Consider the following 108,716-nt stretch of genomic DNA (forward strand, 5'->3'; position numbering starts at 1 on the left):
GTATGTCTATCCGTTGCTGATGAGTTTCGACAGTCGGGACCGGCTGGAGCGCTTCGTCGAGAGCTTCAACCGGGTGATCGCGCGGCACGACATTCTTCGCACGGCGATCGTGTGGGAGGGGCTCCGCGAGCCTGTGCAGGTCGTGTGTCGGGAAGCGCAGCTGACGCTGCAATGGCTCGATGGCGACGCCGCATCGGCGAGCGCCAGCGTGGCCGATCGGCTCAACGCCCACGTCGATCCAACCGGCTACCGCATCGACGTGCGGCGCGCGCCGATGATCGATGCGGTGGCGGCGCACGACGCAGCGCAACAGCGCTGGCTCCTGCAGTTGCCCAGCCATCACCTCATTTCGGACCACACGACGCTGGAACTGCTGATGGACGAGATCACCGCGGTCCAGAAAGGCCCGGATGTCGCCCTTCGGCCGCCCGTGCCGTTCCGCCGCTTCGTAGCCCACGCCCGGCTCGGCGTGGCGCAGGCGGAGCATGAAGCGTTCTTCACCCGCATGCTGGGCGATGTGTCGCAGCCCACCACACCGTTCGGCCTGACCGATGTGCAATGCGACGGCTCCGATGTCGACGACGCGCAGCTTCCCATCGATGCCGCGCTGGCGTCGCAGTTGCGGCTGCAGGCGCAGCGCCATGGCGTGAGCCCGGCGACGCTCTTTCATCTCGCGTGGGCGATGGTGCTGGCCAAGGCCACGGGACAGGACGACGTGGTATTCGGTACGGTGCTCTTCGGGCGCATGCAGGCGGGCGAGGACGCGGAGCGGGCCCTGGGCCTGTGCATGAACATGCTGCCGCTGCGCATCCGACTCGGCACGCTCGGCGTGGCGCAGTGCGTCCAAGAGACGCATGCGGCACTGGCCCAGCTGATGCAGCACGAGCACGCGAGCCTGTCGCTTGCGCAGCGCTGCAGTGCGTTGCCCCAGGGCGCGCCGCTGTTCTCGTCGCTGCTGAACTATCGCCACAGCCCGCGCCGCGCGCCCGAGGCGAACGCCGCATGGAACGGCATCGAGTTCGTCTCGGGCCAGGAGCGCAGCAACTACCCGCTCGGCCTGTCGGTGAGCGACTTCGGCGATGGCTTTGCGCTCTCGGTGCAGGTCAGCGGGTCGGTGGGCGCCGCACGCGTCTGCGAGCACATGTGGGCGAGCGTCGCCAACGTGGCCAATGCCCTGGCGCGGCAGCCGCAACGGCCCGCACGCGAACTTGCCGCCCAGCTTGCATTGCAGCAGGAGCCGGTTGCCGTGGTGCCGCGGTTGGCATCGTCCGGCCGCGTGGCCCATGAAGCGCCTCAGGGCGTGTTGGAGCACGCGCTGGCCGCGCTATGGACCGAACTGCTGGGCGTGCGGCGTGTGAGCCGCCACGACAACTTCTTCCAGCTGGGCGGGGACTCGCTGCTGAGCCTGAAGCTCTTGCTCGGCCTGCGGGCACTGGTGCCGGGTGGCCGCAGGCTGGTGCTGGCGGACGTGATGAAGGCCGAAAGCCTCGCGGACCTCGCGGCGCTTGCGGCAGGCGCTGTCGACTGACTCGCGCTTCGTCCCTCCGACGAAAAGAAAAGGCCCGGCGCATTGACGCCGGGCCTTCTCCTTGGAGGATCACCCGGGGCGCTCGCCGCGCCGCGGGGTGTCGTTCCTGCTTACCAGCGGTACGCCGCCGTTGCCACGATCGAGCGCGGCGCGCCGTAGTAGCACTTGCCGTATTGGTCGCAGTTCGCGAGGAAGTCCTTGTTGGTCAGGTTGCGCAGGTTGAGCGCCAGGCTCCAGCGGTCGAAGTCGTAGCCGATCATGGCGTCGAACACTGTGGAGGCAGGCACCTTGTACGGTGCGACCTTCTCGCCATCGCCGTAGTTCGAGCCGGTGTAGCGCGCGCCCAGGCCCACCTTCACGCCGCTGGCAAAGCGGTAGTCGGCCCAGATCGCGAGCCGGTGACGCGGCACGGCGTTGGCCTGCTTGCCGACCTCGGCCGGGTTGGCGCTGGCCGTGACGATGGCGCGCGGCGTGTAGCCGTAGGACGCCGTGACGTTCACGCGCGACGTGAGTTCGGCGGTGGCCTCGAGCTCCAGGCCACGGACCTGGATCTCGCCGGTCTGCTTGGGAACGAAGTTCGCGTCGTTCGAGATGTAGTTCTGGCGGCGCAGGTCGAAGATGGCGGCGCTGTAGCTTTGCTTCGTGCCCGGCGGCTGGTAGCGAATGCCTGCCTCGTACTGCTTGCCCGTCTCGGGTTTGAACGGCTGGCCGCTGACCGGATCGACCTGGCCTGTGGGCGCGAACGATTCGGTATAGCTGAGGTAGGGGGCCACGCCGTTCGGCGCCACGTAGACGAGGCCGGCGCGCTTGGTGAACTTGTTCTGCGAGATGCTCGTGGACTTGGCCGTGAGGCGGTCGAACACGTCGCTGTCGCCGCTGTCGTAGCGGCCGCCCAGCGTGAGCGACCAGCGGTCGCCCCACTTGATCTGGTCCTGGATGTACAGGCCGGTCTGCGCCAGGCGGATGTCGGAGTTCATCCAGGGCGCGCCTTCCTTGACCGGACCGCCGTAGACCGGTGCGAAGACATTGATCGTCGGCGCGCTGCCGGTCGAGAAGCTGTACTGGTCGATGCGGTTGCGCTGGTAGTCCAGTCCCACCAGCACCTTGTGCTGCCAGTCGCCCGAGCGGAGGTCGGCCTGTACCTGATTGTCGATGCTGAAGGAGGAAACGCTTTCCCGGCTGCCGGTGGGATAGCGCCCGAGGAACATGAAATTCGCTGGATTGAGCGGATTGCGCGCGTCCACGGTGGTGAGGCGGCGCAGCGGCCAGATGCCGGCGTAGTCGACCTTCAGCTCGCCGTAGCGCGCGTTCTGGCGCACGGTGACGGTGTCGTTCACGCGGTGCTCGAGCTCGTAGCCCACCAGCCACTGGTCGCTGTTGAAGCGGTCGTAGCTGGGGTCGCCGGTCGCCAGCGACGGCGACAGGCGGGTGCCGATCGCGGTCGGGATCAGCGAACCGACCTGCGGCTGGATGCGGTTGTAGACGCCAGCGCGCGTGCGGTCGATTTCGGCGTGCACCGTCAGCTTGGTGTCGCCCGAGGGGCGCCAGGTGATCGAGGGCGCGAAATACGAGCGGCGGTCGGGCATCTTGCCGGTGGGCAGGTCGCCATCGCGGATCAGGCCCACCACGCGGTAGAGCACCTTGCCTTCGGCGTCGATCGGGCCGGAGAAGTCGCCAGCGATCTGCTTGCGGTTGTGGTCGCCAATCTGCATCTGGAGTTCACGCAACGGCTCGGCCGTGGGGCGCTTGCTCACCACGTTGACCACGCCGCCCGGGCCGCTGGCGCCATACAGGACCGACGCGGGCCCGCGCAGCAGCTCGATGCGCTCGGCACCGTAGTTCTGGGTGCGCCACACGCCCCAGTTGCCGTTGTTGCGCAGCGGCAGGCCGTCCAGGTAGAAGCCCGGCGCATAGGCGTCGAAGCCGCGCAGCGTGAGCCAGTCGTAGCGCGAATCGGCCCCGAAGGTCGTGATGGCCACGCCGGGCGAATAGCTCAATGCGTCCTTCAGCGTCGTGGCGCCGGTGGCCTGCATGCGGTCGGACGTGACCACGGAGATCGACTGCGGTGTCTCGATGATCGGCGTGTCGGTCTTGGTGCCCGTGCTGCTGCGCTTGGCCACGTAGCCGTTCACCGGGCCGGTGGCGCTTTCCTCCGAATTGGCATTCACCGTGACCGCAGGCAGCGTGGCGCCGGTCGCCGGCTTGCCTTCGGCCGCCGACGTGGCAGGCGTGGACGCCTGGGCATGGCTGGCGACGCTCCAGAACGCGGCGGTGGTGCCGAATGCCGCGGCCAGCGAGGCATGCAGCAGGCGTTGGCGGGGAAGGAAAGGGAGTTGCATGAAGGGACTTTGAAAGTAATAAAGTGCAAGAGCGGGTAAATTTTAATGAGAAGTGTTCTCATTAAGTTTGGCTCTGCGCCGCGAAAGCGTGACTTATCTGGCTTGCGGGCTCAGGACGTGGGGCGCCAGCAACATCAAGCCGTGGTGCATGGCCGGAAAGAGGCTGCAGTTGAAGTTGTTCCAGCGCAGTTCGAGGATGGTGTCTTCGGGCGCGATGGGCGTGTCGAGCACGTCGAAGATCACTTCGCCCGAATCGATGCCGTTGTCCACGTAGTGCAGCGATGCGCCGGTCCTGTCGATCACAGGCACCTTCACCTTCGTCATCGAGGCCCAGTCGACCACCTTGTGGCCCTGCGCGCCGTGCAGCGCGTCGAGCGTGGCGCAGGCGCCGCGGCGCTGGAAGGGCGACTCGAGCCGCGTGATGCCCGGGTGGATGTTGACGATCTTCCGGTGGTAAGGGCTGCCGGGCCGCACCAGCTCGTCGAGGATGACCAGCAGCCCGTCGAGCAGCACGACGTCGGCACCGAGCGTGAGCAGCTTGTCGAGCAGCGTGCGTTCGAAGGCGCGCTTGCCCGCCGCGCGCCCGGGCGCATCCAGCGGCATGCGGCGGTAGGCCGAGGGCACGGGATGCAGCATGTCCCGAAGCAGCTGGCCCTGCGCGCGCAGCTCGGCAGGAAAGATCCATTGGTGCTGCGGATGCCAGGCGAACCTGTAGTCCGCCAGGGCCGCCTGGTCGCGCGGCGACTGCGCATCGTCGTCGTAGATGACGCCTTCGAGCGAGTAGGCGTCGCCCAGCGGCGTGGTGTCCAGCGCCTGCGCCAGGTATTCGAGCGGCGACTTCATGTAGCGCGGCGCGCCCTTGTAGTCGACGTTCTGGCCCGCCTTGTCGGCGGCGGCATTTCGCAAGGACATGATGTAGACGAGCTTGGCCTTGGGCATGGGTGAGTCCGTGTAGGTGGGTGATGCGGAGCAACGGCGGAACGGCACGCGCAGGCGCGCGCCATCCCGTTTCGTCTCATGAGGAGACGAAACGCGGCGGGATCTGTTCATCGGTGCTGCGGCGCCAGCGGGCAGCTGCTGCAGTAGCCCTCGCCGGGCAGCAGGTGGTTCAGGCAGCACTGGCGGTGCAGCTTCACCCGAACGGCGCAGCCGTCCTGCGTGCGGACGACTTCGCGCTGGCGGCCGTGCAGCGGATTCGCCGCCCCTTGCGTCCAGGTGGCAGCGTGCAGCAGATGCTCGCGGTCTTGCATCAGCGAGGCCGTGCCGCCGGTGAGCGCCACGCCCCGGTCCAGGATCGGTTCGAGGATCCGCGCGGCATTGCCCCACAGAATTTTCGACGCGATGCGAGTGAGCCCGGCGATGGCCGAGAACAGGGGCGACAGGTGCTGCCACAGCAAGGGCGCGTAGCGCTGCGCGGTGTCGGCGCCGTGCTGTGACGCGCCGAGTTCGCGGACATGAAAGTCCACGGGCTCGCCGCGGCCGTCGAGCCGCACCCACATCTGCGATGCCGCGGCCGGGAACCCATGCTGGAGCACGCTGGCACCCGCGACCAGCGGCGGCAGCAGCACGGAAAGGTACTCAAAGCTCCAGGCCGAGGCGACGGCGCGCAGGTCGCCGTCCGTCACGCGGTGGACGGTCGCATGCCGGTGGAGCACGTCGGCCAGCAGCGCCTCGGACCTCACCAGGTCCGACACACGAAGCGCCTCGCACGGAACCTCCGGTGCGCACACCAGTCGTTCGCCGATCGGCGCGAGCTCGCCGCGGAAGAGGGGCTCCAGCAGGGCGATCACGGAAGGGCGAGGCAGGGCATGGGGTGCATGCCTGCCAGACGTTTTCGCGCCGCGCATGTTCATCGCGTCGGCACCGATGAACATCGATCGGGCGCCACCGTCTATGCAGAAGGCGGCCTTGTGCCGCCGCATCCAGCCCGCCGGGCCGGATGGCCCCTGCAGTTTTCGGGCTCCGTCGCGAGGCCGTCATCGCCCTCCGTGGGCGGAAAGAGTTTGCATGACATCGATCCCTGGCAGTGAACGCCGCGAAGGCGGCGCCGACGATGCGGAAATCGCGCGGCTGTTCAAGCCCTTCGTTCCGTGGATCGCGCTGTCGCTGGTCACCGGCGTGTGTGCGGGTGCGGCCACGGTCGCGCTGCTGCGCACCATCAACCTGGTGCTGAACCAGGAAGGCGGCATGGCCGGTGGACTGCTCCTGACCTTCATCGGCCTGTGCCTCGTGGCGCTGTTCGGGCGCATGGCGTCGGACGTCTCCACCAACTTCGTGGGCCAGCGCCTGGTGGCCCAAGTGCGCAAGAGCCTTGCCCAGAAGATTCTCTCGGCGCCCATCGATGCGCTCGAACGCTACCGCACCCACCGTCTGATGCCCGTGCTCTCGCAGGACGTGGACATGATCAGCGACGTCGCCTTCGTGCTGTCGTCCACCCTGATCGCGGCGGCGGTGGCGCTCGGTTGCCTCGGTTACCTGGCCTGGCTGTCGCTGCCGCTCTTCGGCCTGCTGGTGGTCGCGCTCGCGATCGGCGCCACGATCCAGACGGTCGCCCAGACGCGCGGCAGCGCCGGCTTCTGGAAGGCGCGCGCGCACGAAGACCAACTGCACAAGGCCTATCGTGCGATCAGCGAAGGCGCAAAGGAGCTGCGCATGCACCGCGGCCGCCGCACGCGCATGTTCGGCGATCAGGTCGAGCGCATCGTCGACGACATCCGCACCGTCAACACCCGCGCGATCAACACCTACGTGATGGCCACGGCCTTCGGCTCGGCCCTGTTCTTCCTGCTGATCGCGATGATCCTGGGCTGGGCAGCCTTCCGCGCCACCGAGCCCGTGGTGCTCAGCGGTTTCGTGCTGGTGTTGCTGTTCCTGAAGGGCCCGATCGACATGATTGCCGGCGCGCTGCCCAACGTCGGCCGCGCCAAGGTCGCGTTCCAGCGCATAGCGGACCTGTCGGCGCGCTTTGCGACGCCCGAGCCGTACCTGCACCTGGAGCGCCCGGCGGGAAGCGCCAGGATGCAGGAAGGCATCGGCATGCGCGGCGTGCGCTATGCCTTCGACGTGCCCGAAGGCAGCGAGCCCTTCGTGCTCGGCCCCATCGACCTGCAGTTGCGCCGCGGCGAAATGGTGTTCGTGGTGGGCGACAACGGCTCGGGCAAGACCACCCTGATCAAGCTGCTGCTCGGCCTGTATGCGCCGCAGGACGGCGACGTGCTGCTCGACGGCCAGCCCGTGACGCCGCAGACCCGCGACGACTACCGGCAGCTCTTCACGACGGTGTTCTCCGATTTCTACCTGTTCGAGGAGCTCGTCGCCACGCAGAAGGGCGAAGGCGGCGCGCACGCGTTGCCGCACGCCGCGCTGCCCTACCTGCAGCGCCTGGAAATCGCCCACAAGGTGAGCATCAAGGACGGCTCCTTCAGCACCGTCGACCTGTCGACCGGCCAGCGCAAGCGGCTGGCGCTGGTGCACGCCTACTTGGAAGGCCGGCCGGTGCTGGTGTTCGACGAATGGGCCGCCGACCAGGACCCGAGCTTTCGCCATCTGTTCTATACCGAGCTGCTCCCCGAGCTGCGCGCCAAGGGGCATCTGCTGGTCGTGATCTCGCACGACGACCGCTACTTCCACCTGGCCGATCGCGTGATCCGCATGAAGGCCGGACGCATTGAGCAAGACCGGGTCCGCGCATCGGCGAATCTTGCCGCGTGAAAGCACGCACCCTTTCGATCGCACACAACACACACAGGAGTTGACATCCCATGCAGCACATCCATGACCTGATCGGCGTCGGATTCGGCCCGTCGAACGTCGCCCTGGCCATCGCACTCGACGAGAAGCGCCACGGCAGCAAGCCGCTGGACGCGCTCTTCATCGAGCGCCAGCCCTGCTTCGCCTGGCACCCGAACATGCTGCTGGACCAGGCCCACATGCAGATCTCGTTCCTGAAGGATCTGGCGACGCTGCGCAACCCGACCAGCCGCTTCACTTTCGTGAACTACCTGCACGAGAAGGGCCGGCTGACGGACTTCATCAACCTCAAGAGCTTCTTCCCGAGTCGCCACGAGTTCAACGACTACCTGGGCTGGGCCGCGGGCCAGTTCGAAGATGCGTGCCGCTACGGCGAGGAGGTGTTCGACGTGCAACCCGAGAAGCAGGGCGGCGAGGTGCAACTGCTGCGCGTGCGCTCACGCGCTGCCGACGGCCGCGTGCAGGAGCGGCTTGCGCGCAATCTGGTGGTGAGCATCGGCGGCGTGCCCCACATTCCCGAGGGCTTTCGCGGGCTGCGCGACGACCCGCGCGTGTTCCATTCGAGCAGCTACCTGAAGGACATGGCGCAGCACCCGCAGGCGCGTCGCATTGCCATCGTCGGCGCCGGCCAGAGCGCAGCGGAGATTTTCATGGACCTGCAGGGGCGCCCCGGCGCACCACAGGTCGACTTCATCATGCGTGCGCGGTCGATTCGGCCTTCGGACGACAGCCCCTTCGTCAACGAAGTCTTCAATGCAGACTTCACCGACTACATGTACAGCCAGGGCACCGAGGTGCGCGCCGCGCTGCTCGACGAGTTCGCACAGACGAACTACGCAGTCGCCGACCTCGACCTGATCCAGCAGATCTACAAGGTCTTCTACGACCAGAAGGTGGCGCGCGGCATTCGACTGCGCATGCTGCGCCAGCACGACGTGCGCTCGGTCCGCGCCGCGAACGACGGCATCCACCTCACGCTGCTCGACCGCGACGTGCAGCGCGAGAGCACCGTGCGCTACGACGCGGTGGTGCTCGCCACGGGCTATGCGCGCGACCAGCACAAAGACCTGCTGGCGCCGCTCGCGCCGTACATCGGCCCCTATGACGTCGACCGCTACTATCGGCTGAAGGCCACGCCCGACTTCCATCCGGGCATCTACCTGCAGGGTGCTTGCGAAGGCAGCCATGGCCTGAGCGACACGCTGCTGTCGGTGACGTCGGTGCGTACGGGCGAGATCGGCAACGCGTTGCTCGCTGCGCAGTCGCGCGCACGAAGCGCGGTGCGCGACGCGCCGCAGGCCGTCCAGATCTAGCCGATGCCTTGGCGCACGGCGATGGCCCGCAGCGCCTCGGTGCCCGCGCAGGCGGCCGTCGACACTGCGTGGGCGCTGTTCTGCCGTCTGCACGATGCGCCCTCGCGCGAGCGCGCCGATCAGCTCGTGCAGTGGCTCGGCCAGAACCCACGGCACGTGCGTGCGTTCGACGAGGCGCTCACGCTGTGGGTGCTGGCGGGTGCCGCGCTGGTGAAGCCCGTGCGCGAAGAGGCGCAGCGCCGCGGCCCCGACCGGCAATAGCCGTGCGCCACGGGCGTGTCGCCGGGCTCAGCCCCGTGCCGGAATCCCCAGCCCCTTCACCACCGCAGGCCGTGCCACGAAGGCTTCGAGCACGCGCGCGACGTTCTTGAAATCGCTGAAGCCCACCAGGTCGCCAGCCTCGTAGAAGCCGATCAGGTTGCGCACCCACGGGAAGATCGCGATGTCGGCGATGGTGTAGCTGTCGCCCATGACCCATGCGCGGTCGGTCAGGTGCTTGTCGAGCACGCCGAGCAGGCGCTTCGACTCGGCCACGTAGCGGTCGCGTGGGCGCTTGTCTTCGTAGGCCTTGCCGGCGAACTTGTTGAAGAAGCCGAGCTGGCCGAACATCGGACCGATGCCGCCCATCTGGAACATCACCCACTGGATGGTCTCGTAGCGGGCCGCCGCATCCTTGGGAATGAACTGACCGGTCTTCTCGGCGAGGTACAGCAGGATCGCGCCCGATTCGAACAGCGCCAGCGGCTGGCCATTCGGGCCGTTCGGGTCGAGGATGGCGGGGATCTTGTTGTTCGGGTTGAGCGACAGGAATTCCGGCGACATCTGGTCGCTGGTCTCGAAGCTCACGAGGTGCGGCTCGTAGGGCAGGCCGGTTTCCTCCAGCAGGATCGACACCTTCACGCCGTTGGGCGTGGGCAGCGAATACAGCTGCAGCCGCTCAGGGTGCTGTGCGGGCCATTTCTTCGTGATGGGGAAGTGCGAGAGGTCGGTCATGGGGCGGGTCCTTGGAGTCCTTGGGAGAAGGTCGACAACGGCGAGCGCCGGATTCTGCCCGGCTCAGGGCGGCGATGTGCGCGCATGGCCTTGCAGGCGCGGCAGGACCTCGCGGCCGAGCTCGTCGACCACGTCCTGCGCGGGCCGCCGGCTGCTGCGCGAGAGGTTCAGCAGCACGTGGGCGACGCCGGCGTCTTCCATGCGGTCGAGGTAGTCGACGAGCGCATGGCGCCCGGCGCGCAGGCCGAGCTCGATGGGCTCGGCGGGTGCGTCGGCATCGTCCAGCAGGTCGAGCTGCAACGACTGAACGAAGGGCTTGGCTTCGCCGCTCGCGCGTTCGCGCAGCGCGGTCTGCCACAGGCCGATGCGGCCCTGCTGGCGCGCTTCGTCGCGGTGGTAGGTGGCCCAGCCGTCGGCGTGGGCGGCGGTCCATTGCAGCGACTGGCGCGCTGAGCCCACCACCAGCATGCCGATGCGCGCGGCGGGCGCGGCCATGAGGTCGTGGCCGCCGGTGGCCTCGTGCAGTGCGGCGCGCTGGTACGCATCGGGCGAGAGCGCCGAGCGCACGAGGTTCCAGTGTTCGCGGAAGACGTCGCCGCGCAGCGCGATGTCCTGCTGGAAGATGGCGAACTCGGCCTCGCGGTCGCCCGAGCCCAGGCCGAGGATGAAGCGGTTGTTCGACAGGCGGTTGAGCGAGAGCGCGGCCTTGGCCACGTGCAGCGGATGGCGCAGCGGCAGCACGGCGGCGGCGGTGCCGAGCGCGATGCGCTGCGTGGCGGCGGCCAGCGCGGTGAGCCAGATGAAGGGCTCGTCGAGCACCGCGGTTTCTTCGCCCTGCGGCACCATCACGGGCACGTCGCGCGTCCACAGCGCGGCAAAGCCGAGGGTGTCGGCCAGGCGGGCCAGGTGTAGTTCGATCGCGGGGTCGGCCATCGCCCCGTGCGGGCGCGCCAGCGGCGTCATCAGGCCTAAGGTGAGGCGCCCGGCGAGCAGCGTCTGCCGGTAGGCGGTGTTGAACGGCGCCATGGCGGCGTCAGGCGCGCCGCTTGCGGGAGGACGGCGCGGTGGTTGCGGCGGGTGCCGCAAACAACCGCTCGATCGACTGCCGCACGTCGGCCTGCATGTCGGCAATGGCCTTCGTGTCGCCCGAGAGGTGCTTGAGCAGCGCCTGCTGGAACAGCCCGTCGAAGAGCGCGTAGCAGGCCGAAGGCGGCAGGCCGGGGGCCTGGCCGCAGAGCTCGGCGAAGCGGCTCATGATGCGCCAGATCATGTCTTCGAGGCTCTTGTCAATCTGCACCACGTCGTCGTGGAACGCGGCTTCGAACAGCGCCTGCGAGCGCAGGTCGTACCAGAGCCGGTGCACGTGGCCTTCGCCCTGCAGTGTGTCGCCCAGGCTCTGCAGGAAGCCTTCCATGAGTTCGTTGTAGGTGGTGGCGGTGTCGACCGCGTGGTCGTAGCGCGTGACGCAGCGCGCCTTGTACTGCTTGACGCTGCACACGATCAGGTCGACCTTGTCGCTGAAGTAGTAGTGCAGCACGCCGTGCGAGAACTCGGAGTTCTGCGCAATCTCGCGCAGGCTGGTGCGCGCGTAGCCGAGCGTGGCCAGCGTGGTGAGGGCGGCTTCGCCAAGCTCGGCGCGGCGCTGCTCGAACTTGTCTGCCGGTGCCTTCTGCACCCGTCCGGCGTGCTTCTTTACCCGTGAATGAGTGGTCATTTCTAGCCAGGCCGCAGAGTGCCGGCCGCTGTGTTTTCCTGGTGATTGCAAACCATAGCACGCGGCGTGGGAAAGCCCTCGTACATGCGCTCCAGAGGCATTTTACGGAATTTGGTCAGTCGTCAAGAAAAGTCTTGACACTCGTCAAGTCGATTTCTAGCATGGCCGCTCCATCTCATAAACATATTCACAGGAGACAAGTGATGGCCAAGTTCGACTTGACGGGGCGCAAGGCCCTGGTGACGGGTGGTGCGCGCGGCATCGGCGCGGGCATTGCCCAGGCGCTGGCGCAGGCGGGGGCGTCGGTGATGATCGGCGACGTGCTCGCCGACCTGGGGAAGGAGACCGCGCAGCGGCTCTCGGCCGAAGGAGCCAAGGTGGGCTTCGTCCCGCTCGACGTCACGAAGGACGGCGACTGGGCAGCTGCCACCGGGGCCACGGTGGAGGCGCTCGGCGGCTTCGACATTCTGGTCAACAACGCTGGCATCGAGATCACCTCGCTGGTGATCGACGTCGAAGGCGACGACCTGCGCCGCATGCTCGACGTGAATGTGGCCGGCACGTTGCTGGGCATGAAGCATGCGTTTCGCGCGATGCGCCCCGGCGGCAGCGCAGGCGGCGGCGGGGCGGTGGTCAACATCGCGTCGGTCGCGGCCACCATTGCGTTCCCCGCCATTGCCGGCTACTCGGCGACCAAGTCGGCGGTCGACCGTGCCACGCGCGTGGCGGCCATGGAGTCCGGCAAGCTGGGCTACGGCGTGCGCGTCAACTGCATCTATCCCGGTCTCGTGCCTACCGACATGGGCATGAAGCTCGCCAACGACATCGTGGCCGCGGGGCTTGCGCCCAGCGTCGAGGCCGCCGTGGGCGACGTCATCGGCCAGACGCCGCTGGGCCGCCTCGGCGAGATCGGCGACATGGCCGACGTGGTGGTCTTCCTCTGCTCCGACGCTGCCCGGTTCATCACCGGCGCGGGCCTCGCGGTCGACGGCGGCATGGGCATGTGAGCGATCAGCAAGGAGCAAGAAACATGAGCAGCAGCAAGAAGAAACCCGTCATCGTCTACGGCGCTTCCGGCTACACCGGGCGCCTGGTGTGCGAGTACCTGCGCGAGTACCACATCCCCTTCATCGCAGCAGGCCGCAGTGCACAGAAGCTCGAAGCGGCGATGAAGTCGAACGTGCCCGGCATCGAGACCGCCGACTACGAAGTGGTCGAGGTCGCGCACACGGTCGAGGCGCTCACCGAGCTCTTCGCCGGCGCCTCGGTGGTGCTCAACACGGTGGGGCCGTTCGCCAGGTTCGGCCCCGAGGTGGTCGATGCCTGCCTGGCCGCCGGCTGCCACTACACCGACACCACCGGCGAGCAAGACTGGCTCATTACGCTCGACCAGCAGTACGGCGCCAAGTTCGCCGCTGCGGGCCTGTTGCTCTCGCCCGGCCTGGCGCAGATGTACACCACCGGCGAAATCGCCGCGCAGCTGTGCCTGGAAACACCGGGCCTGGACACGCTCGACATCGCCGTGTTCTGGGGCGGCAGCCCGACCATCGCATCGACGCAGACCATCCTGGTGAACGCCGCCACGTCGAAGGCCTTCTTCCTCGAGCAGAACCAGTACGTCGAGTGGCAACCCGACGCGGGCCTGTACCACCTGTCGATTCCGGGCCAGCACGAAGCCGCATTGGCGCTCCCCTGGGGCGGCACCTCGCACCCCGTGTGGTTCAAGCGCGATCCGCGCGTGGCCAACGTGAAGGTGCTCGGCGGCGTCTTCAACAAGCCGCTAATGATGGGCGTGCCGCAGATCGTGGCCGCCGCGCTCAAGGCCACCGAAGGCATGAACGACGAAGACCGCTATGCCGCGCTCGCGCAGACGGCGGCAGGCGTGATGAACACCATGCCGCCGCGCGAGAACCCGCGCATCAACAAGTCGGTCGATTCTGTGCATGCCTCCGGTCCGCTGGGCCGCGCGCACTGCGTGATCTTCGGCAACTGCAACTACAAGCAGACCGGCCTGCTGCAGGCCTACGCTGCGGCCTCGCTGCTGCAGCAGGCACCGCGCCGCGCCGGCTTTGCCTCGGGCTGCCAGGCCTTCGGGCACCGCGAGCTGCTGGGGGCGCTGCGCAGCTTCGGGCTGGTGCAGGAACCCGTGCTCACGCGGATGGGCTGACGCGCATGCGCCTCGTCGACTACCTCGACAAAGGCGCCCAGCAGGGCGCCGATTCGCCGTGCCTCACCATGGGCGACGCCGACCTGAGCTACGGCCAGGTGCAACGCATCAGCTGGCGCGTGGCGCGCGGCCTGCAGCGCGCCGGCATTCAGCCCGGGGACAAGGTGGCGGTGCTCTCGAGCAACGACGCCCTGGCCTTCGCCACGGTGTTCGGCATCTCGCGTGCCGGTGGCGTGTGGTGCCCGATCAACCCGCGCAACGAGGCCAGCGAGAACGCCTTCGTGCTCGATGCCTTCGATTGCGCGTGCCTCGTGTTCCACAGCAATTACGCGCCGATGGTCGAGCAGATGCGCGCGCAGCTGCCGCAACTGAAGGCGCTGGTGTGCCTCGACCAACCGCAGGCCTTCGCGCCCGCCATGGATGAATGGCTCGACGGGCTGGACGATGCGCCGATCGACATCGCGCCGACCGACGACGTGGCCATGATCGCCGGCACCGGCGGCACCACCGGCCAGCCCAAGGGCGTGATGCTCTCGGGCAGCAACCTGGAGGCCATGTCGGCGCTGACCCTCATGGGCTACCCGTTCGAAGGCCGGCCCGTGTATCTGGCGCTCGCGCCGCTCACGCATGCGGCCGGCGTGCTGTGCCTGCCCGTGATGGCGCTGGGCGGGCGCGTGGTCATCATGCCCAAGCCCGACCTGGGCGAGTTCCTCGCGCTCATCGAGCGCCGGCGCGTCACCCACACCTTCCTGCCGCCGACGCTGATCTACATGCTGTTGCAGCACCCGGAGCTGGCGCAGACGAAGCGCGACTCGCTGCAGTGCTTCTGGTATGGCGCCGCGCCCATGTCGGCCGCGCGGCTCGAGGAGGCGCTCGACAGGATCGGCCCCGTCATGGCGCAGCTCTTCGGCCAGACCGAGGCGCCGATGATGGTGTCGATGATGCCGCCCAAGGACCATTTCAACGCCGACGGTTCGGTCGCGCGTCAGCGCCTCGCTTCGGCGGGGCGGCCGGGGCCCCTCGTACAGGTCGGCATCATGGACGGCGAGGGCGCTTTGGTGCCCACAGGCGAGAGCGGCGAGATCGTGGTGCGCGGCTCGCTCGTGATGCGCGGTTACTACAAGAATCCGCAGGCCACCAAGGAAGCCTCGCGCCATGGGTGGCATCGCACGGGCGACATCGGCTACCTCGACGGTGACGGCTTCCTGTACATCGTCGACCGCGCCAAGGACATGATCATCTCGGGCGGCTTCAACGTCTACTCGGCCGAAGTGGAGCAGGTGCTGATGCAGCATCCCGACGTGCAGGACAGCGCGGTCGTCGGCCTGCCCGACGAGAAATGGGGCGAGCGCGTGGTGGCCGTGCTGCAGCTGCATGCGGGCCGCAGCGTCGATGCCGAGGCGATCAAGGCCTTCGTCAAGTCGCGCCTTGGCAGCGTGAAGGCGCCCAAGCAGGTCGAGGTGTGGGGCGACCTGCCGCGCTCCAAGGTCGGCAAGGTGCTCAAGAAGGAAGTGCGTGCCTCGCTGCTGCAGAAGCTGCAGCCGCCGGCTTGATTCAGTCGCGCTGGTGAGCAACTGGCACCGCCAGCCGGTCTTGCGAAGAACGGCTATGCGGCGCCTAGAGGGCCGGGCCGTATCAGGCCATGTCAGAAACGAGCCTTGAGGAAGGCCGAGGGGCCCTGCAGCCGCACCTTGAGGCGTGAATCGGCAAAGCCGCCTTCGCGCGTGAGGTCGATGTTGGTCACGCTGTAGGCCAGCACCAGCCCCACGTTCTTCACGGGGAACCACTCCACGCCGGCGGCGGCGTTGTAGATGTTGCCGTGGAAGCGACCGCTGCTCTTCCACACGCCCGAAGCGTCGGCGAACAGCCGCACGTCGGGCGACAGGGCATGGCGGACGCCGACTTCGAGCATCGGCGCGACAGCGTTTTCGCTGGAGCGCTCGCTGACCGAGCGCACTTGTCCGTTCACGCCGTAGAGCGCGGTGGCGCCGAGGGTGGCGCGGTAGTAGGCCGCGCCGGCCCCCAGGCCGAACACGGTGTTGCCCGACCCGAGCCACCACTTGTAGGAAAGCTTGGCGAAATCGAGCTTCGCCTCGAGGTTCGCGGTGCCGATGGCGCTCAGCGAGCCGAAGTCGCCGATCGTGGTGTTGCCCGCCACCTGCCCGTCGTAGTCGCGCTTGTAGCGGAAGTAGTCGAAAGAGATGCCATGGTTGTCGCCGATCAGGAAATCGGCCGTGATGCGCGGCATGGTCACGCGGCCCGGTCTGAGGTCGTTCGATTGCAGCGTGCCGTACGGCGTGTTGAACGAGGCACTGAGTTTCGGCTCGGCGCTGAAGGCGCCCACCGAGAAGCTGAAGCGGTCCAGCGCCGGTGAAGGCTCGGCCCGCGCAGTGCCAGGAGCAGCGATGAAGGTGAAGAGAACGCCGGCAGCAGCCAGGGTGCCAGGAGCGCCACGCAAGCGCGAACGATGCAACAGCATGAAGAAATCCCTCGAACGACGCCTCGGGCCTGCGCGTGTGTCGCGACGCCTGCGGGCTGCACTCCCTGGAACCGCTCCACTCTAGAGAGGCCGCACCGGGCTGTGCATGCGCCGATGGCGGATGTGCCTGTAGGAAAGCGCCGATGCACACCAGCGCTACAGTCCGCCCATGCGCGCACATCTTTCCACCACCACCGGTCCCCAACGCCTGCTCTATGGAGCCGCAGCAGCCGTTGCGGTGGCGCTGCTGCCGTGGCCGATGGGCTTCACCGCGCGCGCGCTGGCCGGCTGGTGCGCGGGCGTGGCGGTGTACCAGGCGCTGAGCTGGTGGCTGGCCGAGACCTTCGATGCCCAGCGCACGCGCGAGCGCGCACAGCAACTCGACCAGCCCAACGTCGTGATCCTGGTGTCGATGCTCGTGGCGGTGGGCGTGAGCGTGGTCGCCATCGCGATGCTGCTGCAGCAGGTACGCCAGCTCAGCGGCTGGGCGCGCGGCGCCCATGTGGCGCTCGGGCTGGTGGCGCTGGCGGGTTCGTGGCTGATGATGCACACGATCTACGCCTTTCACTACGCGCACCGCTACTACATCGACCGCAAGGGCGGCGTGTCCGACGGCGGGCTCGACTTTCCGGGCAAGGAAGCGCCGGACTATTTCGACTTCATGTACTACGCCTACGTGATCGGCATGACCTCGCAGGTGTCGGACGTGCAGGCCACTTCGCACGAGATGCGGCGCATCACGCTGGTCCACAGCGTGCTCGCCTTCGCGTTCAACATGCTCGTACTGGCCTTGTCGGTGAACGTGGTCGCCGGCGTGGTCTGAATCCGGCTCAGCTCGCGGCCTTGCGCAGCGACGGCAGTTTGACGATGCCGGTCGACAGCGCGACGCCGCACACGATCACGAAGGCGCAGATCAGCATCCACTGCGTGATCTGCTCGCCAAGGAACACGGCGCCGTAGAACAGCGCGAACACCGGCACGAGGAAGGTCACGGTGAGCGCGCGCGCCGGGCCGGCGCGTTCGATGAGCCGGAAGAACAGGATGTAGGCCACGCCCGTGCAGGCGATGCCCAGTGCGAGCAGCGCGAGCCATGCGCGCAGGCTGGGCATCTGCGCGGGCCAGAGCCAGATCGCGGGTAGCACGAGGAACAGCGTGGCGCCGATCTGGCTGCCCGTGGCCGTGGTCAGTGCGGGCACGCCGGCCAGGTGGCGCCGCGCAGCGCTGGCCGAGATCCCGTAGCAAAGGCACGCAGCCAGGCAGGCCAGCACGGCCCATAGCGCGGCGTGGTCGCTGGACCCGGCTTGCAGGCCGGCGCTGCGGCTGGCGAGCATCGCGACGCCCGCGAAGCCGATCACCAGGCCGACGAGGCGCGAGCCACTGGGCCGTTCGCGGAACCAGGCCCAGGCCACCAGCGCGCCGAACATCGGCGTGGTCGCGTTGAGCACCGCTGCCAGCCCGGTGTTGATGGTCAGCAGTGCGAAGCAGAACAGCGCAAACGGCATGCCCGAGTTGAAGATGCCGACCGTGAGGCTGGCTTTCCAGTGCTGCGCGATCGACGGGCCCTGGCCGCGCAGCAGTGCGATCGGCAGCAGGAACAGCGCCGCGATGGCCACGCGCACGGCAGCGGTCGGCAATGCGCCGAACTCCGCGGCACCGATGCGCATGAAGAGGAAGGAGGCACCCCACAGCGCGCCCAGCAGCACGAGATCGACGAGCCATGCCTTCGGCGCGAGCGCGGCGGTGGCGGGGAGGGGGGCGGGTGAGGGAACGACGGTGGTGTTGTTGTTCGTTGTGGTCATGCGTCTCTTTGGGGAATGGCGCGGCGCTGCATCGAGAGGATGTTGAGCCGCGCCATGGGCGGTGTTTTCTTCTGTCCTATTTGCCGGTCTCGAGTTCGAGCAGGGCCGTCTTGCGATCGAGCCCGCCAGCGTAACCGGTCAGCGAGCCGTCTGCACCGAGCACGCGGTGGCAGGGCACGATCACACTGATCGGGTTGCGTCCCACGGCCGCGCCGACCGCGCGCACCGCGGCCGGGTTGCCCACGCGCTGGCTCAGCGCGCCGTAGGTGGTGGTCTCGCCGGCCGGGATGGCGAGCAGCGCCTGCCACACGCCCTGCTGGAAGACCGTGCCGTGCGACAGGTCGAGCTGCATGTCGAAGTGGCTGCGGCGGCCGGCGAAGTAGTCGCGCAGTTGCGCGGCGGCTTCGAGCAGCGCGGGATGGTCGTCCTTCGTCTGCCAGCCCGTGGTGTCGGGCCAGTGGCGCTGCTGGTCGAACCAGAGCCCGGCCAGGCCCTGGTCGGTGGCGGCCATCGTGACGCGCCCCAGCGGCGTGTCGATGTGCGAGGTGTAAATGACTGTGCGTTTGAATTTCATGATCTTTCAGGCACGAGGCCTGCCATTGCGAGGTCGGAAGATGGAGCGATCGGTGTCTGGGCAGCCGTTGCGGGTTCGGGTGGTGCAGGCGGGGCGTGCCATGCGCGCAGCACCGCATAGCTGCGCCACGGTCGCCAGGCCTGCGAGGCTTCGCCGGCGGCTCGCGCGGTGGTCACGCCCAGTGCCTTCTGCAGGGCCACGTCGCCGGCGGGAAAGGCGTCGGGCCAGCGCAGGGCGCGCATCGCGATGTACTGCGCGGTCCAGGCGCCGATGCCGGGCAGCTCCTGCAGCGCCGCAAGGGTCGAGGGCACGTCGGCGCCCGCATGCAGCGCCAGCCGTCCCGAGGCCACTTCGCGCGCGATGGCCTGCAGCGCGGCTTGCCGCTGGCGCACGATGCCCAGCTGCCCGAGCGCATCGCCACTGGCCGCTGCCAGCGCAGCGGGCGTGGGAAAGAGACGGGCCAGGCCGTCGATGGGCGTGTCGATCGCGTCGCCGAAAGCCTCGACCAGCCGCGAGCCCAGCGTGCGCGCCGCAGCCACGGTGATCTGCTGGCCCAGCACCGCGCGCACCGCGAGCTCGAAGCCGTCGACCGTGCCGGGCACGCGCAGCCCGTCGCCGTGCGGAAAGGCCGCGTGCAGCGCGGCGTTGATGGCCATCGGCTCCGCGTCGAGGTCGAACAGCGCGCGTGCGCGGCTGATGACGATCGGCAGCACCGCGGCCAGCGAATCGCTCACGGCCAGCAGCACCTGCTCGCGCTCGAGGTCGAAGCGCAGCTGCAGCCAGCCGGCGTGCGTTTGCGCGCCATGTTGCACGCGCAGGGTTCGCGCCAGCCGCACATAGGTCGGCGTGCTGCCCTTGGCGGGTTCCTTGCCGTCGGCGGTGTGCACGGTTTCGACGCCGCGCAGCGCGCGCCGTGCGAAGAAGCCGAGCATGGCGTTCGCGTCGTAGGGCGGGCGAAAACCCAGCCGCACCTCGATGGCCTTGCCTTCGCCGCCCTCGGTGCCGCCCGCGCGGCGCAGCGCGCTCGGGTTGAGCCCGTAGTGCGCCACGAAGGCCGCGTTGAAACGCCGCACGCTCGCGAAGCCGCTGGCCAGTGCCACCTGCGTCATCGGCAGGCGCGTGTCGGCGATGAGCTGCTTGGCGGCCAGCAGGCGACGCGTCTGCAGGTACTGCAGCGGCGACACGCCGAACTGTGCCTCGAAGATGCGCCGCAGGTGGCGGTCGCTCACGCCCAGTCGTGCCGCGATCTGGGCCGCGCCGGGGCCTTCTTCGGACCACGCATCGGGCTCGTCGATGAGCCGCGCGGCCTGCAGCGCGAGGATGCGCGAGGCGTCTTCGGTCGACCAGCTGGCCGCGCGCGGCGCCAGCTCGGGCCGGCAGCGCAGGCAGGGGCGAAAACCCGCCGCTTCCGCCTGGGCCGCATGGCGGAAGAAGCGGCAGTTCTCGCGCCGCGGCAGCTTGACGCGGCAAACCGGCCGGCAATAGATGCCGGTGGAGGTCACGGCCGTGAAGAACGAGCCGTCGAAGCGCGCGTCGTGCGTCTTCATCGCCAGGTAGCAGGCGTCGCTCTGGAGCACTTCGGTGGGGGCGTGGGCGGTAGGCATGGGGAAATGATACGGTTTCGACTCGTTTCAACTGGCCGTTTTCGGACATCTGTGTCCACAAGGCGTTGCCTACAATGCCCGACTCCGAACCAACAGGGATCCCGCCCTTTCATGCAGCTCAGCGCGTCGATCTTCAAGGCCTATGACATCCGCGGCGTCGTGCCCCTCGGGCTGGATGTCGAAGTGGCCGATGCCCTGGGCCGTGCCTTCGGCAGCGCCGTGCGTGCCGCCGGCGAGACCTCGGTGGCCGTGGGCCGCGACGGCCGCCTGTCGGGCCCGGCGCTGGTGGACGCACTCATCGACGGCCTGGTCGCCACCGGCCTCGAGGTGATCGACATCGGTGCGGTCACGACCCCGATGCTCTATTTCGCGGCCCACACACTGTGCACGAGCGGCATCCAGGTCACGGGCAGCCACAACCCGAAGGACTACAACGGTTTCAAGATGGTGCTGGCCGGCCGCGCGATCCATGGCGAAGAGATCCAGGGCCTGCGCAAGACCATGGAAGACGGCAGCGCCAAGCTCGCGCCCGGCGGCAGCGTGCGCAAGGTCGATGTGACCCAGGCCTACACGCAACGCATCGTCGGCGACATCCAGCTCGCGCGCCCGATGAAGATCGTGGTCGACTCAGGCAACGGCATCGCGGGCGCGACCGCACCGGCCATCTTCCGCGCCATCGGCTGCGAAGTGGTCGAGCTGTTCAGCGAAGTCGACGGCAACTTCCCGAACCACCACCCCGATCCGAGCCAGCCTGCGAACCTCCAGCACTTGATGGCCGAGCTGGCCCGCGGCGATGCCGAACTGGGCCTGGCGTTCGACGGCGATGGCGATCGGCTGGGCATCGTCACGAAAGACGGCCAGAACATCTTTCCCGATCGCCAGATGCAGCTCTTTGCGCAGGACGTGCTGTCGCGCGTGCCGGGCGGCACCATCGTCTACGACGTGAAGTGCTCGCAGCGCCTGGCACCGGCCATCGTGGCCGCGGGTGGCACGCCGCTCATCTACAAGACCGGCCACTCGCTCATCAAGGCGAAGATGAAGGACGTCGATTCGCCGCTGGGTGGCGAGATGAGTGGCCACATCTTCTTCAAGGAGCGCTGGTACGGCTTCGACGACGGCACCTATGCCGGCTGCCGGCTGCTCGAAATCCTGAGCAGGCATCCGGACGCGAGCGCCGTGCTCCACGCGCTGCCGACCAGCTTCTCGACACCTGAACTGAACGTCGCCTGCGCCGAAGGCGAGCCGCACCCGCTGGTCGCTCAGCTCGTCGAAAGTGCGCGCTTCGACGCCCCCGCCCGGGTCTCGACCATCGACGGCCTGCGCGTGGACTGGCCCGATGGATTCGGGCTGATCCGCGCTTCCAATACCACCCCCGTGCTGGTGCTGCGCTTCGAAGGCCAGACCGACGCGGCGCTCCAACGCATCGGAACCGAGATGCTTGCGGTGCTGCGGACGGTCAAGCCCGACGCCACGCTGGCCGCTGCTTCTCACTGAAGAACCTGTGCGTTCCTTGCTGCTTCGCCTTTACGGCATTTTCACCACCGCCGTCCAACCGCTGGTCCGCCGCAAGCTGCGCCGGCGCGCCATCGCCGAGCCCGGCTATGCCGTGGCCGTCGAAGAGCGCTTCGGCCATTACGACGACGCCACCACCGGCTTTGCCCAGTGCTGGGTGCATGCGGTCTCGCTCGGCGAGACGCGCGCCGCCGCCATCCTGATCGCCGAGCTGCGGCGCCAGTACCCGGGCATTCCGATCCTGCTCACGCACGGCACCGCCACCGGCCGCGAAGAGGGCGCCAAGCTGCTCGAGCCCGGCGACACACAGGTCTGGCAGCCGTGGGACACGCCGGGCGCCGTCGCCCGCTTTCTCGACCGCTTCCAGCCGCGCATCGGCGTGCTGATGGAAACCGAGGTCTGGCCCGAGATGGCTGCCGCCTGCGCCGAGCGCCGCATTCCGCTGGTGCTGGCCAATGCGCGGCTCAACGAGAAATCGCGCGCCGCGGCCGAACGGCTCAGCGGGCTGGCGCGGCCCGCGTACTCGGCACTTGCCGCCGTCTGGGCACAGACCGAGGCCGATGCGCACCGGCTGGTGTCGCTCGGCGCCAAGGTCGCTGGCATCTACGGCAACCTCAAGTTCGACGCGACGCCCGACGCGCGGCAACTGGCCACGGCCGTGTCGCTGCGCGAGCACCTGCCGCGCCCGATGGTCGTGCTGGCCAGTTCGCGCGATGGCGAAGAACGCCTGCTGCTCGAGGTGCTCAAGCGCTTCGGCGCTACCTCGCCCGTGCCGCCCGAGCAGGGCGCGATCCGCTCGATCGCCAAGCGCGTGCACGACGTGCAATGGATGATCGTGCCGCGCCACCCGCAGCGTTTCGACGAAGTGGCGGCGCTCATCGAAGCCGAAGGCTTTGCCGTGGCGCGCCGCAGCGCGGCCGGCCAGCCGGCCGAGGCCGAGATATGGCTCGGCGATTCGCTGGGCGAGATGGCGCTGTATTACGGCCTGGCCGACGTGGCGTTGCTCGGCGGCAGCTTCGAGCCGCTGGGCGGGCAGAACCTCATCGAGCCGGCGGCCTGCGGCTGCCCGGTGGTCATGGGTCCGTCCACTTTCAACTTTGCCGAGGCAGCGCAGCTGTCGCTCGCGGCGGGCGCGTCGCTGCGTGTCGAAGGCATGGAGCAGGCCGTGACCGCGGCGCTCAAGCTGGTCGAGAACCCGGAGCGCCGTGCGGCGATGGCGCACGCCGCGCTGGCCTTCTCGTCGTCGAACCGCGGGGCGGCCGAGCGCACGGCGGCGGCAGTGCTGGCGATTGCGCAGGCGGCCGAGCCTGTGACGACGTCGGTGGCCGATGACGAAGGCGCGCCGCCGCCCGAAGCGGCACGGGCCGAGCCGACGCTGGACTGAATCCGCATCGGCTCCTTCCCCCAGCGGGGGAGGGAGAAAACACAAGCAACCCCTGTCAGCGCACCGGCGGATTCAGGATCACCGGCGGCGGCGGTGCCGACGGCATCGTCGGCGCTGGCGGGTTGAACGGCTGCACCGGCACCGGCGGCACCACCGGAATGGCCGGCGGCGTCACGGGCACGGCGGGTGCGCCCGTCGTCGCGGCAGGCACGGCCGGCGTGGCGCCGTTGCGCGCCAGCGTCGCGTTGATCGCATTCATGTCGTCAGTCGTCAGCGTGCCGTTGGCCTGGCGCAGCTTCAGGTTGCCCAGCAATACGTTGTAGCGCGCCTGCGCGAGGTCGCGCTTGGTCTGGAACAGCTGGCTCTGCGAGTTGAGCACGTCGATGTTGATGCGCACGCCCACCTGGTAGCCCAGCTTGTTGGCGTCGAGCGCGCTCTGGCTGGAGGCTTCGGCGGCTTCGAGCGCCTTCACCTGGCCCGCACCCGACACCAGCCCGAGGTAGGCCGCGCGCGTGGCCTGTGCCACGCTGCGGCGCGTGCCGTCGAGCACGCTGCGCGACTGGTCTTCGAGGGCCAGGGTTTCCTTGATGCGGTTCTCGGTGGCAAAGCCCGCGAACAGCGGCAGGTTGAAGGTGACACCGACGGTGGCGGCGTTGACGCGCGTGCCCACGGTGCTGGTGCTCGTGCCGGTCGGGTTGCGCGTGATGTTGTAGCCCAGGTTGGCATCGAGCGTGGGTTTGTGGCCGGCCTGCGCCTTCTGTACTTCGAGCCCGGCTACGTCCAGGCCCAGGCGCGCCTGGCGGATCGCCGGATGCACCTCGTCGGCCTGCGCCACCCAGGCGTTGATGTCGGCGGGCTGCGCGGCCGGCAGCACGACCGGCGCGGCCAGCGGCACGGGCACGCTGCCCGGTCGGCCGACCAGTTGGTCGAGCACCACCTTCTTGACCTGCAGGTCGTTCTCGGCCGCGATTTCCTGCGCGATCACGAGGTCGTAGCGGGCCTGGGCCTCCCGCGAGTCGGTGATGGTGGAGGTGCCGACCTCGAAATTGCGCTTGGCCGAGGCCAGCTGCTCGGCCACGGCCACCTTCTGCGCGCGCACCAGGGCCAGGCTGTCCTGGCTGGCAAGCACGTCGAAATAGGCCTGGCTCACGCGCACGATCAGATCTTGTTCGGCGATGGTGAGTACCGCCTGCGCCACCTCGGCCTGCCGTTTGCCCTGCTCGTAGGTGGCCCAGTTGGCGGGGCGGTACAGCGGCTGGGTGGCGTTGATGCCGACGTTCTGCGTGGTGAAGTCACGCGAGGCGCCGGTGCCGCGGCCGGCGCCGGTGAGGGTGTCGATGTCCAGGTTGCTGCGGTTCACGCCTGCGGTGAGCCCGACGGCCGGCAGGATGCCGGCCTTGGCCTGCGCGGCGCGCGCCAGGTTGGCCTCGTACTGGGCCCGCGCGCCCTGGTAGGTGGCGTCGAAGCCGCGTGCGGAATCGTAGAGTTCGTTCAGTGTCTGGCCCTGGGCCGGCAGGGCGAGCAGGCCTGCAATGACGCTTGCGAGGGCTGCGGGAAGTGGCACAAGCCGGGGCCTGGGAGGCATTGAACGTCCTTGGGAGCGAGGGAATCAGTAGCGCGGCACGCTCGGGTCGTGCTGTGCGGACCAGGCGTCGATGCCCCCCGCCACGTTGGCGAGCGAGTCAAAACCGTTCTGGTGCAAAAAAGCGGCCACGCGCTGGCTGCGGGCGCCGTGGTGGCACAGGCAGGCGATGCGGGGCGCGGGCTGTCCTTCGCCGGCGGCGAGTTCGGCCAGCCGGCCGGGGATCTCGTTCATCGGGATCGCGACCAGCGTGAAACCTTGCGGCGCGACGCTCGCCGTCTGCAGCTCCCAGGGTTCGCGCACATCGAGCAGCACGGGGGCAGCGTCGGCGTCCTGGGCGAACCAGGCGGCCAGGTCGGCGGGGCGGACTTGATCGATCATTCGATGGCCGCTCGCTCAGAACGCAAAGCGCGAGGGCTCGGGGAAATTCAGCAGGCGCGGCGCCACGGTGTCCCAGGGCTGGATCGTCTCCCACTTGCTTTCGCTGGTGCGGGTCACGAAGTGGGCGCGCATCATGGGCTCCTCGCCGACGATGGCCGACAGGCGGCCGCCGACCTTGAGCGAACCGAGCAGGTTCTGCGGAATGCGCGCGACCGAGCCGCTGAGCACGATCACGTCGAAGCTCGGGCCGCTGGGCAGCGGCACGGCGCCGTCGGCGTGGCGCACTTCGACGTTCGTCACACCGTTGCGGCGCAGCGTCTCGGCGGCGCGGGCGGCCAGCACGGGGTTGATTTCGAGCGACAGCACCTGGGCCGCGCGGGCGCCCAGCAGGGCGGCCATGAAGCCGGAGCCGGTGCCGATCTCGAGCACCGATTCGTGCTTCTGGATGTGCAGGTCCTGCAGGGTGCGGGCTTCGACCTTGGGCGACAGCATGATTTCGCCGGGCACCGAGCCGTCCAGCAGCGGCAGTTCCATGTCGAAGAAGGACAGCGTGCGGTGTTCGTCGGGCACGTAGTCTTCGCGGTGAATCTCGGCCAGCAGCTCGAGGATGTCCGACTCCAGCACGTCCCAGGGACGGATCTGCTGTTCGATCATGTTGAAGCGCAAGCGCTCGAGGGTGGGCGTGGGGTTCATGGCGTGGCTTTCCTTGAAGGCTCGGGACGGGGACAAACCTTCAATTTTAGGTCGCACCGATGACGCCATCGCGCCGGTCGGCCATCCGGTGGCCGTCATGCGGGGCTCCCGGGGCGCACACAGAGGCCGTGGAGCACGGTATCGCACTGGGTGGCGATGAATTTTTCGGGGTCGAGCGGACTCACGCCGTCGACGCAGACCATGGCCGAATGCTTCCAGAGCATGAGGAACACCATGGGCGCGACCACCGAATAGATGGCATGGTCGATGTCCATCTGCACGAACTCGCCGCGGTCGATGCCGCGCTGCAGGATGCGGCGCAGCAGGTCGTGGCCGGGACGTACCACCTGCTGACGGTAGAACTCCGCCAGCTCGGGGAAATTGCCGCCTTCGCTCATCATCAGCTTGGTCAGGCCCGAGGCCTTGGTCAGGCCGACACGCTCCCACCAGACGTTCATGCAGTAGCGCAGCATGTCGGCGGTGGTGCCCTCGAAGGCCTCGAACTCGGCGTTCCACTCCGTGAAACGCCCGCCAAGGTTCTCGATCACCACAGCCTTGAACAGCTCTTCCTTGCTCGGAAAGTACAGAAAGAGGGTGCCCTTGGACACCCCGGCCCGCACCGCCACTTCCTCCGAGCGGGTCGCGGCAAAGCCCTTTTCGACGAACAGGTCGAGTGCCGCCGCCAGCAGTTCGCCCGGACGCGCCTCTTTGCGCCGCGCGCGCTTGGAAGAAGGCAGCGGACAGAACTTGTCGACGAGGGAGCGGGGAGAGGCCATGGCGTTAATGACTGACGGGTTAGTAATGTAGTGACCGGCATCCGGCCCGTCAAGCCGCGACAATACCGGTCCCCGCTTTTTCCAACCCACCCGGAGCCGCGCCATGCCTTCCTCACCGTCGCCCACCGAAACCATCGTGCTCGGCGGAGGCTGCTTCTGGTGCACCGAAGCGGTGTTCGACCGGGTGCAGGGCGTGCTCGACGTCGAATCGGGCTACTGCAATGGCCAGACGGTGAACCCGACCTACGAGCAGATCTGCACCGGCCGCACCGGCCATGCCGAGGTCGTGAAGCTCGAATTCGACCCGGCGCAGATCAGCCTGCGCGAGCTGCTCGAGATCTTCTTCGTGGTGCACGACCCCACCACGTTCAACCGCCAGGGCAACGACGTCGGCACGCAGTACCGCAGCGGCATCTACACCTCGAGCGACGCGCAGAAAGAGGTCGCCGAGTCCGTGATCCGCGAGATTGAGGCCAGCAAGACCTACGCTTCGCCCGTGGTGACCGAAGTGGCTCCGCTGGCCAACTACTCGACGGCCGAGGCCTACCACCAGGACTACTTCCTGAACCACCCGAACCAGGGCTACTGCGCGTTCGTGGTCGGTCCGAAGGTCGAGAAATTCCAGAAGACCTTCGCATCGCGCGTGAAGGCCTGAGTCTCCTGTCCCACGCCCCTGTGTCCGCCACCCTGCGCCAGACCCCGATCCGCATGACGCGCGCCACGCGCGCGCTCGTCGTCGCGCTGGCGTTCGCGCTCTGGTTCGCGGGCACGATGGGGTTGATGCACCGTTCGGTGCACGTTCCAGGTCTTTCGTCGGCGGCCGCAGCCGCCACAAAGGCCGAGCACCGGCACGACACCGGCCACACGCTGGCCAGCCTGTTCGGCGTGCACGACGACGCCGACTGCCGCCTGTACGACCAGCTCGCGCACGGCACGGGCGTGCCCGGCGTGCCCCTGGTGGTACTGCCGATGCTGCTGCCGTCGGCCACCTTCGCTTTTCTGCAGGGCGAGGCCATCGCCCGCTGGGTCGCGCTCTTCGACGCGCGCGGCCCGCCCTCCACTCGCTGAATCCCCTGTGTTCCGGTGGCTGCACCCGCTTCGGGCGGGTGAGGGCGGCCGGTCGTTCCCCGATTCAACGAGTGTTCTTTCTTCATGACCCCCCATTTCCGTCGCAACGCCATCGGCGCTGCCGTTCTTTCGCTCGCCTCGGTGGCGAGCCCGGCCCAGACCGCCGACACCGCCGCCGCCACTGCTGCTGTCGCTGACCCCTCCAGCCTGCGCGAGGTCACCGTCACCGGCAACCCGCTGGGCGCGAGCGACCTGATTGCGCCGACCACCTCTCTGTCGGGCGACCGGCTGCTGCTGCGTTCCGAATCGACGCTCGGCGAAACGCTGAACAACCTGCCCGGCGTGAGCAGCAGCTACTTCGGCCCCAACGCCAGCCGCCCCAGCATCCGCGGTCAGGACGGCGACCGCATCCGCATCCTGCAGAACGGCGGCGGCGCGCCCGATGCCTCGGCGCTGAGCTACGACCACGCCGTACCCGTCGATGCGCTGGTGACCGAGCGCATCGAGGTGCTGCGCGGCCCGTCGGCGCTGCAGTACGGCGGCAGCGCCGTGGGCGGCGTGGTCAACGTGATCGACAACCGCATCCCGACCGAACCCCTCAACGGCTTCGGCGGCCGTGCCGAACTGGGCTACGCCAGCGGCAACAGGGAAAAGAGCGGTGGCGTGCTGCTCGAAGGCGGCAACGACCGCTTCGCCCTGCACGTCGACGCCTTCAACCGGGATTCGAAAGACGTGTCGGTGCCGATCGACCTCGAATGCAGCAGGCCCGGGCGCCCGTCGCTCGCGCGCCGCATCTGCAATTCGCAGAACCAGGCGGACGGCGGCGCGGTCGGCGGCACGCTGTTCTTCAGCCAGGGCTGGATCGGCGCTTCGGCCAGCACCTACCGCAGCAACTACGGCACCGTGGCCGAGGACGAGGTGACCATCGGCATGAAGTCCGACCGCTACGCGCTGGAAGGCGAGTGGCGCCCGGGCGGCTTCATCCGCAGCATCCACGCGAAGGTCAGCCGCACCGACTACCGCCACACCGAATTCGAGGGCGCCGAAGCCGGCACCACCTTCTCGAACCTGAGCAACGACCTGCGCATCGAGGCGCGGCACGAGAAGATCGGCAACCTCGAAGGACTGGCCGGCTTCAGCCGCGAGACCAACCGCTTCGCCGCCGACGGCGCGGAAGCCTTTGCGCCGCACAGCCGCACGCGCTCCAACGCGATGTTCCTGCACGAAGAGCTCGGCACCTCGTGGGGTCGCCTGAGCTTCGGTGCGCGCACCGAGAAGGTCACGGTGCGCTCGCTGGGCTACCCCGACGACCTGTCGGTGACGCGCTTCGCCATCGGCGAGCGCACCTTCAACCCGCACAGCGCGGCGTTCGGCGCGCTGGTCAACCTCACGCCGCAGTGGCAGCTGACCTCGAACCTGGCCTACACGGAGCGCGCGCCGAAGGACTACGAACTGCTTGCCAACGGCCCGCACGTGGCCACCGCGGCCTGGGAAGTGGGCGACCCGAACCTGGGCAAGGAAAAGTCCACCGGCTTCGATCTGGGCGCGCAGTGGAAGTCGGGCCCGAACACGGCCCGCGTGAACGCGTACGTCACGCGCTTTCGCAACTACATCGGCCTGACCGCATCGGGCCGCACGCTCGATGAAGAAGGCCAGGTCGTCACCGACCCCGATGCCACCGACACGCTCGCCGAGTACCGCTATGGCGGCATGCGCGCGCGCTTCACGGGCATCGAGGCCAACGGCAACCTGCGGCTGCTGGGCGCCGACGGCTTCGCGCGCATGACCGACGCGGGCACGCTCGACCTCGAATGGCGCGGCGACATCGTGCGCGCGAAGAACCTCGACACTGGCGAGCCGCTGCCGCGCATCGCCCCGCTGCGCCTGGGTGCCACGCTGGCCTACGGCAACGGGCCGTGGACCGGGCGTGTCGGCTTCGACTACAACGCCGCGCAGCGCCGGGTGCCCGACGTGGGCGCGCGCGAGACGGACGCGTACACGCTGTGGAATGCGTCCATCAGCTACCGCATGAAGGTGCAGCGCGCCAACCTCACCTGGTACGCGCGCATGGACAACATCGGGAACAAGCTGGCCTACACGCCGACGTCGATCCTGACGACGACGGTGTTCCCGAAGGCGCCGCTGCCGGGGCGCTCGCTGAAGGTGGGCTTGCGCGTCACGTTCTGATCGCGGTGTTTCTCTCTCCCCCGCTGGGGGAGGGCGCAAGGCAACGGCAGAAATCGCTCGGCTATCCTCGCCCGGTGAATTCCTTCGTCATCTCTTCGCTCTTTCCCGTCGTCCTGCTCATCGCTGCCGGCTACCTCGCCGGGCGGCGCCGATGGATCGGTGGCAATGCGGTGAAAGACCTGTCGAACCTCATCTTCCTGCTGCTCGCGCCCGCGCTGCTGTTCCGTGCCATGAGCACGGTGCACGTGCAGGCGCTGAGCCTCAAGCCCGTGGCCGCGTACTTCATTGCCTCGGGCCTGCTGTTCGCGGGCACGCTGGCGTGGCGCGGCTTCAACCGCACGGGCGCGGTGCTTGCGCTGGCCAACACCTACAGCAACACCGTGATGATCGGCATCGCGCTGATCGGCCTGGCCTACGGCGAGCCCGGCATGGTGGTGCTGCTCACGCTGATCTCGCTGCATTCGCTCGTGCTCATGACCAGCGCCACCGTGGTGCTCGAGCTGGCCGTGGCGCGCGAGCATGCGGCGGTGAGCGGCGCCGACCGGCGCTCCATGGCGCGCACCGTGGGGCGCGCGCTGCGCAACGCCATCATCCATCCGGTGCCGCTGCCGATCATCGCGGGCCTGCTGTTCGCGCAGACGGGGCTCGTGATGCCCGAGGTGATCGACAAGCCGATCCAGCTGCTCGGCCAGGCCTTCGGGCCGGTCGCGCTGGTGATGGTGGGCATCACGCTCGCGCTCACGCCCATCGGACGCCACTGGCGCGGCGCGCTGGTGCAGGCGCTGGTCAAGAACCTCGTGCACCCGCTGCTGGTGGCGCTCATCGGCTGGCTGCTGGGCGTGCGCGGCATCCCGCTCACCGTGATGGTGGTGGCGGCGGCGCTGCCCATCGGTGCCAACGTGTTCCTGTTCTCGCAGCGCTACCGCAGCGCCGAAGACCTGGTCACGGCCAGCGTGGCGGTGTCGACCGTGCTGGCGCTGGGCACGCTCACGCTGGTGATGGTCTGGGTGCAGTGGTTGCCCTAGATAGGCTCGCCCCCAGGCTTCGCGCACCTCGTGTCGCTTCTCCAACCCCCTACCGGGGGCGACACCTGCAGCCCGGCAAAGCCGGTTCTGCGGTGTCCCGCGACTGAATCGCGCCAGCTTGATGGCGCGCTGGATGCCGCGCTTTTCGCGAACTTTTGCCCGGCGGGGCGACAGCGGTAGCCCTATGCCGTTTGGCAGGGGTGGCCGTTTGGTGGGCTGGCGCGCGGCGTTCGCGCCCCTACATTTGCCGGCTGATGACGATCTACTTGGCGCGTGTTTCGCCCCTTGCCCTTGCAGTGACGGCGGTGGTCGCGACGGTGATCGCGCTGTACGGCGTGCGCGCCGATGCGGCGGGCGAGGCCAAGCCGTGCCGCACGCCCTGCCTGGCCGTTCCCGTGCCGGCGGAGGCACCGCCGGCCAGGGAAGCGGAGCCCAGGCCCGCCGTCGTGCGGCCGGCACCGAAGCCGCGCCCGCAGATCACCGCCACCGCAGCGCCGGCGCCCGAGGCTCATCGCGACCCCGTCGAGCGGCGCCCGGCGCCTTCGAAACGCTGCAGCGAGATCAACATGCGCGCCGCCGTCGGCGAGCCGCTGTCGGACCAGGACATGACCATTTTGAGGAGCCAGTGCTGATGACCACGACCACCATGAACACCGCCGCGCCCCGCACTCTGTGGCGCGTGCTGGCGCTGTGCGCCGCCGCGCTGCTGGCCGCAGCCTGCGCGCACCGCCCCGCGCCCAGCAGTGCCATGCCCTTCGACCAGGCGGTGACCCAGGCGGTCGACGACCTCATGGTGCAGACCCAGAAATTGCCGGCCTTCCTGGCCAAGGTGGAGTCGACCTTGTCGCAGCGTCGCATCGTGATCGACCCGCTGCTCGAAGGCGCCAGCGGCCAGCAGACCGAGGTGACGCGCGTGGCCGAGCAGCGCATCGTGCAGCGCATGCAGGCGCAGTTCAGGCAGTTCACCGTGACGCCGTTCAATGCCAGCGAGATCGGCAATGCGCAGTACGTGCTCAACGGCACGCTGGTGCGCGACAAGGACGCCTCGGACGCGCCGTACCGGCTGAACCTTGCCATGACCGAGATCAAGAGCGGCATGGTGATCGCGCAGTCGGTCGCGCGCATCAGCGACGCCTCGCTCGACACGCGGCCCACCGCCTTCTTCCGCGACAGCCCGGTGAACGGCAAGGACCGCGGCGTGGAGGGCTACATACGCACCGCCGAGACGCCGGCGGGGCAGGCCGCCGACGCCCTCTACCTGGAGCGCCTGCCGACCGCCACGGTGCTGCAGGAGGCCACCGCCGCCTACGAGGCCGGCCGCATGAGCGAGGCCCTGAGCCGCTACGAGGCCGCCTCGAAGCGCGCCGACGGCCAGCAGCTGCGCATCTACAGCGGGCTGTACCTCACGCAGTCGCAGCTGGGCCGCACGGCCGACGCCGAGCGCACCTTCGGCACGCTGGCGCGGCTGGGGCTCGAGAGCAACAACCTGAGCGTCAAGTTCCTGTTCAAGCCGGGCTCGACCGACTTCCTGGCCGACCCGAAGATCAGCGCGGCCTACCCGATGTGGCTGCGCCAGATCGCGCGGCAGGCGGCGCAGATCGATGCCTGCGTGGTGGTCACGGGCCACACGAGCCGCACGGGTTCGGAGGCGGTCAACGAGCGGCTGTCGCTGCAGCGCGCGACCAGCGTCAAGGCGCGGCTGGTGAGCGAGGCGCCTCCGCTGTCGAAGAAACTGCGCGAGGCCGGCATGGGCTTTCGCGAGAACATCGTCGGCACGGGCGCCGACGATGCGAGCGACGCGCTGGACCGGCGCGTCGAATTCAAGGTTGCTGGTTGCGAGGCCTGAGCCAGGTTCAGGGAGCCAGGCGTTCGCGCACCCAGTCGGCGTCTTCGAGCCTGTAGCGCAGCCGATCATGCAGCCGGCTCTTGCGCCCCTGCCAGAACTCCCAGCGGTCGGGCACCAGCCGGAAGCCGCCCCAGTGCGGCGGACGCGGCGGCGACAGCAGGTGTTTGGCGGCGTACACGGCGGCGTTCTTCACCAGCACGTCGCGTCCGCTGATCACCTCGCTCTGCGGGCTGGCCCAGGCGCCGATGCGTGAATCGAGCGGGCGACTGGCGTAGTAGGCATCGCTCTCCTCGGCGCTGACGCGCTCGACGCGGCCCTCGATGCGCACCACGCGCTCCAGCTCGACCCAGTGGAACTGCAGCGAGGCATACGGATTGCCCGACAGCTCGCGGCCCTTGCGGCTGTCGTAGTTGGTGTACCAGACGATGCCGCGCGCGTCGTAACCCTTGATCAGCACGATGCGGCTGGACGGCCGCAAGTCGCTGCCCACGGTGCACAGCGTCATCGCGTTGGGCTCGGGAATCTGCGCGCCGATGGCCTCGGTGAGCCAGCGCTCGAACTGCTGCAGCGGGTCGGCGGCACTGCGGGTCTCGTCGAGCTCGGCGCGCTCGTAGCTCTTGCGCAGCGCGGCCAGCGCGTCTTTGGAAAGCGGAGAAGTCATGGCGGGATTGTTGCGCACATACTTCGCCCATGACGACAACAGAGGCGAACACCCCGACCGTGATCGTGCTGGCCTCGGGCCGCGGCGAGCGCTTCATCGCGGCCGGCGGCACGGGCTCGAAGCTGCAGGCGCTGCTCGCGGGCCGGCCGGTGCTCCAGCGCACGCTCGATGCCGTGCGCGCCAGCGGCCTGCCGTGGCACCTGGAAGACGCGGGTCACCCCGGCATGGGCGACTCGATTGCGGCCGCCGTGCGCGCCACGCCCGACGCGGCGGGCTGGCTGATCCTGCCGGGCGACCTGCCGTTGGTGCTGCCTGCCACGTTGCGCGCGGTGGCCGCGGCGCTCGGCGGGCGCGTGAACGCCGTGCAGCCACAGTATCGAGGCGAACGCGGCCATCCGGTGGGCTTTGCGGCGGGCTGCGGGGCGCAGCTGGCGGCGCTGGAAGGGAACATGGGCGCGTCGCCCGTGCTGCGGGCGATGCGTGCGATCGATTCAGTCGTCGATCTGGCGGTGGACGATGCCGGCGTGGTGACCGACATCGACACGCCCGAGGCCCTGGCGCGGGCCGAGGCGCGCTGGCAGGCGCGCGCAGGCGCCTGACCCGTCACACCTTTTGCTCTCAGCCCTTGGGAATCACCGCGCAGAGCACGCGCGGGCCGGAGTTGCCGGCGGGTTGCGTCGTGAAGTCGTCACGGTCGCGGTGCACCACCAGCGCGCGGCCGCGCACGTTGTTGGCGGCGCCGTCGGTCAACGAGATCGCGTGGTTGTCGACACTGAATCGCGCCACGCCGCGGGCGTCGGCCACGAGGCTGGGCAGCTCGCCGGCATGGCTGCCGGGGGCGGAGAACTTGCCGTGCGTGCCGCCGGCCGGGTTGAAGTGGCCGCCCGAGGCGTTGCCGTTGTCGCCGCAGTCGCCCTTTTCATGGATGTGGAAACCGTGCTCGCTGCCCGGTGCCAGGCCGCGCACTTCGCCGGACACGCGCACGCCGTGGTCGAGGGCGGTGAGCGTCACCGAGCCGCGCGCGGGGTTGGGCGTGACGGCGGCGGTGGGGGTCAGCTCGACCGTGGTGCTCGGCTTGCCGCCCATGCTGCCGCAGGCGGCGAGCACGGCGGTGGCGAGGAGGGCGGTGCCGGTGGCGAGAAGACGGCGATGGTTCATGGTTTTTCCTTGTCGAAGGGGACAGAAGATGAGGGGGGTGAATTGTCGGAAGACCCCGGAACGTATACCGGAGCGGGCGGCGCACTGCAATCAGCCGGTGCCTCGAAAGGGGCATCGGCCGGCGCTTCGGCGGCCGTCAGCGCCACCAGGCGGGCCAGCGCCGCGTCGTGGATCGCGTGGCGCTGCAGCTCCAGAAAAGTCTGACGTGCGTAGTCGAGCGAGCTGCCGTAGCGACCCACCGCATTCGCGAAGATGTGGCGGTAGCGCTCGTCGCTGAGTTCGCCCGTGAAGTTGGGGCTGCGCCGCGAGAGCGTGAAGGCCAGCGCGCGCACCGGCCCTTCGGCCGTGCCGCATTGCAGCCACTTGGGGTCGTACACGCCCGTCGGCATCTCGCGCAGCCAGAGGCGCTTCAGCGTCTCCAGCCCTTCGTCCTTCGGCACGCGGAACACCACGCCCCGGCAACTGCCGCCCGAGAGCAGGCCGAACACCAGGCCCGGCGTCTGCACGCTGCCGCGGTTGACCCGGCTCCACATCTTGAGCGCGCGGTGCCAGCCGTGCACCGAGGCCGCGCGCCGTTCCGCAAAACCGAACTCGGGCCGCCAGATCAGCGAGCCGTAGCCGAACAGCCAGAGGTCGTCGCGGCCGCCCCAGTCGGCGATCGCTCGTTCCAGCATCGGCTGCGGGTCGCGCAGCGGACGGGGCATCGGGTCGAGCCCCGGCGGACCGGGGTCCGGCGCGCCGGCTGACACGGGGGTGTGGGAAGCGGCGCCTACAATTTCGTGATCATGGTTCACCGCACCATTATTTACCGACCCCTTTCCTACGGAGATCGCGCTTCCATGAACAACGACGACAGCCAGCAGAATTTCGCCCTCGGCTTCCTGGTGGCATTGATCGCGCTGGTGATCATGTTCGTGATCGGCATTGCGTTCTGGCACAAGGGCCTGGGCGCTGCGGCTGTGCAGGCCAAGCCCGCTGTCGTGGCCTCGGCAGCCGCACCGGCCCCGGGCGGCGCGGTCGCGGTGACCGAAGTCACCGAGACCGTCACCGTGGTGATCCCCGACGGCGCCAGCATCCGCGTGGCCGGCGACGTGGTGAACTTCTACTTCGCGACCGGCAGCGCCGACCTCGCGCCGGGCGCCGCCGAGGCGCTGGCCGTGGTCATCAAGGGCGTCGAGGGCGGCCGCAAGGCGGTGGTCTCGGGCTTTCACGATGCCACGGGCGACGCGGCCATCAACGAGGAACTCGCCAAGAAGCGCGCCCAGATGGTGCGCGAGGTGTTGGCAGGCCTGGGTGTGCCGGCCGAGAAGATCGATCTGCAGAAGCCCGCCGTCACCGCCGGGACGGGCAACGACGCCGAGGCGCGCCGTGTCGAGGTGAAACTGGTCGACTGACCTGCGGCCGCATCCCCCGCGAAGCCCGGCCTGCCGGGCTTTTTCATGGGCGCAGCTTTGGTGTTCGCCTCAGGTGCTGCCGCGCACGACCAGTTCGTAGTCCAGCTCGATGCAGCCGGGCTGCGCCAGCGTGCCGCGCATCAGGCCCAGCAGCATCTCGGCGCCGGCCTGGCCGACCTCGCTGCGCGGCGTGCGCATGGTGGTCAGCGGCGGCACCATCTGGTCGCTGCCGGCCAGATCGTTGAAGCCGGCGATGGCGATGCGCCCGGGCACCGGCACCTGCAGGCGGTTGGCCGCCAGCAGCCCGCCCTGCGCGATGTCGTCGTTGCAGAAGAAGATGGCATCGATGTCCGGCATGCGCTGCAGCATCTCCTCGAACAGGCGTGCGCCCAGCGCGATGGACGAGCGCTCGGGGCTGAGCATTTCCAGCCGCGCGTCGTAGAGGCCGGCCTCGCGCAGGCAGCGGCGGTAGCCCTCGGCGCGCTGCAGCACGCGCGGATCGAGCTGCGCGCCGCAGAAGGCGATGCGGCGATGCCCGCGCTCCAGCAGATGGCGCGTGACGTCGGCACCCGCGTCCACTTGCGAGAAGCCCACGCAGGCCACGCCCGGCGCGGTGCTGGTTTCCATCAGGTGCACGCAGGGCACGCCGCTGTGCGCGATGAGCTGGCGTGCCGTCTCGCTGCGGTCGAAGCCGGTCACCAGCAGGCCCGCGGGCCGGTGGGGCAGGTAGGTGCGCAGCAGCAGTTCCTCTTCGGCGCTGTCGTAATGCGTCACGCCGATGAAGGGCTGGTAGCCGACGGGAAAGAGCGTGCGGTGCACCGCTTCCAGCAGGTCGACGAACAAGGTGTTGGACAGCATCGGCACCAGCACCAGCACCTGGCTGCTGCGCTGGGAGGCCAGGGCGCGGGCGGCGGGGTCGGGCACGTAGCCCAGGCGCTCGGCCGCCTCGCGCACGCGCAGGGTCAGCGCCGGATCGACGCCGCGCTCGCCGCGCAGCGCACGCGAGACGGTGATCGGGCTGACCGCCGCGGCGCGCGCCACGTCGTCGAGGGTGATGCGGCCACTGGAGCGGCGGGTGCGGCGGGGCACGTCGGTCAAGGGTTAATCCGTAGAAAGAGAAGGCTCATTGTTCTATAGGATAGCGCTATCCTTCAAAGGGTTAACAAGTAGTTCATGTTCCGGCATCGGGTGCAGCGCGGCCGCTTCCCTCTGGAAGACAATCGAAGAAAATCATGAAATGTTATGGCCCGAGCCCTTGCTGGGCCTTTTTTTGATCTCCTATGGACAGCGCTATCTCACAATTTCAACCCCAGGCTCTCGTGGTCATGGGCGTGTCCGGCTGCGGCAAGTCGAGCGTCGGGGCCGCCTGTGCCCAGGCGCTGGGCTGGACGCTGCACGAGGGCGACGCATACCACGCACCCGAAAGCGTTGCCAAGATGCGCGCGGGCACGCCGCTCACCGACGCCGATCGTGCCGGCTGGCTGGACCGGCTGGCCGGCCTGCTGGCATCTGCGCCCGAAGGCGCCGGCCGGGTGCTGACCTGCTCGGCGCTGCGCAAGCGCTACCGCGACCGGCTGCGCCAGGCGATGCCGCGCCTGGGTTTCGTGTTCCTGTCGCTGGACTACGACGCCGCGCTGGCGCGCGTGCAGGCGCGCCCCGGCCATTTCTTCTCGCCAACGCTGGTCTCGAACCAGTTCGCCACGCTCGAGTCGCCCGTGGGCGAGCCGGGCGTGCTGGTGCTGGACGCGACGCAGCCCATGGCGGACCTGGTGGCCGCCGTGGTCGCGTGGGTTGCGGCGCCTGCTTCTTCTTCAACCGCAGGGCGCGACACGCCGCCCGGAGACATCGCATGAGCCAATCTCCCCCATCTCACTCCACGCAGCCGGTGCGGCGCAAGCCGGCGCTCCAGCGCCTGGCCGAACTCTTCATGGTCGTGGCGCTCGCCGGCATGGTCGTCGCGGTCTTCGTGAACGTCGTGCTGCGCTACGTGTTCGCCACCAGCATCGTGTCGTACGAGGAAATCTCGCGCCTGCTGTTCGTCTGGCTGGTGGCCGTGGGCACCATCGTCGCGGCCTTCGAGGGCAAGCACCTGGGCTTCGACATGCTGACGTCGCGCCTGAAGGGCCGCCCGCGCAAGGGCCTGTTCTGGTTGAGCCAATTGCTGGTGGCCGGGTGCATGGTGCTGCTGCTGAAGGGCGCGTGGGCGCAGGTGGTCGCCGGCATGGAGAGCTTCAGCACGGTGCTGGGCTATCCGCTGGCGCTCGGCGCGGCCGCCACGCTGGTGCTGGCCGTCGGCTTGCTGGTGGCGCTGGTGTTCGACCTCGTGCGCGGCGAGCCGCTGGCCAGCTCGGGCGGCGCGGGCGAGATCGAATGAGGACGGCGCCATGATCGTCACCGCTCTCTTCCTGATCGTGCTCATCGGCGGCATGGTGATCGGCATGCCGATCGCCCATGCGCTGGTGCTGACCGGTGTCGCGCTCATGTGGCACCTGGACTTCTTCGATGCGCAGCTGCTCGCGCAGAACCTGCAGGCCGGCTTCGACAACTTCCCGCTGCTGGCCGTGCCCTTCTTCATCCTGGCCGGCGAGCTGATGAATGCGGGCGGCCTGTCGCGCCGCATCATCGACCTGGCCCGTGCCTTCGTCGGGCACATTCCCGGCGGTTTGGGCTTCGTGGCCATCGGCGCCGCCGTGCTGCTGGCGTCGATGAGCGGCTCGGCCATTGCCGACACCGCCGCCCTTGCCACCATCCTGCTGCCCATGATGCGCGAGCAGAAGTACCCGCCGGGCTACAGCGCGGGCCTGCTCGCGTCGGGCGGCATCATCGCGCCGATCATTCCGCCGTCGATGCCCTTCGTGATCTACGGCGTGACCACCAACACGTCGATCAGCAAGCTGTTCCTGGCCGGCGTGTTCCCCGGCCTGATGATGGGCGCGTTCCTGATCAGCGCCTGGTGGTGGATCGCCCGCAAGCACAAGCTGCCCGCCATGGCGCGCGTGGCATGGGGCGCGCGCATGAAGGCGCTGCTGCACAGCTTCTGGGCCATGATGATGCCGGTCATCATCCTGGGCGGCCTCAAGGGCGGCATCTTCACGCCCACCGAAGCCGCCGTGGTGGCTGCGGTGTATGCGCTGATCGTCTCGATGTTCGTGTACCGCGAGCTGACCTGGGCCGGCCTGTACGAGGTCTTCCTGGCCGCAGGCAAGACCACCGCCGTGGTGATGTTCCTGTGCGGCGCCGCAACCGTGACCGCCTACATGATCACGCTGGCCGACCTGCCCAACCTGCTGGCCGACAGCTTCTCGGGCGTGATGGGCGACCCCATCCTCTTCATGGCGTTGATGATGGTGTTCCTGCTGGTGGTCGGCACGGCGATGGACCTGACGCCCACCATCCTGATCTTCGGCCCCGTGTGCGCGCCGCTGGCCATGAAGGCCGGCATCGACCCGGTGTACTTCGGCTTCATGTTCATCTACGTGGGCTGCATCGGGCTGATCACGCCGCCCGTGGGCACCGTGCAGAACGTGGTGGCCGGTGTCGGCCGGCTGCGCATGGAAACCGTGATCAAGGGCACCACGCCGTTCCTGCTCATGTATGTGCTGCTGGCCGTGCTCTTCGTGCTGTTCCCCTCGCTCGTGACCGCGCCGCTGGCGTGGATGCACTGACGCGACTTCCACTTTTTTCTTCTCGTCACCCTTTCGATACTCAGGAGACTTCCATGCGCATCCGTTTCGCTCTCGCCGGCCTCGTGGCCGCACTCGCCACCGCCGGCGCCGTCCAGGCGCAGGATTTCAAGCCGCGCATCGTGCGCTTCGGCTATGGCCTGGTCGACAACTCCAACCAGGGCCGCGCGGTCCGCCTGTTCGCCCAGGAAGTCGAGAAGGCTTCGGGCGGCAAGATGAAGGTCCGCGGCATCGGCAACGCGGCACTCGGTTCCGACACGCAGATGCAGCAGGCGCTGATCGGCGGCGCGCAGGAAATGATGGTCGGTTCCACGGCCACCCTCGTGGGCATCGTTCCCGAGATGGCCGTGTGGGACACGCCCTTCCTCTTCAGCAACGTGAAGGAAGCCGACGTCGTGCTCGACGGTCCCGTGGGCGAGAAGGTCAAGGCGAAGCTGGAACCCAAGGGCATGGTCGGCCTGGTCTACTGGGAAAACGGTTTTCGCAACCTCACCAACAGCAAGCGCCCCGTCAACAAGCTCGAAGACATGGGCGACATCAAGCTGCGCGTGATGCAGAACAACGTGTTCCTCGACAGCTTCAAGGCGCTGGGCGCCAACGCCGTGCCGCTGCCGTTCTCCGAGCTGTTCACCGCCCTCGAAACGCGCGCCGTGGACGGCCAGGAGAATCCGTTCAACACCGTGGTGTCGAGCAAGTTCTACGAAGTGCAGAAGTACCTGACGGTGACCAACCACGTCTACAGCCCCTGGATCGTCACGGTCAGCAAGAAGTGGTGGGACACGCTGAGCCCGGCCGAGAAGAAGGTGCTGCAGGACGCCGCCGTGAAGAGCCGCGAGTTCGAGCGCAAGGACACCCGAGAAGAAGCCACCAAGGCCCTGGCCGAACTGCGCACCAAGGGCATGCAGGTGAACGAACTGCCCGCCACCGAGGCCAACCGCATGCGCGAGAAGCTCGCGAGCGTCAACAGCGGCATCGCCAAGGCCGTGGGGCAGGAGACCTGGGACGCGGTCAACGGCGCCGTCGCGCAAGTGCGCGGCAAGTAAGCAGGCCTTTCCCCTCGGGTGAAGGCGGCTTCGCGCCGCCTTCGTCACTTTCGTGCCGGGTGCGGGGTTTACCATGAAGGCCCCAGCCAGCCGGCGCATTCACAGCCCCAGCATGCCACTCCACGATACCGTCCAAGCCGTCACCCGACGCATCCGCGAACGCAGTGCCCCCACCCGCACCGCGTACCTCGAGCAGATCGACGCCTACAGGCACCGTGACCGCGGCTCCGACCGCATGGGCTGCGCCAACGTGGCGCATGCTGTGGCGGGCATCCCGGCCAACGACAAGTTCAAGGTGGTGGCCGAGCGCGCGCCCAACATCGGCATCGTCACCGCCTACAACGACATGCTCTCGGCCCACGCGCCGTACCAGGGCTACCCGGACATCATCAAGCACGAGGCCCGTCGCCACGGGGCGACCGCGCAGGTGGCCGGCGGTGTGCCTGCCATGTGCGACGGCGTGACGCAGGGCACCCCCGGCATGGAGCTGAGCCTGTTCAGCCGCGACCTCATCGCCATGAGCACCGCCGTGGCGCTCACGCACGACATGTTCGACGGCGCGCTCATGCTCGGCGTGTGCGACAAGATCGTGCCGGGTCTGCTCATCGGCGCGCTGCACTTCGGCCACCTGCCCACCGTCTTCGTGCCCGCGGGGCCGATGCCCTCCGGCCTGTCGAACAACGCCAAGTCGAAGGTGCGCGAGCAGGCGGCGCAGGGCCTCGTGGGCCGCCAGGGCCTGCTCGATGCCGAAATGGCCGCGTACCACACGGTCGGCACCTGCACCTTCTATGGCACCGCCAACAGCAACCAGATGCTGCTCGAAGCCATGGGCCTGCATGTGCCCGGCACGGCCTTCATCCAGCCCGGGGACGCCATGCGCGAGACGCTCACGCGCGAAGCCGTGCGCTCCGTGCTCGGCAAGGCGAGCGACACACCTTTCAACTGCCCGCCGATCGGCGAGATGGTGGATGAGCGCTGCATCGTCAACGCCATGGTCGCGCTGCTGGCCACGGGCGGCTCCACCAACCACCTGATCCACTGGGTGGCCGTGGCGCGCGCCGCGGGCATCCTCATCGACTGGGACGACTTCTCCCAGCTGTCCGACGTGGTGCCGCTGCTCACGCGTGTGTACCCCAACGGCAGCGCCGACGTGAACGAGTTCCAGGCCTGCGGCGGCCCGGGCTTCGTGATCGGCGAGCTGGTCGAGGCCGGCCTCATGCACGCCGACGTGCTCACGGTGCGCGCCGGTGGCATTCGCGAGTTCGCGAACATCCCGTCGCTGGCCGGCCAGAACACACTGCAGTGGACGCCGGCCGCGCCGCTGCAGAAAGAAGCCGTCACGCGCCCGGTGGCCAGCCCCTTCAGCGCCACCGGCGGCCTCAAGCTGCTCGGCGGCAACCTGGGGCGCAGCGTGATCAAGGTGTCGTCGGTGCCCGACGACCGCCATGTCATCGAAGCCCCGGCGCGCGTGTTCGACTCGCAGGCCGCGCTGCACAAGGCCTTCACGGCCGGCGAACTGGAGCGCGACGTGGTCTGCGTGGTGCGCTGGCAGGGCCCGCAGGCCAACGGCATGCCCGAGCTGCACAAGCTCACGCCGCCGCTGTCGGTGCTGCAGGGCAAGGGCTTCCGCGTGGCGCTGGTCACCGACGGCCGCATGAGCGGCGCCTCGGGCAAGATCCCGGCGGCCATCCACGTGTCGCCCGAAGCGGCCGCTGGCGGCCCGCTCGCCAAGGTGCGCGACGGCGACCTGATCCGCCTGGACGCCGTAGCAGGTACGCTTGCCGTGTTGCTGCCCGACGATGAATGGGCCGCACGCGAGATCGCCGTGCAACCCGAAGCGCAGCGCTTCGCCGACGGACGCGGCCTCGGCCGCGAACTGTTCGCCGGCATGCGCCGCAATGCACTCACTGCTGAAGAAGGAGCCTGCTCATGGCTATGAACGACAAACTAACTTCCCTCGACGTGATGCGCGACGCGCCGGTCATTCCGGTCATCGTGCTGACCGACGTCAAGCACGCCGTGCCGCTGGCGCGCGCGCTGGTGGCCGGCGGCATCCGCATGCTCGAAGTCACGCTGCGCACGCCGCAGGCACTGCAATGCATCGAGGCCATCGCCAAGGAAGTGCCCGAAGCCGTCGTCGGCGCCGGCACCATCCGCAGCGCGGCCGATGCGCAGGCCTCGGCGCTGGCCGGTGCCAGGTTCGGCGTTAGCCCGGGCTACACGCGCTCGGTCGGCAAGGCCTGCCACGACCTCGGCCTGCCGCTGCTGCCCGGCGTGGCCACCGGCAGCGAGATCATGACGGCGCAGGAAGACGGCTACACCCAGCTCAAGTTCTTCCCCGCGCTGCAGGCCGGCGGCCTGCCGATGCTCAAGGCCTGGCAAGGGCCGTTCGGCGACGTCACCTTCTGCCCCACGGGCGGTATCCATGCAGGCAACGCGGCCGAGTTCCTCGCGCTGTCGAACGTGGCCTGCGTGGGCGGTTCGTGGATCGTGCCGACCGACGCCATCCGCGACGGCGACTGGACCCGCATCGAGCAACTGGCACGCGCCGCGAGCCAGCTGCCGCGCTGAGCATGCAGCCCGATTTCGACGCGAGTGACCTCAAGGTCATCGCGTTCGACGTGTTTGGCACGGTGGTCGACTGGCACAGCGGCATCGCGGCCGAGGTCGAGCGCGTGCTGCCCGGTGTGGACGGTGCGGCCTTTGCGCTCGCATGGCGCGCCGGCTACCAGCCCGCCATGAAGGCCGTGATGGAACGCATCGCGGCCGGCGAGGGCGGCTTCACGCTGCTCGACGAGCTGCACCTGAGCATGCTCGAGCAGGTGCTGCACGACTTCAGCCTGGCCGACCACCTCGACAGCGCCGCCAAGCGCGACCTGAGCCGTGCGTGGCACCGGCTGCCGGCCTGGTCCGATGCGGTCGAAGGGCTCACGCGGCTCAAGAAGAAGTTCACGATCTGCACGCTGTCCAACGGCAACATCGGCCTGCTCACCGAGATGGCCAAGCGCGCCGGCCTGCCCTGGGACTGCGTGCTGTCGGCCGAAGTGTTCAAGGCCTACAAGCCCGATCCGCGCACCTACCTCGGCGTGGCGGGCGTGTTCGACGCCACGCCGGGCCAGGTCATGCTCGCCGCGGCGCACCACGANNGGCCGCGCGCGTGTGCGGCCTGAAGACGGCGTACATCGAGCGGCCCCATGAGTTCGGCCGCAGGCAGCCGAAGGATGTGTCGCCGCAGCCGGACAACAGCCTGCATGTGCGCGACATCGTCGCGCTGGCCGACCGGCTGGGCTGCTGACCGATCGACTTGTCGATCAGTCGGTGACGAGCTTTTCCACCGTGCGCAGGTTGCGCGTGGTGGTGCTCGACTTGTAGCGGGTCTTCGCAAGCAGCTTCGCCACCGGCGTCTCCAGGCTTTCGCCGCGCGGGCATTGCCAGTACAGCGCGCCATCGCCGCGCACCAGCTGTTCGACCTTCGCATCGACCGTGCCGGCCTTCTCGATGATCTCGTCGAGCATCGCTGCGTCGGAGCCGAACACGATGTATGGATGGCGCTCGTCATCGATCCGCTCGAAGGGGTAGCTTGCAGCCATGTCGGCCACCTGCTTCTGCGTGAGCAGCACGATCCACGCCTCGTAGCCGAAGCACCGGCGCAGTGCCTGCTCGATGCGCGTGCGCAGCGCGGCGGCGTCGGGCGTGTCGGTGTCGAACAGCACGTTGCCGCTGGCGAGCACGGTGCGCACGGCGCCGAAGCCGAGTTCGTCGGCGAACAGCGCCTTCAGGTCGGCGCTCTTGATCGTGATGCCGTTGACGTTCACGCCGCGCAGCAGGGCGACGTAGCGTGTCAGCGGCGCTTGCTTTTTCTTCGGGCTTGCCATGGCGTTGCGTGCGGCCCGAAACGGCTCAGCGCAGGCCGCCGCCCGCGGCGTTCTCGTTGCGCTGGATCAATTCAATCTTGTAGCCGTCGGGGTCCGTCACGAAGGCGATCACCGTCGTGCCGCCCTTGACAGGACCGGCCTCGCGCGTCACGTTGCCGCCCGAGGCCTTGATCTTGTCGCAGGCTGCATAAGCGTCGGGCACGCCGAGCGCGATGTGGCCGTAGGCGGTGCCCAGTTCGTAGCGCTCGGTGCCCCAGTTGTAGGTGAGCTCGATCTCGGCCTGGTCGGGGTTGCCGTTGCCGTAGCCGACGAAGGCGAGGCTGTACTTGTACTCGGGGTTTTCCGACGTGCGCAGCAGCGTCATGCCGAGCACCTGCGTGTAGAAGTCGATGGAGCGCTGGAGATTGCCAACGCGCAGCATGGTGTGGAGAAGTCGCATCTCGTGGGTCGTGTCGTTAGGGGGAGGGCGCTATTGTCGCCCTCTGCTCCTGGCGATCAAGCCGCCAGCGTCAGCAGGTGTGCCTGGTGCTTCCTCAAAAAATCCATCAGGTGCTGCGGATATTCGGGCACCACCGCCGCGCGCACGCTGGGGCGCGCCGCCAGCGCATGGCGCCAGGCATTCACCTTGGGCAGCGCGTCGAACAGGTGCGAATCGCTGATGGCGTCGAACACCTCGAAGTAACGGAACACCGGCGCGAAGACCGCATCGACGAGGCTGAAGGCCTCGCCTGCGAAGTACGGACCTTTCCCGAGCGCGGCTTCGACGCGTGCGAACCTGGCGGCCAGTGCCTCGCGCTTCTGTGCGAACACGGCGGCGTCCTGCGTGGTTTCGTAGCCCCACAGGTCGGCGAGGATGGCCGAGCCGAATTCCATCCATGCGCGATGCTGCGCACGTGCGAGCGGGTCTTCGGGGTGCAGGCGGGCGCCGGGTTGCGTCTCCTCGAGGTATTCGCAGATCACGTTGCTCTCGAACAGCACGGCCTCGGTGCCGTCGGGGCGCTGCACCTTCAGCAGCGGCACCTTGCCCAGCGGCGAGATGTCGAGAAACCACTGGGGCTTGTTCGCGAGATCGATCACGACGCGCTCGAAGGGCACGTTCTTCTCGTGCAGCGCGATCGCGGCGCGTTGCACGTAGGGGCACAGCAGGTGGCTGACGAGGGTGAGGGCCTGGGTCATGGGGCGTTCCGTTCTCGAAGGTTGGGGTCGGGGTCGCCGCGATTCTTGCGGGCCTGAACAACCTTTTCCCGCAAAGCCCATTCGCCAGACGCGCCCCTTGTGCTAGGGCGTTGGCGACGCCACGGTCCCCAGCCAGTGCGTGATCCGCCCGTTGTGCATCACGCCGATGCGGTCGGCCATGGCGTGCGCCTCGGCCTCGTTGTGCGTGACGAGGATGGCGGTTTGCCCGGCCTTCTTCAGGATGCCGCGCACCTCGGCCGTCAGGCGCTCGCGCGTGCCGCCGTCGAGGTTGGAAAACGGTTCGTCCAGCAGCAGCAGGGCGGGCGAAGGCGCCAGCGCGCGGGCCAGCGCGATGCGCTGCTGCTGGCCGCCCGACAGCTCGTGCGGGTAGCGCTCGCCGGCCTCGGCCAGGCCGACCAGCGCGAGCATCTCGGTCACGCGTGCCTGCTGCGCCGCGCGGCCCAGCCGGCGCAGGCCGAAGGCCACGTTCCTGGCGGCCGACAGGTGCGGGAACAGCGCGTACTCCTGGAACATCATGCCCACGCGCCGCTGCTCGGGCGGCAGGTGCTTCTGGGGCGACGACAGCAGCGTGTCGCCGAGGCGGATGGTGCCGTCGCGCACGGGCTCGAAGCCGGCGATGGCGCGCAGCACCGTGGTCTTGCCGCAGCCCGAGGGGCCGAACAGGCAGGCGATCTCGCCCGCAGGCAGGTCCAGCGAGAAGCCGTCGACCACCGTGTGCGGGCCGCGCGGCGTGTCGTAGGCGAGCTGGAGCGAGTCGAGATGAAGCGGGGAACTCATTGGAAAACCTTCGTGCTTCGCACTTCGGTGCGAGCTTGCTTGGGACGGCTCGGCGCGGCGCTCATGCAGGGTCCGTGTCGGGAGGCGTCGCCGCCGGCGTCGTGCCGAGCTGGTTGCGCGCCAGCAGCACCACCGGCAGCAGGCCGGCGACCACGATGGCCAGCGCGGCGATCGCGCCTTCCTCGTAGGTGCCGCGCGCGGCCTCGGCATAGAGCCAGGTGGCGAGGGTGTCGAAGTTGGCCGGGCGCAGCAGCAGCGTGGCCGGCAGTTCTTTCATGGCGTCGACGAAGACCAGCAGCGCGCCCGCCGCGATGGCGGGCTGCAGCAGCGGAAGGTGCACCCGGCGCAGCGTGCCACCGGTGGTTTCGCCGAGCAGGCGCGAGGCCTGCTCGATGGCCGGCGGAATGCGCGCCAGCCCGGCCTCGATGCCACCCACGGGCATCGCAAGAAAACGGATGGCGCAGGCCACGACCAGCACGACGCCCGCGCCCATCAGCGGCAGCCCTTGCCAGCCCATCGCGCCGGCCAGCGCCGCGTCCAAGGCCAGCGCCGGCGTCAGCAGGCCGATGGCGAGCACGGTGCCCGGCACCGCGTAGCCCATCGTGGCCACGCGTGCCTGCCAGCGTGCGCGGTTGGGGCTCGTGCCCTGGCTGCGCGAGGCCCAGGCCACGACCAGCCCGGCCGTCACGGCCACCACCGTCACGCCGGCCGCGAGCGCCAGCGTGTTGCCCAGGCTGGCCACGAGGCCTTGCGAAATCCCGCCGCCCTGGCGCAGCCGCTTGCCGCTTTCCCAGACCAGGTACAGCGCGGGCGCGACAAAGCCGATCAGCACCGGCAGCGTCGCCGTCGCGGTCGCTGCCCACGCTGCGCCGCCGTGCAGGCGCCGGGGCTGCACCGCGCGCATGCGCTGCGCGGAACCGAAGCGCTGGTGCTGGCGTCCGTTGCGTTCGAGCCAGACCAGCGCCACCACCACGAACAGCATCGCGCAGGCGATCTGTGCGGCGCCGGCCAGGTCGGAACGCGTGATCCAGGTGGTGTAGACCGCTACCGTGAGCGTGTTCACGCCGAGGAATTCGGAAGCGCCGATGTCGTTGAGCGTTTCGAGCAGCGCGAGGCTCAGGCCGACGGCCAGCGCCGGCCGCGCGAGCGGCAACGCCACGCGGAAGAACGCGCCACGCCGGTTCTCGCCCAGCGTGCGCGCCGCTTCCATCAGGTGCGCCGGCTGGGTCATGAACATCGCGCGCGCCGTCATGTAGACATACGGATAGAGCACGAAACCCAGCACGAAGATCGCGCCCGGCATCGAGCGCAGGTCGGGCAGCCGGAACTGGCGCGGGCTGTCGAAACCCAGCATCCAGCGGATCGCGCCCTGCACGGGGCCGATGGGGTGCAGCAGGTCGAGGTAGGCGAAGGCGACGATGTAGGTCGGCATCGCCAGCGGCAGCAGCAGCGCCCAGTTCAGCACGCCGCGCCCGGGGAAATCATGCGCCGTGACCAGCCAGGCGCAGCCGGTGCCGATCACGAGGACGAGGGTGCCGACGCCCGCGAGCAGCAGCGCCGTGTTGAGTGCCGCCTGCGGCAGCACATGCGCGAACAGCGGCCCCCAGTGGCCGACGCCCGAACCGAACGCGAGCCACGCCAGCGTGAGCACCGGCGCGAGCACGCCGAGCGCGATCAGGAACGACGCGCAGCGCCACGCCGGGCCCGCGGCGCGCAGGCCCGGCGGCTGGCGCCGCGAAATCAGCATTCAGTTGCCGGCACGGCGTGCTCGGCCATGCAAGGTCACTGGTCGAAGCCGACCTTGTCCACCAGGGCGCTGGCCTGCTTGCGGTACTTGGCAATCTCGGTCAGCGGCAGCGGGTCGACCTTCAACTCGCCGATGGACTGGCCGATGATCGGGTCGAGGGCCACGCCCTTGCGCACCGGGTACTCGTAGTTGGTCTGGGCGTAGAGCGCCTGCGCCGGTTCCGACACCAGGAACTCGAGCAGCTTGACCGCGTTGGCGCGTTGCGGCGCATTCTTGGCCACGGCGGCGCCGCTGATGTTCACGTGCGTGCCGCCGCTCTTCGCGTTGGCGAAGGTCGGGCGGATCACCTTGATGGCGTCGCCCCACTTGCGCGCGTCGGTGCCTTCCTTGGCGCTCTTCATCTGTCCGACGTAGTACGAGTTGGCCACGCCGATGTCGCAGATGCCGCCGAGGATGTCGCGTGCCACGTCGCGGTCGCCGCCGGTGGCCTTGCGCGCCAGGTTGCCCTTGACGCCGCGCAGCCACTGCTCGGTCTTGACCTCGCCGTCGTGCGCGATCATCGCGGCCACCAGGGCCGTGTTGTAGGGATGCTGGCCGGCGCGGATGCAGACCTTGCCCTTGTACTTCGAGTTGGCCAGGTCTTCGTAGCGGAAGCTGGTCAGTGGCTGGTTCTTGTCGGCGTACAGCACGCGGGCGCGCAGCGAGAGCGCGAACCACTGGCCGTCGGCACCGCGCAGGTTGGCCGGAATGGCCGACTCGAGCGCGGCCGATTTCACCGGCTGCGTGACGCCGCCTTCGACGAGGTCGACGAGGTTGCCGATGTCCACGGTCATCAGCACGTCGGCCGGCGAGCGGGCACCTTCGGCCTTCACGCGCTCCAGCAGGCCGTCCTTCACGAACACCGTGTTCACCTTGATGCTGCTCTGCGCGCTGAACGCCGAGATGAGCGGCTGGATCAGCGCAGGCTCGCGCGTCGTGTAGAGCGTGAGCTCGTCGGTGGCGGCGTGCGCGGGCAGCGCGGAAAGGGCGAGCCAGGCAGCGGACACGCCGAGGAGGGCGTGCGCCACGCGGCCCTGGGAGCCGGAACGGTCGGTCATGAAGAGGATCCTCCAGGTGCGGTGAGGTTGTTCTGGGAAAGGCATCGGCGACGACGGAGCGTGTCGCTGATGCGAACAATTATCACTGACGGGGAGGAGCGGGGCTTCCTTTGGCTTACAGCTTGAGGGCCTACTGGAAACAGAAATGCCTCAGCGCCCCGCCGGCACCTCGAACACCAGGCACGTCGTCGTCGCATGCGCATACAGCGTGCCGTCCGCCCCGACCAGCCGCGCTTCGGCGGTGGCGAGTTGCTTGCCGCAATGGATCACCTTGCCCTCAGCGCGCACGCGCTGCACCTTCGGCGTGAGGCCCTTGACGTAGTTCACGCTGAGCTCGGCGGTGGTGTAGGCGCGACCGGGCGGCATCATGGTGTGGACCGAACAGCCCAGTGCAGAGTCGAGCATGGTGGCGACCCAGCCGCCGTGGATGGTGCCCAGCGGGTTCAGGTGCTGCGCCAACGGCGTGCCCTGGAAGATGGCGACGCCCTTGCTGACGGTCACGATGGTGAAGTCCAGCGTCTTGGCGATGGCGGCAAAAGGGATCTCGCCGTTGAGCATCGCCTGCATGACCTCCAGGCCGGTCTTGCCAGCGATCTGCTCGGGGCGCGCGAGGCCGGGTCCGGGACCGGCCTCAAGGCGCTCGACGATCTGCCGTTCTTCGGCGATCCATGCGTCGAGCAGGTTGGGGGTGTCGGTGGAAGCTTGCTGCGTCATGCCTGTGTTCCTGCTGGGGGCTTTGGTGAGGGAGTTTGATTGCATATGCAATAGTTGCACATACAATAATAACCCATGGACTCACCGACCCAACCCCGCGGCTGCACCAGCTTCAAGGTGCGCCAGCTTTCGCGCCGCCTGTCGCAGCACTACGACGCCGAGGTGTCGCACAGCGGCCTGAAGACCACGCAGTACTCGCTGCTGTCGCACCTGGCGCGGCTTGGTCCTTCGCGCCCGGTCGACCTGGCGGGCGAACTCAAGATGACCGCTTCGACCCTGAGCCGCAACCTGCAGCCGCTGATCGCCGCGGGCTTCATCGCACAGGGGGCAGGCGCGGATGCACGCAGTCTGCTGGTGCAGCTCACCGAAACGGGCGAGGCCAAGCGCCGCGAAGCGCAGCAGCACTGGAAGGCGGCGCAGCAGAAGATCAATGCGCTGCTGGGCGTGGAGCGTGTGCTCGCATTGCATCAGCTGATCGACGAGGCGATGGACCTGCTGGGGGCCGACGACGCGCCCGCCATCGAAGACTGAGCGTCTTTCCACTCCGAGCGATACCGAGACCCACGACATTTTTTTCACCACGCGCAGAGGCTGAGTGCGCGAGTGCGTTGCTTGCGTTGCCGTCTTCCTCCTCCATTCAATTCCAACAGCAGAGGTTCCATGTTCGCCACCCACGTCTCCGCATGGCTGCAACGCCGCGGCATCCACTACGGCTGGATCGTCGCGGCCGTCACCTTCCTGACCATGCTCACCATGTCGGCCGCGCTCGGCCTGCCGGGCGCGATGATGAAGCCGCTCGGTGAGGAGTTCGGCTGGAGCACGGAGCAGATCTCGTCGGCGCTCGCGCTGCGCTTTGCACTGTTCGGTCTCATGGGCCCGTTCGCCGCGGTGCTGATGGAGCGCTACGGCCTGCGCGTGGTGATGTGCGCCGGCCTCACGCTGGTCGGGCTGGGCATGGCGCTGGTCACCACGGCCTCGCAGCTGTGGCAGCTCTTCGTGCTGTGGAGTTTGATGCTCGGCCTGGGCACCGGCATGACGGCACTGGTGCTCGGTGCCGTGGTGGCCAACCGCTGGTTCGTCGCGCGGCGCGGCCTGGTCGTGGGCATGCTCACGGCCAGCGCGGCCACGGGCCAGCTCGCCTTTTTGCCGCTGGCGGCCTGGATGATCGAGCACTGGGGCTGGCGTTCGGCCATCGTGCCGATCGTCGTCGGCAGCGTGGTGATTGCGCTGCTCGCGCTGTGCCTGGTGCGCAACCGGCCGTCGGACATCGGCCTGCAACCCTACGGTGAGGCGCCCGGCACGCAGCCGGCGCCCGCACCCGCCTTCACGATGAACTTCGCCACGCCGTTCCGCGTGCTGCGCGAGGTCGCCACCAACCGCACCTTCCTGATCCTGGCCGGCACCTTCTTCATCTGCGGCCTGAGCACCAACGGCCTGGTGCAGACGCACTTCATCTCGCTGTGCGGCGACTACGGCATGAGCGCCGTGCCCGCCGCTTCGGTGCTCGCGATGATGGGCGCCTTCGACTTCGTCGGCACCATCCTGTCGGGCTGGCTCTCCGATCGCTACGACAACCGCAAGCTGCTCTTCTGGTATTACGGCCTGCGCGGGCTGTCGCTGTTCTGGCTGCCGCACTCCGAATTCACGATCTATGGCCTGGGCCTGTTCGCGATGTTCTACGGCCTCGACTGGATCGCCACCGTGCCGCCGACCGTCAAGCTCGCGGGCGCTGCGTTCGGGCCCGCGAAGGTCGGGCTGGTGTTCGGCTGGATCTTCGCGGCGCACCAGTTGGGCGCGGCCACCGCGGCCTATGGCGCGGGCTTCGCGCGCACGCTGCTGCTGACCTACACGCCCGCGCTGTACACGGCCGGCGCGGCCTGCCTGTTCGCGGCGGTGATCGTCATGGCGATCCGCCGTCCCGCCAAGACTGCCGCCGCACCCGCTGCGGCCACCACCAGCGCCGCCGCGCGCGCCTGAACGTCGCAGACTCGCATGACCACCTCGCAAACCAACAGCGACCTCGACCCGCGCACGCGCCGCCTGCTCGAGGCGCCCATCATCCCCACGCTGCTGCGGCTGGCCGCGCCCAATGTGCTCGTGATGCTGGCGCAAGCCTCCGTCGGGCTCATCGAGACCTACTTCGTCGGCAAGCTCGGCACCGAGGCACTGGCCGGCATGGCGCTGGTGTTCCCCATCGTCATGCTGATGCAAATGACCTCCAGCGGCGCGATGGGCGGCGGCATCGCCTCGTCGATCGCGCGTGCGCTGGGCGCGCGCCGCCGTGGCGACGCCGATGCACTGGTGTGGCACGCGGTGGTCATCGCGCTCGGCTTCGGGCTGTGCTTCACGCTGGCGCTGCTGCTGGGCGGTCGCTGGCTCTACGGCGTGATGGGTGGATCCGGCGCAGCGCTCGACGCTGCGCTCACGTATTCGAACTGGGTGTTCGCGGGCGCGGTGCTGGTGTGGCTCTTCAACTCGCTGTCGGCGATCATCCGCGGCACCGGCAACATGGCGGTGCCGGCCAACGTGACGGTGGTGGGCGTGGTGTTCCTCATTCCGGCGTCGCCGCTGCTGATCTTCGGCATCGGGCCGTGGGGCGGCATGGGCATCGCGGGTGGGGCGCTGGCGCTCCTGCTGTACTACCTGCTCGGCTCGCTCGCGCTCATCGCGTACCTGCGCTCGCCGCGCAGCCTGCTGCGCCCCACGCTGGCGGCGTTCCAGATGCGCTGGCCGCTGTTCCGCGACATCCTGCGCATCGGCCTGATCGGCACGGTATCGACCGTCGCGACCAACCTGTCGATCGGCATCGCCACCGCGCTCACCGGCCACTTCGGCGCGGGCGCGCTGGCCGGCTACGGCACCGCGTCGCGGCTCGAGTATCTGCTGGTGCCGCTGGTGTTCGGCCTGGGCGCGCCGCTGGTCGCGATGGTCGGCACCTGCATGGGCGCGGGGCTGCGCGAGCGTGCGCTGCGCGCCACCTGGGCCGGCGCGGCGCTGGCCTTCGGCATGGCCGAGATCATCGGGCTGGCGGCCGCGCTGTTCCCGCGTCCGTGGCTGATGCTGTTCGGCCACGACCCCGTGATGCTCGAGACCGGCGCACACTACCTGCGCGTGGTGGGGCCGCTGTACGGTTTCTTCGGCGTTGGTTTGGTGCTGTACTTCGCCTCGCAGGGCGCGGGCCGGCTGCTGTGGCCGGTGATCGGCAACATCGCACGGCTCGCCGTGGCGGGCACCGGTGGATGGCTGGCGCTGCGCTGGGGCGGCGGGCTCACCGGCGTGTTTGCGGCGCAGGGCGTGGCGCTGGTGGTGTACGGCATCGTCATCGCGTCGGCCATCGCGGGCGGTGCGTGGTTCGGCCGCGTCGGCTGGCCGCGCACGACGCAGGGTTTGCTGCGGCGCGTGGCGCAGGCCTGAAGCGTTTCTGGTTCTTTTCAACGAAAGGCTCGTCATGCAGATCAAGGATTCCGTCGTCTTCATCACCGGTGCCAACCGGGGGCTCGGCCTGGCGTTCGCCAAGGCGGCACTCGCGGCGGGCGCGCGCAAGGTCTATGGGGCCGCACGCGACCCCAAGACCATCACGCTCGCGGGCGTCGTGCCCGTGGCACTCGACGTGACGCAGCCTGCGCAGATCGAGGCGGCCGTGCGCGCTTGCGGCGACGTGACGCTGCTGGTCAACAACGCGGGCATCTCGCGCGGGTCGAGCTTCCTGGGCTCGCCCGACGCGGTGGCCGCGGCACGTGCCGAGTTCGAGACCAACTTCTTCGGCCCCTGGGCGCTCACGCAGGCCTTTGCGCCGGTGCTCGCGTCGAACGGCGGTGGTGCGGTCCTCAACGTGCTGTCTGCCCTGGCCTGGACGACGTTTCCCGACGTGGCGACCTACAGCGCCACCAAGTCGGCGGCCTGGTCGCTGAGCAACGGCTTGCGCAACGAGCTGGCGGGGCAGGGCACGCAGGTCACGAGCCTGCATGTGGCACTCATGGACACCGACATGGCGGCGCGCATGCCCGGCCCCAAGACCTCGCCCGACGACGCGGCGCGCCAGGCGCTGGCGGGCGTGGAGGCGGGACTGCCCGAGGTGCTGGCCGACGAGGTCACGCGCCAGCTCAAGCAGAGCCTGTCGACCGAGCGGCCCGCTTATGCGAGCCCGCCGGCCTGACCGCGTGCCTCAGTAGCGGTAAGGATTGTTCGGACGGCGGTCGTAACGGTTGGGCACACCGTCGCCATCGTAGTCCCGGCGGCCACTGTGGCGGCGGCCTTCCCAGTCGCGACGGCCGTGGTCGTAGTAGCCATGGCGGCGCGGACCGTCGTAGTAATCCCGGTGGTAGTGGCGCGGGGGCGGCGGCGGTGCGTAGTAGCGATGGTGCGGTGGCGGAGGGGGCGTCACGTACACCTGGGCCTGGATGAACGGGCCGCCGGCCTGGGCATGGGCCGGCGCGGTGAGGGCGGCCAGCGACAGCAGGGCGGCAGCACCGAAGGCGAATGTCAGCTTTTTCATGGCGACTCCTGGGGAGTGGTTGCGATGCCTCATCGTCGCGCCATTGTGTGAAGTTCTTGTAAGCCGCAAGCGAAATCGCATGAAGAGCTGTAAGCCGCTGCGCGCACCGCTTTTTCAGCGTGGCGGGGCCGGCAGCATGCGCCGCAGCGCCTCGAAGAACAGGTCGGACTGTTCCCGCTCCCCCTGGATTTGCGCGGCCACGTGCGCGGCCAGCTTCGCGTTCACGGGCACCAGCGGGCGCCCGGTCGATTGCGCAATCACCTGGTGCAGGCAGGCGCGCTCCAGGTAATACAGGTCGTCGTAGGCATGGGCGATGGTGCCGCCCGCCACGATCACGCCGTGGTTCGCGAGAAAGGCCACGTCCTTGCCCGCCATGGCGCGCGCAATGCGCTCGCCTTCGGCATCGTCGAGCGCCAGGCCGTTGTACTCGGCGTCGATGGCGATGCGGTTCATGTAGCGCATCGCGTTCTGGCTGGCGGTCGGGTCGAGCGCGCGATCGACAGTGAGCGTCAATGCCGTCGCGTAGGGCATGTGGCAATGCAGCACCACGGCGTGGCCCGTGAGCCGGTGCACCGCGCCATGGATGAAGAGGGCGGTGGGCTCCACGCGGTGACGGCCCGCGAGCACTTCGCCGTGCACGTCGATCAGCACGATGTCGTCGGGGCCGATCTCGCTCCAGTGCAACCCGCGCGGGTTGATGAGGTAGCGATCCTGCGCGCCCGGCAGCAACACGCTGAAATGGTTGCACACGCCTTCGGACAGCCCGTGGTGGGCCGCGGCGCGCAAGGCGAGCGCGAGGTCTTCGCGCAACTGGCGCACGGCGGGGCTGGCGTATTCGGAATCGGCGGACATCGCGGGGTCTCCTTCTTTCTTGTGATGGATGAGTCGTGTCGGATCAGGCGCGAGTCACGCGCGGACGAGGCCCGTCCAGGCGGCCACGAAGCGCTGCGCGTCTTCGCGCACGGCGGCGGCGGTCTTGCCAGGCTTGTAGAGCGATGAGCCGATGCCGAAGCCGGCCGCGCCGGCTGCGCGCCACGCGCCCATGTTGTCGGGTGCGATGCCGCCCACGGGCATCACGGGCGTGCCGGCAGGCAGCACCGCGAGCAGGGCCTTGACCACGGCGGGCGAGGCCAGCTCGGCCGGGAACAGCTTGAGGCCCGTGGCACCGGCCGCAAGCGCGCCGAAGGCTTCGGTCGGCGTCATCACGCCGGGCAGACAGGCCATGCCCAGGCGCGCGGCCTCGGCGATGACGTCGGCGTTGAAGTTGGGCGACACGATCAGCTCGCCGCCAGCCGCATGCACTTCGCGCACCTGCTTGGCGTCGAGCACGGTGCCCGCACCGACCAGCGCGGTGGGAAAGCGCTGGCGCATCAGCGCGATGCTCTCCAGCGGCTGCGGCGAATTGAGCGGCACTTCGAGCAGCCGGAAGCCGGGCTCGACGATGGCGTCGCCCACGTCGGCGGCTTCGGCGGGCGAGAGGCCGCGCAGGATCGCCACGAGCGGCAGGGCCTGCATCGCGGCGTGGAACTTGTCGAGAGGGGTGGTCATGGCTGTGAGGTGTCGGTGGCAAGAAAACCGGCCAGCGCGTGCAGGCCGGCCCAGGTGGCTTCGGTGCCCAGGGTGCGGGTCGCCACGCCGGCGGCGCGCAGGGCCAACGTATAGCGCTGGGTGAGGACGGGCGAGCCGATGAGCACGACCTCGCCGGCCGCCTGCAGCGATTGCGTGCGCAGTTCCTCGCCGATCAGCAGACCCGAGAGATAGCTCGCGAGTTCTTCCTTCGGCATGCGGCCGAACAGCGCGAGCGTGCGCGCGCCGAAGGCGTTGTGCAGCAGGCCGTGGCCGTTCTCGGCGCGGGTCACGCCCTCGAGAAAAGCCGCTTCGTCCAGCGGCGCATCGGCATCGAGCGTGCGCGCAAGGATCGAATGCCGGCTCAGCAGTGCGTAGAACTCGCCGGTCATGCAGGTGCGGAAGCTGGCCACGCGGCCTTTCTTCACCGTCGCCCATTTGTTGTGGGTGCCCGGCAGCACGAAGACGCCGTCGCTCAGGCCGGTGAGTTCCATGGCGCCGAAGATCTGCACTTCCTCGCCGCGCATCACGTCGGGCACGCCGTCGTGCGTGTCGCTCAGGCCCGGCACGATCGCGATGCGCGCACCGGGAATGGCGTCGATCGCGAGGATGCTGCGGCCGACCTCGACACGGCCCGCGGGGCACGCACAGTAGGGCGCTTCGACCCAGCCCTGCTTGCTGCCGGCCATGCCGGAGATCAGGCAGCGCGTGTCTTCCAGGCGCATCCAGTCGCCGAACAGTGACTCGAACACCGCGGGGAAGCCGCCTTCGGGCACGGTGAGGATGCCGCGGGCGTCGCTGCGTTCTTCGATGACCTGCCCACTCGGGTGGAGCAATGCACCGCGTAGCGAGCTTGTGCCCCAGTCGATGGCGATGAGTCTTGTCATGTCTGCGTCTTTGAGCGTTGGTTCGGGGCGCGTGCATGGGACACCGGGGCCAGCCCTCTCCAACGATCACGCCGCCCGCGTGATCACGCCCCGAACATCAAATCAGTGATTGTCCCGCGGCACGAAAGCCCCACGGCGACCACGCAGAAAGGCCAGGTCCGCCCCCTGATCCGCCTGCAAAACCGTGTCGACATAGAGCTTCCAGTACCCCGAGTCGAGCGGTGCCTTGGGCGCCACCCATTTCGCGCGGCGCTTTGCCAGTTCCTCGTCGCTCACATGCAGGTGCAGCTTGCGGTTCGGCACGTCGAGCTCGACGATGTCCCCGTCCTGCACCAGTGCCAATGGGCCCCCTGCAGCCGCTTCGGGGGCGGTATGCAGAACGACCGTGCCGTAGGCCGTGCCGCTCATGCGCGCATCGCTGATGCGGACCATGTCGGTGATGCCCTTGCGCAACACCTTCGGCGGCAGCGGCATGTTGCCGGCCTCGGCCATGCCGGGATAGCCCTTGGGGCCGCAGTTCTTGAGCACCATGATGCAGTGCTCGTCGATGTCCAGGTTCTCGTCGTCGATGCGCTTGTGCAGGTCGTCGGCGCTCTCGAACACCACCGCGCGGCCCTTGTGCACCAGCAGCTCGGGCGTGGCCGCGCTGGGCTTGATGATGGCGCCGTTGGGCGCGAGGTTGCCGCGCAGCACGCAGATGCCGGCCTTGTCCTTGAAGGGTTCGGCCTGGGTGCGGATGACCTGCGGGTTGTAGTTCTCGGCGTCCTTCACGTTCTCCCACACGCTCTGGCCGGTGACGGTGAGGATGTCCTTGTGCAGATGGTCGGCGATTTCCTTGATGACCACCGGCAGGCCGCCCGCGTAGCAGAAGTCTTCCATCAGGAACTGGCCCGAGGGCTGCAGGTTCACGAGGCAGGGCAGGTCGGCGGCGAGGCGGTCGAAGTCGTCGAGCGTGAGCTCGACGCCCATGCGGCCCGCGATGGCCAGCAGGTGGATCACGAAGTTGGTCGAGCCGCCGATGGCCGCGTTCACCTTGATCGCGTTCTCGATCGCCTGGCGCGTGAGGATCTTCGACATGTTCATGTCTTCATGCACCATGTCGACGATGCGCCGGCCCGCCTGCCGTGCGAGCACGTTGCGGCGGCCGTCGACGGCAGGGTAGGCCGCGTTGCCCGGCAGGCCGATGCCCAGCGACTCGACCATGCTGGCCATGGTGCTCGCAGTGCCCATCGTCATGCAGTGGCCGTGGCTGCGGTGCATGCAGCTCTCGGCCTCGAAGAAGTCCTGCAGCTTGAGCGTGCCGGCGCGCACCTGTTCGCTCATCTGCCACACGCCGGTGCCCGAGCCCAATTCTTGCCCGCGCCACTTGCCCGAGAGCATCGGGCCGCCCGACACGCCGATGGTCGGCAGGTCGACGCTGGCCGCGCCCATCATCAACGCGGGCGTGGTCTTGTCGCAGCCCATGAGCAGCACCACGCCGTCGAGCGGGTTGCCTCGAATGCTCTCTTCGACGTCCATGCTCGCGAGGTTGCGGTACAGCATGGCGGTGGGGCGCAACAGCGTCTCGCCGAGCGACATCACCGGGAACTCGAGCGGGAAGCCGCCGGCCTCGTACACGCCGATCTTCACCTGCTCGGCGAGCGTGCGGAAGTGCGAGTTGCAAGGCGTGAGTTCGCTGAAGGTGTTGCAGATGCCGATGACCGGGCGACCGTCGAACTGGTCGTGCGGCACGCCCTTGCCTTTCATCCAGCTGCGGTAGATGAAACCGTCGCGGTCGTGGCGTCCAAACCATTGCTGGCTGCGCAGTTCGCTGGCGGGCTTTTTCTTGGGGGCGTTGCTCATGGGATGTGTCTCTTCGTCGTGGATCTGGAGCGGAATCGTCAGGGTTTTTCCTGCGGGACGACCGTTTCAATCATCATATGATAAGCGTGACACACTGTCGCGCATTCAGGGTTTTCGAGTGGCTGGCACAGGCAAAACTGCCTGGATCCGGTCCCGATACGGGCAGAGAAACCAGCACCGGACACCACCAGAACCACACACCCACAGGCAGGCATGATCAAGAACGTTCACGGCAACACGGTCGACCGCATCGGCAGCGACATCGTCGCGGGCCGCTATGCGCCCGGCGCGTCGATTCCGCCGGAGCCGCTCCTGTGCGAAGAGCTCGGCGTGAGCCGGACCGTGGTGCGCGAATCGATCAAGTCACTGATCGCCAAGGGCCTCGTGACCAGTGGCCCGAAAGTGGGCACGCGCGTGCAGCCGCCCGACCAGTGGAACTGGTTCGATGCCGACGTCATCGTCTGGCAGACGCAGGCGGGCCTGTCGGCCGAGTTCCTGCGCGACCTGCAGGACCTGCGCCGCGTGGTCGAGCCGGCTGCGGTGGCCATGGCTGCCCAGCGTGCCACCGCCCACGACATTGCCGAGATGGAAGACGCCTTCGCGGGCATGAAGCGCGCCATCGAATTCGGCGGCGACTACATCACGCCCGACCTGCGCTTTCACCAGGGCCTCATCCGCTCCAGCCACAACCGCATGCTGGTGCAGATGAGCCGTGCGCTGGGTGCGCTGCTGCGCACCAGCTTCGAGATATCGACCTCCCGCAAGAACGGGCCCGCGAGTTCGCTGCCGTTGCATCGCGCGGTGCTCGACGCCGTGATCGCGCGCGATTCGACTGCGGCCGAGAAGGCGGTGCGGGTGCTCATCGACGGCGCGCGCCTGGACATCGAGACGGTGCTGGCCTCGCGCAAGAAGCTGCCTCGCATCAGCCGGCCGGCGACGCAGCTGAAGGCCTTCCCGCTCTAGACGCGGCGGCCGCGCAGACATCCCATAACAACACTGGAAAGTCAGGAGACGCAGATGCTGATGCAAAGGGCTATCGACGGATTTTTTCGCCTGCTGGAGTTCCTCGTCGTCGTGTGCATGGTGGCGATGGTCGTCATGGTGTTCGGCAACGTGGTGCTGCGCTACGGTTTCAACTCGGGCATTTCGGTGTCGGACGAAATGTCGCGCTACTGTTTCATCTGGCTTACCTACATCGGTGCCATGGTGGCGATGCGCGAAGGCGCGCACCTGGGCGTCGACACGCTCATCAAGCAGCTGCCGCTCAGGGGCAAGAAGATCTGCTTCTTCCTGAGCCAGTCGCTCATGCTGTTCTGCAATGTCCTCTTCTTCATGGGCACCTACGAGATGCACGAGCTGCAGGTGACCAACATCTCGCCCGTGGTCGGGATCTCGATGATCTGGATCTACGGCATCGGCTACGTGGTGTCGGTGGTGATGGGCCTCTTCAACATCGACAAGCTCTGGCGCTTGTTCAGGGGCAGGGTGCCCGACGATGAACTGATCCAGGTCATGGAATCCGAAGAACAGGTGCTCGACGCCGCCGCACACGCAAAGGTGGCGCAATGACCGTCACGATCTTCATCGTCTCGCTGCTCGGCGCCATGGCACTGGGCATTCCGATCTCGTACTCGCTGCTGGTGTGCGGCGTCTCGCTGATGGGTTGGCTGACCTACACCGGCGGCCTGCCGGCCTTCGACAGCCAGATCATTGCGCAGCGCTTCGTCGATGGCGCCGACAACTTCCCGCTGCTCGCGGTGCCGTTCTTCCTGTTGGCCGGCGAGTTCATGAACGCCGGGGGGCTCAGCCGGCGCATCGTGAACCTGGCCATGGCCTGGGTCGGCCACTACCGCGGCGGCATGGGCTATGTGGCGGTGCTGGCGGCGATCATCATGGCCTCGCTGTCGGGCTCGGCCGTGGCCGACACGGCCGCGCTGGCTGCGCTCCTCATCCCGATGATGAAGGCCGCCGGCTACCAGATGAACCGTTCGGCCGGCCTCATCGCCGCGGGCGGCATCATCGCCCCGGTGATCCCGCCGTCGATCGGGCTCATCGTGTTCGGTGTGGCGGGCAACGTGTCGATCACCAAGCTGTTCCTCGCAGGCATCGTGCCCGGCATCCTGATGGGGCTGGCGGTGGGCGTGGCCTGGTGGATCGTGGCCAAGAAGGAGAACGTGAAGTCCTCGCCGCGCGTGCCCTGGGGCGAGCGGCTGAAGGTCACGGCGCAGGGCAGCCTGGCGCTGGCGCTGCCGGTCATCATCATCGGCGGCATGAAGTTCGGCGTCTTCACGCCGACCGAAGCGGCCGTGGTGGCCGCCATCTATTCGCTCGTGGTCGGCCTCTTCGTCTATGGCGAACTCAAGGTGCGCGATCTGTACCGCCTCACGCTCGCGGCGGGCAAGACCACCGCGGTGGTGATGTTCCTCGTGGCCGCCGCCATGGTGAGCGCCTGGCTGATCACGGTGGCCAACATCCCGACCGAAGTGGTGGCGCTGCTCGAGCCCTTCCTGGACAACAAGATCCTGCTGATGTTCATGATGATGGTGCTGATCGTCATCGTGGGTACCGCGCTCGACTTCACGCCCACCGTGCTCATCCTCACGCCGGTGCTGATGCCGGTGGTGCTCAAGGCCGGCATCGACCCGGTGTACTTCGGCGTGCTGTTCATCATGAACAACGCCATCGGCCTGATCACGCCGCCCGTGGGCACGGTGCTCAACGTGGTGAGCGGCGTGGCGCGCATCTCGATGGACGACGCCTTCAAGGGCGTGATGCCCTTCTTCATCGCCCACCTCGTCGTGCTGTTCGCGCTGGTGTTCTTCCCGCAGCTCGTGACCGTTCCACTCCAGTGGTGGATGGGTCGCTAGTTTTTTTCTTTTCCGTTCCCTTTCCTGTCAGTCAGTTCGTTCCATCAACCAACCCCTCGAATCGAAGGAGACAAGCATGTTGTTTCGCAGAACCCTGATGACCGCCGCCCTCGTGGCCGGCGGCCTGCTGGCGTCGACCGGCGCCCTTGCGCAATTTGCCGAGCGCACGATCAAGTTCACCAACGGCGTGAACGAAGACCACCCCGTGGGCGTGGGCGTGAAGAAGATGCAGGAGGTGCTTGCGGCCAAGACCGGCGGCAAGATGAAGATCGCGGCCTTCTGGGGCGGCGCCGCGGGCGGTGACCTGCCGGCCACGCAGGCGCTGCGCGCCGGCACACAGGAAATGGTGTGCACCTCGAGCTCGCCGCTGGTGGGCATCGTGAAGGAGCTTGGCGCGTTCGACCTGCCGTTCCTGTTCGGCAGCGAGAAGGAGGCCGATGCGGTGCTCGACGGCCCCGCGGGCGAGTACTTCAACAAGAAGCTCGAAGCCGCCGGCCTCGTGAACCTGGCCTACTGGGAGAACGGTTTCCGCAACCTCACGAACAGCAAGAAGCCGGTCGCCAAGGCCGAGGACTTCGAAGGCGTGAAGCTGCGCGTGATGCAGAACAACATCTTCCTGGATTCGTTCAAGACCCTCGGTGCCAATGCTGTGCCCATGGCGTTTGGCGAGGTGTTCACTGCGCTCGAGACCCGCACCATCGACGGCCAGGAGAACCCCTTCGTGACCATCGAGACCTCCAAGTTCAGCGAGGTCCAGAAGTACCTGAGCGTGACGCGTCACGCCTACACGCCGTTCCTCATCCTCTACAGCAAGAAGCTGTGGGACCAGCTCAACCCGCAGGAGCAGGCGGTGCTGCGCGAGGCCGCGAAGGAGGGCCAGAAGGTCCAGCGAGAAGCCAACCGCGCGCTCAACGAGAAGTCGCTGGCCAGCCTGCGCAAGACGATGACGGTGAACGAGGTCTCGGCGGCCGAGCAGAAGCGCATGCTCGAGAAGGTCAAGCCCGTGTACGACAAGAACGTGCCCAACATCGGTTCGGAAGCGGTCGGCGTGGTGACCGACGCACTGAAGAAGGCGCGCGGGGGCTGAGGCTTTCGGCCATGTGCTGAATGTGTGCAAGAGCCGCGCGGCATCCGCCGCTGCGGCTCTTTTCTTTTTTGCGGAATCCTTGTCATGAAAATCACGCAGCTCGAAACCATCCGGCTCGGCGAGTTCCCCAACATCCTGTGGGTGCGCCTGCACACCGACGAGGGCCTGGTCGGCCTCGGCGAAACCTTCATGGGCGCCGAAGCAGTCGAGGCCTACCTGCACGAGTGGGCGGCGCTGAAGCTGCTCGGCACCGGCCCGCTGCAGATCGAGGCGCGCAACCGCGACATCACGGGCTACCTCGGGTGGCGCGGGTCGGGCGTGGAAACGCGCGGCAACTCGGCCGTGGACATCGCGCTGTGGGACCTGTTCGGCAAGGCCGCGAACATGCCGGTGCACACGGCGCTGGGCGGCAAGAGCCGTGACGCGATCCGCATCTACAACACCTGCGCGGGCTACCAGTACATCCGCAGTGCCACCAACCAGACCAGTTCGAACTGGGGCCTGGCGAACAACAACGGGCCGTACGAAGACCTGCAGGGCTTCCTGCACCATGCCGACGAACTGGCCCAGTCGCTGCTGTCCGAAGGCATCACGGCCATGAAGATCTGGCCCTTCGATCCGGCGGCGGAAAAAAGCCATGGGCAGTACATCAGCAACGCCGACCTCGACACCGCGCTCGAGCCCTTCCGCAAGATCCGCAAGGCGGTGGGCGGCAAGATGGACATCATGGTCGAGTTCCACAGCCTGTGGCGCCTGCCGATGGCACAGAAGATCGCGCGCGCGCTGCAGGAGTTCGACACCTTCTGGCACGAAGACGCGATCCGCATGGACAGCCTCGACCTGCTCAAGCAGTACGCCAAGGACTGCCAGGCGCTCGTCTGCGCCAGCGAAACGCTGAGCTACAAGTGGGGCTTCAAGGACTACCTGCAGACCGGCGTCGCCGGTGTCGCGATGCTCGACCTGAGCTGGTGCGGCGGCCTCACCGAGGCGCGCAAGATTGCCGCCATGGCCGATGCGTGGCAACTGCCCGTGGCACCGCACGACTGCACCGGGCCGGTGGTCTGGGCCGCCTCCACGCACCTGAGCCTGCATGCGCCCAACGCGCTCATCCAGGAGAGCGTGCGCGCCTTCTTCACCGGTTGGTACAAGGAGCTCGTCACCGAGCTGCCGAAGGTCGAGAACGGGATGATCAGCCTGAACGACAAGCCCGGCCTCGGCCTGGAGCTGCTGCCCGACCTGCACAAGCGCGCCGACGCGATCGTGCGGGTGTCGAAGGCCGCGTAGCGCCGTCGTTCGTCAGCGGTTGTCGTCGGTGCGCAGCCGCAGCAGGGCGCGCACGAAGCCGTGGTCAGAGCGCGAGCGGTCGCGCCCTTCGTGCAGGTGGTCGTTGAAGTAGTCGACGCGGCGCACGTCGCCCAGGCTGTGGCGGCTGGTGGCAACGAACTCCTCGCTCACGAGGATCTGGTCGAGCACATCTGGAAAGCCCCGGTGGATGTGCGAATAGGCCACGTCTTTCTTGAGCGCCGACTCGCCCTGCATCTCGTAGGCGTTGAACAGCGCCACATCGCGCGCGGCCTTGTCGTAGGCCACCTCGGAGGTGGCGGCCACCAGTTGCGTGGTCACGCTGTGCGGGTTGTCGTTGAAGTCGCCCATCACCACCAGCGGCACGTTGGTGCCCTGCAGCAGGTCGATGACGATGCAGCGCAGCGCCGCAGCCTCGGCGCCGCGCATCAGCAAGGAGCGCAGCGAGGCCATCGCGCCGATCTTGCGGTCGTCGCGGTCTTCGAGGTGGTTGCCCTGCGCGTCCTGCAGGAACTTGGGGCGCTTGGACTTCAGGTGCACCGTCAGCACATGCACCTGCTGGCCGTGCTTCATGCGCACGGTGACCAGCAGCGGCGGGCGCTCGAAGCGCGTGTGCGGTCCGAGGCCGGGCACGTCGACGCCGAAGCCCGGTGGAAAGTCGACGAAGGACCGCGTGCTTTCCACCTGCAGCCGCGTGACGATGCCGACGCGCGGCGTGCCCTGTGCGCCCGGCCTCCCGGGTGTGCCCGGCGGGCTCGCGGGCGGCGGCGAGTTCTCGGCGCCCGGCACCGAGACGAAGTCGTAGCGCAGCCCGCTGCGGCCAATGGCGGCCTTCAGCGCGGCCTCGTCCCACACCTCCTGCACCGCGAGCACGTCGGCGTTGAGCGCGTGGATGCGCTCGCCGATCCAGTCGATCTTGCGTTCGTATTCGCGCTCGTTGTAGGGGTCCTGGTTCTCGTAGTACACGCGGTTCGGGTTCGCGAGGTTGAGCAGGTTGCAGGTCGCGACGAAGAGCGTGGCGTAGTTGGGCGGTATGTAGGAGGGCATGGCCCGCGCATTGTGGCCTGAGACGGTGGATCGAACTCGCCATGCCCGGGCGCGCCGGCAGAAATGAAAAAGGGCACCGAAGTGCCCTTGTTGAATCGACGCGCGTGCGCGTTTCAGCGACCGAACGAACGACCGCCGCCGCCACCGCCGGAACGGTTGCCACCACCACCGCCGCCGTAGCCACCGCCGCCACCCGAGCGGCCACCGCCACCCGAACGGTTGCCGCCGTAGCCGCCACCGCCGCCCGGGCGACCGCCGCGACCGCGGCCACCCATGTGGTCGACGCTCGTGCGCAACGGGTCCGGCTGGCCGGCGCCGCCGCCTGCGACGGCTTCGGCACGCAGGTGCGCGACCTGGTTGGCCTGCGTCGGGCTGTGGCTGTTGCCGTGATGGCGCGGCTGGCGCTCTTCGTGCGGCGCATGGTGATGCGGCTGCTGCGGTGCGCGCGGCTGGCCTTGCTGCGGGCCACGGCCCTGTGCGGGGCGGCCTGCGCCCTGGCCACGCGGGCCCTGGCCCTGGCCTTGGCCACCACCATTGGCATTGCGGCCTTGGCCGCCACCCTGGCCGCCACCACGGCGTTGACCGCCGCCATTGCCGCCGCCACCGCCGTTGCCGCCACCCTGGCCGGCCTTGTTCTCGCGGATGCGCGACATCATTTCGGTGCGCGCGGCCTTGGCGGCCGCCTGCATGACTTCGCGGCTCGGCGGACGGCCGGCGCCGCCCCAGATCGTCTGGCGACCCATGGCGATCGGCTCGGCACGTTCGCCTTCTTCAGGGCCGAAGCCCTCGACCTTCTGCACCGGAATCGTCTGCTTCGTGAAGCGTTCGATTTCCTGCATGAAGCCTTCTTCGTCCAGGCACACGAAGCTCACGGCCTCGCCGCTCGAACCAGCACGGCCGGTGCGGCCGATGCGGTGCACGTAGTCTTCGCTGACGTTCGGGATCTCGTAGTTCACGACGTGCGGTAGCTCGTCGATGTCGATGCCGCGCGCCGCGATGTCGGTGGCCACCAGCGCGCGGATGTCGCCGCTCTTGAAGCCGGCCAGCGCCTGCGTGCGCGCGCTCTGGCTCTTGTTGCCGTGCAGCGCCATCGCCTCGATGCCGTTCTTGGTGAGGAACTCGGCCACGCTGTTGGCACCGAACTTGGTGCGCGTGAACACGAGCACCTGGCTCCACTTGTTCTCGTTGATGATGTGCGCGAGCAGCGCCTTCTTCTTGCCGCGGCCCACAGGGTGGATCACCTGCGTGATGCGCTGCACCGTGGTGTTGCGCGGCGTGACCTGGATGCTCTGCGGGTTCTTGAGCAGCGAGCCGGCGAGGTCGCGGATCTCGTCGCTGAAGGTGGCCGAGAACAGCAGGCTCTGCTTTTCCTTGGGCACCAGGGCCAGGATCTTCTTCACGTCGTGGATGAAGCCCATGTCCAGCATGCGGTCGGCTTCGTCCAGGATGAGCATCTGGACCTGGCTCAGGTCGAGCATGCCCTGCTGCTGCAGGTCGAGCAGGCGGCCGGGGGTGGCCACGAGGATGTCGACACCCTTCTTGAGCTTGCTGATCTGCGGGTTCATGCCCACGCCGCCGAAGATCACGGTGGAGTCGAGCTGCAGGTACTTGCCGTAGGTGCGCACCGACTCTTCGACCTGGGCCGCGAGTTCACGCGTGGGGGTCAGCACGAGGGCGCGGATGCCGATGCCGCCGAACTTGTTGGTGGCGCTGCGGCTCATGGTGAGCTTGTGCAGCATCGGCAGGGTGAAGGCCGCGGTCTTGCCGGTGCCGGTCTGGGCGCCGCCCAGCAGGTCGTGGCCGTCGAGGACCACGGGAATGGCTTGCGCCTGGATGGGGGTGGGGGTGTCGTAGCCGTGCTCGTGCACAGCCTTCAAGATGGCGGGAGCCAGCTTCAGTTCGTCAAAATTCATTGTGGAAACAACAAGCGCCATACACGGCGCAGTGGCATCGGCCCGCCAGGCGTCGTTTGGGTGACGCCGAGCCAGTCAAGGCAGATGAAGGTCAGGGGTGGGAGCCGGAAAACCCGTTGTGATAAGGGGTTTCTTCGTCCCCGGCAGAGAGCCGGTTTGCGGGCAACTGGACCCGGCAACGGGAGCTATTGTCGCATGAGTCGATAATCATGGGTTCGCCGCGCCCGGATGACTGTCCGGACGACCGTGCTTTTACGCAAATCCCAAGCTACCCAAGGTAATCATTCACAGATGGCTCAATACGTCTATTCGATGAACCGCGTCAGCAAGACCGTGCCGCCCAAGCGGCAGCTCTTGAAGGACATTTCGCTCTCTTTCTTCCCCGGCGCCAAGATCGGCGTGCTCGGCCTGAACGGCTCGGGCAAGTCCACGCTGCTCAAGATCATGGCGGGTGTGGACAAGGAGTTCGAGGGCGAGGCCCTGCCCATGCCGGGGATGACGATCGGCTATCTGGAGCAGGAACCCAAGCTCAACGCCGAGCACACGGTGCGCGAATCGGTCGAAGAGTCCATGGGCGCGGTGTTCGCCGCCAAGGCGCGCCTCGAAGAGGTGTACATCGCCTATGGTGCCGAAGACGCCGACTTCGACGCGCTGGCCGCCGAGCAGGCCCAGCTCGAAGCCATCATCGCCACCGCCGGCACCGATTCCGAGCACCAGCTGGAAATCGCCGCCGACGCGCTGCGCCTGCCGCCATGGGACGCCAAGATCGGCCTGCTCTCGGGCGGTGAAAAGCGCCGCGTGGCGCTGTGCCGCCTGCTGCTGTCCAAGCCCGACATGCTGCTGCTCGACGAACCGACCAACCACCTGGACGCCGAATCGGTCGAGTGGCTCGAAGTGTTCCTGCAGCGCTTCACGGGCACCGTGGTGGCCATCACCCACGATCGCTACTTCCTGGACAACGCCGCCGAGTGGATCCTGGAAATGGACCGCGGCCGCGGCATTCCCTGGAAGGGCAACTACAGCACCTGGCTCGAACAGAAGGGCGAACGCCTGGCGCAGGAGCAAAAGAGCGAAGAAGCCCACGCCAAGGCCCTGAAGAAGGAACTGGAGTGGTCGCGCCAGAACCCCAAGGCGCGCCAGGCCAAGAGCAAATCGCGCCTGGCCCGCTTCGAAGAGCTGAGCGACATGGAATACCAGAAGCGCAACGAAACGCAGGAAATCTTCATTCCCGTGGCCGAGCGGCTGGGCCAGCAGGTGTTCGAGTTCCACAACGTCAGCAAGTCCTTCGGCGACCGCATGCTGATCGACAACCTGAGCTTCACCGTGCCGCCGGGCGCCATCGTCGGCATCATCGGCCCGAACGGCGCCGGCAAGTCGACGCTGTTCAAGCTGCTCGCGGGCAAGGAAAAGCCGGATTCGGGCGAGGTCGTCATCGGCCAGACCGTGAAGATGGCCTTCGTCGACCAGCACCGCGACGAGCTGGCGTCCGACAAGACCGTGTGGGAAGACATCTCGAACGGCCTGGACATCATCAACGTCGGCAAGTTCCAGATGGCCAGCCGCGCGTACGCGGGCCGCTTCAACTTCAACGGGGCCGACCAGCAGAAGAAGGTCGGCACGCTGTCGGGCGGTGAACGCGGCCGCCTGCACCTGGCCAAGACGCTGATCGCCGGCGGCAACGTGCTGCTGCTGGACGAACCGTCGAACGACCTGGACGTGGAAACCCTGCGCGCCCTGGAAGACGCGCTGCTCGAGTTCGCCGGCACCGTGATGGTCATCAGCCACGACCGCTGGTTCCTCGACCGCATCGCCACGCACATCCTCGCGGCCGAAGGCGACAGCCAGTGGACCTTCTTCGACGGCAACTACCAGGAATACGAAGCCGACAAGAAGAAGCGCCTGGGCGAAGAAGGCGCCAAGCCGAAACGCATGCGCTACAAGGCACTCAAGTAAGGCTCACGCGGCTTCGGCCGCTTCGATCAGAGCGCGCGGTTCCGCAAGGGGCCGCGCGCTTTGTCGTTCAGGGCGCGTTGTCGTCGACGAGGTCCGCGCCGGGCCAGCCGCGCAGGCTGTTGATGAAGGCCAGGGGCCCGTCGGCTGCATGCACGTCGAACGCCGGGTCGAAGGCGGCGGCCTCGTAGCGCAGGTGGCCGACGCACCAGCGGCCTTCGCGGGCCAATGCCTCGACGGCTTCCAGCACGGGCCTCACTTCGTGCGGCGCGTGGGCCACCCGCACGCGCCGTCGGTGCGCGGATCGGCGAAATCGATCAGCGTGGACAGCAAGCGCGCGTCCGGGCCCGCGTCACTCGGCGGCACGAGCCGGTGGCGCGACGGGCGGCGCCGTCGCCGGGCTCGCCGACCCCGCGAGCGCGCGCTTGCGCACCGCATAGATGTTGTTGCGCAGCGCGTAGAGCTCGTCGGCATACGACAGCGGCACCGCCACCTTGTTGACCACGCGGTCGAGGTCGTCGAGTTCTTCCACCAGCTTGTCGCGTACGGCCTGGCTCTGGCGCGCGTCCACCTTGGCCTCGATGTCGCGCAGCCGCGCGTACCAGCGGAACACGCGCCGGCGCACGCGGAACTGGTACAGCGGCGGGATCACGCGGCTCAGCGGCAGCATCAGCACGAGCACACCGCCCAGCACCAGCCACATGCGCTCGACCAGGTTGCTGGCCCAGAACGGCAGGTAGCGCTGCCAGAACGGCGGCGTGCCGTTGATCGCGCGGTCTCCCTCGGGGCTCACGGGCAGTTCGCTGGTGCGCGTGTTGGGAAAATCGCGCGCGCGGTTGAACCAGCCGGCGTCGCTGTGCACGGTCTGCGCGGCCTGTGCAAACAGCTGGCGCAGGGCCGGGTGGGTTTCGTCGCGCGACAGCAGCGAGGTGGTGGCGGCGAGCAGCGACACGTCGTGCAGCGGCAGGTCTTTCGACAGATCGACCACGCCGCGCGGCAGCGACACGGCCGACAGGAACGGAAAGCGCCGGGTGTAGGCCTCGGCCTGGCCGAAGTCCATGAGCTGGACGTCGCCGGCGCGCAGCAGCCGCTGCACCTGCGGCGACTGCGGCGCCGAGAACAGCACGATGGCGTCGAGCAGCCCGGCCTGCAGCGCCTCGGCGGCGGCGGCCTGCTCGAGGTTCGACAGCAGCAGGTCGTCGGGCCCGAGCCGGTTGGCCTTGAGCAGCCGCTCCATGATCTCGGGCAGCCCGCTGCCGGGCAGGTCGACGTTCACGCGCAGGCCGCGCAGCTGCGTGAGCGAGGTCAGCGTGCCGGTCTTGCGATCGATCTTCTGCGCCACGTCGGTGCGGTAGAAGAGCCAGATCGGCTCGAAGAACAGCGCACCCAGCGAACGCAGGCCTGCCTCTTCATCGGCCACCGGATCGGCGCTGCCGCCGCGCACGAAGGCCACGTCGGCACCGCCGCTGCGCAGCAGTTGCAGGTTCTCGGTCGAGCCCGAGGTGGCCTTGAGCTCGACGGTGATGCCGCTGTGCTTCAGGGCGTCGGCATAGCGCTTGCCGAACTGCGCATAGGCGCTGCCCGTGGGGCCGGTGGCCAGCGTCACGTGCTTGGGTGGCTGCGGTTGCAGCCACCAGTAGGCGGCCACCAGCAGGCCGATGACGATGAACACGATCGGCCCGGCCGAGGCGATCAGGTCGCGGATCGACAGCAGGACCAGCTTCAGGGTGCGGGGAAACGCCATGGGGTGCCTCGTCGTGCGGTGCGCGCGTCAGCCGCGCGGTGCGGCCAGGTCGGCGGCGCAGGGAATGTGCAGCTCGCCCACGGTCACCGCGCGCGCGGCGCGCACCGCGCGCACGGTGGCGATGGCGGCGGCTTCGGCGGCCATCGTGCTCAGTACGGTCATGCCGGGCGCATCGCCTTCGAGCGGCACGCGGCCGGTGGCCAGTGCGAACAGCGTGTCGCCGTCGCTCATGGTGTGCACCGGGTTGATGGCGCGCGCCAGGCCGTCGTGCGCCACCATGGCGAGCCGGTTGGCCTGCACCTTGGTCAGCACCGCGTCGGTGGCGATCACGCCGATGGTGGTGTTGGTGCCGGCCAGCAGCGGCTTGGGCAGCTCGCCGCGCAGCAGCGCGCGGCGTGTGTCGAGCAGGGCGCTGCCGTCCTCGGTGCGCGCGCCGGCCACGGGCAGGGCGGTGTCGGGGTCGATCACGTCACCCAGCGAATTGACCGCGATCAGCGCGCCCACGGTCACGCCGCCGACGGTGACCGAGGCGGTGCCGACGCCGCCCTTCATCGCGCGGTGCACGCCGAAGAGCTTGCCCACCAGCGCGCCGGTGCCCGCGCCCACGTTGCCTTCGGCGGGGGCATCGGCCGAGGCCGCTTCGCAGGCGGCGTAGCCCGCAGCGGCGTCGGGGCGGATGCGCGCGTCGCCCATCGGCAGGTCGAACAGCACGGCGGCCGGCACGATGGGCAGGGTGGCGAAGCGCACGTCCATGCCGACGCCGCGCTCCTCGAGCCAGCGCATCGCGCCTTCGGCTGCGGCCAGGCCCCAGGCGCTGCCGCCCGCGAGCATCACGGCGTGCACTTCCTGCACGAGGTTGCCGGGCGAGAGCAGGTCGGTCTCGCGCGTGCCGGGTGCGGCGCCGCGCACATCGACACCGGCCACGGCGCCTTCGCGCGCGAGGATCACGGTGCAGCCGGTGGGGCGGCGCGTGTCGGAGAAATGGCCGACTTCGATGCCGGCGACGTCAGTGATGGCACCGGCGCGAGAAGAGGAGGAAGAAGACGCAGCGGACATGGCGGCCGATTATGGGACCGCGACCTTTACGATCCCCACAATGACAGTTGCAAGAAGTTTCTCCCTCGAGGGCAGCAGCCGCCACGTGGTGGTGGTAATCGGCGCGGGCGCGGTGGGCTGCGCCACCGCCATCGAGGCCCTGCGCGCGGGCCTGCGCGTGACGCTGGTGGAGCCCGGCGAGCCGGGTGGCCCGCAGGCCACGAGCTACGGCAATGCCGGCTGGCTGTCATCGCACTCCGTGGTGCCGCCCGCGCTGCCGGGGGCCTGGCGCAAGGTGCCGGGCTGGCTGGCCGACCCGCTCGGGCCACTGGCGTTGCGCTGGCGCCACCTGCCGCGCGCGCTGCCGTGGCTGTTGCGCTACCTGGCCTCGGGCTGGACCGAGGCGCGCGTGCAGCGCACCGCCGACGCATTGCGCACGTTGCTGGCCGATGCGCCCGCGCTGCATGCGCAACTGGCCGCCGAGGCCGGTGTGCCGCAACTCATCGAGCAGCGCGGGTTGCTGCATGCCTACCGTTCGCGCGCCGAGTTCGACAGCGATGCACTGGGCTGGCGCGTGCGCCGGCGCGCCGGTGTCCACTGGGACGAATGGCCGGCGGACGAACTGCGCCGCCGAGAGCCCGATCTGGGCGCGCGCTACACGCTGGGCATCTTCGTGCCCGAAGCCGGCCACTGCCGCAATCCGGGCGCCTACGTGGCGGCCCTCGCTCAACATGCGCTCGACGCGGGCGCCGAACGCGTCGCCGCGCGGGCCACCGGTTTTCGCATCGAGGGCGGCCGGCTGCGCGCCGTGCGCACCGAGGCCGGCGAGATCGCCTGTGATGGCGCCGCCATCTGCGCGGGCGCGCGCTCGGGGCCACTGGCCGCGGCGGCAGGCTCGGCGGTGCCGCTGGAGTCGGAGCGCGGCTACCACGTGGTCGTCGAAGACGCCACGGCCGGCCCGCGCACGCCGACCATGGTGTCTGACGGCAAGCTCATCGCGCACTGGATGGACGGCGGCCTGCGCGCGGCGGGGCAGGTGGAGATCGCGGGCCTCGAAGCGGCACCCGACTGGCGCCGCGCCGAGATCCTGCACGCGCATCTGCATTCGATGTTTCCGTCGCTTGCACGGTCCGCACCCGGTGCGCCTTCCGTGAAGCACTGGCTCGGACATCGCCCGAGCCTGCCCGATGGACTGCCGTGCATCGGCCCGGCGGCTGCCAGCGCCGACATCGTGCTGGCCTTCGGGCATGGCCACGTCGGCCTGTGCGGCTCGGCGCGTACGGGGCGGCTGGCGGCGCAGTTGCTCGCGGGCGTTGCGGCGGAGATACCGCTGGCGCCCTTCGATCCGGGGCGCTTCAGGTCCTGAGGCTCAGTTCGCCACCGTTTCGAGCGACATCACGGTGATGGCACCGTCGATCTTGTCGGCCGTGAAGCGCACCTTGTCGCCGGCCTTCACCTTGGCGAGCAGCGCGGTGTCGCTCACGCGGAACACCATGGTCATGCCGGTCATCTCGAGGTTCGGGATGTCGCCGTGGCGCAGGGTGATCTTCTTCGCGTCGGTGTCGACCTTGCGGACTTCGCCGTCGACGGGGGGCAGTGCCGATTGCGCGAAGGCCGCGGCGGCGAACACCAGCGTGGAGAGTGCGGTGAAGAGTTTTTTCATGGTCATGAGTCCTTCCTGGTTTCTGGAGAGAGCGGGTCAGCGATAGCTCTGGAAGACGCGTGTGTTGCCGTCGGCCAGCACCAGCAGCATGTCGTAGGGATCGCGCTGGTCGCCGTAGGCGGGGCCGTCCATGCCGGGAGAGCCGATGGGCATGCCGGGCACGGCGAGGCCGACGGCCTGGGGCTTTTCCTTCAGCAGGCGCTGCATCTCGCGCGCGGGCACATGGCCCTCGATGGCGTAGCCGCCGACGCGGCCGGTGTGGCACGAACCCAGCTTGGCCGGAATGCCCAGGCGCTCGCGCGCCGCGCCGTTGCCCTCGTCGTGCACGCGCGTGGCAAAGCCGTTCTTGTTGAGGTGCTTGACCCAGTCCTGGCAGCAGCCGCAGTTCGGGTCTTTCCAGATCTCGACCATCGGTGCGGCGGCTTGCGCGGCAAGCGGCAGGGTGGCCGTGGCGGCGGCGAGCTTCAAGAGGGTTCGTCGTTGCATGGTGGGTTCCTTTCAGTGGGTCATCGTGCGGGAGCAGCGGCGGCCAGCACGCGCACGCGGCCGGCCATGCCGAGTTCGTAGTGGTCCTTCACGAGGCAGGCGAAGTCGAAGTCGCCGGCGCGGTTGAAGGTCCAGATCAGTTCGCCGGTCTTGCCCGGCAGCACGTGCGCCATCCAGGGCTCGTCGTGCTCCATGCCGGGGTGCTTCTTCATCATGGCGGCGTGGTCCTCGATCACGGCGGTGGTGCCGAGCACGAGCTCGTGCAGGTCCTTGCCGCGGTTCTTCAGCCGCAGGCGGATGGTGTCGCCCTCGCGCACCTCGAAGACCGAGGGCGTGAAGGTCATGTCGTCGGCCATCGCGATGTCGATGGTTTGCTTCACGGCGCTGGCCTTGCCGGCAATGCCCCAGGCTTTCTGCTCGGACGCGAGCGGGGATGCGGCGGCGGTGCCGGCCTTCGGTGCGTGGCCTTCGTGGGCCGTGGCGAGTGTGCTGACGGCAGCGAGCGCGAGGCCGGCGACGAGGGTGGAGAAACGTGCGTTCATGATTTGAATCTCAAGAAATTGGAGTGAAGACGATCAGTGGTTGTGGGCACCATGGCCCGAGGGCTTGCGCACGGTGGCGCTGCCGCTGTCAGGGGGCGCCGGTGCCGCGCCCGTCTTGCGCGGCGCCACCGGCGCACCGGCGCCCGACACCTCGCGTGCGACCGTGCCAGGCGGGTGCTTGAACCAGCCCGGATCGCGGTAGTCGCCCGGCTTCTGGTCGCGTCGCACCTTGAGCAGCGTGAACATGCCGCCCATCTCGGCCGGGCCGAAGGGGCCGGTGCCGGTCATCATGGGCAGGGTGTTGTCGGGGATGGGCATTTCCATCCCGCCCATGTCGGCCATGCCCTTGTCACCCATCACCATGTAGTCGGGCACGAGCTTCCTGATTTTTTCGGCCACGCCCTTGTGGTCCACGCCGATCATGGTCGGCACGTCGTGGCCCATCGGTCCCATCGTGTGGTGCGCCTTGTGGCAGTGCAGCGCCCAGTCGCCTTCCTCGTCGGCAATGAACTCCATCTGCCGCATCTGGCCCACCGCCACGTCCACCGACACCTCGGGCCAGCGCGCGGTGCGCGGCACGGGGCCGCCGTCGGTGCCCGTGACCTCGAACTCGTGGCCGTGGATGTGGATCGGGTGGTTGGTCATCGTGAGGTTGCCCGCGCGGATGCGCACGCGGTCGCCCTTGCGCACGTTGAGCGTGTCGATGGCCGGGAACACGCGGCTGTTGAAGCTCCAGATGTTGAAGTCGGTCATGGTGTTGACCTTGGGCGTGGCGCTGCCGGGCTCCACGTCGAAGCTGCCGAGCAGGAAGCAGAAGTCGCGGTCGACCTTCTCGATCAGCGGATGCTCCGCCTTCGGGTGCGTGACCCAGAAGCCCATCATCCCCATCGCCATCTGCACCATCTCGTCGGCGTGCGGGTGGTACATGAAGGTGCCGGGGCGGCGCGCCGTGAACTCGTAGACGAAGGTCTTGCCCGGCGGAATGTGCGGCTGCGTGATGCCGCCCACGCCGTCCATGCCGTTGGGCAGGCGCTGGCCGTGCCAGTGCACGGTGGTGTGCTCGGGCAGCCTGTTGGTCACGAAGATGCGCACGCGGTCGCCCTCGACCACCTCGATGGTCGGGCCGGGCGACTGGCCGTTGTAGCCCCACATGTTGACCTTGAAACCCGGCGCCATCTCGCGCACGACGGGTTCGGCGACGAGGTGGAATTCCTTGACGCCGGCGTTCATGCGCCAGGGCAGCGTCCAGCCGTTGAGCGTGACGACGGGGTTGTAGGGCCGGCCGTTCGGCGGCACGAGCGGTGGTGCGGTGGCGGTCGAGGCTTGCGTCACCGGCTCGGGCAGCGCGGCCATGCCCACGCGGCTCACGGTGGTGGTGGCCAGGGCCGTGGCGGCACCCGCGAAGAAGTCGCGACGGTTCATGTCAGTGGCCTCCCGCCGCAGGTTCGTTGGTGGCCGCGGTCTGCAGGGCCGTCATGCCGCCGGGCGAACTGCCCGTGAGCACCAGTTGAAGGTCGGTGTCGGCCAGCCAGAAGTCGCGCTGGGCCTCCATGCCGGCGTTCACGGCGAGCATGCTCGCGCGCGTTTCGCCGAGCAGTTCCCACACGCTGGCGAGCATGCCGTTGTAGCGCAGCACCATCTCCTCGTTGACCTGCCTGCGCAGCGGCAGCACCTCGTCGCGGTAGCGGCGCGCCAGGGCGTAGGCGGTGTTCCAGCCCTGCCACGCCTCGCGCGCTTCGCTTGCGGCGAGCACGCCCACATCGCGCACGCGCGCGGCCGATTGCAGGTACTGCGCCTCGGCACGGCCGTTGCGCACCTGACCCCAGTCGAAGATCGGAATCGGCAGCTCGAGCTCGAAGCCGCGTGTGGTCGATTTCGAGCGATCGGCGTCGTTCTCGAAGGTGGTGTTGCGCACCACGCCCAGTTCCATCGCGTTGATCACGCGCGTGGCGTGCGTGAGGCCGAGCGCGCCGGCCACGGCCGTGTTCTGCGCTTGCGCCGAGCGCACGTCGAGCCGGTCGCGCAGCGCCAGGGCCTGCACGTCGCCGAGCTCGGGCGCGGCCTTCGGCAGCGGCGGCAGGCGGTCGGGCAGGGTGTAGCCAGTGCGCGCGCCGCTCAGGCCCAGCAGGCGCGTGAGCTGTTCGCGGCTGGCGACGGCCGCCTGTTCGGCGCGTGCAAGCTGCGCGGATGCGTCGGCCAGCAGCAGCTGTTCGCGCGTGCGCTGCAGCGCGCTCCAGTTGCCGACCTGGGCCATGCGGTGCGCCAGTTCGGCGCCGGCTTCGGCCGCGTCCTTCGCATCGCGCAGGTAGGCCACGCTTTGCTGCGCTGCGACCGCGCGCACCCAGGCACGGCGGGTGTCGGCGGCCAGCAGCAGCACGCTTTGCGCGGCCTGCAGCTTCGCGGCCTCGTGCCGCTGGCCGGCCCAGCGCGCCTGCCACGGCAGCGTGAGCAGGCCCACCACGTTGAACGTCAGCATGCGCTCGAACTCGCGCTCGCTGCCCTGCGCCAGGCGGCTGAAAGACAGCACCGGGTTCGGCAGGCTCGCGGCCTGCACGCGGTCGGCGTCGCTCAGTTGCAGCGTGGCAAAGGCGTCCTGCACGCGCGGGCTGTTGACGAGCGCGATGCGCACGGCGGCTTCGGCGTCCAGCGGCTTGGACAGCAGCGCGTCGACGCTTTGCTGCGAGGCGTCGTCCGGCTTGCGCTGGGCCGTGGCGCCCGCCATGAGCGGGTTGCCGTCGACCAGCGCCTGCACGTCGGCGGTGCCGCCGTCGGGCGAAAGGCTGGCGCAGCCGGCGAGCACCAGCGCAGCGGCCAGCGCGGCGGTGGTTCTGATGAACGAGAGGTGACTTTTTCGCCCGGGGGGCGGACTGTCTGTTCGACAGCGAGGGTTGCCGGCATGCGGCCGGCGAGCAAGGGAATTCACGAGCGATCTCCATGGGCAATACAGCGAACGCTGCGAGCCGGCAAAGGCTCACTGCGGACGGACTACGGGCAGGAAGATCAGGAAATGGGCGGCTTGAGGCCCAGGACGGGCTCGGCGCTCGCAAAGCGCGCCGCATGTGCGGCCGGCAGCGCCTGGGGCGCCGCATGCGGGGTGTCGACCAGCGGCATGCCGCCGAGCGCCACCGTGTGGCAGACCTGGCAGGCGACACAGGTGCCGCAGTCCGCGTGGTCGGTGCCGTGGGGCTGCTGCGAATCGCCGCTGTCGATGTCGTGCATCGCCGCCATGTCGTGGCCGGTGTCGGCCTCCATGCCGGCCTCATGGCAATGCGATTCGGCGATGCCCGTTGCGGCGGAAACCACCGCCTCGGAGGCGGGCAGCGAATGCCGCACCATCTCGACCGCCATGGCGTCGCCGAGCCAGCCGCGGATGGGCAGCAGGGCGATCATGAAGGCGAGCAACAGGGTGCGCATGGTGGCCGCGATGATAAACCGGGGCGGGGCGTCAGCGCCTCAAGACACCAGCTGGCCGCGGGCCTTGTCGGCCCACACCTGCAGGTTGTCGAGCAGGTCCTTCTGGCTGAACGAGCAGCTTTCCTCGCTGAACAGCGCACTCGATTCGAGGCGGTCCAGCAGGTTCAGCAGCACCTCGCCGTAGCGCGGCGGCAAGGCGACGAGCAGCTCGGTGCTGGCGCGCGCGGCCGTGGACAGCGTGGTGACGGAGCCGTTGCCGCCTTGCAATGCGGCGATGCCCGAGGCGATGGCATCCAGTTGAATCGCGGCGCTCATGACGCAGCCTTCACTGGTGGCGGCAGCGCAAGTCCCCGTTCGCGCATCAGGTCGCGCAGCACGTCGGGGTAGTCGGTGATCAGGCCGTCGACGCCCGCGTCCATGAGACGGACCATGTCGGCGCGCTGGTTCACGGTCCAGGGCACGACCTTCATGCCGAGCTTCTGCGCTTCGCGGATCGCAGGGGCGCCCAGGTCAGCATGCGCCGGCGACCAGATCACCGGCCCGGTCGATGCACCGGCCGCGGCCTTCACCAGTTGCGGCACCGAGGTGAAGCTCGCGGCATCGAGGCCGGCGGTCCAGCGGCTGTCCTTCAGCGTGCGGGGGGTGGTGAGGTAGGCGCGCGGCAACTGCGGCGCGAGCTGGCCGACCAGCGCGAGCGTGCGCCAGTCGAAGCTCTGGATGGTCACGCGCTCGCCCATCTTCGCCTTGTCGATCTCGGCCAGCAGCGCGCGCACCATGGGCTCGGGCGCGGCCGTCTCGTCGGGCTTGTTCGGGTCGATCTTGGTCTCGATGTTGAAGTGCACCCGCGCGGCATCGGTGCCGCGCGCCTGCACCTGCGCGAACAGCGCGGTCAGCGTGGGAATGCGCTCGCCGTCGCGCGGTTGCTGCAGCGCGAACTGCTTGCCGTAGCTGCTCGCGGGGTTCAGGCGTCCCACGTCGTAGGTCTGCAGCTGCGCCAGCGTGAGCGAGCGCACCGACGGGCCGGTCTTGGCCGTGAGCCACGCACCGCGCGCGTCGCGCGTGTGGTCGGCGTTGAGCGCCGTGTCGTGCGACACCACCACCACGCCGTCGGCCGTGAGCCCGATGTCGAGTTCGAGCGTGGTCACGCCCAGGTCCATCGCGTTGCCGAACGCGGCCAGCGTGTTCTCGGGCGCCAGGCCGCGACCGCCGCGGTGGGCCTGCAGGTCGAAGTGCTGCTTCACGGTGGGCGCGATGGCCGCGCAGCCGGCAGCAGCGAGGGCGCCGGCCAGCAGAAGCAGAGGAAGGAGCGCACGTTGTTTCATTTGAGTTGCACCTTGATGCCGTTGTCCTGCACCGTGATGTCGCCGATCTCGTAGGTCTTGCGCCCCACGGTGAGTTCGTCGGCCGTGAAGCTGCGCAGGATCTGCCCTTGCAGCAACTCCTGTGCGACCACCGCGCCGACCTGTTGCAGGCGCTCGGCATCGCGGCCTTCCACGCCCTGCAGCGTGAGCCGCTCGGCCTTCGGCTGGTCCAGCCGCAGTGCGCGCGCCGCCGCGTCGTAGCGCAGCGCGCTGCTGACCGACACCACGCCCTGCACCGGCGAGGCCGCCAGCAGCGGGCTGGCGATGGTCAGCGTGGCCGTGATGGCCGCGCGGTTGGCGCGCCCGTCCAGGCCCAGCTGTGGGTCGCGCAGCCCGACCATGAAGATCTCGGCATAGCGCTCGGCCACCGGAAATCGTTTCGCGATCTGCGCCTGCAGCTCCTCGCGCGTGGCGGTGTACTCATTGGTGAAGAAGTTGAAGCCGGCCAGCGCCGCGAACGGTGCGGGCAGGGCGGCGGCGCCCAGCAGCGCACGCAGCACCCGACGGCGGACATGAGAGGGCAGGATTCGATCGGTCATGGAGCTTCCGAGCTTGCCACAGGCGCCCAGGTTCCCGCCAGCGCCGAAGCGGTCGCCCGCGTGTCGGACGGTCAGCCGTCAACGCGCAGTTCGTAGCGCGCGAACAACCCGCCGCGCAGTTCGATGCAGCTGTGCAGCGTGAAGCCGAAGCCTTCGTACAGCGTGCGCAGGGCGGTGCGGTCGGCCACGCAGTCCAGCCGCAGCCAGGGGCGCCCGAGCGCGCAGGCGTGCTCGCGTGCATGGGTCAGCAGCGCGCGCGACACACCCCGGCCCGCCCAGGCGCGGCGCACGGCCAGCTTGTGGACGAACACTGAGCTGTCAGCGGCGATCTCCGGCCAGAACGCCGGGTCCTCCAGGTCGAGCCGCATCACGCCGGCCCAGTCGCCGTGCTCGCGGGCCACGACATAGCGGCCGGCGTCGGTGTCGCGCTGGATGCGTTCGAAGCCGATGTCGGTCGAGTTCCAGAGCGGGCGACCACCCTCGGCGAGCCATTGCGCGGCTTCAGTCAGCACCGCCGCGACGGCGGGGGCTTCGGCGGAGAGGGCGGGTGCGATGTGCATGGGCGCGCAGCATACCGGCGCCGCATGCAGGCCGGGGCCGGCGTCAGGCGTGACGGATCACGTGGAACCCTTCCTCGGCCGTGGGCGGCACGAAGTGGCGGGTGATCAGCTCGAACTGGGCGTCGGAGGTCTCGAACGGATGCTCGCCCGACGCGTTGCGCGCACGCAGCCGTGCCTTGCAGATGTCGTCCGGCACGTCGAGAAAGTGCAGCTGGTGCGCCGCACCGGCCTTCTCGAAGAGGCTGCGCGCCCAGGCCCGGTGGCTCACGGTGTTGGCCGGAAAGTCGAGCACCACCGACACACCGGCGCCGAGCAGCGCGCAGACGTGGTCGCGCATCACCTGCTTCAGCCGGCCGGCCGCGCGCACGTAGTCGGGCAGCTCATGGATCTCGTCGGGGTACAGCGCCGCGAGCCAGGTGTCCTCGCTGATCAGGACGGTGGCGGGTGCCTGCGCGAGTTGCCGGGTCAGCGTGGATTTGCCGGCGCCGATCTTGCCGCAGACCATGTGAAGCGTCGGGGCGGGTGTTGCTGTGGCTGTCAATGCATTTCTCCTGGGGGTCTGGCTTGGAAGATGAACCCCAGGAAACGAAAAACCCGCCTCGTGGGGCGGGTCGTATGGCGTGAACTTGTGGAACCGCGCGCTAACCCACCATCTGGAAGATGGTGCGAATAATCGACGCGTTCTGCAGGCAAGCCATGGCCCGAGGATAGCCCAGGTCCGTGCCCTCGGTCAGTCGTGCAGTGACGACAGGAACTGCTTCAGCTCCGCAGTCTGCGGATTGCCGAACAGATCCGCCGGTGGCCCCATCTCGTGCACGCGCCCCTGGTGCATGAAGATCACCCGGTCGCTGACCTTGCGCGCAAAGCTCATCTCGTGCGTGACCATCAGCAGCGTCATGCCTTCGTCGGCCAGTGACTCCACCACGCGCAGCACCTCGCCCACCAGTTCGGGGTCGAGCGCCGAGGTGATCTCGTCGCACAGCAGCACGGCCGGCTCCATCGCGAGCGCGCGAGCGATCGCCACGCGCTGTTGCTGGCCGCCGGACAACTGCTCGGGCATGGCGTCGAACTTCTCGGCGAGACCCACGCGTTCGAGCAGCTTGCGCGCCTGCGAGACGGCCTCCACCTGCGAGCGTTTCTTCACCAGTGTGGGGGCGAGCATCACGTTCTTGCCGACCGTGAGGTGCGGGAACAGGTTGAAGCCCTGGAAGATCATGCCCACGCGCTGGCGCAGCGTGCGCATGGCCATCGCGCTCTCGTGCAGCAGCGGCCTGCCGTCGACGGTGAGTGCACCTTCCTGGAACACCTCCAGCCCGTTGATGCAGCGCAGGAGCGTGCTCTTGCCCGAGCCGCTCTTGCCGATGATGGCGATCACCTCGCCGCGCTTCACGTCCAGGTCGATGCCCTTGAGCACCTCGTTCGTGCCGTAGGACTTGCGCAGCGCCGTGATGCGCACGATGGGCGCGGCGAACGATGCGGCTTCGGGTGGTGTTTGGGGTTCAAGCACGGCGGCCATGGGTCTTCCTCTCGAGGGTCTTGGCGTACAGGCTCACGGGGAAGCACAGCACGAAGTAAAGCAGGGCGACGCAGCTGAACACCACGAAGGGCTGGAAGGTGGCGTTCGAGATCATGCTGCCGGCCTTGGTGAGTTCGACAAAACCGATCACCGACGCCAGCGCCGTGCCCTTGATCACCTGCACCAGGAAACCGACGGTGGGCGCGATGGCGATCTTCACGGCCTGCGGCAGGATCACGTGGCGCATCTGCTCGCCGAAGCTCAGCGCCAGGCTGCCCGAGGCCTCCCACTGGCCCTTCGGAATCGAGGCCACGCAGCCGCGCCAGATCTCGGTGAGAAAGGCGCTGGTGTACAGCGTGAGCGCCACGCTCGCGGCGGTCCACGCCGACACGTCGATGCCGAACAGCGCAATGCCGAAGTAGGCGAGAAACAGCTGCATCAGCAGCGGCGTGCCCTGGAACAGCTGCACGTACAGGCCCACGGCCCGCGCCGCCGCCTTGCCGCCGCGCAGCCGCGCGAACAGCAGCAGTGCGCCCACGAGCCCGCCGCCGACGAAGGCGATGAGCGAGAGCACGACGGTCCAGCGCAGCGCCATCAGCAGGTTGCGCAGGATGTCCCACAAGGAAAAATCGACCATGGTGAAAGTGCCTCGCGATCAGCGGCCGAAGAAAAATCGCGGCCCGGCCCAGTCGAGCAACCGGCGCAGCGCCACGGCCAGCGCGAGGTACAGCAGCGTGGCGACGATGAAGGATTCGAAGGCGCGGAAGTTGCGGCTCTGGATCAGGTTGGCCGCGTAGCTCAGCTCCTCGGTCGAAATCTGTCCGCATACCGCCGAGCCCAGCATCACGATGACGATCTGGCTCACCATCGCGGGCCACACCTTCTTGAGCGCCGGCGGCAGCACCACGCGCAGGAACACCTGCGCCTTGCTGAGCGCCAGGCTCACGGCCGCCTCGATCTGCCCCCTGGGCGTGGCCTCGATGCCTGCACGGATGATCTCGGTGGAGTACGCGCCCAGGTTCATCACCATCGCAATGATCGACGCCACCTCGGGCGAGAGCTTCACGCCCGCGGCCGGCAGGCCGAAGAAGATGAAGAACAGCTGCACGATGAAAGGCGTGTTGCGGATCAGCTCCACGTAGGTGCCGGCGAGCACGCGCAGCCACGCCGGCCCGCCCGACCGCGCCCACGCGCACAGCGTGCCCACGGCCAGGCCGAGCACGGTGCCCACCGCCGTGAGGCCGAGGGTCCATGCCACGCCGCGCAGCAGCAGCGGCCACTCGGCGAGCACCGCGCCGAAGTCGAATTCAATGCCCATGGCCGCGTCTTTCGATCAGACCGGAAGGTCGCCGGCCACCTTGCCGAGCCACTTCTTGGACATCGCATCGAGCGTGCCGTCCTTCTTGGCGGCGGCGATGATCTCGTTGACCTTGGTCTTCAGTGCGGTCTCGCCCTTGGCGATGCCGATGAAGCAGGGGCTGTCCTTCAGCAGCAGCTTGAACTCGGCGCTCACCTTCGGGTTCTTGGCGAGCATGTCGCCGGCCACCGCCGCACTGGTGGCGATGGTCTGTGTCTGGCCGGCCACGAAGGCTGCGATCGTTGCGTTGTTGTCCTCGAAGCGGCGGTAGTCGACGTTCGACGGCGCTACCTTGTTCAGCTCCTGGTCTTCCATGGCGCCGCGCGTCACGGCGACGGTCTTGCCGGCCATGTCGGCAAAGCTGGTGAGCTTCATGCTCTTGGCGGCGTACACGGCCTGGAAGAAGGGCGCGTAGGCCGCGCTGAAGTCGATCACCTTCTCGCGCTCGACGTTCTTGCCGAGCGTGGAGATCACGAGGTCGGCCTTGCGCGTCTGCAGGTAGGGAATGCGGTTCGCGCTGGTCACCGGCACCAGTTCGATCTTCACGCCGAGCTTGGTGGCGATGAGCTGCGCCATCTCCACGTCCAGGCCCTGCGGCTGCATGTTGCGGTCGACCGAGCCGTACGGCGGGTAGTCGGTGGGCACGGCGATCTTGATGGTCCTGGCCTTGAGCACGTTGTCGAGCGCGTTCTGGGCCTGCGCGGCGCCGGTGGCGGCAAGCAGGGCGGCGCAGGCCAGGGCGAGGGCGAGGCGACGGGAGGCAGAAGTGGTGAACGTGGTCATAGCAAGGCTCCTAGGTAGGTCGATGAATCGGTGGCGTCGTCGGCGTCGTGAGCGGGCGCGGCCTTGCGGCGGTGCTTCGGCGCGGGGGTGTTGTTCAGCGGTGCCAGCGCATCGCGCAGCTGCGCGAGCGGGTCGGCGGGCGCCTGCACGCGCAGTGCCGACTGCACCGTGCCGATGTGCGCGGCCATCAGCGCCTCGGCGGCGGCGTGGTCGCCGCGCTCCAGCGCCGCGACGATCTGCACGTGGTCTTCGCACGACTGCACCGCGTCGTGCGTGGACTGGTAGAGCATGGCGATCAGCGTGGTGCGTGCGGTGAAGTCGCGCAGCGTGTCGGCCAGCAGCGTGTTGCCCAGGCACTCGGCCAGGCACACATGGAAGTCGCCCAGCAGGAAGCTGCGGTGGCCGACGTCGCTCTCTTTCAGTGCGGCCTTTTCACGCTGCAGGTGTGCCTTCAACTGGCGCAGGGCGGCCTTGTCGATCCGGCCGGTGCTGCCTGTACTTCGGATCAGGCCCAGCTCGATCACGCGCCGCGCCTCGAAGGCCTCGCGCGCTTCGTCCTGCGAGGGCTCGATGACGAACCAGCCGCGCCGCGCGCTCACCGTGACGATGCCGCGTGCGGCCAGCCGCGTGAGCGCCTCGCGCACGATGGTGCGGCTGCAGTCGAACAGCATCGCCAGCGGCTGCTCGCCCAGGCGCGCGCCGGGCGCGAGCTTCTGCGCCATCACCGCTTCGACGATGCGTGCACTGATTTCGGATGCGGAGATGGCCATATGCCTGCATAGCAGCAGCTTCTGTGCCAACTGGTATGCAAGCCGTGTGCACCGAAATGGGCCGGCCGCGGTGCGCCGGCGGTGCGCGCTACCGCTGGCCGAGCGCGCTCCGGGGCAGGGCCACCAGCATGAGCAGCGCCGACAGCACCAGCGCACCGCTCAGCACATACAGGCTGGCCGTGAAGCCGCCCGTGAGCGTCTTGAGCGCACCGACCATCATCGGCGCCACCAGCCCCGCGCTGCCGCCGATGGTGCTGATGAGCGCAATGCCCGCGGCCGCGGCGCTCTTGGACATGAAGCTGCCGGGAATCGCCCACAGCACGGTGAAGGCGCTCGAGATGCCCATCGACGCGAGCGCCAAGCACAGCACGGCGGCGATCGGGCTCTGCATGAAGAACGTGGTCAGCGCCAGCCCGGCCGCGCCCGCAAGCGCGCCCAGCGCGAAGTGCCAGCGGCGCTCCTGGTGCCGGTCGGAGTGCCGCCCCACGACGATGTTGGCTGCAATGCCGGCGATGGCGGGAAGCACGGAATAGAAGCCGATCTGCAGCACGCTGAGCCCCATCGACTTCAGGATCGTCGGCTGCCAGAACGACAGCGCATAGATGCCCAGGATGATCAGGAACGACATGAAGCCGATCAGCCACACGCGCCCGTCGCGCATCGCCGCGCCGAAGGTGTGGCGCCCGGTGGCGCCGTGCGCGGCCTGGTCCTCGGCGAGCAGGCGGGCCAGGCGCTGCTTCTCGGCCGCCGAAAGCCACGGCGCCTGCGCCGGGCTGTTCGACAGCGTGCGAAAGGCGATGACGCCCAGCAGCACGCTCGGCAGGCCTTCGAGCAGGAACAGCCACTGCCAGCCGCGCAGCGCGAGCACGCCGTCCAGGTAGGTCATCGTGAGCCCGGCGATCGGCCCCGCGACGATGGGCGCCGCGCCGAAGGCCATGAAGAACAGCGCGGTGGCCTGTGCGCGGCGGCGCGAGGGAAACCACAGTGTCAGGTAGAACAGCACGCCCGGCGCAAAGCCGGCCTCGAACACGCCGATGAGAAAGCGCAGCACGTAGAACTGCGTGGGCGTGGTGGCAAACATCATCGCCGCCGAAGCCAGGCCCCACAGGCCCATGATGCGCAGCAGCGTGGCGCGCACGCCGATCTTCGCGAGCATCAGGTTGCTCGGAATCTCGAACACTGCATAGCCCAGAAAGAAGATGCCGGCGCCCAGGCCGAACACCGCGTCGCTGAAGCCCAGCTGGTCCTTCATCTGCAGCTGCGCGTAGCCGACGTTGGTGCGGTCCAGGTAGTTCAGCACGTAGCAGGCGCACAGCAGCGGCATCAGCCGCCAGGTGATCTTGCGAAAGAGCGCGGCGTCGTCGCGCGCATCGGCCGAAGCCGGTGCGCGCGCGTCGGCGGCATCGAGGGTGGCGGTGTTCATCGGTGTGTCTCCTTCTTTTTTGGCTGTGGTGCGTGTGCCGACGGGTCAGGCCCGCACGAGCGTGCCGAAGCTGGTTTCGCCCCACAGGTGGCTCGTAGGTGCGCCCGGAAACAGCCAGTGCGGCGAGCACTCGGCCGACGGCACGACGTTGCTGAAGCCGTGCAGCGCCGAGGTGCCCGCCAGCGTCTTCTCGAGCACCATCGACAGGTACTGGTCGTTGCTGCTTTCCTGCGTGTTGCCGTTGAGGATCACCTCGGCGCCGGTGGCCTGCGCATAGCGGCGGATGCCGTTGTGGCGCGACTGCAGCGGCGCCCAGCTGTCGGCGGCCACGCCGTTCTCGCTGCTCACGCGCAGGCCGTCGCCCGTGCGGTACACCAGCGAATGGTTGCCTTCGGTGTGCCCCGGCGTGTGGACCAGCGCAAGGCCGCGGCCGAGTTGCAGGCTGCCGTCGAAGGCGACGACGCGTTCGGCCGGCACGCCGTCCAGGCCGTGCGGGCAGTACCACTCGGCCTGCACGGGCAGGAGGCCCTGCACGTTCGCGAGTTCCTGGCGATGCACCAGCAGCTTCGCGTTCGGCAGCAGGCCCGGCGTGCTCGCACTGCCGAGCCAGCGGCGCACGTCCTGCGTGTGCAGGTGGTCGTAGGTGATGTAGTCGATCAGCTCGGGCGCCACGCCGCAGCTGGCGAGTGCCTGCAGCACGGTCTGGTAGACCGGCGCGATGGCCTTGTGCAGGAACTTCGGTGTCTGGTCGCTCAGGCGCTTGAAGTAGGGCGTTGCGTTGCCGGCCTCGAAGTCGGCCGGCGTGAAGAGCAGCGTGCGCAGCCGGCCTTCGAAGTCGTCGTACTGGAGGAGCACCGTGCGCGCCAGCAGATGCACCATGTGCGGCTTGAGCAGCTGCTGCGAGTACACGCCGGTGAACGCGAACCACGCGGGGTACGGAATGCGCAGCAGGTTGAAGCTGCGCGCGAAGTGAACGGGCGGCGCGTCGAGCAAACGCTCGCGCAGGGCCTGGGCGCCGTGGCGGATGGCGCGCAGGCGGTCTTGTGGCATCGCGGCATTGCGTGTGCCGTCGAGTTCGGTGATCTGCGCGAAGCCGGTGGGGTCGGGGTCTCGGGTCATGGGGGTTTCCTATCCAAGGACGCGTTCGTTTTTAGGTGTGCGGTGTTGTTCAGGGCGACGCTCCCGCCGACGGGGAGCCTTGCTCCGCGAATGTCCTCCGCCCTGCGGGCTCCCCTTGATTTCGCTGCGCAAGGCACCCCATCGACGTGAGCGTTGGGCAGTGCGGCTGTTGATCGGTCGCACACCACCGCCGCGCAATAGCGAGGCCGATGCCGCGCGCACCGCCGGTCACGTCGTGATTGCCTCAGGTCGCGGGGCCGTCTGGCCGAGCAGCCCGGCAACCAGCCCGCCCACCATTCCCGCGGGCACGCCCACCAGCAGCTGGCGCAGCATCGTCAGCGTGTCGAAGTACACGCGCTCGCAGACCAGCCGGTCGCCCTCGAAGATGAAGAAGGCGTTCATGCGGCAGCGAAAGCTGTTGCCCGTCGGCGGCAGGCCCTTGAGCGGGCCGCGGTGCGTGCCGAGCAGCCAGAACTCCACGATCACCGAATCGTCGGCATGGCGCAGCTGGATGATCTCGTGGCGCTGGTCAGGGAAGGCGCGGCGCGTGTCGGTGTAGTACTGGCGCACGTCGGCGATGCCGTCGTGCACCTCGCCGCTGGGAATCAGCTCGTAGTGCGGATGCGGGAAGGTGCCCAGCACCGCATCGAAATCCTGCCGCGTCTCGTCGGCGAAATGGTCGAGCACGAGGCGCTCGCGGCGGGCTTGAAGTTCGGTGAGGGGTGTGTTCATCGGGGTGTGCTCCATGTGACAGGGAATGACGCAGGCCCCGGGTTGCTGCGAATGCACTGGGCGGGGCTCGCTGCGTACTATCGGCACGCCCTACAAACAAGACTGTCCGGTGTTGGCAATCGCCGCTCCGGACAAACCCGCGATGCCACGCACGCCCACGCCATCGAGCCACCCCGAGCCAGACGCACAGCCGTCCCCCGTGCACAACAGCGACATGCGGCTGGCCGACGACGTGCAGCAGCGGCTGCTGGCCGTGGCGCACCGGCGCACGCTGGCGCGCGGCGAGTCGCTCTTTCACAAGGGCTCGTCGCCCGATGCGCTGTTCGGCGTGGTCGGCGGCTCGCTGCGCGTGAGCGTGGTCGCACCGGGCGGGCGCGAAGCGGTGATTGCGATGCTCGAACCCGGCCACTGGTTCGGCGAGGTCTCCTTGCTGGTGGGGCGCGAGCGCGTCTACGACACCTGCGCGGTCGACACCACCGAGATGGCCGTGGTCGCCGCGGCCGACTTCCACCGGCTGGTGGCCGACCATCCCGATGTGCACATGGCCTTCACGCGGCTCGTGTGCCTGCGGCTGCGCCAGGCGCTGGCCTGGATCGACGACGTGATCCTGATGCCGCTGCCCGTGCGGCTCGCGCACCGGCTGCTCACGCTGGATGCGCGTGCGGTCGCGCCGGCGCAGGACGGCGGCGGCACGCTGCTGGGCGTGTCGCAGGAAGACCTGGCGTTCATGCTCGGCGTGTCGCGCCAGAGCGTGAACCGGCTGCTGAAGCTGTGGGAAGAGGACGGCACGCTGCGCGTGCGCTACCGCAGCGTGGAGCTGCTCGACCGTACGCAACTGGAGCAGCACGCGGCCACGCCGCGCTGAACGCGGCCGGGGTTCAGTCCATCCGCGCGCCCGAGGCCTTCACCGCCTTGTCCCAGCGCGGCGTCTCCGTCGCGAGGAAGCGTGCGAAGTCCTCGCTGCCCAGGTAGGCCGGGTCCGCGCCCTGGCTCACCATGCGCTCGCGCACCTCGGGGCTGGTCAGCACCTGCCTGAATGCATCGCTGAGCCTGGCGACCACGTCCTTGGGCGTGTCCTTCGGCGCAAGGAAGCCGTAGAAGCCCACCACCTCGAAGCCCTTGACGCCCGACTCGATGACGGTCGGCACGTCGGGCAGCGCGGGGTTGCGCTCGCGGCTGGTCACGGCCAGCGCGCGCACCTTGCCCTGCTTGTGATAGTTGGCGGCCTGCGGAATCGACTCGGCCATGAACTGCACCTGTCCGCCCATCAGGTCGGTGAAGGCCGGCGCGCTGCCGCGGTAGGGGATGTGCACCATGAAGAGGCCGGTCGCGGTCTTGAACATCTCGGGCACGAGGTGGCTGATGCCGCCGTTGCCCGCCGAGCCGTAGTTGACCTGGCCCGGCCGCGCCTTGGCGTAGTCGATGAACTGCTTGAGGTTCTGCACCGGCAGCTTGGGCGTGACCAGCAGCGCCAGCGGCTGCATGGCGGTGCGCGCAATGGGCACGAAGTCGCGCTGCGTGTTGTAGGGCAGCTTGCTGTAGAGCGCGCCGTTGATCACCGCCACGCCGGTGTTGGCCAGCATGAGCGTGTAGCCGTCCGCCTGGCTCTTGGCGACCGCGTCGGCACCGACCGAGCCGCCCGCGCCGGGCTTGTAGTCGACGATCAGCGGCTGGCCGAGCACGGCCTGCAGCTTGTCGGTCAGCAGGCGCGCGTGCTGGTCGAGCGGGCCGCCGGCCGGGAAGCCGATGACGACCTTGATCGGCTTGTCGGGGTAGGCGGCCAGGGCCGCCGTGGGGCCGAACGTGCCAAATGCGCCGAGGGCGAAAGAAAGGACCGCTGATGCGGTCCGGGTGGGCTTGCTCATGATCCGTCTCCTTTTTTGTGGAGACGATCATAAGCAGCGCGGTCAGCTGGCCAGCGTGGCCTTCAGCGTGATCTCGGGCACGCTCGCCAGTGCCTTCGACAGCGGGCAACCGGCCTTGGCGGCGGCGGCGATTTCCTGGAACTTCGCTTCGTCGAGGTTCGGCACGGCCGCGTCCAGTTCGAGCTGGATGCGGTCGATCTTGAAGCCGGCGCCGTCCTTGGCCAGCCGCACGGCGGCCTTGGTGTCGATGCGCGTCGCAGTCAGGCCTGCCGCTTCCAGCGCGAAGGCAAAGGCCATCGTCAGGCAGGCCGCATGGGCCGCGCCGACGATTTCCTCGGGGTTGGTGCCGCGCTTGTCGTCCTCGAAGCGGCTGGCGAAGCCGTAGGGGTAGTCTTTCAGGGCGCCGGTCTCGGTGCTGACCAGACCTTTGCCGGTCTTGCCGGCGCCTTCCCAGTGAACGCTTGCGTGCTTGTCTGCTGCCATGGACATTCCTTCAGTCAGGTGGAGGGTGGATCGGAGCGAGAACCGCAGGTATCGCTCCGAAATCCGCGCCTGTCTGTAGTCGCAGGGCGCATCGCATCGGGGGCCGATGTCAGCCGCCGTGCACGCCCCAGGTGCTGCGCTTGAGCTGGCCCCGGACTTCGCCGCCCGGCCAGGCCGGGGTCGACACGCTCACATACCAGAGGCCGGCCATCAGGTCGGCCATCTGGGCGGGCGTCAGCCGGCTCGTGCCGGTCCGTTCGTAGCCGGCGCCGTCGTTGCGCGGCTCCCCTTCGCTGCGTAGCGGCAGCTGGATCGCCAGCGGGCCATTGCTGCCCGTGGCGGCGGGGCCGTAGAAGCCGACGACCGTTGGCGGCCCGCTCAGGCGCGCGGCGTTCACGCGCCATTCGAACACCCCGGTGGCCAGCGTCAGGGTGCCGGCCGCCGAGCCACCGGCCTTGCCCTTGTGCGGCGGGACCACGTCCTCGGTCCCGAGCCAGCAGTCGGCCACGAACCATGTCGGTGGTTCCTTGGACGGCTGCTCCGTCGCCGGGGCCGACATGCCGAACCGGGGGACCCTCGAGCAGCCCGCCGCGGCCAGGGCGGCACCCAAGAGGGCGATGCGTCGGCGCAAGGTGGGGCGGGCGGGATCGGGCATGGCAGGCACAGGTGAAGCGGAGCCCGCACGATAGCCGATGCGCCTGTACATACCCGACGTACGAAGAATGGGCGTCGCCAAGGTGACGCCCCGGGGGCTTCCCCGATGGGAGCGGCGGCCGGTGCGGCTTAGGCTGGCGCACTGCGCCTTTTTCGCACCGCTTTCCTTTCCCCTCTCCTTCCTCCTCCGCCTGTTCACAGACCATGCAACCACGCCCGCATTACAAGTTCTGGCCCAAGCGCCTCCCGCATTCGATCACCGTCCCCGCCACCTCGCTGTGGCACAACCTCGCGACCTCGGCGGCGCGCTATCCCGACAAGGCCGCGCTGGTCTTCTTCGGCCGCGTGCTGAGCTACCGCGAGGTGGCCGACCAGGTCGAGCGGCTGGCCGGCACGCTGCATGCGCTGGGCGTGCAGCGCGGCGACCGCGTGGTGCTGAACATGCAGAACTGCCCGCAGCTGGTGATCGCGCATTTCGCCATCCTGCGCGCCAACGCCGTCGTGGTGCCGGTCAACCCGATGAACCGGGCCGAAGAGCTCAAGCACTACATCGTCGACCCCGACGCCAAGGTGGCGATCACCACCGGCGACCTCGCGGCCGAGCTGGCCAAGGCCAGCGACGCACTGCCGCCCGAGCAGCGCCTGTCGCACCTCATCGTGACGCAGTTCACCGACGCCTTCGATGCCCATGTGACCGGCGACGACGCCCCCGCGCCGGCGTGGGCCGACTGGCTCGGCACGCGCCACCCGCTGCCCGCGCTGGCCGACGGCCGGGTCATGGCGTGGACCGACGCGCTCGCGGCCGGCCACCCCGCGCCCGCGCACGTGGTGGGCGCCAACGACATGGCGCTGCTGCCCTACACCAGCGGCACCACCGGCCTGCCCAAGGGCTGTGTGCACCACCATTCGAGCCTCATGCACAACGCGATGGCCGGCCAGCTCTGGGGCCAGGCCACGTCGGAGGCGGTGGTGCTGGCCGTGGTGCCGATGTTCCACATCACCGGCGTGGTGAGCATGATGCACACCTCGATCCTCGCGGCGGCCACGCTGGTCATCATGCCGCGCTGGGACCGCGACGTGGCGGGTCGGCTCATCTCGCGCTGGAAGGTCACGAGCTGGACCAACATCCCCACCATGGTCATCGACCTCATGGCCAGCCCCAACTTCGCCAGCTACGACCTCACGAGCATGACCCACATCGGCGGCGGCGGCGCGGCCATGCCGCAGGCCGTGGCGCAGCGCCTGTTCGAGCAGTACGGCCTGAAGTACCAGGAAGGCTACGGCCTCACCGAAACGGCCGCACCCTCGCACACCAACCCCTCGGACCACCCCAAGCAGCAGTGCCTGGGCATCCCGTTCATGAGCACCGACGCGCGCGTGGTCGACCCCGACACGCTGCAGGAGATGCCCATCGGCGAATCGGGCGAGATCATCATCCACGGCCCCGAGGTGTTCCAGGGCTACTGGAAGCGTCCTGACGCCACCAAGGCCGCCTTCGTCGAGTTCGAGGGCAAGCGCTTCTTCCGTTCGGGCGACATGGGCCGCATGGACGAGGAGGGCTATTTCTTCATCACCGACCGCCTCAAACGCATGATCAACGCGAGCGGCTTCAAGGTGTGGCCGGCCGAGGTCGAGCTGCTGATGTTCCGCCACCCTGCGATCCAGGAAGCCTGCGTCATCTCGACCAAGGACGACTACCGCGGCGAATCGGTCAAGGCGGTGGTCGTCTTGCGTGCCACGCACAAGGACACGACCGAGCAGCAGATCATCGACTGGTGCCGCGAGAACATGGCGGTCTACAAGATTCCGCGCAAGGTTCAATTCGTCGATGCGCTGCCCAAGAGCGGCAGCGGCAAGGTGATGTGGCGTCTGCTGCAGGAGGCCGAGCAGCCGGCGGCCTGAGGAGGCCCGCGGGGGGCGGCGCGCTTTTCCGGCGCCGGGCATGACCCTTTTTTCGTTCTCGTCGGTCATGTAGGGGTGGGCGCAATTCGCGCCCGGTTTTTCCGACCCCGATGAACACCCGCACGTCGTCCTCCTTCTCCTCTCTTTCTCCCGTCCTGCGCCTCGTGTCCCGCGTCGCGGCCGCCGTGTTCGGCGGCTACGCGCTGGCCTCGGCCGTTGCCATCTTCCTGGCCGCCGTCCTGCCGTCCGGCCGCGCAGAGGCTGTGCTCGGGGGCATGCAGTTCAGCTTTGCGGTCTACACCCTGGCCGTGATCTGGGCGTTCGCGCCCGTGTCACTGCGCCGCGCCTGGGCCGGCCTGCTGCTGCCGGCCGTGGTGCTGGCCGGACTTGGTTTCGTGCTGCACGGCGCGGGAGGCGGGGCATGAGCGCGCAGGCAACCAGCGCACCGTCGCAGGCCAGTTTCCGCCAGGCCCAGGCCTGGCTGCACACCTGGTGCGGCTTGTGGTTCTCGTGGCTGCTGTTCGCGGTGTTCCTCACTGGCACGCTGGCGGTGTTCGACGAGCCCATCAGCCACTGGATGACGCCGGAGCACCACGCCGAGGAAGCCGCTGCAGCGGCGAAGAAGGAGAAGCAGAAGGGCGAGCCCACCGCAGACCGCGCGCAGCGCCTGGCCTGGGGCATGGCCTACATGGCCGAGCACCACCCGGGCGCCCCGATGTGGGAGCTGTGGCCTTCGCACGCGCAGGGCGGCGGCGAACTGCGCGTGTTCTGGTTCGATGCCAACCGGCAGTACGTGGGCGTCACGCTTGACCCCGTCACCGGCAAGCCGCTGAACGAGGAGCCCGGCCACGCGGCACGCGCCACGCTTGGCGGCCACCACTTCGTCGACTTTCACTACGAGCTGCATGCCGGCACCGTCGGCCTGTGGATCGTCGGCATCGCCACGATGGCGATGCTGGTCGCGCTGGTGTCGGGTGTCATCACGCACAAGCGCATCTTCAAGGACTTCTTCACCTTCCGGCCCAGGAAGGGCCAGCGCAGCTGGCTCGACGCGCACAACGCCGTGGCGGTGCTGACGCTGCCCTTCCAGTTCATGATCGCCTACACCGGCCTCGTGATCTCGGGCACCAGCTTCATGCCGGCCCCCAAGGTGCTGCACTACGGCACGGGCCCGGCGGCGCAGATGCGCTTCATGTCGGAGCTGAGTGACAGCGAAAACCCCGTCGCCACCGGCCGCGCGATGCCCGTGCCTGTGCTCGAACCGTTCGCCGCGCGCGGCCAGGAGCGCATGGGCCAGCCCGTGCGCGCGGTCGTCATCGACCAGCCGGGCGACGCGGGCGCGCGCATCGGCGTGTACGGATGGAACGGCGACGACGACTCGCTGCGCCGGCTCAGCGCGGCCACCACCGGCATGGTGCAGTTCTCGGCCGCCACCGGCGAGGTGCAGCGCGTGCGCCTGCCGGGCGCCGCGCACGGCGGCGCGGCCATGACCGCGCAGTCGGCCATGGGCGGGCTGCACATGGTCACCTTCGGCGGCTGGCCGATGAAGTGGCTCTACTTTTTGTGCGGCCTCGCGGGCACCGCGATGATGGGTTCGGGCGCGGTGCTGTTCATCGTGAAGCGCCGCCAGAAGCATCTGGGCGAGTTCGGCGGCGCGACCGCGCGGGTCTATCGGTTGATCGAAGCGCTGAACGTGGCGGCCATCGCCGGACTGGCCATCGCCTGCGTGGGCTACCTGTGGGCCAACCGATTGGTGCCGGTGGGCATCGGGCATCGCGCCGAGCGCGAGCTGCAGGTCTTCTTCGCGCTGTGGGCGATGGCGCTGGTGCATGCCTTCGTGCGGCAGCCGGCGCGCGCGTGGCGCGAACAGCTGGGTGCATTGGCCGCGCTGTGCCTGCTGCTGCCGGGACTCAATTTCGTGACCACGGGCGATCACCTGCTGGCGCAGCTGCTGCGCAGTGATTGGGAAAGCCTCGGCGTCGAGCTGGGCGCCGTGGCCTGCGGCCTTGCGGCGCTGGGCACGCTGCGTCATCTGCTGCAAAGGGGGGCGCGATGACGACGGTGTGGGCTTCGTTGCTCGGCTTTGCGCTGGCGTATGCAGGCATGGCGAGCCTGAGCTTTGCCATGGACCGGCACCACGAGCAACTCACGCGAGGGCGTGAAGTGCCGGCGCGTCGGCGCACGGCTTTGCGCATGATCGGCGCTGTCTTGCTGGTCGCGGCCGTCGCGCCTTGCATGATGGCGTGGGGCCGGACCGTTGGACTGGTCGCGTGGCTGGGCTTTCTGTCGGCGGGAGCCTTGCCGGTGGCGCTGCTGTTGCCGTACCGGCCGCGTGCGGTGGCCTGGGGCGCGGGGGCTGCGGCCGTGGTGGGTGGTGCGGGGCTCGTGCTGGTGCTGGCCTTGCGCTAGCGTCATCAGCGAAGACGAAAACAAATGCATTCCGCAGGGCGGCGCGTTCACTTCGCACCGAGAATCGTCGGCCATTCCCGGCCCCGTGTTCCGTTCCCTTTCCGCATGCGCTTTCGCCCCGTCTTCCTGCTTCTTTTCCTCGGTCTTTCCATCCCGTTGCTGAGCCACGCCGCGTCGCCGCGCACCTGCCTCGTCGTCGGCGTGAGCGATGGCGACACGCTCACCGCGCGCTGCGGCCGCAGCGGCGCGTACGAACAGGTCAAGGTGCGCATTGCCGCGATCGACGCGCCCGAGAAAGCGCAGCCCTATGGCCAACGCAGCCGCCAGGCGCTGAGCCGCCTGTGCTACGCCGAGAAGGCCGTCATCACCGAGCGCGACATCGACCGCTACGGCCGCACCGTGGCCGACGTGCGCTGCAACGGCGAAGACGCGGGCCGCCGCATGGTGGCCGAGGGCTGGGCCTGGGTGTACGACTACCACGGCATCGCGAAGAAGCGCGGTGGCGACCTGTTCCGGCTCGAGGCCACGGCACGCGCGCAGCACCTGGGCCTGTGGGCCGACACGGCGCCGACACCGCCGTGGGACTGGCGACGCGAGCGGCGGGAGCCGCCGCGCAACCACCACAACAACGGTGGTTTGCATCCGTGGGGCGATGTGCGCTTCGAACCCTTGTCATGAGCGCCTGACGAGGCGTCGCGATTCAACGGGTCAGCAGTGGCCCGAGTACCAGCAGCGCACCTCGGGCATGAGCAGCCCCCACACGAAGCTGATGGCGCACACCACCAGCATCAGCAGCGCGAACATGCGCAGGCCCTCGGCGCCCCAGCGTGGCGCGAAGATGCTCACGAGGAAGCCCGAGAGAAACGTGCCTTCGAGCCAGGCCGCGCCGCCCCAGCGCAGGATCCAGAGCCAGAACAGCGCATCGAGCGCATGAAAGACGACCCACCAGAGCAACGTCATCGCGCGGCGTGGGCGTGCGCGCCTATGACTCGCTGCGGCCCTGCACGTCGGCCACCACGCGCGCGTTGCGCTGGAAGCTCCAGTAGGCGCTGGCCCAGTCCCACATCACGACGACGCGGTTGCGAAAGCCGATGAGGAAGTACGCGTGCGCGAACAGCCAGAACAGCCACGCCGGCCGGCCGCTGAAGCGCAGCGGACCGAAGGGCGTGCCCAGGTCGACCACCGCCGAGTTGCGGCCGATGGTGGCCAGGTTGCCGTAGTCGGCGTAGCGGAACGGTACCGTGGGCTGGCCCGCCAGGCGGCGCAGGATGTTCGCCGCGGCCGCGCGGCCGGCCTGCTTGGCGCCGGGCGACACGCCGGGTACCGGCTTGGGCGGCTTGCCGGGCACGTGGCTCATGGCGGCGGCGAGGTCGCCGACCACGCTGATCTCGGGGTGGCCCGCCAGGCTCAGGTCGGGCTCGACCTTGATGCGGCCTGCGCGGTCGCAGTCGACGCCCGTCGCGTTGCCGAGCATCCGGCCCAGCGGCGAAGCTGCAACGCCAGCCGCCCACACCACGCAACTGCTCGGAATGCGGTAGCTCTGCAGCGGCGCGCCGTCGGGGCCGCCGCCGGTCTGCACTTCGAGGCCGGCGCCGTCGATGGCGGTGACACGCGCGTTCAGCCGCACTTCCACGCCGAGCCTTTCGAGTTGTTCGAGCGCCTTCTGGCTCAGGCTTTCGGGCATGGCCTGCAGCACGCGCGGGCCGCCCTCGACCAGCAATATCTGCGCGCTGCCGGGGTCGATGCGGCGGAACTCGCCCGCGAGCGTGTGCTTGGCGATCTCGGCCAGCGTGCCGGCCATCTCGACACCGGTCGGGCCGGCGCCGATCACCACGAAGGTGAGCAGCGCGCGGCGGCGCTCGGGGTCGGTGGTGGTCTCGGCCGTCTCGAAGGACATCAGCACGCGGCGGCGGATCTCGAAGGCGTCGGCCAGCGTCTTCAGCCCTGGCGCGGCGGGCGCCCACTCGTCATGGCCGAAGTAGCTGTGCGTGGCACCGGCCGCAACGATCAGGTGGTCGTAGGCCACAAGGCTGCCGTCGGCCAGCTGGACGTTGCGGGTGGCCGGGTCGATGCCCCTCACCTCGGCCAGCAGCGTGGTCACGTTGGTCTGCTTGCGAAACAGCGCGCGCACCGGCGCCGCGATCGACGGCGCCGCGAGCCCGGCGGTCGCCACCTGGTAGAGCAGGGGCTGGAACAGGTGGTGGTTGGTCTTGTCGATCACCGTCACATCGACGTCGGCCCGCTGCAGCTTGCGCGCTGCCTCGAGTCCGCCGAAGCCGCAGCCGATGATGACAACGTGGGGCCTGGTCGAAGCAGAGGGGGTTTGCATCGTTCGAATCATACGCAGCGGTCCGGGGGCGATTGCACGCGGGACGGGCTCTTGCGGCGGCGAGGCGGCGGCGTCTTGTCCTACGTGACCCTGTCACCGGTATGGGCTACAACTTCCCGTTGACCTGAGAAGGTGTGAACGAACCCGCCATGCCCGCTCATCCCGCGCAGACGCGCGCCCTCTGCGTTGCAAATGCTCGTCGCAGCCCGCGCTGCGACTGCGCTTTGCGCCTTGATGGCACACGCCTGCGCGGGCTGCTCGGACACGGCGGATTCATTCACACCTTCCAACTGGAGACCCCATGACGTTTTCCCGGCCGATCGCCCCCGAGGCGAACGCCTTGCGCGAGCGATTTCGCACGGTGCGCGCCGCCAGCCTGGCGCTCGCCGCACCGCTGTCCGCCGAGGACCAGTGCATCCAGTCGATGCCCGACGCCAGCCCGACCAAGTGGCACCTGGCGCACACCACCTGGTTCTTCGAGACCGTGCTGCTGCAGCCGCATGCGGCGGACTATCGGCCGTTCGATGCGCGCTTCCATTACCTTTTCAACTCCTACTACGAGGCGCTCGGGCCGCGCCATCCGCGGCCGCAGCGAGGGCTGCTCACGCGGCCGCCGCTCGACGAAGTGCATGCCTACCGCCGCCACGTCGACGAAGCGGTGCTTGCGCTGCTCGCGGCACCGGAGCCGCTCGACTGGGCGGCCATCGAGCCCATCGTCGCGCTCGGCCTGAACCACGAGCAGCAGCACCAGGAGCTGCTGCTCACCGACATCCTGCATGCGCTGTCGTGCAACCCGCTGCTGCCGGCCTACAAGCCTGCGAGCGGTCCCGCGCTGCGGCTGGCCGCGGTGCCTGCGCAAGTGCGCTGGCTGGAGCGGCCGGGCGGCATGGTCGAGGTCGGCCATGCAGGCGATGGTTTCTGCTTCGACAACGAGACACCGCGCCACACCGCCATGCTGCGCCCCTACGCCATCGCCGACCGGCTGGTGAACTGCGGCGACTACGCGCAGTTCATCGCTGACGGCGGCTACCGTCGGCCCGAGCTGTGGCTCTCGGACGGATGGGCCGCAGTGCAGGCGCAGGGCTGGCGCCATCCGGCCTACTGGCTCGAAGCCGACGATCCGCGCATCGCCACCTTGGGTGCAGGCGGCGGCCATGCCGCGCCCGGTGGCTGGCAGGTGTTCGGCCTGCACGGCGTGCGGTCGATGGAGGCCGATGCACCCGTGGCGCAACTGAGCTTCTACGAGGCCGCCGCGTACGCCGAATGGGCCGGCGCGCGGCTGCCGACCGAGTTCGAATGGGAGGCCGCCTTCGACGCGCCCGGCATCGCGCAGATGAGCGGCCACGTCTGGCAATGGACGCGTTCGTCGTACGACCCGTACCCGGGCTTTCGTCCGCTGCCCGGCATCGCGGCCGAATACAACGGCAAGTTCATGGTGGGCCAGCTGGTGCTGCGCGGTGGCAGTGTGGCGACGCCGGCCGGCCACACGCGGCCGAGCTACCGCAATTTCTTTCCGCCGGCGGCACGCTGGCAGTTCTCGGGGCTGCGGCTCGCGAAAGACCTTTGACCGACCTCGATGGAGCCGAGCACCATGCGCAATCCCACGACCTCTTCGTTTGCCCTCGCCAACCACCTGCAACGGGAGGATGAAGCAAGCACGCCCGACGCCGCGCCGTGGTCCGAGTTCGGCCGCGCCATGCAGGCCGGCCTGGCGCGCACGCCGCGCCACATCTCGCCCAAGTTCTTCTATGACGTGGCTGGCTCGCAGCTGTTCGACCGCATCTGCGAGCTGCCCGAGTACTACCCCACGCGCACCGAGCTGGGCATCCTGGGCGCCTGCGCCGGCGAGATCGCCGCGCAGATCGGGCCGAACGCCGAGATCGTCGAGTTCGGCGCCGGCTCGCTCACCAAGGTGCGGCTGCTGCTCGATGCGCTCGAGTCACCGAAGCGCTATCTGCCGATCGACATTTCCGGCGAGCACCTCGAAGCCGCGGCAGCGCGCCTGAAGGCCGACTACCCGGCGCTCGCGGTGCAGCCCATCGCGGCCGACTACACGATGCCGCTCGTGCTGCCCGCGCCCCTGGCCGGGGCGGGCCGGCGTGTGGGCTTCTTCCCGGGCTCGACCATCGGCAACTTCGAGCCCGACGAGGCGCTGGCGTTCCTGCAGCTCGCGGCGCGCATGCTGCGCGGCGGCGGCCTGCTCATCGGTGTCGACCTCGTGAAAGACGCCGACCGGTTGCACGCGGCCTACAACGATGCGCAGGGCGTGACGGCGGCGTTCAACCTCAACCTGCTGCGGCGCGCGAACGCCGAGTTGTCGGCTGATTTCGACCTCGACGGTTTCTCGCACGCTGCCTTCTACAACGCGCCGATGCGCCGTATCGAGATGCACCTCGTGAGCCGGCGCGCGCAGAGCGTGCAGATGCGCGGCGAGCAGTTCTCGTTCGAGGAAGGCGAGACCATCCACACCGAGTACTCGCACAAGTTCACGGTCGAAGGTCTGCAGAGTCTCGCGGTGCGCGCGGGCTTCCGCGTCGGGGCGGTATGGACCGACCCCGAGCGGCTGTTCAGCGTGCACTGGCTGGTGAGCTGACCAACGCTCAGGTGTCCAACCCCGCGAGGCATACGTACTTCACTTCGAGGAAGTCGTCGAGCCCGTACTTCGAGCCCTCGCGCCCCAACCCCGATTGCTTGACGCCGCCAAAGGGCGCTTCCGCGGTTGACACCAGCCCGGTGTTCACGCCCACGATGCCCGATTCGAGCGCTTCGGCCACGCGCATGATGCGGCCGATGTCGCGGCTGTAGAAGTACGCGGCCAGGCCGAATTCGGTGTCGTTGGCCGCGGCGACGGCCTCGGCCTCGGTGTCGAACGCGAAGATCGGCGCCAGCGGGCCGAAGGTTTCCTCGCGCGCGAACAGCATGTCGGGCGTGGCGCCGGCGATCACGGTCGGCTCGTAGAACAGGCCGCCCAGCGCATGGCGCTTGCCGCCCGCGAGCACGGTGCCGCCCTTGGCGACGGCGTCGGCCACGTGTTCCTCGATCTTCTCGACCGCCTTGGCGTCGATCAGCGGGCCCTGGTTGACGCCAGCCTCGGTGCCGTTGCCGACCTTCAGCGCGTTGACCTTGGCCACGAGCTTCTGCGTGAAGGCTTCGAGCACGCCGCGCTGCACGTAGAGGCGGTTGGCGCACACGCAGGTCTGGCCGGTGTTGCGGTACTTGGAGACCATCGCGCCTTCGACAGCGGCATCCACATCGGCATCGTCGAACACGATGAAGGGCGCGTTGCCGCCGAGTTCGAGCGACAGCTTCTTGATGGTGTCGGCCGACTGCTTCATGAGCGTGCGGCCCACCTCGGTCGAGCCGGTGAAGGTGAGCTTGCGCACGATGGGGCTGCGCGTCATCTCGCCGCCGATCTGGCTGGCCGAGCCGGTGAGCACCGACAGCAGCCCCTTCGGTACGCCCGCGCGTTCGGCGAGCACGGCAAAGGCCAGCGCCGAGAACGGCGTCTGCGTGGCCGGCTTCACGACCATCGCGCAACCGGCCGCGAGTGCGGGCCCGGCCTTGCGCGTGAGCATGGCGGTGGGGAAGTTCCAGGGCGTGATGGCCGCGGTAACGCCCACGGGCTGCTTCAGCGCGAGGATGCGGCGATCGGCCTGCGGCGCGGGAATGGTGTCGCCGTACACGCGGCGCGCTTCTTCGGCGAACCACTCGATGAACGAGGCGGCGTAGGCGATCTCGCCGCGGCTCTCGGCCAGGGGCTTGCCCTGCTCGGTGGTCATGATCAATGCGAGGTCGTCCACGTTCGCGAGCATCAGGTCGTTGAGCTTGCGCAGGATGGCCGAGCGTTCCTTGGCGGGCACCTTGGCCCAGGCTTTCTGGGCCTTTTCGGCGGCGGCGATGGCGCGCACGGTTTCCTCGGTGCCGCACATCGGCACGGTGCCGATGTGCTCGCCGGTGGCGGGGTTGGTGACGGCGACGGTGGTGCCGTTGTCGGCATTCACCCAGGCGCCGGCGATGCAGGCCTGCTGGCGCAGCAGGGTCGGGTCTTGGAGTTTCAGTGGCATGGGTGGTGTCTCAGGCTGGCAGGGCGCACAGGCCTTGAGAAGGAGAGTCGGAGGGAAGAGGAAGCGGACCACATCGACGTGCCTGCCGCAAGTCGGCAAGGGCAAAACCGCGTCGTGCGCTCGGGTTTGCACGCCCGGTGCCGGCACGGAAACCCTGCCGGCATCGGGCCGGGATGACCCGGCGCAAGGAAAACGTGCCGCGCCAGCGTCACAATAGCCGTTGTCCCGAGCGCGCAACGCGGCATCGGCACTTTGCACCTCCCCCGGAGATCGATCCCATGAAAGCAACCTGGAACGGCGTCACCATCGCCGAAAGCGACGACACCGTGCTCGTCGAAGGCAATCACTACTTCCCGATGAGTTCGCTCAATCGCGACGTCGTCACCTTCAGCAACCACAAGACCACCTGCCCGTGGAAGGGCTCGGCGAACTACTACTCGCTGCTGGTCAACGGCGAACTGCATGCCGACGCCGCCTGGTACTACCCCGATCCGAAGCCCGAAGCCGAAGAAATCCGTGACCGCGTCGCGTTCTGGAAGGACGTGAAGGTCAGCGCCCAGTGAGCACCGCCGCCTTCGCTCCCCCGTTCACGCCGCCAGCCGAACTGGCAGGCGCGTTGCGCGAGCACGGCTACGCGGTGCTGAGTCCGCAGGGCGTGTGCGAATGGCTCGGCGTGCCGCTGGCGCAGCTCGAGGCGCTGCACGCCGACTGGAACGACCTGCCGCCCGACGAGTACCTGAAGGACGGTGGCCGCTACCGCACGCGGCGCCACGCCTGCTTCACGGTCGATGCCGACGCCACGCTGGCGCAGGTGCCGCACCGCGCGCACTGGCAGCCGGTCGAATACAACGCGCTGCACGGCGGCATGCAGCGCTGGTTTGCGCCGATGCTCGACGCCACGGTGGCGCAGCCCGCGTGGCAGCGGCTGATGCAGCAACTCGGCCAGGTCAGCAGCGACATGCGCGGCGCACCGCAGCGCTGGTTCGTGGAAGCGCACCAGTTCCGCATCGACACCGCCGGCGGCATCGGCCGCCCGACGCCCGAAGGCGCGCACCGCGACGGCGTCGACCTGGTGGCGGTGGTGCTGATCGGACGCCAGGGCATCAAGGGCGGCGAGACGCGCGTGTTCGAGGCCAACGGCCGGCGCGGCGAGCGCTTCACCATGACCGAACCGTGGACGCTGCTGTTGCTCGACGATGCACGCGTGATCCACGAATCGACGCCGATCCAGCCGCTGGAAGAGGGGGGCGACGGGTGGCGCGACACGCTCGTGGTCACCTGCCGGTCTGAGGGTTTCCAGGGGGATTGAGACGCCTGCGGACTTCGCTGGTCGGAGTCCTACAGGGCGGGTTCTGCATAGCGGTTAAATTCGGGGCCCGACCGACCCGGTGCGAACCCGGTCCGTCAGTCTGTCTGTCTGCGAACGCTAAGCGAGGTCCCGCCATGTTCAATCACATCCTGGTCCCCATCGACGGCTCCGAAACTTCCATGCTCGCGGTCAGCAAGGCCAGCGGTCTTGCCCTGGCATTCGGCAGCCGCATCACGCTGATCCACGTGATCGACAACTACCCCTTCATCGGCGTGGGCGCAGACTATGCGCTTGGCCAGAACGAATACCTCGCGGCGGCCACCGCCAGCGCCAATGCGGCGCTCGCACGCGGCGTGGCCGCCCTGGCGGCCGAAGGCCTGCACAGCGACCAGCGCGTGATCGACGGCCATGTGGTGCACGAAGGCATCGTGGACACCGCCATCGCCATCGCGGCCGACCTGATCGTGATGGGTTCGCACGGCCGCAGCGGCATCGAGAAACTGCTGCTGGGCAGCGTGACGCAGCGCGTGCTGCAGGACGCCACCATGCCGGTGCTCGTCGTCAAGGGCCGCTGAGAAACTCCGCAGCAAACCCCGCCGCACGTTCGAAGTGCAACGCCTCCCGCGTCGCGGGATGCACGAACCCCAACTCCCTGGCATGCAGCAGCAGGCGCGGCGCGCGTGCCTGCAGTGCCGCGTCGCCGTACAGCGCGTCGCCCAGGATCGGATGCCCGATCGACAGCAGGTGAACCCGCAACTGGTGTGAGCGGCCGGTGAGCGGCTCCAGCAGCACGTGCGTCGCAGCGGGTCCGCTGGCCAATGCGCGCCAGCGCGTGAGGCTGGGCTTGCCCGCGGGGTCGATCTTCTGCAGTGGCCGGCGCGGCCAGTCGGCCATCAGCGGGGCGTCGATGACCGACCAGTCTTCGCGCTGCGGCATCACGCCATCGACCACGGCTTCGTAGCGCTTGTGTACCTCGCGGTCGGCAAAGGCCGCGCTCAGCGCGCGCTGCATCTTCAAGCCGCGCGCCATCACCACGAGGCCGCTGGTGCCCATGTCGAGCCGGTGCACGATGAGCGCGTCGGGCCACTGGCGCTGCGCGCGCGCGCTCAGGCAGTCCTGCTTGTCCTCGCCGCGGCCGGGCACGCACAGCAGGCCGGCGGGCTTGTCGAGCACCAGCAGGTGGGCGTCTTCGTGAACGGGGAGCAGGTCGGGCGGTGAAACGGTCATGGGGACAGCGAGTGTAGAGAGGCTCAGAAAGCCGGAAGAAGGCTGGGCTATCCTCGACCGATATGCCCGGTGCCGCTTCTTCCTCGCCTCCTTCTTTCTCCGACCTGAGGCGCGAGCGCCCCTTCATGCAGCTGTGGGTGGCGCGCCTGTTCGGCACCGCGGCCTCGCAGATGATGCTCGTGGCCATCGGCTGGCACATGTACGAGCTCACCGGCAGCGCGTGGGACCTGGGCCTGGTCGGGCTGTACCAGTTCGTGCCCGCGCTGCTGCTGGCGCTGCTGGCCGGCCACGTGGTGGACCGCCACCACCGCGCCCGCATCGTGGCCGTGTGCTTCGCGGTGCAGGGCACGGTGGCGCTGGCGCTGCTGTTCGCGGTGCTGCACAAGAACGACACGCGCGCGCTGCTGCTCGGCCTGTCGCTGGTGCTCGGCGCGGTGCGCGCCTTCCAGATGCCGGCCCAGCAGGCGCTCACGCCGCTGCTGGTGCCGCCGCTGCTGCTGTCGCGCGCGATGGCGTTCAGCTCGGCCGGCATGCAGGGCGCGATCATCGGGGGGCCCGCGCTCGGCGGACTGCTGTTCGTGGCGGGCATGGCGGTGGTTTACGGTGCGAGCGTGCTGTGCTTCGTGATCGCCTGCGTGCTGGTGCTGCGGTTGCGCTACGACCACGCACCGGCCGTGCGCGAGCCGGTCACCCTGGCCACGGTGTTCGCGGGCGTCAATTTCATCTGGCTGCGCAAGCCGGTGCTCGGCGCGGTGTCGCTCGACCTGTTCGCGGTGCTGCTGGGCGGCGCGGTGGCGCTGCTGCCGATCTATGCCAAGGACATCCTGCACACCGGCCCCTGGGGCCTGGGCCTGTTGCGCAGCGCACCGGCGGTGGGTGCGCTGGTGATGTCGATTGCGCTCACACGCCGGCCGGTCGAGCGCAAGGTCGGGCGCACGCTGCTGCTGGCGGTGGGCGCGTTCGGGCTGTGCATGGTGGTGTTCGGGCTGTCGAGGAGCTTTCTCGTCTCGCTCATCGCGCTCGCGGTGTCGGGAGGCGCCGACATGGTCAACGTCGTGATCCGCCAGACGCTGGTGCAGCTGGAAACGCCCGACGCCATGCGCGGGCGCGTGAGCGCGGTCAACTCGATCTTCATCGGGGCGAGCAACCAGCTCGGCGAGTTCGAATCGGGCGCCACGGCGGCGCTGCTGGGGCCGGTCGGCTCGGTGGTGCTCGGTGGCGTGGGGACGATGGTGGTGGCGCTGGCGTGGTTCCGACTGTTCCCGTCGCTGGCGCAGCGCGACCGGATGGTGGTGGCGGCGCCGGCTTCGGCGCGGTCCTGATCGTCAGTCGAAGAGGGCGCGCGCCTGCGGCGTGTCGAGCGTGAGGTCGCTCGTCGCCTCGGCCACGCACGGAAGAATCCAGCAGTCGATCTTTTCGTCGAAGCTCAGGCCCGGCCATTCGATGAGGTGGCGGCTCTCGCCTGAAAGCCGCTGGCAGATGCAGGTGCGGCAGGTGCCGTTGCGGCACGAACTGGGCAGTTCGATGCCCGCCGCCTCCGCCGCATGCAGCAGCGTGACGCCCGCCTCGGCCTCGAATTCAAGGCCCGACGGTTCGAGGCGGACCTTCATCGCACGGGAGGTTCTTGAGGGGATTGCTGCTGCTGTTCGCGGCGTTGCTCGCGCAGCATGAAGAGGTACAGGCTTTCGACCTTGTCGCGTGCCCAGGGCGTCTTGCGCAGGAACTTGAGGCTGGAACCCACGCTGGGCTCGCTGATGAAGCAGCGGATCGGCACCAGGTGCCCCAGCTGCTCCCAGCCGTAGTAGTCGGCCAGCGCGGTCACGATGGCCTCCAGCGTGAGGCCGTGCAGCGGGTTGCGCGGCTGCGCCGGCTGGGGGGCGGGCGCGGGGACGTCGGTCACTTGTTCTTGAGCTTGCCGCGCGGAATCACCGCCGTGGTGACGGTGCGCACGGGCTCGATGCCGCCGGTGGGGGCCTTCGGCGGCGAAGTGTCCTTCTTCGGTTTCTTTGCTTCCTTGTTGGTGCGTTGCTGACCCTTGGCCATGTACTTTCTCCAGTTGATGCGTGCGGATGCAGCAGGCAGTTTAGCGGTGCGGCGACAATAGCCGGTTCCACACGTTTTTCCGCTTTCATGTCCGATTACGAAGTTCGCCCCGCCACGATGCGCGACGCCAAGGCCGTCGCCGAAGTCCATGCCCTGTCCGCCAAGGCTGCCTACGAAGGCATCCTGTCCGAGGACGACCTGCGCGTGCTGGCCCCCGCCTCGCGCGAGGCCAAGTGGCGCGAGGCCATCGAATTCAGCGAACCGCAGGTCCATGTGGTGACGCACGGCGGCGAGATCGTCGGCTTCGTGGGCTTCGACCGCTCGCGCGACCCCAAGACGCCGCCCACCACGGGCGAGATCTGGGCCATCTACGTCAAGCCCGAGCACTGGGGCAAGGGCGCCGGCGTGGCCCTGTGGGACGCCGCCCGCGAAGGCCTGGCCGAAGAAGGCTGCACCACCGTCACCATCTGGGTGCCGCTGCGCAACGACCGCGCCATGCGCTTCCACGAACTCGCCGGCTTCAAGCGCGAGATGAAGACCGCCAAGACCACCGCGCTGGGCACCGTGCGCGTCGAAGAAATCCGCCTGAAGCGGGCCGTGGACTGATCCACCCCCGGATGCCGCGTACGGTCTTCCCCGGCGCGGCCACCGGCTGCGGATAAGCTCGCCGCTTCTTCCACAGCCTGACTTTCGCCATGGCCACCAGCCTGCTCCTGCTGCTCGACGACATCGCCACCGTGCTCGATGACGTCTCCGTCCTCACCAAGGTTGCCGCAAAGAAGACCGCTGGAGTGCTTGGCGACGACCTCGCGCTGAACGCGCAGCAGGTCACCGGCGTGCGCACCGAGCGCGAGCTGCCGGTGGTGTGGGCGGTGTGCAAGGGCTCCCTCGTCAACAAGGCGATCCTGGTGCCGGCCGCATTGGCCATCGGCACCTGGCTGCCCTGGCTGGTGACGCCGCTGCTCATGGTGGGCGGCGCGTTCCTGTGCTTCGAGGGCTTCGAGAAGCTGGCCCACAAGTTCCTGCACAAGAAGGAGCACGAGGCCGACACGGCGCGCCACCAGCAGGCCGTGGCCGACACCACGGTCGACGTGGTCGCGGTCGAGAAGGACAAGATCAAGGGCGCCGTGCGCACCGACTTCATCCTCTCGGCCGAAATCATCGCCATCACGCTGGGCACCGTGCAGGGCCAGCCTTTCATGACACAGCTCACCGTGCTGGTCGGCATCGCGCTGATCATGACGATCGGCGTCTACGGCCTCGTGGCCGGCATCGTGAAGCTCGATGACGCGGGCCTGTATCTGAGCCAGCGCACCAGCGCGGCGGCGCGCGGCCTGGGGCGCGGCATCCTGGCGGCGGCGCCGTGGCTCATGAAGGGCCTGTCGGTGGCCGGCACGGCCGCCATGTTCCTCGTGGGCGGCGGCATCCTGGTGCACGGCGTACCGGCGTTCGGCCATGCGGTCGAAGACTGGGCCAAGGCCACGGGCGGCGTGGTCGGCACGCTGGGCTCGATGGGCGTCAACGCGGCCGTCGGCATCGTGGCCGGCGCCATCGTGCTGGCCGTGGTGGAACTCGTCGCAAAGCTGCGCGGCAAGAAAGCGGCGCACTAAGAAGGTGTGAACGCCTTCTGACCTTGCGGGCGGGCCTCAGCGGTCCGGCTTGCCGCGCTGGAACAGGCCGACGCCGACCAGCGCCACCCCCAGCGCGAGTGCGAACCAGCCGACGAGGTACGCGCCGGCCACCATGTCGAACCAGCGCGAGCCCTGCAGGAAGCGCGGCCCCAGCAGCACGGCGGCGCCGATCAGGAGGCAGAGGATGCCGCGCTCGATGGTGCGCAGCTGTCGTTGGGGGCGTCGGGCCATGGGGGTCTTTGCAAGGAAAACGGAAGCGGCCATTGTCCCGCGCCGCGCGGGCAAGCCGCAGCCGGCCTCAAAACGTCGCGTGCGCGCATCGGTTGGCACGCAAAAATGCGTCCAAACGTTGCAAAATCGCAGGCCATGCCACACCGCCTCCTGCCCACTGGTCCCGTCTTCCTCTCCCCGTTTCGACGCGCCTGCGCGGGCGCCTGGCTGGCCCTGGGGGCTGCCACGGCCCTTGCGCAACCGCAGCCCGATCCTGCCGGCTTTCCGCTGGACGCGGTCGGCTACCTCAACGAGGAACTGCCGCGCATGGACGCGGCCGTCGCCACGAAGGACCGCAGCTTCTTCTTCGGCGCGATGACGCGCACGGTGCAGTTCTCCGAGCGCTGGGGTTTCAAGGCCAAGGCCAACCCCGACCTGGCCGCCTACCCGATGTGCACCGCGGCCGTCATGGACTACGCGGTGGTCGGCATGTGCAAGCTCACTCCCGCCGCCGACGCCTGCGAGCCGGG

The 108,716-nt window shown here is 68.7% G+C and carries 115 protein-coding genes and 2 pseudogenes (1 of these 117 running past the window's edge); 52 read left to right on the plus strand and 65 right to left on the minus strand.

Translation table 11 applies throughout. The features are described 5' to 3' along the window. A partial coding sequence (locus ASD34_RS15185) for a condensation domain-containing protein (protein WP_235510083.1) occupies nt 1–1,528 on the plus strand: 1,528 nt, incomplete at its 5' end. A 110-nt stretch (nt 1,529–1,638) separates the two neighbouring features. Here ASD34_RS15185 and ASD34_RS15190 read toward each other — a convergent pair. From ASD34_RS15190 to fhuF, 3 genes are all read right to left on the minus strand, one after another. Further along, a complete protein-coding gene (locus tag ASD34_RS15190; RefSeq protein WP_056578980.1) occupies nt 1,639–3,867 on the minus strand; it encodes a TonB-dependent siderophore receptor in 2,229 nt (742 codons plus the stop codon). 93 nt (nt 3,868–3,960) lie between these two features. Continuing rightward, the gene (locus tag ASD34_RS15195; protein WP_056578982.1) at nt 3,961–4,806 is read right to left on the minus strand and encodes a formyltransferase family protein; all 846 of its coding nucleotides are present in this window, start codon (nt 4,804–4,806) and stop codon (nt 3,961–3,963) included. A gap of 107 nt (nt 4,807–4,913) precedes the next feature. Then, nucleotides 4,914–5,741, minus strand: coding sequence for a siderophore-iron reductase FhuF (gene fhuF / locus ASD34_RS15200; RefSeq protein ID WP_235510084.1), 828 nt, complete (start codon nt 5,739–5,741; stop codon nt 4,914–4,916). Nucleotides 5,742–5,874: 133 nt separating this feature from the next. Here fhuF and ASD34_RS15205 point away from each other — a divergent pair, with 133 nt between their 5' ends. The 3 genes from ASD34_RS15205 to ASD34_RS15215 are packed head-to-tail and all read left to right on the plus strand — an operon-like array spanning nt 5,875 to nt 9,191. Then, nucleotides 5,875–7,578, plus strand: coding sequence for a cyclic peptide export ABC transporter (locus ASD34_RS15205; protein WP_056578987.1), 1,704 nt, complete (start codon nt 5,875–5,877; stop codon nt 7,576–7,578). Nucleotides 7,579–7,628: 50 nt separating this feature from the next. After that, nucleotides 7,629–8,930 carry a lysine N(6)-hydroxylase/L-ornithine N(5)-oxygenase family protein gene (locus ASD34_RS15210; protein ID WP_056578990.1) on the plus strand — a complete coding sequence of 434 codons (1,302 nt, stop codon included), beginning with the start codon at nt 7,629–7,631 and terminating at the stop codon, nt 8,928–8,930. A 3-nt stretch (nt 8,931–8,933) separates the two neighbouring features. Then, on the plus strand, nt 8,934–9,191 hold the full coding sequence (locus ASD34_RS15215; RefSeq protein WP_235510085.1) for a hypothetical protein: 258 nt from the start codon (nt 8,934–8,936) through the stop codon (nt 9,189–9,191). A 27-nt stretch (nt 9,192–9,218) separates the two neighbouring features. Here ASD34_RS15215 and ASD34_RS15220 read toward each other — a convergent pair whose 3' ends face one another. The 3 genes from ASD34_RS15220 to ASD34_RS15230 form a co-directional block, all read right to left on the minus strand. Further along, nucleotides 9,219–9,923, minus strand: a complete 705-nt coding sequence (locus ASD34_RS15220; RefSeq protein WP_056578993.1) for a glutathione S-transferase N-terminal domain-containing protein — start codon at nt 9,921–9,923, stop codon at nt 9,219–9,221. A gap of 63 nt (nt 9,924–9,986) precedes the next feature. After that, nucleotides 9,987–10,949 carry a TIGR03571 family LLM class oxidoreductase gene (locus ASD34_RS15225; RefSeq protein ID WP_056578996.1) on the minus strand — a complete coding sequence of 321 codons (963 nt, stop codon included), beginning with the start codon at nt 10,947–10,949 and terminating at the stop codon, nt 9,987–9,989. A 7-nt stretch (nt 10,950–10,956) separates the two neighbouring features. Further along, nucleotides 10,957–11,637, minus strand: coding sequence for a TetR/AcrR family transcriptional regulator (locus ASD34_RS15230; RefSeq protein ID WP_056578999.1), 681 nt, complete (start codon nt 11,635–11,637; stop codon nt 10,957–10,959). 203 nt (nt 11,638–11,840) lie between these two features. Between ASD34_RS15230 and ASD34_RS15235 the strand changes: the two genes are divergently transcribed. From ASD34_RS15235 to ASD34_RS15245, 3 genes are read left to right on the plus strand one after another with little or no spacing between them, the layout of a single operon-like run. Then, nucleotides 11,841–12,644, plus strand: coding sequence for an SDR family NAD(P)-dependent oxidoreductase (locus tag ASD34_RS15235; protein ID WP_056579002.1), 804 nt, complete (start codon nt 11,841–11,843; stop codon nt 12,642–12,644). A gap of 23 nt (nt 12,645–12,667) precedes the next feature. Then, a complete protein-coding gene (locus tag ASD34_RS15240; protein ID WP_056579005.1) occupies nt 12,668–13,804 on the plus strand; it encodes a DUF5938 domain-containing protein in 1,137 nt (378 codons plus the stop codon). A 5-nt stretch (nt 13,805–13,809) separates the two neighbouring features. Next, nucleotides 13,810–15,357, plus strand: coding sequence for an acyl-CoA synthetase (locus tag ASD34_RS15245; protein WP_056579008.1), 1,548 nt, complete (start codon nt 13,810–13,812; stop codon nt 15,355–15,357). Nucleotides 15,358–15,449: 92 nt separating this feature from the next. On the opposite strand, the gene ASD34_RS15250 is transcribed toward ASD34_RS15245, so the two are convergent. Continuing rightward, nucleotides 15,450–16,283 (minus strand): hypothetical protein, encoded by an 834-nt coding sequence (locus ASD34_RS15250; protein WP_056579010.1) that lies wholly within the window; start codon nt 16,281–16,283, stop codon nt 15,450–15,452. A 169-nt stretch (nt 16,284–16,452) separates the two neighbouring features. On the opposite strand from ASD34_RS15250, the gene ASD34_RS15255 reads away from it, so the two are divergent. Beyond that, complete coding sequence (locus ASD34_RS15255; RefSeq protein WP_056579013.1) at nt 16,453–17,106, plus strand: DUF1345 domain-containing protein; 654 nt, start codon at nt 16,453–16,455, stop codon at nt 17,104–17,106. 7 nt (nt 17,107–17,113) lie between these two features. On the opposite strand, the gene ASD34_RS15260 is transcribed toward ASD34_RS15255, so the two are convergent. The 3 genes from ASD34_RS15260 to ASD34_RS15270 all read right to left on the minus strand — a co-directional run bounded on the left by ASD34_RS15260 (nt 17,114) and on the right by ASD34_RS15270 (nt 20,260). Continuing rightward, a complete protein-coding gene (locus tag ASD34_RS15260) occupies nt 17,114–18,082 on the minus strand; it encodes a DMT family transporter (RefSeq protein ID WP_056579016.1) in 969 nt (322 codons plus the stop codon). A 76-nt stretch (nt 18,083–18,158) separates the two neighbouring features. Next, nucleotides 18,159–18,656, minus strand: a complete 498-nt coding sequence (locus tag ASD34_RS15265) for a methylated-DNA--[protein]-cysteine S-methyltransferase (RefSeq protein ID WP_056579018.1) — start codon at nt 18,654–18,656, stop codon at nt 18,159–18,161. Continuing rightward, nucleotides 18,653–20,260 (minus strand): DNA-3-methyladenine glycosylase 2 family protein, encoded by a 1,608-nt coding sequence (locus tag ASD34_RS15270; protein WP_056579020.1) that lies wholly within the window; start codon nt 20,258–20,260, stop codon nt 18,653–18,655. The genes ASD34_RS15265 and ASD34_RS15270 overlap by 4 nt, the downstream gene beginning before the upstream one ends. A gap of 111 nt (nt 20,261–20,371) precedes the next feature. Here ASD34_RS15270 and ASD34_RS15275 point away from each other — a divergent pair, with 111 nt between their 5' ends. Next, nucleotides 20,372–21,754 (plus strand): phosphomannomutase/phosphoglucomutase, encoded by a 1,383-nt coding sequence (locus tag ASD34_RS15275; RefSeq protein ID WP_056579023.1) that lies wholly within the window; start codon nt 20,372–20,374, stop codon nt 21,752–21,754. Between the two features lie 7 nt (nt 21,755–21,761). Further along, entirely contained in the window at nt 21,762–23,156 is a 1,395-nt protein-coding gene (locus ASD34_RS15280; RefSeq protein ID WP_056579026.1) for a 3-deoxy-D-manno-octulosonic acid transferase, read from the plus strand. A 55-nt stretch (nt 23,157–23,211) separates the two neighbouring features. On the opposite strand, the gene ASD34_RS15285 is transcribed toward ASD34_RS15280, so the two are convergent. The 4 genes from ASD34_RS15285 to ASD34_RS15300 all read right to left on the minus strand — a co-directional run bounded on the left by ASD34_RS15285 (nt 23,212) and on the right by ASD34_RS15300 (nt 26,588). Then, a complete protein-coding gene (locus ASD34_RS15285; RefSeq protein ID WP_056579030.1) occupies nt 23,212–24,741 on the minus strand; it encodes a TolC family outer membrane protein in 1,530 nt (509 codons plus the stop codon). 24 nt (nt 24,742–24,765) lie between these two features. Beyond that, the gene (locus ASD34_RS15290) at nt 24,766–25,119 is read right to left on the minus strand and encodes a rhodanese-like domain-containing protein (RefSeq protein ID WP_056579033.1); all 354 of its coding nucleotides are present in this window, start codon (nt 25,117–25,119) and stop codon (nt 24,766–24,768) included. A 15-nt stretch (nt 25,120–25,134) separates the two neighbouring features. Continuing rightward, nucleotides 25,135–25,812, minus strand: a complete 678-nt coding sequence (locus tag ASD34_RS15295) for a protein-L-isoaspartate O-methyltransferase family protein (protein ID WP_056579036.1) — start codon at nt 25,810–25,812, stop codon at nt 25,135–25,137. Between the two features lie 95 nt (nt 25,813–25,907). Further along, complete coding sequence (locus ASD34_RS15300; RefSeq protein ID WP_056579039.1) at nt 25,908–26,588, minus strand: TetR/AcrR family transcriptional regulator; 681 nt, start codon at nt 26,586–26,588, stop codon at nt 25,908–25,910. A gap of 103 nt (nt 26,589–26,691) precedes the next feature. On the opposite strand from ASD34_RS15300, the gene msrA reads away from it, so the two are divergent. The 6 genes from msrA to ASD34_RS15330 all read left to right on the plus strand — a co-directional run bounded on the left by msrA (nt 26,692) and on the right by ASD34_RS15330 (nt 32,714). Continuing rightward, complete coding sequence (gene msrA / locus ASD34_RS15305; RefSeq protein WP_056579042.1) at nt 26,692–27,243, plus strand: peptide-methionine (S)-S-oxide reductase MsrA; 552 nt, start codon at nt 26,692–26,694, stop codon at nt 27,241–27,243. A gap of 53 nt (nt 27,244–27,296) precedes the next feature. Beyond that, complete coding sequence (locus ASD34_RS15310; protein ID WP_056582388.1) at nt 27,297–27,656, plus strand: hypothetical protein; 360 nt, start codon at nt 27,297–27,299, stop codon at nt 27,654–27,656. 84 nt (nt 27,657–27,740) lie between these two features. After that, nucleotides 27,741–29,843 (plus strand): TonB-dependent receptor, encoded by a 2,103-nt coding sequence (locus tag ASD34_RS15315; protein ID WP_056579045.1) that lies wholly within the window; start codon nt 27,741–27,743, stop codon nt 29,841–29,843. A 74-nt stretch (nt 29,844–29,917) separates the two neighbouring features. Continuing rightward, nucleotides 29,918–30,868 (plus strand): AEC family transporter, encoded by a 951-nt coding sequence (locus ASD34_RS15320; protein ID WP_056579048.1) that lies wholly within the window; start codon nt 29,918–29,920, stop codon nt 30,866–30,868. A gap of 254 nt (nt 30,869–31,122) precedes the next feature. After that, entirely contained in the window at nt 31,123–31,500 is a 378-nt protein-coding gene (locus ASD34_RS27560) for a hypothetical protein (protein WP_157609693.1), read from the plus strand. Next, on the plus strand, nt 31,500–32,714 hold the full coding sequence (locus tag ASD34_RS15330; RefSeq protein ID WP_056579052.1) for an OmpA family protein: 1,215 nt from the start codon (nt 31,500–31,502) through the stop codon (nt 32,712–32,714). The genes ASD34_RS27560 and ASD34_RS15330 overlap by 1 nt, the downstream gene beginning before the upstream one ends. 7 nt (nt 32,715–32,721) lie before the next feature. Here ASD34_RS15330 and pdxH read toward each other — a convergent pair whose 3' ends face one another. Continuing rightward, nucleotides 32,722–33,375, minus strand: coding sequence for a pyridoxamine 5'-phosphate oxidase (gene pdxH, locus ASD34_RS15335; RefSeq protein WP_056579054.1), 654 nt, complete (start codon nt 33,373–33,375; stop codon nt 32,722–32,724). Between the two features lie 29 nt (nt 33,376–33,404). Between pdxH and ASD34_RS15340 the strand changes: the two genes are divergently transcribed. Continuing rightward, nucleotides 33,405–33,974 carry an NTP transferase domain-containing protein gene (locus tag ASD34_RS15340; protein ID WP_056579056.1) on the plus strand — a complete coding sequence of 190 codons (570 nt, stop codon included), beginning with the start codon at nt 33,405–33,407 and terminating at the stop codon, nt 33,972–33,974. 19 nt (nt 33,975–33,993) lie between these two features. On the opposite strand, the gene ASD34_RS15345 is transcribed toward ASD34_RS15340, so the two are convergent. Beyond that, nucleotides 33,994–34,533: a superoxide dismutase family protein gene (locus ASD34_RS15345; protein WP_056579060.1), complete on the minus strand. Its 540-nt coding sequence runs from the start codon at nt 34,531–34,533 to the stop codon at nt 33,994–33,996. Then, nucleotides 34,530–35,282, minus strand: a complete 753-nt coding sequence (locus ASD34_RS15350) for a gamma-glutamylcyclotransferase (RefSeq protein WP_235510087.1) — start codon at nt 35,280–35,282, stop codon at nt 34,530–34,532. The genes ASD34_RS15345 and ASD34_RS15350 overlap by 4 nt, the downstream gene beginning before the upstream one ends. Before the next feature lie 90 nt (nt 35,283–35,372). Between ASD34_RS15350 and ASD34_RS15355 the strand changes: the two genes are divergently transcribed. Continuing rightward, nucleotides 35,373–35,927: an OmpA family protein gene (locus ASD34_RS15355; protein ID WP_056579064.1), complete on the plus strand. Its 555-nt coding sequence runs from the start codon at nt 35,373–35,375 to the stop codon at nt 35,925–35,927. 69 nt (nt 35,928–35,996) lie between these two features. On the opposite strand, the gene ASD34_RS15360 is transcribed toward ASD34_RS15355, so the two are convergent. Next, entirely contained in the window at nt 35,997–37,025 is a 1,029-nt protein-coding gene (locus ASD34_RS15360) for a LacI family DNA-binding transcriptional regulator (protein ID WP_056579066.1), read from the minus strand. Nucleotides 37,026–37,252: 227 nt separating this feature from the next. Here ASD34_RS15360 and ASD34_RS15365 point away from each other — a divergent pair, with 227 nt between their 5' ends. The 8 genes and pseudogenes from ASD34_RS15365 to ASD34_RS28290 form a co-directional block, all read left to right on the plus strand. Then, entirely contained in the window at nt 37,253–37,780 is a 528-nt protein-coding gene (locus tag ASD34_RS15365) for a gluconokinase (RefSeq protein WP_056579068.1), read from the plus strand. Then, a complete protein-coding gene (locus tag ASD34_RS15370; RefSeq protein ID WP_056579070.1) occupies nt 37,777–38,301 on the plus strand; it encodes a TRAP transporter small permease in 525 nt (174 codons plus the stop codon). The genes ASD34_RS15365 and ASD34_RS15370 overlap by 4 nt, the downstream gene beginning before the upstream one ends. 10 nt (nt 38,302–38,311) lie before the next feature. After that, nucleotides 38,312–39,592 (plus strand): TRAP transporter large permease, encoded by a 1,281-nt coding sequence (locus ASD34_RS15375; RefSeq protein WP_056579072.1) that lies wholly within the window; start codon nt 38,312–38,314, stop codon nt 39,590–39,592. A gap of 53 nt (nt 39,593–39,645) precedes the next feature. Beyond that, a complete protein-coding gene (locus ASD34_RS15380) occupies nt 39,646–40,653 on the plus strand; it encodes a TRAP transporter substrate-binding protein (protein WP_056579074.1) in 1,008 nt (335 codons plus the stop codon). A gap of 112 nt (nt 40,654–40,765) precedes the next feature. Beyond that, complete coding sequence (edd, locus tag ASD34_RS15385; RefSeq protein ID WP_056579076.1) at nt 40,766–42,592, plus strand: phosphogluconate dehydratase; 1,827 nt, start codon at nt 40,766–40,768, stop codon at nt 42,590–42,592. Beyond that, nucleotides 42,589–43,224 carry a bifunctional 4-hydroxy-2-oxoglutarate aldolase/2-dehydro-3-deoxy-phosphogluconate aldolase gene (gene eda / locus ASD34_RS15390; protein WP_414929888.1) on the plus strand — a complete coding sequence of 212 codons (636 nt, stop codon included), beginning with the start codon at nt 42,589–42,591 and terminating at the stop codon, nt 43,222–43,224. Before edd ends, eda begins: the two co-directional genes overlap by 4 nt. A 2-nt stretch (nt 43,225–43,226) precedes the next feature. Continuing rightward, a pseudogene (locus tag ASD34_RS15395) lies at nt 43,227–43,798 on the plus strand (haloacid dehalogenase type II); the annotation flags it as partial. A gap of 2 nt (nt 43,799–43,800) precedes the next feature. Continuing rightward, a pseudogene (locus ASD34_RS28290) lies at nt 43,801–43,948 on the plus strand (haloacid dehalogenase type II); the annotation flags it as partial. A 16-nt stretch (nt 43,949–43,964) separates the two neighbouring features. Here ASD34_RS28290 and ASD34_RS15400 read toward each other — a convergent pair. From ASD34_RS15400 to ASD34_RS15430, 7 genes are all read right to left on the minus strand, one after another. Next, on the minus strand, nt 43,965–44,528 hold the full coding sequence (locus tag ASD34_RS15400; RefSeq protein ID WP_082548723.1) for a DUF1697 domain-containing protein: 564 nt from the start codon (nt 44,526–44,528) through the stop codon (nt 43,965–43,967). A 25-nt stretch (nt 44,529–44,553) separates the two neighbouring features. Continuing rightward, complete coding sequence (gene gloA / locus ASD34_RS15405) at nt 44,554–44,967, minus strand: lactoylglutathione lyase (RefSeq protein WP_056579080.1); 414 nt, start codon at nt 44,965–44,967, stop codon at nt 44,554–44,556. A gap of 56 nt (nt 44,968–45,023) precedes the next feature. After that, nucleotides 45,024–45,704, minus strand: coding sequence for a glutathione S-transferase family protein (locus tag ASD34_RS15410; RefSeq protein WP_056579082.1), 681 nt, complete (start codon nt 45,702–45,704; stop codon nt 45,024–45,026). 102 nt (nt 45,705–45,806) lie between these two features. Further along, entirely contained in the window at nt 45,807–46,502 is a 696-nt protein-coding gene (locus ASD34_RS15415; RefSeq protein ID WP_056579084.1) for an ABC transporter ATP-binding protein, read from the minus strand. A gap of 61 nt (nt 46,503–46,563) precedes the next feature. Continuing rightward, nucleotides 46,564–48,249, minus strand: a complete 1,686-nt coding sequence (locus tag ASD34_RS15420) for an ABC transporter permease (RefSeq protein WP_056579087.1) — start codon at nt 48,247–48,249, stop codon at nt 46,564–46,566. A 35-nt stretch (nt 48,250–48,284) separates the two neighbouring features. Then, entirely contained in the window at nt 48,285–49,346 is a 1,062-nt protein-coding gene (locus tag ASD34_RS15425) for a Fe(3+) ABC transporter substrate-binding protein (protein ID WP_056579089.1), read from the minus strand. A gap of 150 nt (nt 49,347–49,496) precedes the next feature. Further along, the gene (locus tag ASD34_RS15430) at nt 49,497–50,060 is read right to left on the minus strand and encodes a PaaI family thioesterase (protein WP_056579091.1); all 564 of its coding nucleotides are present in this window, start codon (nt 50,058–50,060) and stop codon (nt 49,497–49,499) included. A 75-nt stretch (nt 50,061–50,135) separates the two neighbouring features. Between ASD34_RS15430 and ASD34_RS15435 the strand changes: the two genes are divergently transcribed. From ASD34_RS15435 to ASD34_RS15450, 4 genes are all read left to right on the plus strand, one after another. Next, complete coding sequence (locus ASD34_RS15435; protein ID WP_056579093.1) at nt 50,136–50,591, plus strand: MarR family winged helix-turn-helix transcriptional regulator; 456 nt, start codon at nt 50,136–50,138, stop codon at nt 50,589–50,591. Nucleotides 50,592–50,720: 129 nt separating this feature from the next. Beyond that, nucleotides 50,721–52,037: an MFS transporter gene (locus ASD34_RS15440; protein WP_056579095.1), complete on the plus strand. Its 1,317-nt coding sequence runs from the start codon at nt 50,721–50,723 to the stop codon at nt 52,035–52,037. Nucleotides 52,038–52,052: 15 nt separating this feature from the next. Continuing rightward, entirely contained in the window at nt 52,053–53,474 is a 1,422-nt protein-coding gene (locus ASD34_RS15445; RefSeq protein ID WP_056579098.1) for an MATE family efflux transporter, read from the plus strand. Nucleotides 53,475–53,508: 34 nt separating this feature from the next. Beyond that, nucleotides 53,509–54,216 carry an SDR family oxidoreductase gene (locus ASD34_RS15450; protein ID WP_056579191.1) on the plus strand — a complete coding sequence of 236 codons (708 nt, stop codon included), beginning with the start codon at nt 53,509–53,511 and terminating at the stop codon, nt 54,214–54,216. A 9-nt stretch (nt 54,217–54,225) separates the two neighbouring features. Here ASD34_RS15450 and ASD34_RS15455 read toward each other — a convergent pair whose 3' ends face one another. The 5 genes from ASD34_RS15455 to ASD34_RS15475 form a co-directional block, all read right to left on the minus strand. Then, nucleotides 54,226–54,555: a hypothetical protein gene (locus ASD34_RS15455; RefSeq protein ID WP_056579192.1), complete on the minus strand. Its 330-nt coding sequence runs from the start codon at nt 54,553–54,555 to the stop codon at nt 54,226–54,228. Nucleotides 54,556–54,669: 114 nt separating this feature from the next. Further along, nucleotides 54,670–55,407: an aldolase gene (locus ASD34_RS15460; protein WP_056579193.1), complete on the minus strand. Its 738-nt coding sequence runs from the start codon at nt 55,405–55,407 to the stop codon at nt 54,670–54,672. Nucleotides 55,408–55,461: 54 nt separating this feature from the next. Further along, nucleotides 55,462–56,103: a 2-dehydro-3-deoxy-6-phosphogalactonate aldolase gene (locus tag ASD34_RS15465; protein WP_056579194.1), complete on the minus strand. Its 642-nt coding sequence runs from the start codon at nt 56,101–56,103 to the stop codon at nt 55,462–55,464. Continuing rightward, a complete protein-coding gene (locus ASD34_RS15470) occupies nt 56,100–57,008 on the minus strand; it encodes a 2-dehydro-3-deoxygalactonokinase (protein WP_056579195.1) in 909 nt (302 codons plus the stop codon). Before ASD34_RS15470 ends, ASD34_RS15465 begins: the two co-directional genes overlap by 4 nt. A 102-nt stretch (nt 57,009–57,110) precedes the next feature. Further along, complete coding sequence (locus ASD34_RS15475) at nt 57,111–58,850, minus strand: IlvD/Edd family dehydratase (protein WP_056579196.1); 1,740 nt, start codon at nt 58,848–58,850, stop codon at nt 57,111–57,113. Between the two features lie 213 nt (nt 58,851–59,063). Here ASD34_RS15475 and ASD34_RS15480 point away from each other — a divergent pair, with 213 nt between their 5' ends. From ASD34_RS15480 to ASD34_RS15500, 5 genes are all read left to right on the plus strand, one after another. Continuing rightward, the gene (locus ASD34_RS15480; RefSeq protein WP_056579201.1) at nt 59,064–59,813 is read left to right on the plus strand and encodes a FadR/GntR family transcriptional regulator; all 750 of its coding nucleotides are present in this window, start codon (nt 59,064–59,066) and stop codon (nt 59,811–59,813) included. A 54-nt stretch (nt 59,814–59,867) separates the two neighbouring features. Further along, nucleotides 59,868–60,419, plus strand: a complete 552-nt coding sequence (locus tag ASD34_RS15485; protein ID WP_235510088.1) for a TRAP transporter small permease — start codon at nt 59,868–59,870, stop codon at nt 60,417–60,419. Continuing rightward, nucleotides 60,416–61,717 carry a TRAP transporter large permease gene (locus tag ASD34_RS15490; RefSeq protein WP_056579203.1) on the plus strand — a complete coding sequence of 434 codons (1,302 nt, stop codon included), beginning with the start codon at nt 60,416–60,418 and terminating at the stop codon, nt 61,715–61,717. Before ASD34_RS15485 ends, ASD34_RS15490 begins: the two co-directional genes overlap by 4 nt. A 76-nt stretch (nt 61,718–61,793) precedes the next feature. Further along, nucleotides 61,794–62,804 (plus strand): TRAP transporter substrate-binding protein, encoded by a 1,011-nt coding sequence (locus ASD34_RS15495; RefSeq protein ID WP_056579205.1) that lies wholly within the window; start codon nt 61,794–61,796, stop codon nt 62,802–62,804. Between the two features lie 84 nt (nt 62,805–62,888). After that, nucleotides 62,889–64,088 carry a mandelate racemase/muconate lactonizing enzyme family protein gene (locus ASD34_RS15500; RefSeq protein WP_056579207.1) on the plus strand — a complete coding sequence of 400 codons (1,200 nt, stop codon included), beginning with the start codon at nt 62,889–62,891 and terminating at the stop codon, nt 64,086–64,088. Nucleotides 64,089–64,100: 12 nt separating this feature from the next. Here ASD34_RS15500 and ASD34_RS15505 read toward each other — a convergent pair whose 3' ends face one another. Beyond that, on the minus strand, nt 64,101–65,153 hold the full coding sequence (locus tag ASD34_RS15505) for an endonuclease/exonuclease/phosphatase family protein (protein WP_056579213.1): 1,053 nt from the start codon (nt 65,151–65,153) through the stop codon (nt 64,101–64,103). A gap of 113 nt (nt 65,154–65,266) precedes the next feature. Continuing rightward, on the minus strand, nt 65,267–67,066 hold the full coding sequence (locus ASD34_RS15510; RefSeq protein WP_056579215.1) for a DEAD/DEAH box helicase: 1,800 nt from the start codon (nt 67,064–67,066) through the stop codon (nt 65,267–65,269). Between the two features lie 291 nt (nt 67,067–67,357). On the opposite strand from ASD34_RS15510, the gene ettA reads away from it, so the two are divergent. After that, the gene (gene ettA, locus ASD34_RS15515) at nt 67,358–69,019 is read left to right on the plus strand and encodes an energy-dependent translational throttle protein EttA (RefSeq protein WP_056579217.1); all 1,662 of its coding nucleotides are present in this window, start codon (nt 67,358–67,360) and stop codon (nt 69,017–69,019) included. A 67-nt stretch (nt 69,020–69,086) separates the two neighbouring features. Here the strand turns inward: ettA and ASD34_RS27565 are convergent, their stop codons facing one another. The 3 genes from ASD34_RS27565 to ASD34_RS15530 all read right to left on the minus strand — a co-directional run bounded on the left by ASD34_RS27565 (nt 69,087) and on the right by ASD34_RS15530 (nt 71,816). Then, nucleotides 69,087–69,266 carry a hypothetical protein gene (locus ASD34_RS27565; protein ID WP_056579218.1) on the minus strand — a complete coding sequence of 60 codons (180 nt, stop codon included), beginning with the start codon at nt 69,264–69,266 and terminating at the stop codon, nt 69,087–69,089. Between the two features lie 102 nt (nt 69,267–69,368). After that, nucleotides 69,369–70,760 (minus strand): TAXI family TRAP transporter solute-binding subunit, encoded by a 1,392-nt coding sequence (locus tag ASD34_RS15525; RefSeq protein WP_056579219.1) that lies wholly within the window; start codon nt 70,758–70,760, stop codon nt 69,369–69,371. Between the two features lie 27 nt (nt 70,761–70,787). Next, nucleotides 70,788–71,816 (minus strand): P1 family peptidase, encoded by a 1,029-nt coding sequence (locus tag ASD34_RS15530; protein WP_056579220.1) that lies wholly within the window; start codon nt 71,814–71,816, stop codon nt 70,788–70,790. Nucleotides 71,817–71,856: 40 nt separating this feature from the next. On the opposite strand from ASD34_RS15530, the gene ASD34_RS15535 reads away from it, so the two are divergent. Then, nucleotides 71,857–73,161: an NAD(P)/FAD-dependent oxidoreductase gene (locus ASD34_RS15535; protein ID WP_056579224.1), complete on the plus strand. Its 1,305-nt coding sequence runs from the start codon at nt 71,857–71,859 to the stop codon at nt 73,159–73,161. 3 nt (nt 73,162–73,164) lie between these two features. Here ASD34_RS15535 and ASD34_RS15540 read toward each other — a convergent pair whose 3' ends face one another. From ASD34_RS15540 to ASD34_RS15630, 19 genes are all read right to left on the minus strand, one after another. Beyond that, nucleotides 73,165–73,458: a copper-binding protein gene (locus tag ASD34_RS15540; protein WP_056582395.1), complete on the minus strand. Its 294-nt coding sequence runs from the start codon at nt 73,456–73,458 to the stop codon at nt 73,165–73,167. A gap of 36 nt (nt 73,459–73,494) precedes the next feature. Continuing rightward, the gene (locus tag ASD34_RS15545; protein ID WP_056579225.1) at nt 73,495–73,944 is read right to left on the minus strand and encodes a DUF411 domain-containing protein; all 450 of its coding nucleotides are present in this window, start codon (nt 73,942–73,944) and stop codon (nt 73,495–73,497) included. A 20-nt stretch (nt 73,945–73,964) separates the two neighbouring features. Next, nucleotides 73,965–74,486: a plastocyanin/azurin family copper-binding protein gene (locus ASD34_RS15550; RefSeq protein ID WP_056579227.1), complete on the minus strand. Its 522-nt coding sequence runs from the start codon at nt 74,484–74,486 to the stop codon at nt 73,965–73,967. A gap of 33 nt (nt 74,487–74,519) precedes the next feature. Beyond that, the gene (locus tag ASD34_RS15555) at nt 74,520–75,908 is read right to left on the minus strand and encodes a multicopper oxidase family protein (protein ID WP_056579229.1); all 1,389 of its coding nucleotides are present in this window, start codon (nt 75,906–75,908) and stop codon (nt 74,520–74,522) included. A 1-nt stretch (nt 75,909) separates the two neighbouring features. Beyond that, nucleotides 75,910–77,286, minus strand: coding sequence for a TolC family protein (locus ASD34_RS15560; RefSeq protein WP_414929878.1), 1,377 nt, complete (start codon nt 77,284–77,286; stop codon nt 75,910–75,912). 200 nt (nt 77,287–77,486) lie between these two features. Continuing rightward, the gene (locus tag ASD34_RS15565; protein ID WP_056579231.1) at nt 77,487–77,900 is read right to left on the minus strand and encodes a hypothetical protein; all 414 of its coding nucleotides are present in this window, start codon (nt 77,898–77,900) and stop codon (nt 77,487–77,489) included. A gap of 39 nt (nt 77,901–77,939) precedes the next feature. After that, the gene (locus ASD34_RS15570; protein WP_056579232.1) at nt 77,940–78,215 is read right to left on the minus strand and encodes a hypothetical protein; all 276 of its coding nucleotides are present in this window, start codon (nt 78,213–78,215) and stop codon (nt 77,940–77,942) included. Then, nucleotides 78,212–79,222, minus strand: a complete 1,011-nt coding sequence (locus ASD34_RS15575) for a glycerophosphodiester phosphodiesterase (RefSeq protein ID WP_056579237.1) — start codon at nt 79,220–79,222, stop codon at nt 78,212–78,214. The genes ASD34_RS15570 and ASD34_RS15575 overlap by 4 nt, the downstream gene beginning before the upstream one ends. Next, nucleotides 79,219–79,800: a DUF1439 domain-containing protein gene (locus ASD34_RS15580; RefSeq protein WP_056579239.1), complete on the minus strand. Its 582-nt coding sequence runs from the start codon at nt 79,798–79,800 to the stop codon at nt 79,219–79,221. The genes ASD34_RS15575 and ASD34_RS15580 overlap by 4 nt, the downstream gene beginning before the upstream one ends. 71 nt (nt 79,801–79,871) lie before the next feature. Further along, nucleotides 79,872–80,360 (minus strand): GNAT family N-acetyltransferase, encoded by a 489-nt coding sequence (locus ASD34_RS15585; protein ID WP_056579241.1) that lies wholly within the window; start codon nt 80,358–80,360, stop codon nt 79,872–79,874. 43 nt (nt 80,361–80,403) lie between these two features. After that, nucleotides 80,404–80,865 carry an AAA family ATPase gene (locus ASD34_RS15590; protein WP_082548729.1) on the minus strand — a complete coding sequence of 154 codons (462 nt, stop codon included), beginning with the start codon at nt 80,863–80,865 and terminating at the stop codon, nt 80,404–80,406. Between the two features lie 225 nt (nt 80,866–81,090). Beyond that, on the minus strand, nt 81,091–81,876 hold the full coding sequence (locus tag ASD34_RS15595) for an amino acid ABC transporter ATP-binding protein (protein WP_056579245.1): 786 nt from the start codon (nt 81,874–81,876) through the stop codon (nt 81,091–81,093). Beyond that, nucleotides 81,860–82,513 carry an amino acid ABC transporter permease gene (locus ASD34_RS15600; RefSeq protein ID WP_056579247.1) on the minus strand — a complete coding sequence of 218 codons (654 nt, stop codon included), beginning with the start codon at nt 82,511–82,513 and terminating at the stop codon, nt 81,860–81,862. Before ASD34_RS15600 ends, ASD34_RS15595 begins: the two co-directional genes overlap by 17 nt. Nucleotides 82,514–82,531: 18 nt before the next feature. Beyond that, complete coding sequence (locus ASD34_RS15605) at nt 82,532–83,194, minus strand: amino acid ABC transporter permease (RefSeq protein WP_056579250.1); 663 nt, start codon at nt 83,192–83,194, stop codon at nt 82,532–82,534. A 15-nt stretch (nt 83,195–83,209) separates the two neighbouring features. Beyond that, a complete protein-coding gene (locus ASD34_RS15610; protein WP_056579251.1) occupies nt 83,210–84,016 on the minus strand; it encodes a transporter substrate-binding domain-containing protein in 807 nt (268 codons plus the stop codon). Next, on the minus strand, nt 84,013–84,786 hold the full coding sequence (locus ASD34_RS15615) for a GntR family transcriptional regulator (RefSeq protein ID WP_056579253.1): 774 nt from the start codon (nt 84,784–84,786) through the stop codon (nt 84,013–84,015). Before ASD34_RS15615 ends, ASD34_RS15610 begins: the two co-directional genes overlap by 4 nt. Before the next feature lie 88 nt (nt 84,787–84,874). Then, nucleotides 84,875–86,209, minus strand: a complete 1,335-nt coding sequence (locus ASD34_RS15620) for an MFS transporter (RefSeq protein ID WP_056579255.1) — start codon at nt 86,207–86,209, stop codon at nt 84,875–84,877. A 45-nt stretch (nt 86,210–86,254) separates the two neighbouring features. Continuing rightward, the gene (locus tag ASD34_RS15625) at nt 86,255–87,328 is read right to left on the minus strand and encodes a hypothetical protein (protein WP_056579260.1); all 1,074 of its coding nucleotides are present in this window, start codon (nt 87,326–87,328) and stop codon (nt 86,255–86,257) included. Nucleotides 87,329–87,556: 228 nt separating this feature from the next. Next, entirely contained in the window at nt 87,557–88,060 is a 504-nt protein-coding gene (locus ASD34_RS15630) for an ester cyclase (RefSeq protein ID WP_056579263.1), read from the minus strand. 142 nt (nt 88,061–88,202) lie between these two features. Between ASD34_RS15630 and ASD34_RS15635 the strand changes: the two genes are divergently transcribed. Further along, nucleotides 88,203–88,925: a Crp/Fnr family transcriptional regulator gene (locus tag ASD34_RS15635; RefSeq protein ID WP_056579268.1), complete on the plus strand. Its 723-nt coding sequence runs from the start codon at nt 88,203–88,205 to the stop codon at nt 88,923–88,925. Between the two features lie 13 nt (nt 88,926–88,938). Here the strand turns inward: ASD34_RS15635 and ASD34_RS15640 are convergent, their stop codons facing one another. The 3 genes from ASD34_RS15640 to ASD34_RS15650 all read right to left on the minus strand — a co-directional run bounded on the left by ASD34_RS15640 (nt 88,939) and on the right by ASD34_RS15650 (nt 90,967). Beyond that, nucleotides 88,939–89,925, minus strand: coding sequence for a Bug family tripartite tricarboxylate transporter substrate binding protein (locus tag ASD34_RS15640; protein WP_056579271.1), 987 nt, complete (start codon nt 89,923–89,925; stop codon nt 88,939–88,941). A 42-nt stretch (nt 89,926–89,967) separates the two neighbouring features. Next, complete coding sequence (locus ASD34_RS15645) at nt 89,968–90,408, minus strand: OsmC family protein (RefSeq protein ID WP_056579273.1); 441 nt, start codon at nt 90,406–90,408, stop codon at nt 89,968–89,970. Between the two features lie 109 nt (nt 90,409–90,517). Further along, the gene (locus ASD34_RS15650; RefSeq protein ID WP_162248707.1) at nt 90,518–90,967 is read right to left on the minus strand and encodes a CHRD domain-containing protein; all 450 of its coding nucleotides are present in this window, start codon (nt 90,965–90,967) and stop codon (nt 90,518–90,520) included. 299 nt (nt 90,968–91,266) lie between these two features. Between ASD34_RS15650 and ASD34_RS15655 the strand changes: the two genes are divergently transcribed. From ASD34_RS15655 to ASD34_RS15675, 5 genes are all read left to right on the plus strand, one after another. Further along, nucleotides 91,267–92,964 carry a long-chain fatty acid--CoA ligase gene (locus ASD34_RS15655; RefSeq protein WP_056579277.1) on the plus strand — a complete coding sequence of 566 codons (1,698 nt, stop codon included), beginning with the start codon at nt 91,267–91,269 and terminating at the stop codon, nt 92,962–92,964. 110 nt (nt 92,965–93,074) lie between these two features. After that, a complete protein-coding gene (locus ASD34_RS15660; RefSeq protein ID WP_056579279.1) occupies nt 93,075–93,389 on the plus strand; it encodes a DUF3649 domain-containing protein in 315 nt (104 codons plus the stop codon). Next, nucleotides 93,386–95,020, plus strand: a complete 1,635-nt coding sequence (locus tag ASD34_RS15665) for a PepSY-associated TM helix domain-containing protein (RefSeq protein WP_056579281.1) — start codon at nt 93,386–93,388, stop codon at nt 95,018–95,020. Before ASD34_RS15660 ends, ASD34_RS15665 begins: the two co-directional genes overlap by 4 nt. Next, entirely contained in the window at nt 95,017–95,373 is a 357-nt protein-coding gene (locus ASD34_RS15670) for a DUF3325 domain-containing protein (RefSeq protein ID WP_056579283.1), read from the plus strand. Before ASD34_RS15665 ends, ASD34_RS15670 begins: the two co-directional genes overlap by 4 nt. A gap of 105 nt (nt 95,374–95,478) precedes the next feature. Continuing rightward, nucleotides 95,479–96,051, plus strand: a complete 573-nt coding sequence (locus ASD34_RS15675; protein ID WP_056579284.1) for a thermonuclease family protein — start codon at nt 95,479–95,481, stop codon at nt 96,049–96,051. Nucleotides 96,052–96,081: 30 nt separating this feature from the next. Here the strand turns inward: ASD34_RS15675 and ASD34_RS15680 are convergent, their stop codons facing one another. Continuing rightward, entirely contained in the window at nt 96,082–96,333 is a 252-nt protein-coding gene (locus tag ASD34_RS15680; RefSeq protein ID WP_056579285.1) for a hypothetical protein, read from the minus strand. A 22-nt stretch (nt 96,334–96,355) separates the two neighbouring features. Then, nucleotides 96,356–97,702, minus strand: a complete 1,347-nt coding sequence (locus tag ASD34_RS15685) for an NAD(P)/FAD-dependent oxidoreductase (protein WP_056579287.1) — start codon at nt 97,700–97,702, stop codon at nt 96,356–96,358. Nucleotides 97,703–98,003: 301 nt separating this feature from the next. Between ASD34_RS15685 and egtB the strand changes: the two genes are divergently transcribed. Both egtB and egtD read left to right on the plus strand, forming a co-directional pair. Further along, entirely contained in the window at nt 98,004–99,269 is a 1,266-nt protein-coding gene (gene egtB, locus ASD34_RS15690; protein ID WP_056579289.1) for an ergothioneine biosynthesis protein EgtB, read from the plus strand. Nucleotides 99,270–99,293: 24 nt separating this feature from the next. Next, nucleotides 99,294–100,295, plus strand: coding sequence for an L-histidine N(alpha)-methyltransferase (gene egtD, locus ASD34_RS15695; protein WP_056582400.1), 1,002 nt, complete (start codon nt 99,294–99,296; stop codon nt 100,293–100,295). Nucleotides 100,296–100,302: 7 nt separating this feature from the next. On the opposite strand, the gene ASD34_RS15700 is transcribed toward egtD, so the two are convergent. Further along, nucleotides 100,303–101,766, minus strand: coding sequence for an NAD-dependent succinate-semialdehyde dehydrogenase (locus ASD34_RS15700; RefSeq protein ID WP_056579291.1), 1,464 nt, complete (start codon nt 101,764–101,766; stop codon nt 100,303–100,305). Nucleotides 101,767–102,044: 278 nt separating this feature from the next. On the opposite strand from ASD34_RS15700, the gene ASD34_RS15705 reads away from it, so the two are divergent. The 3 genes from ASD34_RS15705 to ASD34_RS15715 all read left to right on the plus strand — a co-directional run bounded on the left by ASD34_RS15705 (nt 102,045) and on the right by ASD34_RS15715 (nt 103,650). Next, nucleotides 102,045–102,329 carry a DUF427 domain-containing protein gene (locus ASD34_RS15705; protein ID WP_056579293.1) on the plus strand — a complete coding sequence of 95 codons (285 nt, stop codon included), beginning with the start codon at nt 102,045–102,047 and terminating at the stop codon, nt 102,327–102,329. Further along, a complete protein-coding gene (locus ASD34_RS15710; RefSeq protein WP_056579294.1) occupies nt 102,326–103,075 on the plus strand; it encodes a 2OG-Fe dioxygenase family protein in 750 nt (249 codons plus the stop codon). Before ASD34_RS15705 ends, ASD34_RS15710 begins: the two co-directional genes overlap by 4 nt. 134 nt (nt 103,076–103,209) lie before the next feature. Next, the gene (locus tag ASD34_RS15715) at nt 103,210–103,650 is read left to right on the plus strand and encodes a universal stress protein (RefSeq protein ID WP_056579296.1); all 441 of its coding nucleotides are present in this window, start codon (nt 103,210–103,212) and stop codon (nt 103,648–103,650) included. On the opposite strand, the gene ASD34_RS15720 is transcribed toward ASD34_RS15715, so the two are convergent. Next, nucleotides 103,637–104,302: an RluA family pseudouridine synthase gene (locus tag ASD34_RS15720; RefSeq protein ID WP_056579298.1), complete on the minus strand. Its 666-nt coding sequence runs from the start codon at nt 104,300–104,302 to the stop codon at nt 103,637–103,639. The two genes, ASD34_RS15715 and ASD34_RS15720, sit on opposite strands and share 14 nt — an antisense overlap. Nucleotides 104,303–104,427: 125 nt before the next feature. Here ASD34_RS15720 and ASD34_RS15725 point away from each other — a divergent pair, with 125 nt between their 5' ends. After that, nucleotides 104,428–105,624, plus strand: coding sequence for an MFS transporter (locus ASD34_RS15725; RefSeq protein WP_056579300.1), 1,197 nt, complete (start codon nt 104,428–104,430; stop codon nt 105,622–105,624). Nucleotides 105,625–105,627: 3 nt separating this feature from the next. On the opposite strand, the gene ASD34_RS15730 is transcribed toward ASD34_RS15725, so the two are convergent. Genes ASD34_RS15730 through ASD34_RS27910 form a run of 3 tightly spaced genes read right to left on the minus strand, consistent with a single transcriptional unit; the run spans nt 105,628 to nt 106,345 of the window. Continuing rightward, on the minus strand, nt 105,628–105,912 hold the full coding sequence (locus tag ASD34_RS15730) for a 2Fe-2S iron-sulfur cluster-binding protein (protein WP_056579302.1): 285 nt from the start codon (nt 105,910–105,912) through the stop codon (nt 105,628–105,630). Beyond that, nucleotides 105,909–106,202 (minus strand): VF530 family DNA-binding protein, encoded by a 294-nt coding sequence (locus ASD34_RS15735; protein WP_056579304.1) that lies wholly within the window; start codon nt 106,200–106,202, stop codon nt 105,909–105,911. The genes ASD34_RS15730 and ASD34_RS15735 overlap by 4 nt, the downstream gene beginning before the upstream one ends. Further along, nucleotides 106,199–106,345, minus strand: coding sequence for a hypothetical protein (locus ASD34_RS27910; protein ID WP_167395057.1), 147 nt, complete (start codon nt 106,343–106,345; stop codon nt 106,199–106,201). The genes ASD34_RS15735 and ASD34_RS27910 overlap by 4 nt, the downstream gene beginning before the upstream one ends. Before the next feature lie 87 nt (nt 106,346–106,432). Between ASD34_RS27910 and ASD34_RS15740 the strand changes: the two genes are divergently transcribed. Further along, complete coding sequence (locus ASD34_RS15740) at nt 106,433–106,951, plus strand: GNAT family N-acetyltransferase (protein ID WP_056579306.1); 519 nt, start codon at nt 106,433–106,435, stop codon at nt 106,949–106,951. Nucleotides 106,952–107,040: 89 nt separating this feature from the next. Then, nucleotides 107,041–107,955 (plus strand): DUF808 domain-containing protein, encoded by a 915-nt coding sequence (locus ASD34_RS15745; protein WP_056579308.1) that lies wholly within the window; start codon nt 107,041–107,043, stop codon nt 107,953–107,955. A 36-nt stretch (nt 107,956–107,991) separates the two neighbouring features. Here ASD34_RS15745 and ASD34_RS15750 read toward each other — a convergent pair whose 3' ends face one another. After that, on the minus strand, nt 107,992–108,207 hold the full coding sequence (locus ASD34_RS15750; RefSeq protein WP_056579309.1) for a hypothetical protein: 216 nt from the start codon (nt 108,205–108,207) through the stop codon (nt 107,992–107,994). 135 nt (nt 108,208–108,342) lie between these two features. Here ASD34_RS15750 and ASD34_RS15755 point away from each other — a divergent pair, with 135 nt between their 5' ends. After that, a protein-coding gene (locus ASD34_RS15755) for a hypothetical protein (RefSeq protein WP_235510089.1) crosses the window boundary here: on the plus strand, nt 108,343–108,716 show its 5' portion. It continues 61 nt past the right edge of the window; the window shows 374 of its 435 coding nt (coding positions 1–374); the start codon lies at nt 108,343–108,345; its stop codon lies off the right edge, out of view.

Origin of the sequence: Variovorax sp. Root473 (assembly GCF_001426505.1) — a bacterium.
GTDB lineage: Bacteria > Pseudomonadota > Gammaproteobacteria > Burkholderiales > Burkholderiaceae_C > Variovorax.

Bases quoted from the DNA above. Each gene is read 5' to 3' on its own strand.
- ASD34_RS15245 (WP_056579008.1), top strand. From the start codon at position 13,810: ATGCGCCTCGTCGACTACCTCGACAAAGGCGCCCAGCAGGGCGCCGAT.
- eda (WP_414929888.1), top strand. From the start codon at position 42,589: ATGAACGACAAACTAACTTCCCTCGACGTGATGCGCGACGCGCCGGTC.
- ASD34_RS15500 (WP_056579207.1), top strand. From the start codon at position 62,889: ATGAAAATCACGCAGCTCGAAACCATCCGGCTCGGCGAGTTCCCCAAC.
- ASD34_RS15705 (WP_056579293.1), top strand. From the start codon at position 102,045: ATGAAAGCAACCTGGAACGGCGTCACCATCGCCGAAAGCGACGACACC.
- ASD34_RS15505 (WP_056579213.1), bottom strand. From the start codon at position 65,153: ATGCCCTCCTACATACCGCCCAACTACGCCACGCTCTTCGTCGCGACC.
- ASD34_RS15495 (WP_056579205.1), top strand. From the start codon at position 61,794: ATGTTGTTTCGCAGAACCCTGATGACCGCCGCCCTCGTGGCCGGCGGC.
- ASD34_RS15655 (WP_056579277.1), top strand. From the start codon at position 91,267: ATGCAACCACGCCCGCATTACAAGTTCTGGCCCAAGCGCCTCCCGCAT.
- ASD34_RS15720 (WP_056579298.1), bottom strand. From the start codon at position 104,302: ATGACCGTTTCACCGCCCGACCTGCTCCCCGTTCACGAAGACGCCCAC.
- ASD34_RS15570 (WP_056579232.1), bottom strand. From the start codon at position 78,215: ATGAGCGCCGCGATTCAACTGGATGCCATCGCCTCGGGCATCGCCGCA.
- ASD34_RS15550 (WP_056579227.1), bottom strand. From the start codon at position 74,486: ATGAACGCACGTTTCTCCACCCTCGTCGCCGGCCTCGCGCTCGCTGCC.
- ASD34_RS15540 (WP_056582395.1), bottom strand. From the start codon at position 73,458: ATGAAAAAACTCTTCACCGCACTCTCCACGCTGGTGTTCGCCGCCGCG.
- ASD34_RS15225 (WP_056578996.1), bottom strand. From the start codon at position 10,949: ATGGCGCCGTTCAACACCGCCTACCGGCAGACGCTGCTCGCCGGGCGC.
- ASD34_RS15740 (WP_056579306.1), top strand. From the start codon at position 106,433: ATGTCCGATTACGAAGTTCGCCCCGCCACGATGCGCGACGCCAAGGCC.
- ASD34_RS15250 (WP_056579010.1), bottom strand. From the start codon at position 16,283: ATGCTGTTGCATCGTTCGCGCTTGCGTGGCGCTCCTGGCACCCTGGCT.
- ASD34_RS15370 (WP_056579070.1), top strand. From the start codon at position 37,777: ATGAGCCAATCTCCCCCATCTCACTCCACGCAGCCGGTGCGGCGCAAG.
- ASD34_RS15730 (WP_056579302.1), bottom strand. From the start codon at position 105,912: ATGAAGGTCCGCCTCGAACCGTCGGGCCTTGAATTCGAGGCCGAGGCG.
- ASD34_RS15675 (WP_056579284.1), top strand. From the start codon at position 95,479: ATGCGCTTTCGCCCCGTCTTCCTGCTTCTTTTCCTCGGTCTTTCCATC.
- ASD34_RS15470 (WP_056579195.1), bottom strand. From the start codon at position 57,008: ATGACAAGACTCATCGCCATCGACTGGGGCACAAGCTCGCTACGCGGT.
- ASD34_RS15210 (WP_056578990.1), top strand. From the start codon at position 7,629: ATGCAGCACATCCATGACCTGATCGGCGTCGGATTCGGCCCGTCGAAC.
- ASD34_RS15240 (WP_056579005.1), top strand. From the start codon at position 12,668: ATGAGCAGCAGCAAGAAGAAACCCGTCATCGTCTACGGCGCTTCCGGC.
- fhuF (WP_235510084.1), bottom strand. From the start codon at position 5,741: ATGTTCATCGGTGCCGACGCGATGAACATGCGCGGCGCGAAAACGTCT.
- ASD34_RS15375 (WP_056579072.1), top strand. From the start codon at position 38,312: ATGATCGTCACCGCTCTCTTCCTGATCGTGCTCATCGGCGGCATGGTG.
- ASD34_RS15480 (WP_056579201.1), top strand. From the start codon at position 59,064: ATGATCAAGAACGTTCACGGCAACACGGTCGACCGCATCGGCAGCGAC.
- pdxH (WP_056579054.1), bottom strand. From the start codon at position 33,375: ATGACTTCTCCGCTTTCCAAAGACGCGCTGGCCGCGCTGCGCAAGAGC.
- ASD34_RS15585 (WP_056579241.1), bottom strand. From the start codon at position 80,360: ATGCACATCGCACCCGCCCTCTCCGCCGAAGCCCCCGCCGTCGCGGCG.
- edd (WP_056579076.1), top strand. From the start codon at position 40,766: ATGCCACTCCACGATACCGTCCAAGCCGTCACCCGACGCATCCGCGAA.
- ASD34_RS15290 (WP_056579033.1), bottom strand. From the start codon at position 25,119: ATGATCGATCAAGTCCGCCCCGCCGACCTGGCCGCCTGGTTCGCCCAG.
- ASD34_RS15605 (WP_056579250.1), bottom strand. From the start codon at position 83,194: ATGGGCATTGAATTCGACTTCGGCGCGGTGCTCGCCGAGTGGCCGCTG.
- ASD34_RS15610 (WP_056579251.1), bottom strand. From the start codon at position 84,016: ATGACCACGTTCACCACTTCTGCCTCCCGTCGCCTCGCCCTCGCCCTG.
- ASD34_RS15640 (WP_056579271.1), bottom strand. From the start codon at position 89,925: ATGAGCAAGCCCACCCGGACCGCATCAGCGGTCCTTTCTTTCGCCCTC.
- ASD34_RS15595 (WP_056579245.1), bottom strand. From the start codon at position 81,876: ATGGCCGCCGTGCTTGAACCCCAAACACCACCCGAAGCCGCATCGTTC.
- ASD34_RS15355 (WP_056579064.1), top strand. From the start codon at position 35,373: ATGAACAACGACGACAGCCAGCAGAATTTCGCCCTCGGCTTCCTGGTG.
- ASD34_RS15315 (WP_056579045.1), top strand. From the start codon at position 27,741: ATGACCCCCCATTTCCGTCGCAACGCCATCGGCGCTGCCGTTCTTTCG.
- ASD34_RS15415 (WP_056579084.1), bottom strand. From the start codon at position 46,502: ATGAGTTCCCCGCTTCATCTCGACTCGCTCCAGCTCGCCTACGACACG.
- ASD34_RS15645 (WP_056579273.1), bottom strand. From the start codon at position 90,408: ATGGCAGCAGACAAGCACGCAAGCGTTCACTGGGAAGGCGCCGGCAAG.
- egtB (WP_056579289.1), top strand. From the start codon at position 98,004: ATGACGTTTTCCCGGCCGATCGCCCCCGAGGCGAACGCCTTGCGCGAG.
- ASD34_RS15590 (WP_082548729.1), bottom strand. From the start codon at position 80,865: ATGGTCTGCGGCAAGATCGGCGCCGGCAAATCCACGCTGACCCGGCAA.
- ASD34_RS15715 (WP_056579296.1), top strand. From the start codon at position 103,210: ATGTTCAATCACATCCTGGTCCCCATCGACGGCTCCGAAACTTCCATG.
- ASD34_RS15330 (WP_056579052.1), top strand. From the start codon at position 31,500: ATGACCACGACCACCATGAACACCGCCGCGCCCCGCACTCTGTGGCGC.
- ASD34_RS15450 (WP_056579191.1), top strand. From the start codon at position 53,509: ATGCAGATCAAGGATTCCGTCGTCTTCATCACCGGTGCCAACCGGGGG.
- ASD34_RS15700 (WP_056579291.1), bottom strand. From the start codon at position 101,766: ATGCCACTGAAACTCCAAGACCCGACCCTGCTGCGCCAGCAGGCCTGC.
- ASD34_RS15630 (WP_056579263.1), bottom strand. From the start codon at position 88,060: ATGAACACACCCCTCACCGAACTTCAAGCCCGCCGCGAGCGCCTCGTG.
- ASD34_RS15260 (WP_056579016.1), bottom strand. From the start codon at position 18,082: ATGACCACAACGAACAACAACACCACCGTCGTTCCCTCACCCGCCCCC.
- ASD34_RS15445 (WP_056579098.1), top strand. From the start codon at position 52,053: ATGACCACCTCGCAAACCAACAGCGACCTCGACCCGCGCACGCGCCGC.
- ASD34_RS15490 (WP_056579203.1), top strand. From the start codon at position 60,416: ATGACCGTCACGATCTTCATCGTCTCGCTGCTCGGCGCCATGGCACTG.
- ASD34_RS15400 (WP_082548723.1), bottom strand. From the start codon at position 44,528: ATGGCAAGCCCGAAGAAAAAGCAAGCGCCGCTGACACGCTACGTCGCC.
- ASD34_RS15635 (WP_056579268.1), top strand. From the start codon at position 88,203: ATGCCACGCACGCCCACGCCATCGAGCCACCCCGAGCCAGACGCACAG.
- ASD34_RS15620 (WP_056579255.1), bottom strand. From the start codon at position 86,209: ATGAACACCGCCACCCTCGATGCCGCCGACGCGCGCGCACCGGCTTCG.
- ASD34_RS15295 (WP_056579036.1), bottom strand. From the start codon at position 25,812: ATGAACCCCACGCCCACCCTCGAGCGCTTGCGCTTCAACATGATCGAA.
- ASD34_RS15685 (WP_056579287.1), bottom strand. From the start codon at position 97,702: ATGCAAACCCCCTCTGCTTCGACCAGGCCCCACGTTGTCATCATCGGC.
- ASD34_RS15455 (WP_056579192.1), bottom strand. From the start codon at position 54,555: ATGAAAAAGCTGACATTCGCCTTCGGTGCTGCCGCCCTGCTGTCGCTG.
- ASD34_RS15300 (WP_056579039.1), bottom strand. From the start codon at position 26,588: ATGGCCTCTCCCCGCTCCCTCGTCGACAAGTTCTGTCCGCTGCCTTCT.
- ASD34_RS15195 (WP_056578982.1), bottom strand. From the start codon at position 4,806: ATGCCCAAGGCCAAGCTCGTCTACATCATGTCCTTGCGAAATGCCGCC.
- ASD34_RS15215 (WP_235510085.1), top strand. From the start codon at position 8,934: ATGCCTTGGCGCACGGCGATGGCCCGCAGCGCCTCGGTGCCCGCGCAG.
- ASD34_RS15545 (WP_056579225.1), bottom strand. From the start codon at position 73,944: ATGCAACGACGAACCCTCTTGAAGCTCGCCGCCGCCACGGCCACCCTG.
- ASD34_RS15235 (WP_056579002.1), top strand. From the start codon at position 11,841: ATGGCCAAGTTCGACTTGACGGGGCGCAAGGCCCTGGTGACGGGTGGT.
- ettA (WP_056579217.1), top strand. From the start codon at position 67,358: ATGGCTCAATACGTCTATTCGATGAACCGCGTCAGCAAGACCGTGCCG.
- ASD34_RS15275 (WP_056579023.1), top strand. From the start codon at position 20,372: ATGCAGCTCAGCGCGTCGATCTTCAAGGCCTATGACATCCGCGGCGTC.
- gloA (WP_056579080.1), bottom strand. From the start codon at position 44,967: ATGCGACTTCTCCACACCATGCTGCGCGTTGGCAATCTCCAGCGCTCC.
- ASD34_RS15580 (WP_056579239.1), bottom strand. From the start codon at position 79,800: ATGACCGATCGAATCCTGCCCTCTCATGTCCGCCGTCGGGTGCTGCGT.
- ASD34_RS15465 (WP_056579194.1), bottom strand. From the start codon at position 56,103: ATGACCACCCCTCTCGACAAGTTCCACGCCGCGATGCAGGCCCTGCCG.
- ASD34_RS15600 (WP_056579247.1), bottom strand. From the start codon at position 82,513: ATGGTCGATTTTTCCTTGTGGGACATCCTGCGCAACCTGCTGATGGCG.
- ASD34_RS15650 (WP_162248707.1), bottom strand. From the start codon at position 90,967: ATGTCGGCCCCGGCGACGGAGCAGCCGTCCAAGGAACCACCGACATGG.
- ASD34_RS15265 (WP_056579018.1), bottom strand. From the start codon at position 18,656: ATGAAATTCAAACGCACAGTCATTTACACCTCGCACATCGACACGCCG.
- ASD34_RS15460 (WP_056579193.1), bottom strand. From the start codon at position 55,407: ATGTCCGCCGATTCCGAATACGCCAGCCCCGCCGTGCGCCAGTTGCGC.
- ASD34_RS15430 (WP_056579091.1), bottom strand. From the start codon at position 50,060: ATGACGCAGCAAGCTTCCACCGACACCCCCAACCTGCTCGACGCATGG.
- ASD34_RS15575 (WP_056579237.1), bottom strand. From the start codon at position 79,222: ATGAAACAACGTGCGCTCCTTCCTCTGCTTCTGCTGGCCGGCGCCCTC.
- ASD34_RS15230 (WP_056578999.1), bottom strand. From the start codon at position 11,637: ATGACCACTCATTCACGGGTAAAGAAGCACGCCGGACGGGTGCAGAAG.
- ASD34_RS15670 (WP_056579283.1), top strand. From the start codon at position 95,017: ATGACGACGGTGTGGGCTTCGTTGCTCGGCTTTGCGCTGGCGTATGCA.
- ASD34_RS15420 (WP_056579087.1), bottom strand. From the start codon at position 48,249: ATGCTGATTTCGCGGCGCCAGCCGCCGGGCCTGCGCGCCGCGGGCCCG.
- ASD34_RS15665 (WP_056579281.1), top strand. From the start codon at position 93,386: ATGAGCGCGCAGGCAACCAGCGCACCGTCGCAGGCCAGTTTCCGCCAG.
- ASD34_RS15615 (WP_056579253.1), bottom strand. From the start codon at position 84,786: ATGGCCATCTCCGCATCCGAAATCAGTGCACGCATCGTCGAAGCGGTG.
- ASD34_RS15285 (WP_056579030.1), bottom strand. From the start codon at position 24,741: ATGCCTCCCAGGCCCCGGCTTGTGCCACTTCCCGCAGCCCTCGCAAGC.
- ASD34_RS15565 (WP_056579231.1), bottom strand. From the start codon at position 77,900: ATGCGCACCCTGTTGCTCGCCTTCATGATCGCCCTGCTGCCCATCCGC.
- ASD34_RS15205 (WP_056578987.1), top strand. From the start codon at position 5,875: ATGACATCGATCCCTGGCAGTGAACGCCGCGAAGGCGGCGCCGACGAT.
- ASD34_RS27910 (WP_167395057.1), bottom strand. From the start codon at position 106,345: ATGGCCAAGGGTCAGCAACGCACCAACAAGGAAGCAAAGAAACCGAAG.
- ASD34_RS15535 (WP_056579224.1), top strand. From the start codon at position 71,857: ATGACAGTTGCAAGAAGTTTCTCCCTCGAGGGCAGCAGCCGCCACGTG.
- ASD34_RS15310 (WP_056582388.1), top strand. From the start codon at position 27,297: ATGACGCGCGCCACGCGCGCGCTCGTCGTCGCGCTGGCGTTCGCGCTC.
- ASD34_RS15725 (WP_056579300.1), top strand. From the start codon at position 104,428: ATGCAGCTGTGGGTGGCGCGCCTGTTCGGCACCGCGGCCTCGCAGATG.
- ASD34_RS15380 (WP_056579074.1), top strand. From the start codon at position 39,646: ATGCGCATCCGTTTCGCTCTCGCCGGCCTCGTGGCCGCACTCGCCACC.
- msrA (WP_056579042.1), top strand. From the start codon at position 26,692: ATGCCTTCCTCACCGTCGCCCACCGAAACCATCGTGCTCGGCGGAGGC.
- ASD34_RS15345 (WP_056579060.1), bottom strand. From the start codon at position 34,533: ATGAACCATCGCCGTCTTCTCGCCACCGGCACCGCCCTCCTCGCCACC.
- ASD34_RS15410 (WP_056579082.1), bottom strand. From the start codon at position 45,704: ATGACCCAGGCCCTCACCCTCGTCAGCCACCTGCTGTGCCCCTACGTG.
- ASD34_RS15255 (WP_056579013.1), top strand. From the start codon at position 16,453: ATGCGCGCACATCTTTCCACCACCACCGGTCCCCAACGCCTGCTCTAT.
- egtD (WP_056582400.1), top strand. From the start codon at position 99,294: ATGCGCAATCCCACGACCTCTTCGTTTGCCCTCGCCAACCACCTGCAA.
- ASD34_RS15745 (WP_056579308.1), top strand. From the start codon at position 107,041: ATGGCCACCAGCCTGCTCCTGCTGCTCGACGACATCGCCACCGTGCTC.
- ASD34_RS15555 (WP_056579229.1), bottom strand. From the start codon at position 75,908: ATGAACCGTCGCGACTTCTTCGCGGGTGCCGCCACGGCCCTGGCCACC.
- ASD34_RS15510 (WP_056579215.1), bottom strand. From the start codon at position 67,066: ATGAATTTTGACGAACTGAAGCTGGCTCCCGCCATCTTGAAGGCTGTG.
- ASD34_RS15440 (WP_056579095.1), top strand. From the start codon at position 50,721: ATGTTCGCCACCCACGTCTCCGCATGGCTGCAACGCCGCGGCATCCAC.
- ASD34_RS15190 (WP_056578980.1), bottom strand. From the start codon at position 3,867: ATGCAACTCCCTTTCCTTCCCCGCCAACGCCTGCTGCATGCCTCGCTG.
- ASD34_RS15435 (WP_056579093.1), top strand. From the start codon at position 50,136: ATGGACTCACCGACCCAACCCCGCGGCTGCACCAGCTTCAAGGTGCGC.
- ASD34_RS15270 (WP_056579020.1), bottom strand. From the start codon at position 20,260: ATGCCTACCGCCCACGCCCCCACCGAAGTGCTCCAGAGCGACGCCTGC.
- ASD34_RS15475 (WP_056579196.1), bottom strand. From the start codon at position 58,850: ATGAGCAACGCCCCCAAGAAAAAGCCCGCCAGCGAACTGCGCAGCCAG.
- ASD34_RS15365 (WP_056579068.1), top strand. From the start codon at position 37,253: ATGGGCGTGTCCGGCTGCGGCAAGTCGAGCGTCGGGGCCGCCTGTGCC.
- ASD34_RS15220 (WP_056578993.1), bottom strand. From the start codon at position 9,923: ATGACCGACCTCTCGCACTTCCCCATCACGAAGAAATGGCCCGCACAG.
- ASD34_RS15625 (WP_056579260.1), bottom strand. From the start codon at position 87,328: ATGACCCGAGACCCCGACCCCACCGGCTTCGCGCAGATCACCGAACTC.
- ASD34_RS15530 (WP_056579220.1), bottom strand. From the start codon at position 71,816: ATGTCCGCTGCGTCTTCTTCCTCCTCTTCTCGCGCCGGTGCCATCACT.
- ASD34_RS15485 (WP_235510088.1), top strand. From the start codon at position 59,868: ATGCTGATGCAAAGGGCTATCGACGGATTTTTTCGCCTGCTGGAGTTC.
- ASD34_RS15660 (WP_056579279.1), top strand. From the start codon at position 93,075: ATGAACACCCGCACGTCGTCCTCCTTCTCCTCTCTTTCTCCCGTCCTG.
- ASD34_RS15680 (WP_056579285.1), bottom strand. From the start codon at position 96,333: ATGACGTTGCTCTGGTGGGTCGTCTTTCATGCGCTCGATGCGCTGTTC.
- ASD34_RS15425 (WP_056579089.1), bottom strand. From the start codon at position 49,346: ATGACCGACCGTTCCGGCTCCCAGGGCCGCGTGGCGCACGCCCTCCTC.
- ASD34_RS15750 (WP_056579309.1), bottom strand. From the start codon at position 108,207: ATGGCCCGACGCCCCCAACGACAGCTGCGCACCATCGAGCGCGGCATC.
- ASD34_RS15340 (WP_056579056.1), top strand. From the start codon at position 33,405: ATGACGACAACAGAGGCGAACACCCCGACCGTGATCGTGCTGGCCTCG.
- ASD34_RS15525 (WP_056579219.1), bottom strand. From the start codon at position 70,760: ATGGCGTTTCCCCGCACCCTGAAGCTGGTCCTGCTGTCGATCCGCGAC.
- ASD34_RS27560 (WP_157609693.1), top strand. From the start codon at position 31,123: ATGACGATCTACTTGGCGCGTGTTTCGCCCCTTGCCCTTGCAGTGACG.